Consider the following 115,343-nt stretch of genomic DNA (forward strand, 5'->3'; position numbering starts at 1 on the left):
GCAGTGCAAGGAGTAAGGAGCGCCGTTTGGCCGTGCCAAACAAGCGACGCACGACGCCGCAATGTGGGCGGAAAGGCACGTTCCCCTGTTTGGAAAAATTCATTCGCGGGGCTGGCCCCCAGAAGGGCCGATCGCCGCGTCATGCTCCTCGCGAATACGTCGAGTATTCGCTTCGTCGCAATCCTCGCGCTCGGCCCTTCTGGGGGCCAGCGCAAACCCGTTATTAGCGTGAACACGCCCTAATGAACGACACACCGCACGCAGACCTTGAAACGACCCCGGCGAACCCGCGCCGCCGCCAGTGGCTGCATGGCGCGGCCGCCGGACTGGCCGGGCTCGCGCTCGGCCCGCTCGCGGCCGTGCCCGCCCGCGCGGCCGCCGACAGCGGCACGCGGCTGCGCGTCGGCTTCCAGAAATACGGCAACTTCGTCGTGCTCAAGGCGCGCGGCACGCTCGAGAAGCGTCTCGAGAGCCAGGGCGTCACCGTGCAATGGCTCGAATTCCCGGCCGGCCCGCAACTGCTCGAAGGGCTGAACGCCGGCGCGATCGACGTCGGCACGGTCGGCGAAACCCCGCCGATCTTCGCGCAGGCCGGCGGCGTCGAGTTCGTCTACATCGGCAACGAGCCGCCCGCGCCGCAGGGCGAGGCGATCGTCGTGCTGCCCGATTCGCCGATCCGCACCGTCGCGCAACTGCGCGGCAAGAAGGTCGCGTTCAACAAGGGTTCGAACGTCCACTACCTGCTGGTGAAGGCGCTCGAACATGCGGGCCTCACCTATGCCGACATCCAGCCGATCTACCTGACGCCCGCCGACGCGCGCGCCGCGTTCGTGCAGCGCAGCGTCGATGCATGGGTGATCTGGGATCCGTACCTGGCCGCCGCCGAACGACAGCTCGGCGCGCGCGTGGTCGCGAACGGCGAAGGGCTCGTGCGCAACACGCAGTACTACCTCGCGGCGCGCAAGTACGCGGCCGCACACCCGCAGGTGCTGCGCGCGCTGCTCGACGAAGTCGACGCGGTCGATCGCTGGGCGCGCGATCACGTGCCGGAGGTCGCCGCGCAATTGTCGCCGCTCGTCGGCCTCGACGCGCCGACGCTCGAAGTCGCGCTCAAGCGTGCCGGCTACGGCGTGCAGCCGATCACCGACGCGACGGTCGCGTACCAGCAGAGCATTGCCGACGCGTTCAGTACGCTGAAGCTGATTCCGGGCAAGCTGTCGGTCGCCAGCGCGCGCTGACGCGTCACGACGCAGCCACTCCGCCGATGCGCCGCCATTCGTCGTAGTCGGTGACGAGGCCCGCATCGTCGATCCCGATATCGGCCGCATACGTACCGCTCTCGTAGCGGTACACGTACGGCGCCGTGCGCGTATAGCGCTGCTCGCCGCGCACGATGGCGAGATCCGGGAAACGCAGCCACGCGGTGCGAATCTCCGCCGACTCGCCGACGGCGAGCGCCAGCCGGCGAATCGGCAGCGTATTGGTCGACGGACTGAAGCCGAGATCGATATCGGTCGCGCCCGCGAGCGCCGGCGCAGCGATACCGTCGATCGTCCACTGCCCCGCGTCGCACGCGATGTCCCATTGCCGGGGCGGCGCGGTGCCGGTCCAATGCGTCACGCGCGCCGAGCGCGTGAGCCAGTCGGCGCCGCATGCGACCGCGTAGTCGATACGAAACGGCGTGCCGTCGATCGCGCCCGCCACCGCACCCGCCAGCGCGTTGCCCGTTGGCGACTCGTCGAGCCGGCACCATTCGGCCGCCTGCCACGTCTGCACGATCTGCCATGCGACGCAATGCGTCCGTCGCGCTTCGTTCCGTTGCGTCATGTCGCGTCTCCTGTCGGCCGTGTGAAAGCACGCCGATTTTCGCGCACGGCGCGGACGAACGCACGCGGCTTTGGCGGCACCGTAAGCGCACCGGCCGATAGTCAGTATCGGCCCGACGCACACCATCGCGTCGACGCCGCTTTGGTACCATCCGTCGATCGGTAAAAATCGAACCGGAAGACATCGGAAAACACGAGGCGCGACTTCATGGATCTGTTGGCGACGATGCGCATCTACGTGAGAGTCGTGGAGCGCGGCACGATGTCCGGCGCGGCGCGGGATCTCGACATGGGCCAACCGGCCGTCAGCGAACGCATCGAGAAACTCGAAAAGCATCTCGGCACGCGGCTGCTGATGCGCAGTGCGCGCACGCTCGCGTGCACGGAAGAAGGCCGCCTCTTCTACGAACGCAGCAAGGCGCTGCTCGAAGCGGCCGAACTGGCCGTGGCGTCGGTGTCGAAGACGGACAACGCGCTCGACGGCACGATCCGGCTCGCGGCGCCGCAGTGTTTCGGCGAGGTCGTGCTGCCGGCCGTGCTGATGCAGATCCGCACCGCGTATCCGAAGCTGCACATCGACCTGGTGCTGAACGACGAGATCGTCGATCCCGTCACCGAGGGGGTCGACATTTCGATCCGGGCCGGCCAGCTCCGCGACGGCGGCTTCGTCGCCTACGCGCTCGGCGCGGTCGGCCGCGTGCTCGTCGCCGCGCCGTCGTATCTCGAGCGGCACGGCCCGCTCGACACGAAGGACGATCTCGCGAACCATCCGTTCATCCGGGTGAAAGGCGTGTTCGCGAACGAGCAGGTGCCGCTGCGGCGCGACGGCGGTGCCGTCGAATACGCGCGCATCCGCACGGTCATGACCGCGAGCCACTGGCGCCCGATGTTCGACACGATCGCGGCGGGCGGCGGTATCGGCGTGGTCCAGCACCCGGCTTGCGCCGACGCGCTCGCGCGCGGCCGGCTCGTTCGCCTGCTGCCGCACTACGACGTGCCCGACTTCGCGCTCAATGTGCTAGTGCACGCGCAGCGGCCGCTGCCGCCGCGCGTGCGGGCCGTCGTCGATCTGTTGAAACGCACCCTGCCGCCGCTGCTGACGACGCCCGACCGCTAGGGCTTCACGCCTGCAGCGACTTCCCCGGCTCCTTCACGTGCGCGTCGACTTCCATCTGGTAGAAGCGCGCGCTGACGAAGCCGAACAGCGTCCAGCCGAGGAACACGCACAGGCCGCCGAGCATCAGCGCCTGCTCGCCCGAACTGTAGAGCGCGTAGAAGCTGTACGCGGTTGCGACCATCGCGACCGCGTTCGTCACCAGCGCCTTGCCCGGCGGCACCTTCGCAACCTTCTGGATCGTGATCAGCGCGGCCATCGACATCACGTAGGGCACGAGGTTCGTGACGACCGCGAGATCGACGATCTTCTGGAACTGGCTGCTCAGCTCCGGGCTGATCGTCATCAGCGCCAGCGCGACCTGCGCGACCAGCAGGATCACCATGCCGACGATCGGCGTGCCCGTGCGCGTCGCGCGGGCGAACACCGGCAGGAAATAGCCGACGTCCGCCGAGCTCTTGAACACCTGCGCGACCGTGAACTGCCAGCCGAGCAGCGAGCCGATGCACGCGATCACCATCAGCGCGGTGACGATCGTGCCGACGGTCGGCGTGAACATCGTCGCGAACGCGAGGCCGAACGGCGCGTTCGACGCCGCGAGGATCGCGTTGGGCACGATCCCGGCGATCACGTTGGTCGACACGATATAGAAGATCGCCGACGCGATCGTGCCGCCGAGCACGGCGATCGGCACGTTGCGCTCCGGATTCTCGACGGCGTCCGCGTTCGCGCACGCCGATTCGAGCCCGAGGAACGCCCACAGCGTCACCGCGATCGAGCCGCCGACGGCCGGCCCGAACGGCAGGTTGTGCGGATTCCACGCGGCGCCCCAGGTCGCGCCGCTGAACCAGAACCAGCCGATCAGCGATACGACGACGACCGGAATGATCACGCCCCACACCGTCACCGCGCCGATCCGGCCGGTGATGCGCGAGCCGCCGAAGTTCGCGACCGTCGTCAGCACGAGCAGGAAGATCGTCCACAGGCCCGTCTGCAGCGGCGACAGCGTCGCGTCGAACAGCACGGTGCCGTAGCCGACCGCCGTGACGCCGATCGCGACGTTGGCGATCACGAGCGACAGCCCGTACGTGTAGTTCGCCATGTAGTTGCCGGCCTTGCCGAACGCGTATTCCGCGTAGCCGCCCATCCCGCCCGGCTTGCGGCTCAGCATCCCGCAGCGCGCGAACGCGTAGGCCAGCGCGAGCGAGCCGCCGGCCGTGACGATCCACGACAGCAGCGAGATCGTGCCGACCTGCGCGAGCTTCGCCGGCAGCAGGATGATGCCGGAGCCCATCATGTTGACCGCGGTGAGGATGGTGAGCTGCCAGACGTTCATCCGGCTCTTCGGCGCGGCCGCCGGGGCCGCGTCGGCCAGGTGCGCTGCGTTGTCCATGGTGTTCGATCCTTCGATGTGAGGCCGCCGCGCGGCCGGTCGCCCGTTCGCCCGGTCAGGCTTCGGGGCTTCGGGGCTTCAGGCCGTCAGGCAGTACACGCGATACGTGCCGTCCTCGACTTCCACGCCGTGCGTGTCGTGCGCGAAGCCCGGAAAACGCCGGTCGTATGCTTCGAGCGCCTTCAGGTAGCCGAGCACCGGGCCGCCGGCCGGCCCCGCGTTCTCGCCCGGCATCAACAGCGGAATGCCCGGCGGATACGGCACGACGCCGGTCGCCACCGTGCGCCCGGCCAGTTCGTCGAGCGTGACCTGCTCGACGCGGCCCTGCACGAGATGCTCGTACGCGCGCACCGGGCTCATCTCCGGCTTCGGCAGGATCGAGAACGCCTCCGACATCAGGCGCGTCGTGCCGAGCTGCTCCATCGCCGCGAACATCGTGTCGGCCAGATCCTTCAGCCCCATGCCCGCATAGCGCGCACCATGCTCCTGAGCGAGCGACGGAATCGCCATGTCGAGGGGCAGGTTCGCGTCGTAGTCGCGCTTGAAATCGCACAGCGCGCTGACGAGCGAGCCCCACTTGCCCTTCGTGATGCCGATCGAGAACAGGAACAGGATCGTGAAATCGGTCGTCTTCTCGACGACGATCCCGCGCGCATCGAGATACGCGGTGACGACGCTCGCCGGGATGCCGACCGGCATCAGGCCGCCGGCCGGCGCCACGCCCGGCGTGACGATCGACACCTTGATCGGGTCGAGCATGCAGTAGCCGTCCTCGATATTGCCGAAGCCGTGCCATTGCGCGCCGGGGCGCAGCACCCAGCACGCCGGGTCGGTCGCGAGCAGCTCGGGCGGCGCTTCGTGGAACGGCAGCGTGCGGCCCGTGCGCGCCTCGAGCACGGTGTCGGGCTGCCAGCATTCGAAGAACCAGTCGCCCTTCGCGCCGAATTCGCCGTTCATCCGCGCGATCATCTGCCGGAACGCGACGGCCTCCTCGATCGATTCGCGCGTCAGCGCGGCGCCGCCGGGGCCGTCCATCATCGCGGCCGCGACGTCGTTCGACGCGATGATCGCGTAGTTCGGCGACGTCGATGCATGCATCATGAACGTTTCGTTGAACTGACCATGCGGAATCGGGCTGCGGCCGTCGCGCACGTGGATGTACGACGCCTGCGACAACGCGGTCAGCAGCTTGTGCGTCGACTGCGTCGCGAATACCGTCGGCCGGTCCTTGTGGTGGTCGCGCGGGTCGCCGTGCATCGCATGGCGGTCGCGGTAGATCGGATTGAAACGCGCGTAGCCGTACCACGCTTCGTCGAAGTGCAGCCGGTCGACGCTCGCGCCGAGCAGTTCCTCGACGCGCGTCACGTTGTAGCAGAGGCCGTCGTACGTCGAGTTCGTCACGATCGCATGCTTCGGCTGGCGGTCGGCGAGCCCCGCCGCGAGCGGGTTCGACGCGATCGCCTCGCGGACGGCCGCTTGCGTGAGGCGCTCCGATGCGATCGGCCCGATGATCCCGTAGCGGTTGCGCGTCGGCACGAGGTAGGTCGGAATCGCGCCCGACATCGTCATCGCATGCTCGGCCGACTTGTGGCAGTTGCGGTCGCACAGCGCGATCTGGTCGCGGCTCACGCTCGCCATCAGGATGATGCGGTTCGACGTCGACGAGCCGTTCGTCACGTGATACGTGCGATGCGCGCCGAACACGCGCGCCGCATAGCGTTCGCTTTCGCCGATCGGGCCCGAGTGATCGAGCAGCGAACCGAGTTCGCCCACCGAGATCGACAGGTCCGAGCGGAACAGCGATTCGCCGAAGTATTCGAAGAACGCGCGGCCGACCGGCGATTTCAGGAAGCCGGTGCCGCCCGTGTGGCCCGGCGTATGCCACGAGTATTCGTAGACGCGCGAGAACTTCGCGAGCGCGCCGAACATCGGCGGCAGCACGGTCGAGCGATAGCGTTCGATCGCCGCGTGGATGCGCCCGCCGATGAAGTCGGCCGTATCCTCGAGCAGCCACACGAAATCGTCGACCTTGCCCATCACCGCGGCCGGCACCGTCGACGCGACGCTGCGGTCGGCCAGCAGGAAGATCGGCACGTTGGCATTGCGATGCCGGATCGCATCGACCACGGCCTCGGGCGGCCCGGGGCCGTCCACGCCGAGATCCCAGTCGAGCAGCACGCACTGGATCGACGGATCGGAGCGGATCAGCACGATGGCATCGTCGGCGGACGTCGCCGTCAACACGTCGATACCGCGTTGCGCGAGCTCCGCGCTCAGCGTGCGCACCGCACGCCCGGTTGCCGTTTCCTGCGCGATCTCGTCGTCGACGAGTAACGCACGCATGCCGAGACGACGCATGCCGCCAGTGGAAGTGTTCACGTTGTTGCCCTCGCTGTTGCGTTGCTTCGATTGGTATCGTTCGTCTCACGAGCACGCGGACGGCAGGTCACGGGCAGCGGCATGAGACGCTCGCCATTCCGGCTTGATTCGCCATCCAGTTCGGAGCCGACTATGCCATGAACGCCTTACGATGAAAAGCCAACGGTTCGGCGAAATCATCGGCGCCTTTCCAATCGGATTTCATCATTGGATCATTTTTATATGCGCCGCAGCACGCCAATTCCCGATCAATTGATCAGGCTCAGCCGTCAATGACATTGACGACTCCGGTCGATTGAATTCACGTGCCTTTGTTGTTACGATCGGCGGCGCCGGACACTGTCCGATCACGGCTGTGCCGCGCTGCTCAATGCTTCTCGGTGCAGTCCGCATTCGGCGTTCGGCGTTCGCGGGAATGTTTCAATCGGCTGCAGCGCGTGTCGTATCGACATCACGCACCAGCGCGAATGCGGCACCCGTTTCAGGTCATTTACCGGAGAGTTCGCGTGAGCCTGTTGAAAATCGCAGTCGAGCCGGCGCTGATCGGCGCCTTTCTCACCACGCACGAACAGGTCGACGTATTCCAGACCGATTTCACGAACATCGCGGCCATCGTCGTCGGCATCGAGGCCGCGGAAAAGGTGCTGAAAACCGTCGAGCGAACCGGTTTCGCGATTCCGTTCTTCGTCGCGGTCGAGCCCGATCAGGAAGTGCCGCCGTCGGTCCTGCCGAGCGCGAGCGGCGTGATCCCGCTCCGGCACGGCGGCCGCCACTACCACGGCCGGCAGATTTCCGCCGCCGCCGACCTCTACAGCGAGAACCTGCTGCCGCCGTTCTTCAAGGTCATGCGCGACTACGTGCAGCGCGGCTACGTCGAATTCGACTGCCCGGGCCATCAGGGCGGCCAGTTCTTCTCGAACCATCCGCTCGGCCGGATGTTCTTCGATTTCTTCGGCGAGACGCTGTTTCGCTCGGATCTCTGCAACGCGGACGTCCGGCTCGGCGATCTGCTGATTCACGAAGGGCCCGCGCTGGAAGCCCAGCGCAATGCCGCGCGCATCTACAACGCGGATAAAACTTATTTTGTGCTGAACGGCACGTCGACGTCGAACAAGGTCGTCACGAGCGCGCTGCTCGCGCCCGGCGATCTCGTGCTGTTCGACCGCAACAACCACAAGTCGGTGCACCTCGGCGCGCTCGTCCTGTCCGGCGCGCGGCCGGTCTACCTCGAGACCGCGCGCAACGCGTGGGGCCTCATCGGCGGCGTCGACAGCGCGGCGCTCGGCGAAGCGCGCATTCGCGACGCGATCCGCGACGTCGCGCCCGAGCGCGCCGACCTGCCGCGCCCGTTCCGGCTCGCGGTGATCCAGCTCGGCACCTACGACGGCACGATCTACAACGCGCGCGAAATCGTCGACCGGATCGGGCATCTGTGCGACTACATCCTGTTCGATTCGGCGTGGGTCGGCTACGAGCAGTTCATTCCGATGATGCAGGACTGCTCGCCGCTGATGCTGACGCTCGGGCCCGACGATCCCGGCATCTTCGTCACGCAGTCGGTGCACAAGCAGCAGGCCGGCTTCTCGCAGACGTCGCAGATCCACAAGAAGGACAGCCACATCGAAGGGCAGAAGCGCTTCTGCGATCACCGGCGCTTCAACAACGCGTACATGATCCACGCGTCGACGAGCCCGTTCTACCCGATGTTCGCGGCGCTCGACGTCAACGCGCAGATGCATGCGGGCCCGGCCGGCAGGCGCCTGTGGCGCGACTGCGTCGCACACGGCGTCGATGCGCGCAAGCTGCTGCTGAAAACCTGCCGCCAGATTCGCCCGTTCGTTCCGCAGCAGATCGACGGCCGCCCGTGGGCCGACTACCCGACCGAGCAGATCGTCGACGACCTGCGCTTCTTCCGCTTCCATCCGGCCGACAGGTGGCACGGCTTCGAAGGCTATGCGGACGACCAGTATTTCGTCGATCCGTGCAAGCTGCTGCTGACGACGCCCGGCATCGATCGCGACACGCACGAATACGCGCCGTTCGGCGCGCCGGCGCCGATCCTCGCGCGCTACCTGCGCGAGCACGGCGTCGTGCCCGAGAAAGCCGACTTGTATACGATCCTGTTCCTGCTCACGCCGTCGGAGAGTGCCGGCAAGCTGCAGCATCTGGTCGCGCACCTCGCGCAGTTCGAGCGCCATCTCGACCAGGACACGCCGCTGCGCGAAGCGATTCCGTCGCTGTGCGAAGCGTATCCGGAGCTGTACGGCACGATGCGCCTGCGGCAGCTGTGCCAGCGCATGCACGATTTCTACCGCAGCCACGACATGAAGCATCTGCAGAAACAGATGTTCCGGCGCGCGCAGTTCCCGAAGCAGGCGATGCTGCCGCAGGCCGCGAATACCGAGCTGATCCGCAACAACGTCGAACTCGTCACGCTCGAGCGCATCGAAGGCCGGATCGCGACCGAAGGCGCGCTGCCCTATCCGCCCGGCATCTTCTGCGTGGTGCCCGGCGAAGCGTGGGGCGGCCCGGCGCTCGACTACTTCCGTGCGCTCGAAGCCGGGATCAATGCGTTGCCGGGCTTCGAGCCGGAAATCCAGGGCGTGTACCTGCAGACGAAGCCGGACGGCACGAAGCAGGCGTCGGCGTACGTGGTCGCGGCCGGCGCCGACGCGTCGCGGGCCTGATCGCGATCGGTGCGCGACTCGCACGGCGCTTGCGCGCCACGTGTATCATCGCCGCCATCATGCCCATCCGACCGCTTCGTCCGCTCCTGATCGCCCCGGCGCTCGCCGTCTCCATCGCCGCGCATGCGCAGCAGGTCGGCGTGGTCGCCGACGGCGTCTACTACACGCCGAATACGCATCTCGCGGCAGGCACATCGCTGCAAGTGCTGCCCGACGACGACAAGGGCGTCGCGCGCTGCTGCGCGACGGTCACCGGCCGCGCCGGCAAGCCCGGCAACCAGATTCTCGACAGCCTGCACGACGACCGCACGATCGCCGCGTACGCGCTGTCGCTGCCGAAGTCGGTGCCGGCGGACACGCGCGGCTTCGGCGTCGTCGGCGCCGCGCATTTCGTGCGCCAGGGCGCACACCCGGAAGCCGTGCTCGACGGTGGCTTGCAACTCGCGTTCTCGACCTGCACGTCGGTCGAAAGCACGCATTACCTCGGGCGCAAGGTCGGCGCCAACACGTTGCTCGTGCACCTGTATCAGTACTTCGACGGCGAATTCGAGCCGACCTGCAAGGATCGCGACCTGAAATAACGGAACCCGGCCGGCGGGCGGCATCGCGCCCGCCGCGTCACCACGCGTGCCGGTAGATCGCCAGCGCGTCGGCCTCGGTCACCTCGCGCGGATTGTTCACGAGCAGACGCGTCTGCAACATCGCGTCCGACGCCATCCTCGGCAAGTCGTCCTCGCCGATACCGACGTCGCGCAGCGTGCGCGGAATGCCCGTCGCGACGATCAGCCGGTCGATCTCGGCGATCAGCGCATGCGTTTTCGCTTCGTCGCTGCCCGTGGCCGAAGGCGCGACGATGGCCGCCAGTTCCGCGTAAAGCGGCGCGGCCGCCGGCGCATTGAAGCGCAGCACGTGCGGCAGCACCAACGCATTCGACAACCCGTGCGGCACGTGGAAGATCCCGCCGACCGGATAAGCCAGCGCGTGCACGGCCGCGACCGGCGCATTCGCGAACGCCTGCCCCGCGAACATCGCGCCGACCAGCATCGCTTCGCGCGCGTGCCGGTTCTGCCCGTCGTCGCATGCGGCCAGCAGGTTGCGCGACAGCAGCGTCAGCGCGTGCGTCGCCAGCATGTCGGATACCGGATTCTTCAGCCGCGCGGAAGTGTACGCCTCGATCGCATGCACCATCGCGTCGATGCCGGTGGCGGCCGTCGCCGCGCGCGGCAGGCCGAGCGTGAGTTCCGCGTCGAGGATCGCGACGTCCGCGAACAGGTGCGGCGACACGACGCCCATCTTGCGCGCCTCCCCGACCGTGACGATCGACACGGCCGTGACCTCGGAGCCGGTGCCGGCCGTGGTCGGCATCTGCACGAGCGGCAGCCTCGCGCTCGCGACCTTGTCGACGCCGTACATGTCGGCCAGCGCCTGCTGCCCCGGCGCGAGCACCGCGATCAGCTTCGCGACGTCCATCGACGAGCCGCCGCCCAGGCCGAGCACGATCTCGGCATCGGCCGCGACGGCTCGCGCGGTTGCTTCGAGCACCACGTGCTCGGGCGGATCGGCGATCACGTCGTCGATCACGGCGACCTGCCAGCCGTGCGCGGCGAGGCTCTCCAGCGCGGGCGCGAGCACGCCGCTGCGGTGCAGGAACGCATCGGTGACGACGCACAGGCGTGCGAGCGCCGGAAAGCGTTCGCGCAACAGCGCGCCGAGCCGGCGCGCGGCGCCGAATTCGACGATCTGCGTCGGAACGGTGCGGAATTGAAACGGGTTCATTGGGCGCCTCCCGGGGGCGTCGCCGTGCCGGTGTCCGGCTGCACCATGTAGCGGATCACGTCGCGACGCTCGAGCAACGGCATGATCGCGCCGACACCGATCCGCTGGAAATGCGGCGTTTCCCGATGCACGTCGAGGCCGTCGGCCTCGCTGTAACGCTCGAGGATCACGATGTGGTCGGGGTTCTCCGGGGACCGGAAGTACGCGTAGTCGAGGTTTTTCGGCTCGGTGCGCGTGGCCGGCGCGAGTTCGGCCAGCAGCTCGACCACGCGGTCGCCGTTGCCGGGTTTCGCGAAGAAATGCGCGATGACCTGCAGATAGGGTTCGTTCATGCTGCGCTCCATGTTGGACACAAGCCCGTCGCGACGGGAGCGCCCCCCATCCGCCACGAACCGGATGAATTCAAACGCGATGAGGCGGCACCGTATCGCTGACGCGTCGTCGCATTGTATTGAATCGGCACGGCCTGCGCTGTGCCGCGACCGGGCCGCCAACGGCAGGCCGAATCGCGCCGCACGTTCACGGCGAGCCGGAACCTGGCCGGCCGCCGCGCGCTTGCGCCACCGCCCCGGCTACCACGGCACCGTCCGCCCCAGATAGTCGAGATACTCGAGCCCGGGCCGCGCCCGCTTCGCCAGCAGCACGTCGACGAGGCTCGGCACGCTTTCGTCGATGGTCAGGCGTGCGTCGGGGCCGCCGAGTTCGGTGCGGACCCAGCCGGGCGCCATCAGCGCCAGCGCGCGGCGCGTATCGGCCTGACGCGCCGCGAAGCTGCGCATGAACTGGTTCAGCGCGGCCTTGCTGCCGCGATACACCTCGCGCATCCCGCTGACGTTGTTCGCGACGCTGCCCTGCCCCGACGACATCGCGCCGATCAGCCCGTCGTCGGTCACGAGATCCTGCAGCGTCTCGATCGCGCGCATCGGCGCCAGCGCATTCGTGATCATCACGCGCACGAATTCGTCGGTCGTCACTTCGCCGATCGTTTCGTTCGGATCGTTGGTCGTGCCCGCATTCACGAACAGCATGTCGAAGCGCCGGCCGGACAGGCGCTCGCGTAGCGCGGCCAGTTGCGCGGGCTCGCAGATGTCGAGCGTGCCGATCTCGAGCCGGCCGTCGAACCGGTCGGCCAGGTCGTGCAGCTTGGTGCGCCCCGATCCTTCGCGCACGGTGCCCGTCACGTTCCAGCCCTTGTTCAGGAATGCTTCCGCCATCGCCAGCCCGAGGCCGCGCGACGCCGCGACGAGGAGGATCTCGGAGGTATTTCGTCGATTCGATTCAGTCGATTGCATGATTTTTCGCCTTTGCCGTGTTTCGTCATGCGCCCACTATAGGCGCGCACCACACCAGGCGCCAGACGCACCGGATGCAACCCATCATTGCATCGAACGCCATGTCAAACCTCCCAGTGGCGTATCCTGTCCGCATGGAAGACATCGACCTGAACCTCGTCACCGCGCTCGACGTGCTGCTGTCGGAGAGCAGCGTGACCGGCGCCGCACGCCGGCTGGGCCTGAGCACGTCCGCGATGAGCCGCACGCTCACGCGGCTGCGCCTCGCCACCGGCGATCAATTGCTCGTGCGCGCCGGGCGCAAGCTCGTGCCGACGCCTCATGCCGCCGCGCTGCGCGACCGTGTCCATGCGGTCGCGCGCGACGCGCGCGCCGTGCTCCGGCCGGCGACGGCCGACGTCGATCTTGCAACGCTCACGGCTACGTTCACCGTTCGCGCGGCCGCATCGTTCATGGAAATGCTGGCCGGCCCGGTCGTCGCCGCACTGGCCGACGTCGCACCGCACGTACGGATCCGCTTCGTCCCGAAGCTCGACCGCGATCCGCAGGCGCTGCGCGACGGCACCGTCGACCTCGAGATCGGCAAGCGCGGCGACGACGCGCCCGAGCTGCATACGCGCATGCTCTTTCACGACTGGCACGTCGCGGTGGCGCGCGCCGGGCATCCGCTGTTCGCGTCGGCCCGGATCACGGCCGCGCGCTATGCCGCCTGCCGCCACGTGATGGCAGCCCAGCTCGGCGATTTCGGCGGGCCGGCCGACGACTCGACCGGCCATGACGGCCCGGACCCTGCGGTGCACGTCGTCGTGCCGGGCTACCCCGACGCGATGCGTGTCGCGGCCAGCACCGACCTGGTCGCGCTGGTGCCGCGCTCGAGCCTCGGCAACGCGTGCTCGCCCGGGCTCATCGAAGCGCTCGGGCTGCGCAGCTTCGAGGTCCCGGTCCGCCTGCCGGCGATCCTCGTGTCGGCGCTGTGGCATCCGCGCATGCACGGCGACCCCGTCCATCGCCGTCTGCGCGACACGGTCATCGCCGTGTGCCAGCGCGCGTATCCGGATTCCCGTCCGCCACGCACGACGGCGCGCGGCAAGGGAGCCCGCGCGGCCGGCTGACGTCGGTTTGCGCGCGTGCTTGCCGGCCAGCCGCGCGGCCGGCAACGCACCGCCGGCGCCCCACTACCGCGGCCCGGCCGGGCGGCGCCGCCAGCCCCTTCGGCTAAAATGCCGCACTTTCCACCTCGCCCGCCCGCTCGCCATGCAACCCGCCTCCTCCGCCCCATCCGCCTCCCACGGCGCCGACGCCGCAGACGCGGCCCGCGACCTCGTCTACGGCCCGAACGACCGGCCGGCGCCGATGGTCGCGTTCGTCGCCGCGCTGCAGCACCTGCTGGCGATCATCGTGCCGATCGTCACGCCCGGCCTGCTGATCTGCCAGGCGCTCGGCGTGTCCAGCCGCGATACGACCCTGATCGTGTCGATGTCGCTGGTGATTTCCGGCATCGCGACCTTCGTCCAGTGCAAGCGCTTCGGCCCGCTCGGCGCCGGCCTGCTGATCGTCCAGGGCACCAGCTTCAACTTCGTCGGCCCGCTGATCGCCGGCGGCAGCCTGATGGTCAAGCAGGGCACGCCGGTCGAGACCGTGATGGCCGCGATCTTCGGCGTCGTGATCGCCGGGTCGTTCATCGAGATGGGCGTATCGCGCATCCTGCCGTTCGTGAAGCGCCTGATCACGCCGCTCGTCACCGGCATCGTCGTGCTGCTGATCGGCCTCACGCTGATCAAGGTCGGCCTGATCAGCATGGGCGGCGGCTACGGCGCGATGGCCAAGGGCACCTTTGCGAGCGCCGAGAACCTGACGCTGTCGGGCCTCGTGCTCGGCACGATCATCCTGCTGAACCGCGTGCCGGTCGTCTGGGTGCGCAGCACCGCGCTCGTCATCGCGCTCGCGATCGGCTACCTCGCGGCCGCGTTCCTCGGCCGCCTCGATTTCACCGGCATGCACCAGGCCGCGCTGTTCCAGGTGCCGACGCCGCTGCATTTCGGCATCGGCTTCTCGTGGGCGCTGTTCGTGCCGATGCTGATCATCTACCTCGTCACGTCGCTCGAAGCGATCGGCGACGTGACGGCCACCAGCAAGATCTCGAACGAGCCGGTCGAAGGGCCGGTGTGGATGCAGCGGATCAAGGGCGGCGTGCTCGTGAACGGCGCGAACTCGCTGCTGGCCGGCGTGTTCAACACGTTCCCGAGCTCGGTATTCGCGCAGAACAACGGCGTGATCCAGATCACCGGCGTCGCGAGCCGCCACGTCGGCATCTGGATCGCGGGCATGCTGGTGGTGCTCGGCCTGTTTCCGGTCGTCGCCGGCGTGCTGCAGGCCGTGCCCGAGCCCGTGCTCGGCGGTGCGGCGATGGTGATGTTCGGTGCCGTGGCCGCGTCGGGCATCAACATCCTCGCGGGCGTGCACCTCGATCGTCGCGCGCTGCTGATCATCGCGGTGTCGCTCGCGCTCGGCCTCGGCGTGTCGCAGGTGCCGGACATCCTGAACAGCCTGCCGCATGCGCTGAAGAACGTGCTGGAATCGGGCGTGGCGACGGGCGGCATCTGCGCGCTCGTGATGAACTGGTTCCTGCCGGAAAGGAAGTAAGGCCTTCACGCCACGCCGGATCGGCATCGATCGGTGAAACCGCGCCATTTCCGGAGCGTCCGGGGGGCGCGGTTTTTCTTTCGGTAAGCGAATCGTTCCCACGCTGATTCAGGCCGGTATGCGATGCGCGGACGCGCCGCGATCGAGCCGGCATCGACGATGTTCCCGGGACGGAACGGTCCGCGAGCGGGACAACGGCGCGGGATTCGACACCGGCTCGCGCGTGTCCACCACGCTCAACTCATCCGGGCCGCCCGTTCGGTCAAACCGATGAGCCAACGCAGGCCGCTGTCTCCGTGATGCGCGGTCTTCCACAACGCGCTGACCTGATGCATCGGCGTATCGAACGGCAACGGACTGATGCGCAAACCCAGGCTGCGGCTCCAGATACGGGCGATGTAGTCCGGCACCGTTACCAGCACCGGGTTGTCGCGTGCGATGAAAGGCTGGGTGGCAAAGTGCGGATTGGAAAATATCACGCGCCGTTGCTTGCCCATCGCCTCCAGCCGTTCGTCGATGAATCCACGCAGCTCTCCCTTGAACGACGTGAGCGCATGCGGATACGCGAGGAACTCGCGCAAGCTCAATGCTTCGCCGCGTGGCCGGATCAACTTCGGGTTGTAGAGGCAGACAAAACGCCAGTCGAGCAGCGCACGCTGCTCCTGCCATTGCGCGCATTCGTTGAACACGCCCAATGCAATCTCGATCTCGTTGCGCTCGAACATGCTGGAAACCCGGTGGCAATCCGTATCCAGCGAGACGAGCTTCACGCCCGGCGCCTCGGCGGCAAGCATGTTCAGCAGGGCCGGAAACAGCGTGACCGCGATCGCTTCCGACACACCTATCCGGAACGTGCGGCTCGCGTTCCGCGCATCGAACGGCTCACCAGCCCGCATGCTCTCGTGAAGCCCGATCAGCAGCGCATCGATCTGCCGCGAAAGCTCCAGCGCGCGGTGGGTGGGCTCCATTCCCGAACGACCGCGCACGAACAACTCGTCGCCAAACGCCGCGCGAAGCCGCTTCAGTGCGCCGCTCACCGCGGGCTGGCCGAGAAACAGCCGTTGCGCCGCGCGCGTGACATGGCGCTCCTGCATGAGCGCATGGAAGACGAGCAGCAGATTCAGGTCGAAGCGACGCAGATCATTTTCGATGATGGATGGCATCACACTAAACGATTGGAGTGATAGTCACCCTAGCATGCATGCTATCCCCGATCGCTGCAACCGCCGCAGCGCGAACATCGGAGGCGTGCAATGGACAATGAGTTCGGCAAGGTCGTGGTATTGGGAGGGTCATCCGGCATAGGCCTGGCTGCCGTCCGGCGCCTGGCCGCCGCCGGCCACGAAGTGATCGCCACGGGACGTGACGCGGACAAGCTCGAGGCCGTGCGCGCGTCGACTGAAGGGTTGCTGCGCGTCGACGCATTCGATGGCGCGCAGCGCGAGCAGTTGGACCGCTTCTTCGCGAGCGTCGGAATCATCGACCATCTGGTGATCGCATTGAGCGGCGGCGACGGAGCCGGCCCGTTCAAGGACCTCGATCTGGCGTCGCTGAGGCGCGGCTTCGAAGCAAAATTCTGGCCCCACGTTCAGGCCGCGCAGGCTGTGCTGCCGGTACTACGGACCGGCGGCAGCATCACGTTCGTGACCGCGATTTCCGCACGTATCGCCAACCCGGGCACCAGCGGCCTCGCCGCGATCAATGCCGCGATCGAAGCGATGGTGCCGGTGCTGGCGCGCGAACTGGCGCCCACGCGGGTCAACGCAGTGTCCCCCGGTGTCGTGAAGACGCCGTGGTGGAACAGCGTGCCCGACGAGGCCCGGCAGGCATTCTTCGAACGGCATGCAAGCGAATTGCCGGTCGGACGCGTCGGTCAGCCGGACGATGTCGCGCACGCTATCGCCTTCCTGATCGGAAACGGCTACACGACGGGTAGCGTGATCGAATGCGACGGCGGCCTGCACCTCGTCTGACGATCCGCGGCGCGACCGCCGTTCTGGCGATGCCGCGGCCGGCCCGACCGTGCCAAATTTCACGAAAAGGGAAAAAACAGCGATGCCCACGCAACTGTTCATCAACCTGCCGGTACAGGACCTGCCGAAGGCGACTGAGTTCTATACGGCCCTCGGTGCCCGCATGAATCCGCAATTCAGCGACGAAACGAGTTCGTGCATGGTATTGACCGACACACTCTTCGTGATGCTGATGACCCCCGAAAAATGGGCGCATTTCACGAAAAAGCCCATTGCCGACTCCCGACGCGAAAGCGAGGTCATGCTCGCGCTGAACGTGGAAGATCGCGACACCGTGGACAAGATGACCGATACCGCCGGTACGCACGGCGGACAGGCGGACGTCAATGCGCGCCAGGATCTCGGCTTCTTGTACGGCCGCAGCTTCGAGGATCCGGACGGCCACATCTGGGAAGTGATCTACGTGGACATGTCCCGGATGCCCGGCCAATGAAACCACGCAACTGCACGCACCGGGATCGCGCCTTTCCCGGTGCGCGGAGCGACACGAGGGGCCGCTTCGGCGGCTGGCTGGCCGCCCGGCCATGGCCGCCTGCCGGCCGGCGGCCCGCGGTCGCGCCGTCGCGGCTGTCGTTTCGAACCGGCGCGACGCCGCGCCCGGCGTCGGCTTGGCCGAATGCGCGACGCTGGTTAGAATCACGGCATGCCCCAAGCACCAGCGCCCAACCAGCCCTCCGAAGCGAGCGCCGTCCCTGTCAAGGAACGCGCGACCGTCGTCTGCTACCGCGGCGAGCAAGTCCTGCTCGTCGCACGGGCATCGTCGCGCTGGGCGCTACCCGGCGGCACGATCAAGCGCGGCGAGACGCCGCTCGAAGCCGCGCATCGCGAGTTGCGCGAAGAAACCGGCATCACCGGCCAGCCTCTCGTGTACTCGATGCAGTTCACCGGGCTCGCGAAGATCCACCACGTGTTCTTCGCGGAAGTGGGCCCGGACCACACGCCGCAACCGAACAACGAGATCGAGAAATGCAAGTGGTTTCCGATCGACGGCGTCGATGCGCTGCGCGCGAGCATCCCGACGAAACGCATCGTCGAACTCGTCTACAACCACGAAATCCGCAACGCGTAGCGCGTCGACGGCGAGCGCATGCCGAGCCGTCGGCCGGCTCGCGTCGAATGTCGTGGGGCCGCGCGGGAACGCTCAGTGCGCGCGCTTTCTTCGCAGTTCGTGCGTGGAATAGACGACGAGGAAGATGCCCAGCATCGCCACGCCGGACGCCATGAAGTCGTTCGCGCTTCCCGAGCTGTGCAAGGACTTCGGGAAGATGCCGAGGCTCAATCCTGCCACCGCGAGAAGCAATCCTGCGGCCACGCCCCAAATGGGTCCGGCGGTCTTTTCAATTGTATTTTTCATGCAGCACCCGTCTACAGTCATGACCTGATCGGTACCGGCAAAACGCGCCGCATCTACCTTCAGTCTTGCCACTATAGCCGGGAAAAAATTCACTGCGTTTCAGTGCTTTTACCGATCAAGTTTTCCGCGCCCTCGCTCGCACGATATCGCGGCGTGATTGACTCGCGGCTTCGCCCTCCGGTTCCCGTCACGCCCAGACCGGCTGCGGTATCGCCGCGGCATACGCGTACCGCGGCAATTCGACGGGCCGAGACGTTTCCTACCCCGTTTCCGACATTTCCGTGCGAAGCGGCGCGCCACCCATCACCACAATATCGATATGCGCACGGCCGCCGGCATTCGAGCATCCGTATCCGCCGCCATCTCGCAGTTTCGCGGTTTTGCAGATCACCCGGCCGGCCGCCTCGGAACGACGGCACGGCGGTTCCGGCTCGCGCTTGCCATAGTGGGCCCCTCCCGCAATTCCTTCCTGGCGATGTCTGCGGCGCGGGCTTTGGCGGACCGCCCCTCCCTTCAGAATGGAGACCGACATGCATCGTGTAGCGTTGATTGACGACCACCCCGCGATAATCCTGGCACTGACGAGCATTCTGGAGCGCGATCCGCTCCTGAAGGTGGTCGGGACCGCGCAGGACGGTACCGCCGGCCTCGCGCTCTACCGCGATCTCAAACCCGACCTGCTTGTCATCGATCTTCACCTGCCCGGACTGGACGGGATCGATCTGATCCAGCGCATACGCGCTGTCGACACCGCCGTGAAAATACTCGTGATTTCGTCGTTTCCTGCCGAGCAATACGCGGCACGATGCCGCGTCGTGGGAGCGAACGGTTACGTGAGCAAGTGCCTCGGCGCGTCGCACATCCTGAGCGGGGTCAAGGCGGCCATGGCCGGCTTCAATTGCTTTCCCGTCGAAATGACGTCCGACAACCCTGACGACGTTCAGATTGCGCGCCTGAGCAGGCGTGAACAGTCCGTGTTGCGCTATCTCGCACAAGGACGCACCAACAAGGAAATCGGCGAGACGCTCTCGCTCAGCAACAAGACGATCAGCACGCACAAGGCCAACATCCTGACCAAACTCGGCTTGACGAACATCATCGACCTGGCCGCGTTCGCAAAGGCACATCATCTCCTCTGATCGCGACCGCGCCTCGCACCCGGCGCCCCGCGCCCGCGTGCCGCGCTTCGCCCCGCTCGCGACCGGCCGGAGCCCGTGCCGCACATGCGCCACGGACCCGGCCGGCCCACCGCGGCGCCGTCGGTCGATACGCGATCCGCTCAGCACTTGGCCGGCGACGACTGCCGCTGCGCGTGCGCATGAAACCTCGGCGGCGTCGCATGGCCGCCGTGCTCGTCGAGGAACCGGCATGCATCGACGATGTCCCGGCCGAGCAACTGCACCGCGTTGCGATTGATGTGCGGCCGCACGACGATGCGCAGGCTCGTCACGGCTTCCGCATCGGCCGGCATCGAATAGGCGGACAGCACCCAGCCTTTCTCCCGCACTTTCGCGGACACGTCGAATTCGTTGAATTTCGTGATCCTCGCGTCGAGCGTCACCGCCACGACGGGAATGCGCTGCGTTTCATTCATGACCGTGAAATACCCGCTGTCGACGAGCATCCCGCGCAGGGCGATCGCGTTGTCGAGCGTATGCCGCAGGATTCTTCTGTAGCCGTCGAAACCGAGGCGCAGAAACTGGTAGTACTGCACGGCGATCGGTGCGCCGTTGCGGCTGAAATTCAGGGTCGCCGTCGGCATCTCGCCGCCCAGATAGTTGACATAGAACACGAGTTCCTCGTTGAACACCCGTCGCTCGCGGAATACAAGCCAGCCGAGCCCCGGCGGCGTGAGCCCGTACTTGTGTCCGGACGCATTGATCGATTGCACCCGCGGCAAACGGAAATCCCATGCATAGTCCGGATACAGGAACGGATTCACGAACCCGCCCGATGCCCCGTCGATATGCAGCGGAATCGAAATGCCGGTTCGCTGTTCATATCCGTCGAGCCATGCGTGGATCTCCTGGATATCGTCGTCCTCGCCGGTAAACGTCTGACCCGCGATCGCGACGACCGCGATCGTGTTCTCGTCGACATACTTGTCGAGCTGATCCGCGGTCAACCGATAGTTGCCCGGCCGGAGCGGCACGACGCGCGGCTCGACGTCGAAATAGCGGAAGAACTTCTTCCAGACGATCTGGACGTTGCCGCCCGTCACGAGGTTCGGCCGATTGGCGTCCTTGCCTTCCTTCTCGCGCTTGCAGCGCCAGTTCCACTTGTGAGCGAGACCCGCGAGCATGCATGCTTCCGACGAGCCGATGGTCGCCGCGCCGTAGGGCTCGACGCCCTTCGGCCCGTTCCAGAGCCGGTGCAGCCACTTCACCATGCGCGTTTCCATCTCGAAGAGCTGCGGATACATGTCGTGGTCGACATGATTCTTGAACATGTTGCGCCTGGCCACGTCGACGGCCTCCGGTTCCGCGAAGGTCGTCACGAAGGACGACATGTTCAGCATCGGATTGGCATCGGTCCACTCGTCGCTGATCACGAGCGCGGCCGCAGCACGTGCGGACATGCCGCGCTCGGGAAAGCAGTCGTCGCGAATCTCCGCGTTGAACTCGTCGTAGGGCGTCATGTTGTCGTTCCGGTCATTCATTCTCTACTCCTGTCTTCCGAGAAAATACGGGGTGGCGTGCCGTATGTCGACGACGGCAGCCGCGCCGCCCGGCATTCGACGGGCCGGCGCACTTACCGGCCCTCGTGATACGGCGCCGCACCCCGGCCGCAGGCCGCATTCGCCTGGATTCGAATTCGCTCATCCTTTTCATTTCCCTGTGATTTTGGATTGCAAAATAAATTGGCTTCACGAAACGAGCATGATCACGGCGATCCCCCAGAAGGTCAGCAACGTATTGCCGACCGCGTAGGTCACCGTGTATCCGAGCGCCGGCACCTGGCTCCTGGCCGCATCGCAGATCATGCCAAGCGCGGCGGTCGTGGTCCTCGCACCGGCGCAGACACCGAGCAGGATCGCGGGATGAAAGCGAAACACGTATTTGGCGATCAACATGCCGACAAGCAGCGGAACCGCGGTCGAGAATATCCCCCACAGGAACAGGCTGATGCCGAGTTGCTCCAGTCCTGCGACGAAACCGGGCCCTGCCGTGATGCCGACAACCGCGATGAAGACGTTCAGGCCGACCGAATTCATGAACCATACCGTCGGCTCGGGAATGCGCCCGAAAGTCGGGTGGATCGCGCGCAGCCAGCCGAACGCGATGCCGGCAATCAGCACACCGCCCGCTGTCGACAGCGTGATCGGCACCGCACCGACCTCGATCACGATTGCCCCGATCAGCGCACCGACCGTCATCGCGAAGCCCGCGAATGCGATATCCGCCCGCGTGGTCGCGCGATCCGGCACGCCGAGCGCATTCGCCGCCGCAGCAGTGTCCTGCGTGCGTCCGACGATCGTGATCGTGTCGCCGCGATGCAACTTCGTACGCGGGAGCACCGGGATCTGCGTTTCCGCCGGGCCGCGCTTGATGCGCCGCAGATACACGCCGCGCGCCGCCGGCAGCTTCGCGAGCTCGGCAAGCGTCTTGCCGTCAGCCTGCTTGCTGGTTACGTAGACGTCGACGCCTTCCACCGGAACCGACAGCAGATCGGGATCGTCGACCTCCTGCCCGCGAAGCCCAAGGACGTTCACGAGCTGTTTGCGGCGGCCGGCGATCGCGACCACGTCGTTCGCCTGCATCACGAAATCCAGCGTCGCATCATGGATTGCATCGCCGCGCCGGATGCGTTCGACGAACAGACGTGTCGATTCGATCTGCATGCCCTCCACCTGCCCCACACGCATGCCGACCATCCGGCCGTTGACCGGAATTCGATACGCGCGCAATTCATATTCGTGCCAGGCCGTTCCGTCTCGAGCTGCCTCCGTCATGCCGCCGCAGCTCGCCTCATACTCCTTGCACGCGTTGATCAGATCGATACCCAGCAGTCTGGGCCCGAGCACGGCAAGGATCAGCGCGGAGCCGGCCGTGCCGAAGACATAGGTCACCGCATAGGCCGTCGGCATGGCGTCAAGCAGCGGGCGGGTCTGCTCGGTGGGCAGGCCCAGCTTGGCAATCGCGTCGGTCGCGAGGCCCATCGACGCCGAGATCGTCTGCGAACCGGCGTAGAGTCCGGCGGCCGAACCGGGATCGAAGCCGGCGATGCGCGCCGCGATGACCGGTGCGGCCAGGCACAGCGCACACTGCACGGCGGCAAAGACGGCTTGTGGCAAGCCATCCCTGGCGATGCCCCGAACGAATTGCGGACCGACTCCATAACCGACCGCGAACAGGAACATCAGGAAAAAAACCGATTTGACGTCGGCTGAAATCGTAATGCCGGCTTGTCCGATCGCGACCGCCGCGAGCAGCGTTGCCGTCACCGTTCCGAGACTGAATCCCTTGTAGCGCTTTTCGCCGATCCAATACCCGATGCCGAGCGAGAGGAACAGCGCGATCTCCGGGTATTGTCGCAGTGTGGCCAGCAGCCAGGACATGCGCGCTCCTTGATTTCAAGTGTCTGGAATGCCGTCATGGCATACGGCTCGAACGATCCATCTATTCGAACTACAAATCGATCGAATCAACCTCGAGACGTTGAAATATCGTCGCATCTGCCCGGTTCATTGCGGTCAGGAAATTTCCCGGAATCGATCCGGACTTTCCGAATCGGCGAGTCGGCGCGGCGTGCAGCTTCCCGCCAAAATTCAACAAAAACTGCGCTTACCGACCCGCCTGCGTTCGGGACGCCCCCGCCAACCGGTACGAGTACGTCACCCGTGCAGCCTCGCCCGGTGCGATAGCGGGCGGATCGACAGGTAGCGCGGAGGCAGGCGTTCGCGGCGCGCTGGTCGGCGCCGTGCGGGCCTTGCCGGGCAAGAAGCGTCGACGCAGTTGGCGGCGCTGGCCGTGCAGGCGCGAAAAACGGGCGATGGTCCCCGCTTGACGCAGCCGCGGGCGGCTATCCGCGCCCGATCGCGGGCGCGGCGAGCAGCGCCTGAGCGGTGCGCGTCGCCATCGGGTCATCGGATTTGTACGCCGCCGCGTAGGCATAGGTACGCCACGATGCATCGCCGAGCGCGTAAAGACAGACAGCCGCGAGCGCCATGCCGCGCGACGACAGCGCGCCATCGCGCTCCACCCTGCGCAATTCGCTCAGCGCCTCGCCCCACGCGCGTGCCCGCACATGCCACCAGGCCAGCACCTCGCGCATTTCGCCGTTCCCGGGACGCAGCACCGCCATCGCATCGAGCAGGTCCTGAACGTCCGAAAACGTATCCAGCGCCGCACCGGCCCACAGCACGTCCATCATCCCCGTAACGATCGCGTTGTCGCTCAACGTCTCGATCATGCTCTTCTCCCGGCTTTTTCCGTCAATCGCCATCGTCGAACGCATACTTGCGCCCGCTCGCGCATTCAGCGCGTTTCACTTACCGCCCGCGAGCGCCCTCGCCTCGGCCGCGATGCCCACGAGCGACAGCTGATCGCGTACCTGATCGATGAAAATCGCCGCCATCAGGGCGAGCATCAGAATCGTGAGCGCGCCTTTCACGGGCTGCGCCAGCGACGGCAGATCGAGCTTTTGCGACACCTTCCCGGTAAAGCCGAAGCCGATATCGATCAGCAGCAGCATCAGCATCATCGGCGTGGCCAGCTTCGCCACCGTTTCCATCAGCGAGTCGGTCTTCAGCAGCACGAACGATTCGAGTACCGATCCCCCGGCCGGCATGAGGTTCGCCAGCGGCCACCAGGTATACGATTCGTAGATCGCGCCGAGCAGGAACGTCATGCCGCCCAGACACCAGAACGCCGCGATCGCGAACTGGCTCAGGAGCGTGGAAGTCAGCGACGTCTGCTGCCCCTGGCTCGGGTTCTGCATCTGCAGTTGATTGAAACCGGTCAGATCGTCGACGTACGTGCCGACGCTCTCGGCGGCCCAGAACACCGTCGACGCCGCGAAGCCAAGGCCGACGCCGATCAGCGCCTCCTTCAACCCGATGCCCACGAGCATCGTCGCATCCCCCTGCTCGAGCAGGCCGCGTTGCCCGTAGGCGATGAAGCTGCCCCACAGCAGCGCCAGCGCGGTGCGCACGCGGCCTTGCACGACGTTGTCGGACGTCGGCGGAAAAATCATCATCAGGACCATCAATCGTTCGCTGCAAAGGCCCAGCACGATCAGAAACCTGACCAGTTGATGGCTCGATTCGATCGATGCGAAGGTAATCTCGCTCATTTCAGTCGCCTGTCGTTCAATGGATGCGCGGCTTGCGGGCGTGCTCGCCGGCTCAAAACGCCGGGCTGGGCCGGCGGCTCTCCGATGTTTCCTCGTCCTGCGCGTCCTCGATCGCGAGCTCGATCGCCTTGACGAGCGTGTCGCGCCGCTTCTCGTAGATGTCGATGCGGGCACGGTTGCGCAGGATCTCCGTGCGCAGCGCACCGATCTGTGCCTCCTTCGCCGCCAGCGCCTGCCCGGCCTGCGCCGCCCGGGCCTCGAGCATCGCGTGCTGCTCGGCCGCGTGCGAGCGGAATTCGCGCAGCTTCAGATACGCGTCCGCCCGGAAGGAAACGCTGCCCAGCATCGCGTCGATCTTGCCGTCGTGCGCGGCGAGCCCGGCCGCATGCGCGCGCACCGCCGCGCGGCTTTCCTCCAGGGCGTCCATGAGCGCCTGCAGCTCGCCGCGCAAAGCGCCGAGCGCCGCATTGAGCTTGCGATCGAGCTGGCGGCGGCGCGAGAGCACGCGCTCGAACGCGGCAACGCGGCGGTCTTTCATCGCTTGCCTCCGGCATCAGGACTGCACGATCTCGCCGAGGGCCGCGAGCGTGTCGTTCGGGTCGACGAGCAGATCGGTCGGTTGGCCGAGGAAAGCCCGAATCGCGTCGATCTTCGCGATGGCTTCGTCGGCAAGCGCATCGGTGCCGCTCTGATACTCGCCCACCTGCAGCAGCAATTCGACCTCCTTGTGCTTGGCCATCAACCGCCGCACGTGTCCCGCCGCCGCCACGTGCTCGCGCGGCACCACCTGCGTCATCACGCGCGAAAGACTGCCGAGCACGTCGATCGCCGGATAGCGGTTCTGTGCCGCAATCTCGCGCGAAAGAATCATGTGGCCGTCGAGAATGCCCCGTACTTCCTCGGCGATCGGGTCGCCGCCCGATTCGTCCTCGGCCAGCACGGTATAAAGGGCGGTGATCGAGCCGTGCTCCGAGCGGCCCGCGCGCTCCAGCAGCCGCGGCAGCTCCGCGAAGATCGACGGAGGAAAGCCGCGCCGCGTCGGCGGCTCGCCCATCGCCAGGCCGATTTCGCGCTGTGCGCGCGCAAAGCGCGTCAGCGAATCCATCATCAGCAGCACACGCATGCCGCGGTCGCGGAAGTATTCGGCCACCGCCGTTGCCGCATAAGCGGCCTTCGCGCGCTCGATCGACGAGCGGTCCGACGTCGCGCAGACGACGACCGAGCGGGCCATTCCCTCGGGCCCGAGAATGTGCTCGCAGAATTCGCGCACTTCGCGGCCGCGCTCCCCGATCAACGCGATCACGTTGACGTCGCAGCGGGCCCCGCGCGCGAACATGCCCATCAACGTACTCTTGCCGACGCCCGCCGGCGCGAAGATGCCCATGCGCTGGCCCTCGGCCAGCGTCATCATGCCGTCGACGACGCGCACGCCCGTCGGCATCGGGGTATCGACGACGGGCCGCGACATCGGATCGGGCGGATCGGCGATGACGGGCTGCCACTCGTCGCATTCGAGCGGCCCCTTGCCGTCGATCGGCTCGCCCAGGCTGTCGATCACGCGGCCGAGCAGGCGGGGGCCGATGCGCAGCGAAAGCGGACGCCGGAGTCCCACCACGCGTGTCGCCCGCGACACGCTGCCGAGCCGGCCGAACGGCGAGAGCAGCGCGACGTCGCGCGAGAAGCCGACCACCTCGGCACGCTGCAGCAACGCGCCTTCGGGCGAGCGCAGCTCGCATAGCTCGCCGAGCGTCGCATCGAGCCCCGATACGCGTACGAGCGTGCCGATCACTTCCTGGACCTTGCCGCATGCGGCGGGTTGTGGGCGGGCGCGCAGTTCGCGCTCCATCGCATCCATCAGCGCCGAGAAGCCGCGTACCTCCCGTAGCTGCGCGATGGGCACCCCGCTCGCTTCGTCGGTTTCGAAACCGTCCGCGCTGTCGATCATGGCGCTCCTTTCCTTGTCATGTCTTATTCCCCGTGCCGCGCGAAGGCGGGTTCAGATGGACATCGCGTCGGCGTCGGCATACGCGGCATCGGTCCAACCCTCGTCGCGCAGGTCGCCCGCCGTTTGCACGGCCGCGGCCTCGTCTTGCCAACCTTCTTCGTCGCCGATGTTGCCGATGTCGCTGATGTCGCCGTCGCCACCGTCGTCCGCGCGCGCATCCGGGTCCGCCAGGCCCTCGCCGGCTCCGACGGCGTACTCGCCGATCGGCCCCTCGTCGTTGCCCGCGAAACCGGTCTGCGCGTCGACGGCTCGTGCGTCATCCCCGGGCCGCGCATCCGGCGCGTCGCGCGATGGGCCCTCCGTCACGCTTCGCACCGCGCGCGCCAGGGAATCGCGCATCGCCGCCAAGTGCAACGACAAGCTCGCGTCGATCGCGCCCAGGTCGGTTTCGGCGACGCATGCGCCGGGCGCAAGCGTCGCGTCGGCCGCCACGCACAGCCGCACGGAACGCCCGGCCTCGCGCCACGCCGCGGCCGCTTCGTCGAAGGCCGCGCTCGCCGCGGCCAGATCCGACGGATGAACACGCAGATGAACGGGGCTGCCGTCGGCGACGATCCGCTCGACCGTCGCGGCCGCGCGGGCGAAAAGCGCTTCGGGCTCCACTGACGCGACGATCTGCTCGACCGCCAGCGTCACCAGCCCGGCCAGCCGGTCATGCTGCCCGGGCGCGAGCCGGCAGGCTTCGGCATGCGCGGCCGCCGCGCGTTCGTGCCAATCGGTCAGCCCCCGCTGCAAACCGTCGTCGTAGCCCCGCTCGGCCGCTTGCGCGAACTCGCGCATGGCGCGCTCGACGAGCTCGTCCGCGCGGGTGCGGGCTTCGTCGAGCAGCATGCGGGCCTGGGCGCGCGCCGCGTCCAGCGCCTCGTCGCATTGCCGGCGCATCTCGGCGTACGCCGCATCGATCTCGACGATCGCCGCGACGCGTTCATGACGCAGGACGTCGCCTTCGACGCCCACCCCGAGGTCCGTGCCTTCGGCCTGCGGATTGCGTAACCAGATCACCATGACCCCTCCGGAAACAAGTCGGGCAGTTGCGAGACGATCGAAAGGCTCGGGCTCGAGCCTTCCGGAGACGGTAGCGACGGCGGCAACGAAGGGAACGGCAACGGCCCCCCGTCGTCGCGCGCCGGCATGGCCAACCGCATGATCGCGAGCGGGCCGCCCGGCGCCCATCGGCGGTCGCGCGCGAACAGCCGAAAGCCGAGCCACGCGAGGTCATCGCCATCGGCGGCGTCGAGCGGCACTTGCATGACCGCTGCCGCGTGGTGCGCGCGCGCGGCGAGCGAGACCGCATCGCCGGCAAGCTCGCGCCCGCGCGCGAAGAGCAGATTGACGCCGCGCGCCCCGATCCAGCCCGTCAACTTCTCGCGACGCGGCCGGTCGATCCACGCGCGCAACGGCTCCGCCTGCTCCACGAGCGCGCGCAAGCGAAATACGGTCAGACAATCGTGCGCCGGCAGCAACGCAAGCGCCGTTTCCGGCGCGTTGAACGCGGCAAGCGGCGGCACCGGCATGCCCCATTCGTCGAGCAGCGCATCGGCAAGCGCCTCGGCCTGCGCGGGGCTGCATGCGCCGATTCGGTCCGCACCGGGCACGCGTGCAAGCCACGCCGGATGCATCCAGTCGAACAGCGTCCGCCGGCGCCGATGGTAGGCGGCCAGTCTCGCCGCCACGGCCGCCGGCGTCTCGCCGTGCGGGGCGGCAACGCTGTCGGCAGCTGCATCGTATGCATCGGCTGCGTCGTATGCGCTCATCATGGGCTCACCCATGCTTGCCATGCCGGCCACGCGATCGTTCGGATCGACGGTCATGCCGGCGCTTTCGCTGCACGCCCCGCCCGGCGCGCGAGCAGCCCCGCAAGTCCGCCGCCGCCCTTGAGCAGGTTGCCGCGCAACAGCGCGAAGCCGCCGGCGATCGTCAACAGCAGCAAGCCGAGCGCGCCGCCCGCATAGACGACCCAGCCGTCCTGGCGGTGCGGGTGGGCGGGCGGATCGAGCGCATCGGCCGGCACGCTGGTCACGCTGACCTGATCGTAGGTCAGCCCCTCTATGCTGTGCACGACCAGGTTCTTGATCGCCGGCGTCATCCGCTCGAGATTCGCGTCGGGCCGGTACTTGATGAAAACCGATGCGGACGACGGCTTGACCGACTGTGCGAGCGGGTCGTTGTTCGGCAGCACGATCTGCACGCGCGCCACGACCACGCCGTCGATCTTCGACAACGTGTCGTCGAGTTCCTGCGACAAACCGTAAATGAAGCGCACGCGCTCCTCGGTCGGCGTGGAAACGAGCCCGTCCTTCTTGAACAGCGAGCCGAGGTCGTCGAATTTCTTGCGCGGCAGGCCGCGTGCGCGCAGCACTTCCACCGCATGCACGATCTGCTTTTCGTCAACGCTGACCGACCAGGTCTTGCCGCCATCGGGCGTGCTCTTTTGCGCGTCGACGCCGGACATCAGCAGCGCGGCCGCCATTTCGTTGCAGTCGCTTTCGGTCAATTGCCCGTAGAGTTCCTGCTTGCAGGCCGCAAGCGACAGCACGAGCGCCGCCACCGCGACGAGCCGCCATGCGGAGTGCAGCCTCGAAGGCATGAGGTTCGGTTTCATCAGTTGCTCCGAGAAGCCCTGTCCTTCAGGACGGGGAGTCAAGTTATTGGTTCTTCATGAGCGTCTGCACGGCGTCCTTCGACGACTGCACGGTCGCCATCTTCACCTGCAGATCGGCGTTCAGGCTGGCGATCTCGAGCTGGATGGTCATGTCGGCGGCGGCAAGGCGCTCCATCGACAGCGCGCTCATATGCTGAGTCATATAGAGCACGTCGTTCGGCACTTGCCGGTAATAGTCCGCCTGCTCCTCGACTGCTTTCGTCACGAGGTCCGCGCGCTCGGTCGGGTGGACGGCTGCCGCATGCTGGGGCGCCGAAGCCATCATCGCCTGGAATTTGTCGACGAGCGGCTGCGATATCGCGTCCGCATTCGGCGCCGCGGGCGTCGTGCCGGTGACGCGGGCCAGTTCGTACTGGAGTTGCGATGCAGTCGTGATGCTCATTTCGTTTCTCCTGGTAGGGGCAACAGGTTCAGACGCGCATGTACTGCATCGTCAGCAGCATGTCGCTGGATGAGGACGACGGCGTCGCGACCGCTTCGCCGTCTTCGGCGTGCGCTCCGTTTTCGAACGCGAGCGCGGAATCCGGCGCAACGAAGCGGCCCGTGCGCTTCGCGGTCGCGACCGCCTGCTTCAGCTCCTCGCTCGCAAGCAGAACCTTCGCGAGCCGTTCAACCTCTTCGTTCCCGCCCTCCTCCAGCAGGTGCCGGGCCTCCTCCTGCCAGCCGAACTCCTGGCGGGCCTTCAGGCACTGCAGCAACATTCCCTTGCTGGCCGGCAGGCAGACCGAGCGCTCGACCAGATTGCGAAAGAGCCGTTCGGCGTCGCTCCATTCCTCGCGCACCATATGCAGCCAGCCGTCGAAAAACGCGAATTCGGCGGAATCCGGGCGCAGCAGATGCAGCACGTCGACGAGGTGCTCGAGATCGTCGATGTCGACTTGCGCCGGCGTGCCTGCGCGGGCCAATGCCACCCTGACCAGGTCGACGATCGCGCCGACGACTCCCGATGGGCACTGCGGCCGATCCTTCAGAACGTCCATCCTTTCCCCCAACGAAATCAGATTCGATCCGATGGGCCGCACCCGATGAGGCGTGGCCTTCCGTTGACGCTAAGTTACGCAACACGATCGGCGCGCCACGTGCCGCGCACGAAGTCGCACAACGAATTGCGAAGCGCCGCGTGCGACGGGCGGCGGTCCGTGCCGCTTTCGCGGACGTCTTCGCGCGTGCCCGCCGCCGCGCGGGTCGCCTTGCTCGCGTGGCCTGCGCCCGGGCGACGCGCCGTCGCGCCGCCTCGCTTCGCAGCCCCTGCCCTTGCTTCGCATCGCCGTCGCGCCGGATAGCGCGGCGCCGCTAACGTTGCATCGGGGCGCCCCATCCCGGGTGCGCGCCTGCGACAAGCGAAGGACAGCGGTCATGAGCGACGAGAAAACCGAAGAGCCCACAGACAAGAAGCTGGACAAAGTCCGCGAGGAAGGCCAGGTCGCGAAGAGTTCCGACCTGGTCGAAGTCGCGTCGCTCGGCTCGATCGTGCTCGTGCTGACGGCGGGCCAGCACTATCTGGCCGATACGCTGCGCGCGATCGTCAAGGAGGCGGTCGATTTCACCCACGGCGAGCGCGAGTTGCAGGACCTCTGGACCATCCTCGTTCATATCGGCCTGCAGACGCTCGGCCTGCTGTGCGGGATCGCGGCCGTTGCGCTCGTCGCCGCCATCATCGCGCTCGCCCCCCAGACGGGACTCAAGATTTCGCTGAAAGCCGTCATGCCGAAGCTTGCGTCGGTCAGCCCCGGGTCCGGCTTTCAGCGCATCTTTTCGATGAACTCGGCGATCGACCTCGCGAAGATGGTCGGCAAGGCCGCGATTCTCGTCGCCGTCATGTGGCAGACGATCAAAAGCGCGATGCCCGTGGTGGCGAGCGCGCTCGATCAGTCGCTACCGCAGTTGATCGGCGTGCTGTGGTCCGTGCTCATGCATGTGGTCGTGGTCGCGCTCGGCGTGTTCGTCGTCATCGGCGCGTTCGACTACAAGCTGCAGAAGTGGCTCTTCATCCGCAAGAACCGGATGTCGAAAGACGAGGTGAAGCGCGAGCACAAGGAGAGCGAAGGCAACCCCGAACTCAAGGGCGAGCGCAAGCGCATGGCCAGGGAGATATCGCAGGAAGGTCCGAAAGGCGGCGTCGCGCGCGCGAACGTCGTCGTGGTCAACCCGGTTCACTACGCGGTCGCGCTGCGCTACGACCCGGCGGAGTTTCCGCTGCCCGTCGTCCTCGCCAAGGGCCTCGACGAGCAAGCGCTGCGGCTGCGCCAGCAGGCGATGCACGCGCGCGTGCCCATCGTCGCGAACCCGCCCGTCGCGCGCATGCTGCACAAGGTGCCGCTCAATCAGCCGATTCCCGAGGAACTGTTCGAAGTCGTCGCCGCGATTCTTCGCTGGGTGGACGGCCTCGCGCCTCAAACCGCCACCACGGAGTAGTGGACATGTTCAAGACCATGAAACTGCCCGGCATCGGCGAGGCCGGCATCGCCGTCCTGCTGATCGCGATCGTCTCGCTGATGATCCTGCCGCTGCCCCCCGCCATCATCGACGGGCTGCTCGCGATCAACATCATGATCAGCATCACGCTGCTCATGGTGACGATGTACGTGGGCCATATCGCCACGCTGTCGGCGTTCCCGTCCGTGCTGCTCTTCACGACGCTGTTCCGGCTCTCGCTGAATATCGCGTCGACGAAGTCGATCCTGCTGCACGCCGATGCCGGCGAAATCATCGAAAGCTTCGGCCAGCTCGTCGTGGGCGGCAATCTCGTCGTCGGCCTCGTCGTGTTCGTCATCATCTCCGTCGTGCAGTTCATCGTGATCGCCAAGGGCTCGGAGCGCGTCGCCGAAGTGGGGGCCCGCTTCACGCTCGATGCGCTGCCCGGCAAACAGATGAGCATCGACGCCGACCTGCGCGCGAACATCCTGACGCCGGACGAAGCCCGCAGGAAACGCGCGAGGCTTGCCATCGAAAGCCAATTGCATGGCGGCATGGACGGCGCGATGAAATTCGTGAAAGGCGATGCGATCGCCGGCCTCATGATCACGATGATCAACATCGTCGCGGGCATCGCCGTGGGCGTCGCCTATCACGGCATGTCGGCCGGCGACGCGGCCAACCGCTTCTCGGTCCTCTCGATCGGCGACGCCATGGTCTCGCAGATTCCGTCGCTGCTGATCTCGGTGGCCGCGGGCGTCATGATCACGCGCGTGGACGAAGGCGGCGACCATGGAACTTCCTCCCTCGGCGAAGACATCAGGCGCCAGTTCACGAGCAGCTCGCGCGCGCTGTACTTCGCCGCGCTGCTGCTGCTCGGCTTCGCCGCCGTGCCCGGTTTTCCGGCGGCGCTCTTCGCGCTGCTCGCCGGGCTGCTCGGCTTCGTCGGCTACCGTCTGCAGAAGAAGCAGGATGGTCCGGCCAAAGGCGCCGGCAAGCCCGTAGGCGCACTGCAGCGCGCCGGCGCCAAGGGCGACGCGCCGTCGATCCTGCCACGCCCGCCGCAGTTCACCTGCCCGCTCGGCGTGCGCCTCGCCGCCGACGTCAGCGCGCGTCTCGCGGCCGATGCGCTCGACCGCGCGTTCGACGCCCAGCGCCACGCGCTGCAATCGGGAGTCGGCCTGCCGTTCCCCGGCATCATGATGTGGACCGACGGCACGCTGCCCGAAGACAGTTACGAAGTGCTCATCTTCGACGTGCCGCAAGGGCGCACCACGCTCGCCGAAACGCGCGCGGTACACGCGGCGGCCGACGGCGGCGCCGCGGACGCGCCTGCCGCCGCGGCGCCCCCGGAAGCATTGATTGCACGCCACACGATCGACCTGCTGCGGCGCAATGCTCATCTCTTTCTCGGCATCCAGGAAGCACAGTGGATGCTCGACCAGCTCAACGAGGACTACCCGGGCCTCGTCGCGGAAGTACAAAAGGCGCTGCCGCTGCAGAAGATGGCGGACGTGCTGCGCCGGCTGCTGGAGGAAGACGTGCCCGTGCGCAATATCCGCAGCATCACCGAAAGCCTGATCGTCTGGGGACCGAAGGAGAAGGACATGCTGATGTTGACGGAATACATCCGCATGGAGCTCGGCCGGCTCATCGCCTATCGCGCGACGGGTGGCGTGCGGGATTTGCCCGTCGTACTCGTCGACATTCAGGTCGAGCAGCACATCCGGCAGTCGATCAAACAGACGCCCACGGGCAACTTCCTCGCGCTGCCGCCCGACGAAATCGCCCAGCTCGTCGGCAAGATCGCCGACATCGTCGGCGATACGCCGCGGCAGCCGCTGGCGCTCGTCGCGTCGATGGACATCCGGCGCTACATCAAGCGGATGATCGAGGCGCGGCTGCCGTGGCTGCCCGTGTATTCGTACCAGGAGCTCGGCGCGCATGTCGATCTCCAGCCCGTCGGCCGCCTGGCGATGTGATCGAGCGAGCCGCGCCATGCACACCTGCCCCCCTCATCGCGCCCGCGTCATCGCAGCGCCGGCCGCGCACACCGACCCCGCACCCGAGATGCCGGCCGCGCAGTTGAGCCGCCAGGCCGCGCTTTTTCAGCGCCTGCGCGAAGGCGCGCGCGCCGGCGCATCGGAAACGCCCGGCGACGAGCCGCCATGCGCCGCACCGGCCGAGCCTCCGTTCGGCGAGCAAGCCGAACCGCTCTACCCGGTCCCCGGGTTCGCCGCGGACGACCATCGCGACGATGCCGGCAGCGGCGAGCGCGACGACGACGCACAGGCTGGCTCCGGCGACGAACGCGATGACGCTGCCGGGCACGCTCGATCGGCAGCGCCGGTGCCGGTGCCGGCTCCGGTGCCTGCGACGATTCATCCGCCCATGCATTCGACGATGCACCTGCCGGTGCAGTCGGCCATGCATGCGCCCATGCATGTACCGGGATATTCGACGATGCCCACGCCGACGCCGATGCCGGTGCACGGCGCGGCGTCACTTTCACCGCAGAGGCCGCCCAACGCCCGGCCATCGACGGCTGCGCCGGCCACGCCGCGCGTTCAAGCCACGCGCGAGCCGCAGCGCTCCGAAGCAGCCGGCCCGCACGCCGTGGTCGCCGTGCGGGCACCGGCGCGCACGGGCCAGGACATGAACCGGTTCGTCGATTCGATCGTCGCCGAAGTGTCGGACTTCTGCGCCAATCCGATCGTGTTCGCAAGCGGCGACTGGCAGATCACGATTCCCATCGATCCGGCGCTGCTGCCAGGCTGCACGTTGAACCTCGCGCTTTCGCATTTCCAATTGACGCTTCGCTTCGACACCACGGACGCACGCTCGCGCGAACTAATCTCACAGCATGCGGCGACGTTGCGCACCAGCCTCGAGGCAGTGATGCAAAGCCGCTTCGACGGCGCGCGCAGCGTCGAGATCATCGTCACGTAAAACGAATATGGACACCACACGAACGCTACTGACAGACCACGTTGCGGCGGCCGCGCAAGCGCCGGCGGTGGCCGTCTTGCTCGATCCCGCGCGGCTGCCCGCGCTTGCGGCCGCCACCGCGCGCCAGCATCGGCTCGCCGTCGACGAGCGCCTGAGCGCACTGCTCGCTCACGCGCTCGGCGTCTCGGCCTTCAGCGTCGGTACGCACGATTTCGTGGAGCCGGAGCGCGCCGCCGTCGTGCGCTTGCGCTGGGGCATGGAGACGGCCGCGGTGCGCATCGACGTCGGACAGCACACGGGGCTCGCGAGCATCGTCGCGTCGGACGAGCCCGTCAACGCGCGCTTGCGCCATGCCGTGTGCGCGATCCTGCTCGATCCGCTGCGGCGCGCGCTGCAAACGCTCGGCTTCGACGGCGTGGAAGTCGTCTCGCTCGAACCTGCCGCGCGTCAGCCGTTGAGCGCGCCTTGCTGCGCGCTCTCGCTGCGCGTGGGCGATACCCGCTTCGATGCGGTTGTCGAGCACGTCGACAGCGGCTGGCTCGACGCGCTCGAAACGCTCGTGGCCCGGCAATGCACGCCGTTCGCCACCCACGTCAGCGAGATCGCCGTACCGGGCCGGCTGCAGATCGGCGAGAAAACGATGAACGTGACGACGCTCGATTCGCTGCGCGCGGGCGACGTCGTCTTGCGTGCCGTACCCGAAGCCACCCGCGCGCTCTTCGCGAGCGAGCGCTCGTCCGCCCCGATGCACGTCGTCTGGGGCCGCTACGGGACGCGGCAACTGCGCGCCGTGGCAGACGTCACCCACCATCTGATGACCTTGAACGAGGACCCCACCATGAGCCATGAGACGCAGTTCAACGCGCCGCTTACCGATTCGATCGACACGCCCGTCGAAATCAGCCAGCTGGACCTGCCGCTGAAGCTCGAGATCGACACGGTTTCGATGCCGGTCGCCCAGCTCTCGGCGCTGCGCGCGGGCTACGTGCTCGAGCTTCCGACCGCGCTGCCCGATGCGCGCGTGCGGCTCGTCACCTACGGGCAGACGATCGGCTTCGGCGAACTCGTGAGCGTCGGCGATCATCTCGGCGTGCGTCTCGTTCAGCTGTCGCGCGGCCATGGTTCAGTTTAGCGATCTCACCGGGCTGCTGATCACCGTCGTCGCGATCAGCCTGATCCCGTTCGTCGCGATGGTCGCGACCTCGTACGCGAAGATCGTGGTCGTGCTCGGGCTGTTGCGCAACGCGCTCGGCGTGCAGCAAGTACCGCCGAACATGGTGCTCAACGGCATCGCGGTCCTCGTCTCCGCTTACGTGATGGCGCCGATCGGCATGCAGGCCATGCAAACCATGCAGACGATGCACCGCACCCCCGGCAGCGACACGTCGCTCGTCGTGCTCGATGCCTTCGATGCGGCAAAGGAGCCGTTTCGCGCCTTTCTGAAGAAGCACGCGCACGAGCGCGAAAAGCGGTTCTTCGTGCGCTCGGCAACCGTGGTCTGGCCGAAGGACATGGCGGCGAAGATCCGCGAGGACGACCTCATCGTCCTCGCCCCGGCCTTCACGCTGACCGAGATGGCCGACGCCTTCAAGATCGGCTTTCTGTTGTACATCGCGTTCATCGTCGTCGATCTCGTCATCGCCAACGTGCTGATGGCGATGGGCCTGAACCAGGTCCAGCCGACGAACGTCGCGATTCCGTTCAAGCTGCTCTTGTTCGTCGTCATGAGCGGCTGGTCCACATTGATTCACGGTCTTGTCATGACCTATCGCTGAGGCGCGCACCATGGAAACCGATACGCTCGTTCGCATCACTTCGCAGGGCCTGCTGCTCTGCCTGTCCGTCTCGATGCCGGTGGTGGTGGTCGCCGCGCTCTCCGGCCTCGCGATTTCGTTCGTGCAGGCCATCACGTCGATGCAGGACCAAAGCATCTCGTACGCGGTGAAGCTGGTGGCCGTCGTGGCCACCGTGCTGATGATCGGCGCCTGGGGCGCCGCCGCGATCCTGCGCTTCGCCAATCAGATCGTCACGCTCGCGGTGCCGTCGTGAATTCGCCGATCCGCAACAACCACGGCCGCCACGCCGCCGATCTCGCGCAGCAGGCGCAGGCCGGCACCGAGCACACGGGGCAGATGACCCAGGCGCGCGGCTTCACGGGCGTGAAGGTGCAGCACACGAAGATGCAGCGCGCGCGCCTGCAGCACAACAAGATGCTCGCCGCCGCTTTCTACCGCGGCAAGCGTTTTGCCGAAGGCATGCACAAGCCGCCGCCCCCTTCCGCGCAAAAGCTGATGCGCCAGCTCGGCCAACGGCCGCGGCCAGGGGGCTCGGCGAAGGCGCAGGGCAAAGAGGCATCGGCTCACGAACGGCCGGACGACCCGCACGCGCTCGAGCCCAGGCACGAGCACGAACACCCGCACGAGCGCGAACGCAAGCACGAGCAGGGGCAGCAGCAAAAGCGCGAGCGCGATCAGCAACACGGCGAGGGGCAACAGCATCGCAACGGCCATGGGCACGATCGCGGCTCGAATCAACAGGGCGAAGAACAGGGGCAGCCGCAGCAGCGTTCGCCGCGCGACGGACAGCCTCGGCGCGACGGCCGTCAGTCCGGCGAAGGCCGCGACACACCGCGCAAGTTCGCGATCGGCAAGGCGGGCCGGGCCAAGGCCGCCGCGCGCAGCCAGCCGCTCGCGGCGACGATGCAACTGCTCGCGACGCAAAAGCTCGGTGCACCGGACTTGCCGGCCGAACTCGCGGCGGCCTGCGCGAAGGAGGTGCTGCGGCTTGCCGCGCAGGTCGAACTGGGGCCCTTGCTGGCGGTGCCGATGCTGCTCGCCATGCGCTCGCCGATGGCGCTCCGGCGCAATGCTGCCCGGCTTCACGCGCACCGCCATGCGGCGCTGATGCAAAGCGCCGCGACCCCGGGCAAGGCCGCCGCAGTGGCCGGGCTGCTCGGCGTATCGCTCGACAACACGCTCGCGCGCCAGCGCGCGGGCATCGAATACTCGTACGACGATCAATCGATCGCGGCAGTGAAGCAATGCATTCTCGACACGCAAGCCGCGCTGCCGGCCGGCAAGGCGCCAGCCGGTGCCGCCGTCACGGGCGGCGCGACGGGCGGCGCGATCGGCGGTCAAACCGGCGCCGCGCGGCAAGGGGCGGCCAAGGCAACGGCCGGCGCTTCGGATAAGACGTTCGAAGTTCGCATGGCGCCGGCCGCGCCAACGGCAAAACCCTAAACTGATTTTGACGGTCAAGGCCCGGCGGCCCGATGCGCGAAGCAGCGACACGCCGGAGCGGCGACCCGCAAGAGCAACCGCATGACCCACGTCGGATACACGGATACCACGATCATGAAAGCGCTTCGAGTACTGACCGGCACCCACGCCGGAGCCCAGGTCCGGCTCACGAGCGGCACCTACCGGATCGGCGCCGCCGAGCACGCGGATGTCTGCATCAGCGACTGGACGGTCGAGGACATCGAGCTTTGCGTGGGCGAGGACGGTGTGGCGCGGATCCGCTCGGCGAACGGCGACGAGGTGCTCGTGGCGGACTTCGTGGCCGTGCCGTTCGGCGATGTCGTGTTTTGCGTGGGCCCCGATGGCGAAGCCTGGCCGCGCGATCTCGATTTGCTGGCGGGCCTCTGGAAGACAGCCGAGCCGCCTGCCGACACCGCGACGGCGGCTGACGCGGATAGCGGCGCGCCGGATCGGGACCCGGCCCATGCGGACGAACCCGGCGCCGGCCGTGCGCCGACCGCGTCGCCCCAGGTGCGCTGGCGCACGGCCGTGCTGGCGCTCGCCTGCACCGCTGCGATCGGCGGCATCGCCGTGGCCGGCGTGATGTTCGCGGGCACGCAGTCGAGCGAAGCGGCGAGCGTGAGGTTCGACGCCGACGCGATCGCACGGCAGTTGCAGGAGGCCCTGCACCGCGAAGGCCTCGGCGATCTGCAGGCAATGGCACGCAAGGACAGTGTGGCGGTGCGCGGCATCGTGACGAGCAGCGACGAAAGCGCGAAGGCGCAGCGGATCATGGACAGTCTCGCGCGCGGCAAGGTGCGGCGCGAATACGACGTCGCGCAGCAAGATGTGGACAACATCCAGCAATCGCTCGCCGGCACGGGCGCGGCAGTGAGTTACCAAGGCCACGGCATCTTCCGCGTGAGCGGCAACGTGCAGTCGATGACGACCTTCCGCACGCTGATAGCAGGTATCAGGGCCGACCTCGGCGACAACGTCAAGCGCGTCGACGTCGACGTCAAGGAGGCACAGGCGCTCACGCCCGATGTCGAGTACACGTCGGTGATCGCTACGGGCGGGCTGCGCTACATCGAGACGCCCGACGGCACGAAGCATCTGTTCGCGAGCAGCAGGGACGAAGCAAACAATTGACCTCGACCACCAAAGGAACCGACATGTACGACGCATTGCTTCCCATCGCGCAGGATCTGAACGCGCTCGATGCCACGCTCTCGGCGCCCGACGGCGCGCAGCGGGTCGCGCGCATCGCGGCGGCCTTCGACGAAACCGCGCGCCGGATCAGTACGGCCACGCAGTCCGCGGCCGACGAGCACGAGCGGCTCGATCTGCAAAAGCTCTATCGCGGGATGATCGCGGCGCGCCGCATCGTGCTCACGCTGCAGGAGCGCCACAGCGCCCGTGGCGCGGCGCTTTGACGGCATCCGCGGCGATACGGAAGAAGGTTGGACAGTTTGCAGTTGCAGCATCCGGCTGCGCGTCAGCCGGTCCGGACCGGCGGCCACCACGGCCAACGGCCTTTTACCGAAGCATCAGGCGTCAGCCAACAGCAGTGCTTTTTTCATCACTTTCTTGATAAGGGGAATACATCATGTCTTCATCGATCGGAAGCTCGGGCGTCTCGCAAGCCGGTTCGCAAAACGCCGACATGGTCGGCCAGATGCAGGCCATGGCCAACCAGAACAACGCCATGACGATGGCCGCCATGCAGATCAACATGCAGCAGCAGGAAACGTCGGCGCTCGCTTCCGTCGGCAACAACGGCGCGAAGAACATCGCCGACGCCGCGAAGGGCCAGTAAGCCACTCGCGTTGCCGCGGTCCGTTCGCGCGAGGGGCACGAAGGCGGAAAGCCCGGCTTTCCGGCTACGTGCCCCCGCTTTTTTGCCAGCGGGCCGCCCTATTTTCGCCGGAGATTGCCGCCCATGAGCAGGGAACGTTTCGTCGAGTTGATTCACGAGGTTTGCGCGGTGGTCGGGCTGCCCGACGCCGAGTATGTCGTCGAGACGCAAACGCTCGAGATCGAAGGGTTCGACGTCCATCTCGACCACCACGAGGCCGACCCCGATTCGGTCTATGTCAGCTTCCATTACGGCGCCGTCACGCCCGGCCGGTCGCTCGTCGTTTTCCGGCTCATGCTCGAGGCCAACCTGCTCGTCTACGCGCAGGACCAGGCGCAACTGTGCCTCGAATCCGATACGGGCAACGTCGTGCTGCTCGTCCATCTGCCGATGGGCCCGACGATCACCGGCGATTATCTCGCCGATCTCTTCTCGCACTACGCCGAACACGGCCGCTACTGGCAAAACAACATCCTCGAATCGCCCGACGAAATGTTCGAGGGCATTGCGTCGGGCAATTTCATGTGGCTGCGGGCGTAGGCGCACCGCAGGCAAGGGGCGCATCCGCGGGCATCGACGCCTGGCCGGCCATCGCAACCGTTCGTACACGGCACGTCGCTTCACGCTCACGCCATCGCGGGCGCTCGCCCGCTCGGCGCTATGCCGCCACGCGCGGTATCAGCAAGACGAAGCGGCGACGCGTGCCGCCCTCTCCCGCACTGCCGGAACCGGTATCGTCCGCGCGACGCTCGACATCGCCCCTGTGCCGGGCCGGCCCCTCGATGACGAGGCACTCGCCCGGCGCCAGGCTTTCGTCGACGGCCCGATAGCGGCGCGCATCGCGGCGACGCCCCAGTTCCACGCGCAAGCCGATACGCGGCATCGACGCGGCGCCTTCGACCGTCGGTGCAATCGAGAGCCAGAGATCGCGGGCGCCGTCATCGGGCAGGTCATCCTCATCGCGGCGTGCGAGACGTGCCTCGTGGCGGTCGATGACGGCCGGCGAGCGGTCGTGCGTGAGCGCCGTTTGCGACACCTCGATTTCGGCGCGGCCGCTGCTGGCCAATGCCTTGAGCTGCGCGAGCAGCGCGCGGCCGCCGTCGGGCGCGATACCTGCATCGCGGTGCGCGCGCGCGTCCGCCGTCGCCTGCTCCGCGCCTGCCCCGTCGGCCATGGCCGGCGGCAGCGCGGGCCGCAACGCGTCGAGCGCGTCGCCATCGACATCCACCACCCACGTCTGGACCGATACGAGCTGCGCACGCACGTCCAGGCTGGCGACGAGCGCGCCGTCGGCGTCGATACGCTCGGCCCGATCGCGTATCAGGATGGAATTCGTCGTCGCATCCGCTTCGATCGCCGGCAACGCCGCATCGAACTCGACGATCCGCGGTGCATCGGCAATGGCGGTCCCGTTCGCCACGGCCGGGCGCTCGAAACGGCGCCGCAAGAGCGTGGCCACACCGGGCACGACGAGCGTGCGGCCATCGACCACGCGCGTTTCGTCGGCGGCATTCGCGGCACTCAGGCGAAACACCCGCACGGACAGACGCACGCGCTCCCGCGCGTCGCGCTCGAAGCGCTCGGCCGCGACACGAATACGCTCCACGTAGGTCGCCGGCCCGCGCACGTTCACCGTTTGCGCGGCGGCATCCACCGCCAACGGGAAGTGCGTATCGGCAAGACCTGCCTGCTCGAGCGACGCACGCAGCGCATTCGCCAAAAGGAAGTGAGGCCGGATGGCGACATGCGCCTGCTCGTTCGCGGGCGACACATGCAGGACCGCACCGTCGTAGTACCAGACGAATCCGTACGAACGGCTCATGACGTCGAGAAAGCGCTGCGGCGGCATCGCGAAACGGCCGCTCACGACGCCCTCCACTTGACCGTCGATGCGCAGCGCAACGTGCTGCCCGGCCGCGAAGGCATTCAGCACCTCCGCGAGGCCCGCGCCGTTCGTCACGTAGACGAAGCGGGCGCCGGGGCCGCCGGCCCACGCGATGCTCGCCGCCTGCGCATGCAGGGTGGCCGCGCAGACGAAGGCAGCGACGGCGCTACGCGCGAGCGCTCGCATCCGTGCCGCGCTCATGCGGCGCCTTCCGGCGACGCACCGGCGCCTGACGCATCGGCGCCCGACTGATCCGTATCCGGCTTGAGGGTCAGGCGGTAACCCGTCGCATAGACCGATTGCACGGTCCAGCCGACGCCGGCCGCCTTCAGGCTCGCACGCAGGCGGCTCACGTACATGTCGACGGAGCGGCTTTGCACGGCCGCATCCCAGCCCCAGACCACGCTCATCAGGTCCTGCCTCAGCACGACGGCGCCCGTGTGCCGGGCGAGATGCCAGAGAATGTCGAACTCCTTGGTGCCGAGCTTGTGCGCCACGCCCGCCACCACGAGCGAGCGCGCCTGCTGATCGAGCGCGCATTCGCCGTCGACGAACATCTTGCGGCCCTGCACGTTCATCGGCGCGAAGCGCCGCAGCAGCGCGCGCATGCGCGCGAGCAGCACCTGCCGGTCGTAGGGCTTCACGAGATAGTCGTCGGCGCCCGCATCGAGTATGCGCACGATGTCGGACTCCGCCGAGTGCACGGTCTGAAAAATCACGGGCATGATCGATTGCGAGCGGCTGCGGATCTTCTGCAGCAGCTTGTCGCCGGAAACGCCCGGCAGATCCCAGTCGAGAATCGCGAGATCGGCCCACTGCTCCGACAGAAATTGCTGCGCGTCGAGCCCGCTGTGAAAAGCGTCGATGTGGTAGCCCTCGCTCTTGAGCCAGGAATGAATGAGCGCGTGGTGCGCGACGTCGTCCTCGACGAACAGAATGCGTACGGGTTTGCCTGCAAGCGATTTCATCAGAATTTGCTCCGAGAAACCCCGCCATTTCCCCCGAGGGGACTTCCTTCGGGGCGGATGGTGAGAAGGAAAGGCGTGCTGTTGACAGGCAGCTTCTTCCACGAGTTAGGATCACCGGCATGATCCTTGTCTACCGCTACCGCGTGAAGTCGCTCAACGGGCTGCTCAACAAGCAGAGCCGCGCGGTGAACTACGTCTGGAACTTCTGCAACGACACGCAGAAGCACGCGCTCAAGTGGAGCAAGAAGTGGCCAACGGGTTTCGATCTGAACGTGCTGACGACGGGGAGCAGCAAGGAACTCGACATCCACTCCGGCACGGTCAACGCGACGTGCGAGCAATACGCGAAATCGCGCAGTCAGCACCGACGCCCCTACCTGCGCTATCGCGGCAGGAAATCGCTGGGCTGAGTGCCGCTGAAGGGCCGTGACCTGAAGCGTGAGGGTGACGCGTTCCGTTTCGCCGGCAATACTTTCCGTGTGTTCAATAGCCGACCGCTTCCCGAAGGCAAGATCAAGGACGGAACCAACTTTGCGCAGGATGCGCGTGGTAACTGGTTTCTGAACATCGCGATCGAGATGCCCGATGTGCAGGCCCGCCCGGTCCGTTCCGGCGTGGGCATCGATCTCGGCCTGAAAGACTTCGCCACACTTTCGACCGGCGAGAAGCTGCCCAATGACCCGTTCGGTCGACGCGCGGCGGAAAAGCTGGCGAAAGCGCAGCGGGCGCGAAAGCACAAGCGGCATATCGCGAAGCTGCACGCCAAGGTCGCGAATGCCCGCGCCGACTTCCAGCACAAGCTCGCGCTCGATCTGGTGCGGCGTTTCGATTACATCGCGGTTGGCAACGTGTCGGCCGCAAAACTCGCCAGAACCAGGATGGCGAAGAGCGTCTACGACGCATCCTGGTCGTCCTTCCGAAACAAGCTCCGCTACAAAGCGATCGCGCACGGGGCCACGTTCGAGGAAGTCGACGAAAGCGGTTCGACCCAGTCCTGTTCGTCGTGCGGGTCGAAAGACAGCACGACGCGGCCGAAAGGTATCGCGGGACTGAGAATAAGAGAGTGGGCCTGCAGTGACTGTGGTGCCGAGCATGATCGAGATACCAACGCTGCGTTGAACATTCTCCGATGCGGACGTGCATCGCCAGGTGTGGGAATCCGCCGCCTTCAGGCGGCGGAGGACGTCAAGTGAAGCCTTGGTTCTGACGGCCGCGCGGGAGCCGGCGCCCACTCCGCGCAACGCGTGTCAAACGAATACGGGCCGCGCGCTGGCGCCTCACTCGCCGCGCGCCGCGCGCAACGCGCGGTCGGCATCGACGAGCGACGTCGCGTGCGGCTTCGCGGCGACGGGATTCAGGCACGGCAGACGCAGCACGAACACGGTACCGCCTTGTCCGTTGAGCTCGGCGTAAAGCGCGCCGCCGTGCATGCCGACGATCTGCACGGCGAGCTTGAGCCCGAGACCGAAGCCCGTTGCCGTCCGCTTGCCGAGCTTCTCGAAGTCGGTCAGCCGATCTCCCGCGACGAGACCCGGCAGCCCGCCCGCGCGATCGTCGACGACCACCTCGGCGAAACCGTCCGCCTGCCGGATCGACACCGTCACCGCCTCGCCGCGCGGCGACGCGCGAACGGCATTGTCGATGACGTTCTGGACCGCGCGCGCCACGAAGTTGCGCATGCCGCTCACCCAGAGCGGCGCGCTGTCGGGCAGCCACAAGTGTAGCGCGACGCCGCAATAGACGGCGGTGACCTCCAGCTGCGAGATGATCTGGCGCAGCGTCGCGCGCAGATCGAACCGTTTGAAGTCGCGCGCCTGCAAATGCTCGGTTACCGACGAGAAGATGAACTGCTCGCCGAGCGAGAGCACGTACTGCGCGAGCGCGGTGATCTGCTGCATGCCGCCGCAACGCTCGAACGCGTCGGGGTCGCTCGCATCGAGCTGCGTGAGCGCGCTGATCGAATTGAGCGGCGAGCGCAGATCGTGCAGCAAAAAGCGCAGCGACATCGCTCGCTCGTCGAGCGAGCGAGCGAACGGCGTCACGTCCGTCACGGCGATGACGGATTCGCCCGCCCCCGCACCGGCGCACGCACCGGCGGGGCCCGCCTGAATCCAGAAGGTCGAATCGTCCACGCGTACCTCGCGGCCCGCTTCGAGATCGCGCAACCGCGGCACATCCGTCATCTCGAAGCGCTCGCTCAGCGCCACGCTGAAATCGACGCCCGCGGGCAGCGTCATCGCCAGCATCTCGAGCGCGCGCGCGTTCGCGTGGACGACCGCGCCCGCGCGATCGAGCACGATCACCCCGCACGGCAGCCCGCGCAGCGTGCCGCGCAGGCGGCGCGCGTCGTCGTCGGACAGGCGGCGATCGGCGGCGCCCTCGCCGCATGCGTCGGCGGGCAAGCCCGATTGGGCGGCCCGCGGCTCGGACTGCTTCCCGGGCTGCACGTCGGGCAGCGAATGCGGCTGGGTACGGGATTCGTTCACATGGCCTCCTGCATTCCCCGGGGCGGGCGGTTGCGGTGCATCACGGCGAGATGACGCGCGGCGACAGCAGGAAGAGCCGCTCCATGTGGCTCTTCTGGCGGTTGTCGGTCCTGAAGAGCGCGCCGATCAACGGAATCTTCGAGAGCCCGGGCACCCCGGTCACGCCCATCGTCGCGCTGTCCGCGCGATAGCCGGCGATGAGCAGCGCCTGCCCCTCCTCGATGAACGCCTGCGTGTTGATCGTGCTGTTCTGGATCACCGGCAGGTTGCTGACCGTCTGATCGGTGAGCTGGCCGTCCTGAATCGCCACGTCGAGCTTGATGCGCGTGCGCCCGTCCTCCTCCACGACCATCGGCAGCACACGCAGCGAGATGCCGGTCGACACGCTGTAGAGATCGCCCGACGTGTATCCCGACACCGGCACGAAAAACTGCGTCTGGTTGTCCATCACGGCCTCGATGTTGTTGAGCGTGACGACCTTCGGGCTTGCGTCGATCTTGGCGGCCTTCGTCTGCTGCAGTGCCGAGATGCGCGCCATCAGATAGCGGCCGGCGTCGCCGAGCACGGCGGCCACCGATGCGCCCACGGGCGTCGCCGCCGCGAGCATGTTGCCCGCCAGCGCCGTCTGGCCGAAGTTCTGGGAGAGCGTGCCGTTGTAGGTGCTCTGTGCGAGCGTGCCGGTACCGGTCTGCACGTCGACGTGGCTGTTGTGCGCGGTCCAGTCGACGCCAAGCTGATGCAGCGCGTCGTCGTCGATCTCGATGATGTGCGCCTCGATCTCGATCAGTTGCGGTTTGACGTCGAGGCGATCGATCAGTTTGCCGTACTGATCCATCCGGTCGGCCGTATCGCGAATCACGACGGAGTTCGTGCGCTGGTCCGCGACGATGACGGGCAGTTGATCGTCGCTCGCCGGCGCCGTGCTCGTGTTCTGCGGCGGCGGCGGCTCGCCCACCGCCGCCGCCACGGCCGGCGACGGCTGCCCGGTGAGCCCGGCGAACATGCCCTTGCCGGCCGCGCCCGACGGCACCGGCGGCGGTACGTACGGGCCGTTGTACGCATTGCCGTTCACGTCGTTGATCGGCGTGGTGCGCTTCACGCCGCTCGCCGCGCGGCCGCCCTCGCCGCGTTTGTCGGCGGCCTTGGCCGCGCCCGGGTGGTAGATGCCGTTGAGCACGGCCACCACGCCCTGCAGCGTGACCTGCTGGCCGTCGATGGGCACCGTGCGGTCGTGCGCCCACGCGTGATAGAGCGGAAAGACGCGTACCTGCGTGCCGCTTCGATGCGCCGCGTTGTTGTCGAGCCGCGAGGCCACGTTCGTCACCATCTGCACGTAGCGAGGCGGCCCGCTCACGAGCGCCGTGCCCTGCGCGCTGTCGTAGACGATCGGAAAGCGCTCGTCGGCGATGCGCAGACGGTCGAGCGCATCGCGCAGCGCGCCCGTATCGGCCGAATCGAGCTTCACGAGCGTGCTCTGCAGTTCGGCGGCCGTCGTGATGTCGAGCACTTCGCCGTCGTAGTACCACACGAAGCCGAACGACGCCGCGAGCGTATCGAGAAAACGCCGCGGCGGCAGATGGAACTTGCCGCTCACGGTGCCGCTCACGTCGGCGGCGATGCGCGTGGGGACGCCCTGACTCGCGCCGAAGTCGCGCAGCACGTCCTTGATGTCCTTGCCCTGCGCTTCGTAGTCGACGCTCGACGACTTCCAGCGCACGGCCGCCGCCTCGGCGACGGGGGCGGTCGCCCCGAATGCGAGCGCGGCGGCGAGGGCCACGGTGCCCAGTCGGCGAGCCCAGTTCATGACGCGCCGCCCGCGATGAAGCGTACGCACCGCCACGCGGTGCTTCTCCGACACATCGACAAAGTTTTCATGTAAGTTCCGACTATCTTTCATAGGAAGGGCATTGACGATGAACGCTCCGAGTCACGAACGTCGCGACCTGACGCGCGAGATTCTCGAATTGATCGACCTGCGGCAGACTTTCACCGACATCCATATCGAGCAGGACCGGCCGATCATGATCAAGGCGCCGCGCGGGTGGCTCGCCGTCGGCGAGGAGCCCGTGCTCCACGACGAAATGCTGCCCACGCTGGCGTCGATCGAACCGGACTGGGAGGCGCAGCTTCAGCACGGCGCGATCGATCGCCCGTTCGTGCTCACGCGCTGCCGCCTTCGCTGCAACATCTACCGCACCAATGGCGGCCGCAAGCTCGTCATCTCGATCCGGCGCCTGCCGCTGCAGCCGCTCGCGCTCGACAAGCTCGGCCTGCCCGCCTACGTGCGCTCGATGATCGACAGCGCCAAGGGGCTGATCCTCGTGACGGGCCCGACCGGCTCGGGAAAGACGACGACGATCGCGTCGCTGCTCGAGCACATCAACCGCACGCGCAACAGCCACATCGTCACGATCGAGGAGCCGATCGAATACGAACTCGAGGGCCGCACGTCGATCGTCTCGCAGCGGCAAGTGCCGACCGACACGCCGAGCTTCTCGGCCGGCCTGCGCGAGGCGCTGCGGCAGAAACCCGACGTCATCATGGTCGGCGAGGTGCGCGACCCCGAGACCGCGGAGACGGCGCTGCAGGCCGGCGAATCGGGCCACCTCGTGCTCGCGACGATGCACACGGGCAGCGCGATCGGCACGCTCACGCGGCTGCTGTCGTTCTTTCCGGCCGAGCAGCGCGAGCGCTATGCGGCCGCGCTCGCGAACTGCCTCATCGGCGTGATCTGCCAATGCCTCGTGCCGACCGAGGATGGCGAGAACTTCGTGCTCGCGAGCGAACTGCTCTTCAACAACAATCAGCAGATCAGCGGCCTGCTGACCGATCCGGGCAAGCTGCCGTACCTTGCCGAGTTCATGAAGCGCAAGGAAGACAACATGTCGCGCATGCTCAACGATCACCTCTTCAGCCTCGTATCGAAGCAGCAATGCCTGCCGCGCGACGTGCTGCGCGCGACCTACAACCGGCTCGAGCTGCACGAAATGCTGCAGACGCTCGCGCCGCACTGAGCCCGCGCGAAGGCGGCGCCGGCGCGATGGCGCCGCTTTCGCCGGTCGCGCCGTGCGTGGCCGTGCTGCGAAGGTGTGCGGTATGGATAGGCTCACGGTCGGGCGCTCAGTAGTAGGAGTTGATCGTCCAGCCCGCCGCGACGGGCGTGTTCCAGACCGTCTGGCCGGACTCCCCGCAAAAGCTGCTGATCCACGGCGTCGTGATACCGGCGTACGTCGCCCAGTTCGTCGTCACGACGATCGTGTAGGTGCCGGGCGTGCCCGCCTGGGACAGCGCGTTGTTGATCCCGCCCGAATCGTCCTGAAGCGTCGGCGTCTGGCTCTCCGTATGTCCGAGGTTGTGGTTGCCGCCGTCGGTGATGTCGATGCTCTGCGAGAGCTGCCCCCGGTTGCCGGTGGGGCCGTTGCACATGCCGTCGTTCAGGTGCGCCCAGGTGGACGCGACGATGATCCCCGGCTTGGTGAGGTTGACGGTCGTCCTGAACGTATACGAGTACGTACCGTTGCTGCCGTTGTACGAATAGGCGCCCGACTGGAAGTTCGTCGCCGGCTGGCCCGTGCAGGCCGAGTAATCGCCCGCGCCGTTCGGGTTGGCCATCACGAGCTGACAGCCCGTGAGCGACGACGCCGGCTCGATTTCGCTTTGCGTTTGCCACCTGCCGCCGCGGCACGACAGCACGCGTCCGTTCGCATCGGTGGAGACGAGCGTCGTGCTCGCCGACGCGGGGGCGATGGCCGAATTCTGCGGCGCGGGCGGGCATGGGTCGCCGACGGTGTGCGCGTTGCCGAGCGCGAGATTGCCCGCTTCGTCCACCGCCAGCGCCTGCCATGTGGCGCCGTGGTACGCATAGGCCCGATTCGTCGCGGTGGTGAGCCGCACGTCGCCCTGATGCGCGGCAACGCCCGCGAGCGCCGCTTCGTCGGCCACCGGTTCGCGCCAGTGATAGGCCGCCTGCGGCACCCAGAGGTTCTGCGTGCCGTCGCAATTCAGGACGTTGCCCGACGCGTCGGCCGCGATGGCGCCGGGCTGCGTGCAGGCGGCATAGTCGATCTGCCGCGCGAGCACGATCGGCACTTGCATCGTGTTCGCCTGCGGATTGCCCGGCACGGCCACGCGGTACAGATAGTCGACGTTCTGCGCCTGCGTGCCGTCGTAGAAAATGAGGCTCGCGAGATGGCCCGTGCCTGTTTTTTTGTTGGTGCAGGATGTATTCGCCGGGTTCGGCGTATCGATTTTCCAGGTGCCGAAGGCGCCGGTGGCCGCGCCGTTCGCATTGTTCGTCGCCTGGATCGAACCGCCGCCCGGGCCGGCGTTCGCCGCGATGTAGCCGAGTTCGGGATCGGGAATGGTCCGGCCGCCCTCCGTGACGAGCAGCGCCTGCAACGCCACCGGGTTGGCGCCGCCCGGCGCCGCGTAGACGAGCAGGCACGGCGCCTGACCATAGGGGTTCGTGCCGCCCAACGCATTCGGAAGGTAGGTCGACAGCTGATACGTCGAGCCGGTCATTTTCGCGATCACCGGCGAGGTGGTCGTGGCCTGGGCCGCGAGCGCCGTGTAGTTTTGCCGAATGAGCCGCGTGGCGGCCGCCGTCAGCTGCGATTGATAAAGCGCGGCCTGCTGCGCGCGCGTATCGTCGAGCGACGAGTTCGTGAGCGTGACGAGGCCCGCCATCATCAATGCGGCGAGCGCAAGCACGGCCAGCATCTCCACCATCGTGAAGCCGGACATGCGGCGAGCCGGCCGCGCGCGGGGGCCGCGGCGCCGCATGCCGGTGCGGGCAAGGGTGCGGGTGCGGGTGCGCTCAGTCATACGCTTGCGCCATCCATACCGGCATGCCGTTCGGGATCGCGTTCGCCAGTGCGGCCGGCAGCGGCACCGCCGGGTTGCCCGGAGACACGAGGTTGGCGCCGAGCGCCACGCCGGCCAGCGCCGAGCCCTGCGCAATCTGCTCGATACCGTCGACCGCGGCCGCGGCCGACGCGGATGCCGCATAGACCACGACCAGGCTGCCCGCATAGCCGGCATTGGGTTGGACGTAGTTCCGCCACATCGGATCGGGAACGGTCGCCCCGAGGGAGGGCGCGAGGCTGGCCGCCGGCACGCTGCCGGCGAACGACGGGTTGGCGCGCGCGAACGCCACCACGGCCTGCCGGTAGGCGCTCATGTTCGCCGCGAGCGCCATCGCCGACGGCGCGAGCGGTGCCGGCGCCGCCTCGGCGCCGAGCAGCGCGTAGGCACCGGTCAGCATCGCGAAGGCGGCGACGATCCAGATCAGGAACATGGCGGGCGGCTCGTGGCGTCAATCGGGGCGAAGGCCGGTACTCGGGCCGCGATCAGGCGGAGGTCCAGATAATGTCCTTCGCACCGCCGGTACACGCCGCCTGAGCGGCGGCAGGCGTTACCGGCACAGTTTGCGTCGCACCGCCGATAGACACGGCCGTCCACGTTCCGCCAGCCGATGCCGCGTTGATGCAGACGTCCGTCGGCACGGAAGCGAATTCGATCGTGAAGGTGCCGCTGCCCGTGCCCGTCACGGTTACCGCGCCACCCCACGCATCGGTAACGGTATTTGCCGCTGTGTCGATGACGAGCGTCGTCGGGATGATGCCGGCGGCAATGGCGACGGTCGTCGTCAGCCCGTTGTAGCCGTTGGTCTGCCCCATATACAGCTTCTTGACGCCGGTCTGGATGGCCGTCACCTGCTCGGCGGTCTGATTCGACGAAGCACTGCCGAATGCGCCGCGCAGCAGCGCAATGGCGCCGATGACGACGATCGCGGCGATCCCGAGATAGGCGATTGCTTCGAGCAGCGTGGCGCCACGCTGCATGCGCCGCGACCCGCGGCTGCCCACCCGGGCGCGAATCGATGCGACGGTCTTGACATTCATGTTGCTCTCCTTGGTTTCCTCAATCGGCACTGAAGAAAGACGTGCCTCTCCTTTCGACACCCGTTCGTTCGCACTGCGCCTACACGTCATTACACGGCACGCTCAATGCAGACTCCGGGCCAAAGCCGCAATTTCCTGCTGAATTCCGAAGAAGCCGCTGATCAGCCACGACAGCACGAGCGCGAGCACGACGATCGCCGCGCCGTTGACCACGCGCATCTGCGCCTCGATCGTCTCCACGCCGTCGGTCATCCATTCGTTGGCGATCGCGTGCAGCGCCTCGGCGAAGCCCTTGTATTCGGCATACACGCACAGATCGTCGACGATCTCCTCCGAAGGAAACCGGTAGCCGGCGTTCTTCATCGCCTCGCCGACGTTGAGCCCCGATTTCACGCCGAAGAGCATGTCGTCGATTCGCCGCCTGAGCCACGGCTTCGCATCGGTGGCGAGCCGCGCGAGCGAGCGTTCGACCGTGAAGCCCGCCGCCTGCAGCGACGAAAACGCGACGAGAAAACCGCAGCCCGTGATGAGCCGATAGATCGAGTAAGGCGGGTAGCGGTCGAGCCAGACCCGCACGTTGCCGGACCAGCGCGGCATCGAGTAAAAGAGCGCCGCGACGAGGATCGCGAGCACCACGAGGCAGTAGATCATGCCGCCCTGCACGAACCGGGACAGCTCGTAGAGCGACTTCGCCACGCCGTGCCAGTGCTCCGGGTTCACGATCGACGCGAAGCGCGGAATCACGAGCTGGCCGAAGAGGTACACGTACCCGATCGTCATCGCCACGATCACGCACGGGTAGGTCAACCCGCCGACGATGGCCGTGCGGATCCGGCGGCTGTACTGCACGACGTTGCACACGTTCAGCAGCGCGGCCTCCAGGCGCCCCGACTGCTCGCCGGCCATGACGATCATCTGTTCGGTATGCGGCACCCACCACGCCATTGCCTCGGCCAGCATGCCGCCGTTTTGCACGACGCTGCGCCAGTCCGCGAGCGTCAATGCCAGCGGCTCGTTCGGCTTGCGGCCCTCGTGCGACGCACGCAACTCGAGTTCCTCGAGAATCTTGAGCAACGGCAAACCGTTCGCGAGCATTTTCGCGATCTTGCGATAGAGCCGCAGGCGCGCCTGCGTCGTGAGCTGCAGGCGCGCCCAGCGCCGGTTGAGCTCAAGTGCCATAGCCGCTCCCGAGCGGCTGCGGCCGCCCCCCGCTGCCCGGCATGAACGGGCCGACCACGCGCTCCGCCATGCGCGGATCGACGAGGCCCGCCGCCACTTTTTCGAGCGCGTGCTGCGCGACCGTCTGCCCCGCGAGCTCGCCGAGCCAGTACGCGTGCGCATCGGGCTTGCGCCCGGCGCGCAGCAATTCGCAAAACGTCGCGTCGGTGCGCACGACCTCGGCCACCACGGTCCGGCCGACCGTGCCGTTCTTGCAATGCGCGCAACCGGGCCCGGCCACGCGCACCGCGTCGAACCGCGCGCCGACGGCCCGCTTCACGCGCGCGACGAGCCCCATGTCGAGCTGCGCCATCGACTCGGCCAGCGGGCGCGAGCAGTGCGGACACAGCAGCTTGACGAGCCGCTGGCTGATGAGCCCCGTGACGAGCGATTCGTCCGTCACCATCGCGATCGGCAAGCCGAGATCGACGAGACGGTCCACGATCGCGAGCGCGCCGTTCGCGTGCACCGTCGTCCAGACCTGATGGCCCGTCATCGCGGCGCGCAACGCGCTTTGCGCCGATGCGCGGTCGCGCACCTCGCCGATCATGATCGTATCGGGATCGAGCCGCATCGCATTCGCGATCGCGGCGGCGAACGCGAGCGAGCGCGCCTCTTCCGTCGGCGCGTTGACGACGGGCGTCTGCACCGCGCCCTCGATCGGGTACTCCACCGGATCTTCCACGGTGATGACGTGGATCGAGCCGGCCATCTCGCGCAGTTGCTTCGTCAGCACGCGCTGCAACGTCGTGGATTTGCCCGAGCCGGTCGGGCCGCTGATGATGTTCATGCCGTGCGGCTGCTGCGCGAGCAGCTCGAACGCGTTCGCCTGCGCCACCGTGAAGCCGAGCTCGGTCAGGGCCGTCGCCTCGCCTGCATCGTTGTAGAGCAGCCGCAGCACCATGACACTGCCGACGCTCGTGGGCGCCGTCGCGATCCGCACGCCGAAAAGCCGGTCCGGCAGCTTGTCCCGATCGCCGATGGCCGCGTCCTGGCGCTCGTTCGGCTTGTAGGTGTTGTCCGATACGCTCGACATCGCCGCATAAAGCGTGGCGAGCAGCCGCTCGCCGTACTCGCGCGTCTGCTCCGACATGCGCACGAGTTCGTTGTGGATGCGAAACAGAATCTCCGTGCTGAAGCGGTTCACACGGATATGGATATCCGACGCACGCGCATCGCACGCCCGCGCGATCAGGTTCTTCGCGACGACCTGCATCTGCGTGTGATCGATGCGCTCGGCGCTGCCGTCGCGGCGCGGGCCCTGATAGCTGCGCCTGATCGCATCGAGCGCCACGAGCCGCGTCGTATAGCGGCAATTGAGCCGTTCGAGCCTCGCGCAGTACGACAGCACGAACGGATTCATTTCGTGCCCTTCGGCCACGAGCAGCGTGCCGTCGTCGAGCAGGCAGAGAAACTTGCGCTCCTCGTCGCTCGCGGCGAACTCGCCGCTGTCGGAAAGCGGGCGCGCCACGGCGGCGAGCGGCAGCGCCTGCCCCGGCGGCTGGCTTTGCGACGCCGTTTGCGCGGGCTGCACCGAAGCGGCGGCGGCAGCGGCCACGGCGCTCAGCACCGGCTCGCGCGCCCGCGCAACGGGCGCGAGCGCCGGCGCGGCCGGGGCCGCGGGCTGAACGTGCGTCACGGACGGATCGGTTTCGATCGGCTTCACGGCGCGCGAGAGAATCAGCGGCGTCACGCTTTTGGGCGTCTTGCCCGGCGGTGTCGGAGACGAACTCATCGCGTCACCTCGCAGACATCGGCAAAGCAGGCAGCGTCGGCACCGGCGGCACGCCGGGCGAGCCTGTCGACGCTACGCTGCGCGCGGGCTGCTGCCGCGCGCTCGCGGAGACGGTCAGCGTCGTGCGCCGTCCGTCTTGCGATGCGAGGACGATCGCACCCGGGCGAACGGCCGCCACGCGCATGCCGTTGGGCAGCGTATCGCCGGGCCCGACGTCGAACTCCGCGCCGTCGCTCGTCGCCACCGTTGCGCCGAGCCTCTTGCCGAGCCCTTGTGTCGCCACGAGCGACACGTCCGAATACGACGAGACGGTACTGCCCATCCGATGCAGCGCTTCTTGCCGCTCCGCCACCTGCGCCTGCGCGTCGAGCTTTTTCAGCTGGGCCTTGAGGATCATCGTTTCCTCTTGTAGCCGCATCAGTTCGTTGGCTGCCTGCACGGCGGCCGGCGTCGGAACGACGTTCATGCGCGGCGCCGCTTCAGCGGGCGCGGCGGCCGTGGCAGTTGCGGCGCCGGCCTCGCCGAACGCGGCCAACGGCCACGCCCCGCAGCAGGCGAGCACCAGTACGGTCAATGCAGCGTCATTTCTCATAGAGCACTCCGTCGAGCGTCCACTGCCCGGATTTGTATGAAAGCGTCTCGACGCGCACACCCGGCTCGTCGAGATACCTGATGAGGCTGTCGGGCCGCACGTCGTCCAGTTGCGCCGACATGCGCCAGGTCTGCCAGCGCGGCGCCGGGGGCGGCTCGCCGCCCGGGTGCAGGCGGTCCAGCGTTTGCGAAGCGAGGCTGCGCTGCGGCGCGCTTGCCGGCTGCAGCGTGAACGTCAGGCCGATGCCCAGCAACTGGAAGGCGGAAAGCATGCGCAAGCGCACGCCGCGCACGCCCTCGAGCACTTCGTCTCCCCCCACGGGCAATGCCAGCGGCTCCACGTAGCTCGCATGCTCGCCGTTGCCGTCGATCGTCGCGCGCGGCTCCGCCGCCATCAACATCGCCACGTTCGATCCACCCCGCGACCAGCTGTAGCTGACGTTCGACGCGCGGCAAACGTAGTCGTCGAGTTCCCAGCCGCCCGGCGCGAGGTGCGTGAAGTGATCGAGGCACGCGCGAACGAACGCATCGGGCCGTGGCTCGCTGGCCCACGGGTGCGGCGCTTCGGGCGGTGCCGCGGGCTTGGGCGGATGCAGCGCGAGCTCCGCGCGCATCCGCTCGAACGCCTGCTGCCGCTCGAGTTCCATGCGGTGGCGCCGGTACGCGACGATGCCGGCCGCCACCGCGGCTGCCACCACGATCGCAGCGGCGGCGATCAGCACCTCGCGCCGCGGTGCGCGCCGCGAGACACGCGACAGATTGAGCCAGCGCGGCAAATGCGGCTTGCCGCCCCGCCGCGGGATCATGTCCTCGATGCGCCGCGCGTAGAAGTTGTGGAACCCCTGCACTTCCAGCTGCGGATCGCCGATGACGACGTTCCAGCCACCGAGGCTGTAATCGCCGTGCAGCCGCTCGAACACTTCCTCGCTGGAACCGATCCAGTCGCCGTTCGGCAAAAACGCGCCGTCGCGCACGGCGAAGTAGGCCCAGCGCCCGTCGGGCAGATGAAACGCGCCGAGCCAGTTGGGCGCCGGCTGCTGGCGTCCGTCGTAGAACGCGCCTTCGGCCGCGATCGTCTTCGACACGAGCGCGCCGAGCGACGGCAAGCCCAGTTGCGCGCCCTCGCGCGTGCTCGCGAAACCCGCGCCCGCGAACGTGCGGTCGATACGCAGCACCATCGCATCGAAATTCAGGCGCGCGGCGAGTTCCACGGCCTCCGCGCGCAGCGCGTGCCGGCGCGAGAGCGATTGCCAGAAAAGGCCGCATATGAAACGCTGGCGGCCGATCTGGATGACTTGCGTCGCCATGACGGTTCCTGTGCCCGAGCGCGCGTCAAGCGCCGTTGATCGCGATCGGCGACAGCAGGATGACGATCACCTCGCGCGTGCCGGACGCGTTGAATCCGCCCATCGCGTAGTTCGACGGATGGCCGACGCCTTGCCGGTTATCCAGATCGGTGATGCCCTCGTAGCCGCTGATGACGAGCGTCTGCCCCGACTTCACCGCGATGCGCTGCAGGAAGTTGCGCGTATCGACGGTCGGCAGCTGGATCTGCTGGTTCGCCGGGCCGAACGGCGCAAGGTTCACGAGCGACGAAATGTTGCTGTAGAACTGCATCATGATCGTGCCGTCGTCGAGGATGTGCGGCAGCACCGTGAGGTTGAAGCCGGTCGTGATCGTGCCCGGCGTGAGCGACGTCTGGCTGCCGACGTTGACGGTGTTGGTCGTCGAGATCTGCGCGAGATAGCCTTGCTGCTCGGCCACCTGCACCGGAACGGGCTGATCGTTGAGCGTCGTGATCGACGCCGAGGTCTTGCGGTGCACCGTCCCCTGGGTCGAAAGCGCATCGATGATGGCCGTCGTGCTCGAGGCGCGGCTCGACGGTGTGATCACCGTGGCCGAGAGCTCGCTCGGGTTCTGGATCATGCTCGTGAACGCGGTGGTGATACCGAACTGCGTGCCGAGCGCCTGATAGACCGCGTGCCAGTTGATGCCGTAGCTGTCCTGCGCGGAAAGCGTGACCGAGAGCACCGTCACGTTGACGAGCACCTGCCGCGCGAGCACGCGGTTTTGCTGCTCCATGAACTCGCCCACGCGCTCGAGCACATCGGGCGTATCGGTGACCGAGATCGAGCCCGTGGCGGGCGAGGTGATGACCGAGCCTACCGGAGAGAGCATCGCCTTGATCGCCGTCTGCAAGCCGTTGTACACCGAAAGCTGCGCGTTCATCGTGATATTCGCGGTGTTGTCCGACGACACGGAGGGCGAACCGGACGTCCCGCCACCGCCTCCGCCTCCGCCGCCGATGCCCGCGCCGCCGGCGCCCGATCCGCCCGCCCCCGCGCTGTTGCTCGACGCGCCGCCGCTGTTGCTCGCCCCGCTCACGACGTTCGTATCCAGCTTCGAGTCGCCCGGAATGGCGACGACCTGATAGACGCGCGTGGCCGTGTAGAAGAAGACGATCGCGCCGTCCTCGTACTTCCAGTAGACGCCGAAGCGAGCCGATGCCGTGTCGAGCAGCCCGCGCAGCGTGCCGCCGGAATACGCGATGCGCACGGGCGAGGATACGCTCGGCACGCGCGCGACCACCGTCGCGGCGCTCGTGCTCGGTGCAGGCCCCTGCAGCAGGCCGGGGGGCAGCGGCGGCACGCCGGGATAGGCGCCGGCGCCACCCGTATCGACCGCGGTCTGCGTCGCGCGCGCGGCCGCTTCGCTCGTGCCCGGCGCAACCTTGGCCGGCAGGTGCGCGAGGCGCGACATGCGATCGGCGAACATGCGCAGCGAATCGACCGTGCCGTCGAAGCTCGCCGGCTCGTCGAAGAGCTTCGGCAGCGTCGATTTCGTCGCGAGCTTGATCGTCTTGCCCGAAAGCCAGAGTTCGTCCTTGACGATGACGTCGTCACTGCCCGGCACCGCGCGGTTGTCGCCGTTCGAGAGCTTGCCGAGCAATTGCCCCGCACGCGCGGTATCGGCCTGCGAGCTGCGCTCGATCTTGTCCAGGAGACCGGTGCACCCCGCGAGCAGCGACAGGCTTGCGGCAAGGATGACGAAAGGACGACGGAGGACGCTCATCAACTTGCTCCTTTGGGAACGACGCGCATGACGCGGTTGCGCTGGTACAAGACCACCTGGATCGGCACCTGCGAGCCGGCGAGCGCATTGGTCACCTGACGCAGCGCTTCGGCGAGCGTGCCGTGTATCGTGGCCGTCGCGTCGACCTGAAAATCGGTCGGCACGTCCCAAATGAATTGCCAGCCGGCTTCGCTCGCCCAGCGCGCGAGCGCGTTGCGCACGGAGCCGTCCGACAGGCGCATCTGCCACTCCGTGCGCTCGGGCGGCGCCGCGGGTGCGAACGCCGGCGTGGCGGTGGGCGCCGACGACGGCGCCGGCGAGCCCGGGCCGGACGCCCATTGCGTAGCGGCGAGCAGCGGGGGCTCAATGGCGTCACGCTTTGCCGGCGTGGGTACCTGCGCTCGCGGCGGTGCTGAAACACGTGCCGGTGCCGATGCCGGCATGGCCGGCCCGGCTGCCGGTGCGGGCGACATCACCAGAGCGGGTGCGGGTGCGGGTGCGGGTGCGGGTGCGGGTGCGGGTGCGGGTGCGGGTGCGGGTGCGGGTGCGGGTGCGGGTGCCGGTGCCGGTGCCGGTGCGGGTGCCGGCACGAGCGGGACCGCCAATGCTGCCGCGTGTGTGCGAGCCGATACCGGTGTTGCGGGCATCGACGTCGAAACGCGCGCCTGCGCCACGGTCTGCGCCTGTCCAATGGCAGGCCCCGCCGCGGGAGCCATCGCCGCCGCGCCCGTGGGCAAGGTGGAAGACGCATTCGTGGCGGCACCGTTCATGCGCGACGCCGCGCCGGCCGCCGCCGGGAAAGGCTGCGGCGCGTCAACGTTTGCGCGCCGCGCGTGCGCAGTCACCGAGAGCAAGCGCATATCCGTATCGATGCGCGCCTGCAGCGCGGGATCGACCGACAGCACCTCGCCGAGCGCGTGCACGACCGACGAGCCGGCGCGCCAGCTCACGGGCGCGTCGGCCCATGCGCCCGCGTTCGGCACATTGATGCTGTAACTCGTCGGCATGATCTGCTCGAGCGCGCGCAGCAACGGAACGTCATGGCCGCCCGTGCGCACGACGCCGCCCAGGCGCTGCCCGCCGTCGACGATGACTTGCTGATCGGAAGCGTGCGCGACCGTGCAGGCGAACCAGACGCCGCCCAGCAGCGCCCGAATTGCCGGCGGCATCGCCGCTATCCAGACATTCGCCCTCGCCCGGCTCCACCGCTTGTCGCTCACGCACCTCGGATGCGCCGGAAGCTCTATTTTTTTTGTTGCCACGTTCTTTTCAATCTGCTTGAACCATGCCAATAGCCGCCCTAAAAGCAGTACCGAAAGGCGTCAGGAATTCGAAAGAAATTGTGTAAGAAAACAGTAACGACGCGTAAGGATATCACTACAGATCAATGGGTGTTTACGGCAAAGCACACCGCGCCTTTAAGTAAAAAAATACTCTCGGAAAATCGTTCTTTCTCGGCCGGCATGGATGATACAGGCACTGGCGCGAACGCGTCGTCCTCGCGGCACAATCCCCGCCCAGCAAGGCGCTGCGGCCGCTTCCACGTATTTTTTGGACGTTTTGACGCGAATCACGGAATGGCCGCCCGTGGAAATATGCCAGATACAATGATGTGCTATGGCGCCGTTCGCGGGCGAGTCGCCAATTGGGTGCCGTGCGCGAGGTATCCGGAATTCCGCGTGTGACGCGGATTGAGATTCAAACTCCAATGTTTAATCGTTCTGGATAAACAAGCGCGAACCGATTCATGGCGCGCTTCCAATCGTGCCGGGAACCGGTTCACCTGGTCAGGACGTTGCGCAGCGCCATCCAGATCCGTTCGAGCGCTGCCTCATCCGCCGGGAAGCGGTCTCGACCGTCGTTTCCGGGAAGCCCTTCAGGCCGTCGACCACCGCGATCAGGATGTCCTGCACGCCGCGCAGTTTCACGTCGTCGACCGCGCGCAGCCAGAACGCGCGCCTTCGGTCTGCCGGATCCATAGACCGAACACGTCCCGCGTGCCATCGCCGTGCACCGCGCCAGCTACCGCACCGCGGCAACAAACGTAACAAATCACCAAACAATCGCGACGCAGGCCTGCCGCTCGTGCGTGAAAGTCCGCCGCGGCGCCGCCCTCTCCGGCCACCGCCGATGCCGAACCGAAGGTAACAAACCATCACAAACACGCGCTTAAATCGGCCCGCGATGAAAACATGCGCTCACGGCTTCACGAATCGTTTCACGCCGCTTAACGCATCGCTCATCGAGTCAGGAGCACGACATGTTCTCAACGATCTACTTCGCCGCCGCCTCGGCCCTCGCTTTCGACGACACCCCTGCGGACGTCGCCTCGAAAATGCTCCAGGGCCAGTTTCTCGACGCTGTCCGCCACGCCGCACGCCATGCCGATACCGACACGGCGCAAGCCCAGCCCGGCTACGCACAGCTGCAAGTCTGCGCCGACCTCGAGCTGATGCTCGGCCGCCATGAAGAAGCGGAGGAAACGTATCGCCGCGCGCAAAAAGCCATTCGCGCGCATCGCGACGATCTGCGTATCGCGTCGTGCCGCAATACCGGCTGGCAAGCGTTGTTCCGCAACCAGTTCAACGTCGCGCTCAGTTGCTTCAAGCGCGTCGGCGAGGAAAAGGCGGCCACGCCACGCCAACGTCTCGACAGCCTCGTCGGTGCGACACTCGTTTCGTTTCATCTGGGCTTGATCCAGGCGGCGTGCCATCGCCTCGGCGAACTGGCCGCGCTGGCGGCAACGCATGACGATCGCCGCTGGCGCTACCTCGTGGAGTCGCTGCGGCGGGACCTCTTCGCGCAGCACGAACTGCACGGCGCCGAGCGACTCGCCGACCACATCTACTGGCGCTCGGCCATCGCGGAGTTCGAGCCGGGCGAGGCGCCGGTACCCGGCACGCAGCCCGCCGGGACCGTGCTGCCGCTGTTGGCCGAACGACTCTCGCACCTGAACCGGCTCGTGTCGCTGGCCGACGGCCGCACGAGCGCGGGCGAAACGCTCAAGCAATACGTGAGCTGGAGCCGCCAGGCCGGCCTCAACGATTATCACCGCAGCCTGTGCCTCGAAATCACGCTGGCCGCGATCGCCGGCCACGCGACGCCGTTGGCCGAAGCGATGCTCGATGCGTCCGGCGCGGCGAATTCGCAAGGCAGCCAGCATGCGCGCTGGTACCTCGACTACCTCTACTGCCGCGCGAAGATCATGCAGCAGCAGATGCGCACGCAGGAATTCGCGCAGTTCTACGGCCGCTACGCGCTCGCCTCGATTCAGCACGTGCGCGCGGACAGCATGTCGATGCCCGCCGCGGCCGATCACATGCAGGCATCGCGCGCGGCGCAGCGCTCCGACGACGTGAGCGCCCGCCTGCCGGCGAAATACCGCCGCGCCTATCGCTACCTGATGGACAACCTCGACCAAAAGGACCTTTCGGTGCGCGAAGTGGCGTCGCATGTGGGCGTGACGGAGCGCGCGATGCAGGCCGCGTTCAAGAACCACCTCGGGCTGTCGCCGAGCGAGCTGATCCGGCGCCAGCGGATGGAGCGCATTCGCGACGATCTGCTCGACGACGGCGCACCGGCCACGCGCGTGCTCGACGTCGCGAACAAGTGGGGCGTGCGCCATCGTTCGACGCTGGTCAACGGCTACCGGCGCGTGTTCCAGGAAGCGCCCTCGGAGACGATGGGCCGCTGAGGGCAGCGGTGTGCGACGCCAAAGCGCCTGCACTCCCGATCGGTAACACGGCCGGCCCGCGGCTTTTTTCCGCCAACGCCGTCCGACGAAACGCACACGCGTGGGTCGGACGGCGTTTTCATTCGCACGTCGGTGCGAAGCGATTCCCGCACCGCTGCTCTTACCGGATACCGGATGATCCATGATGCGACTATTCATACCCAGGCCGGCGCTCGTGCTGGCGCTTGCCGTTCTGTCCGCGCGGCCCGCCGAAGTGCACGCGCAGACCCTCGACTGCTTTGCGGCGGCCGCGGCCTATCAACATGTGAGCCCCGTCGTGCTGCGCGCGATCGCGTGGCAGGAATCGCATGGCAACGCGAACGCGCGCCATCGCAACCGGAACGGTTCGACCGATTACGGCATGATGCAGATCAACTCGATTCACCTTCCGCTGCTGTCGCGCTACGGCGTCTCGGCGGACGACCTCATGAACCCCTGCTCGAGCGTCTACGTGGCTGCGTGGCACCTGCACAAGATGATGGTCAAGTACGGGAACACCTGGGCGGCGATCGGTGCGTACCATTCGGAGACACCTGCCGAGCGCGATCGCTACGCGCGTTCGGTGGAACGCATCGTCGAGCGCATGAAGCTGGCGGATGACGGGCAGTAGGATGAGCAGGAGCAGCCGGGAGACCCGGCTGCCCGCGAACGTCATCAACAGGGAAAGCGACGTTGCATGAGGAAGTCGTCCCGTATGGCGAGCGCCAAGGCAAGCGCGAAGCGCGGGGACGAAGCAGGAACGAGGCAGGCAGGACGCGTGGACGAACCGCGTCGTTCGCGAGCCGCGCGCGACAACGCCGCGGCCCGCCGTCGCCGTTACTGCCCCTTCGCGGCGTTCGAAATGTTGCTGGCGCCCTTGTTACCCACCGACGCCAGCGCCGATGTGAGCTCCTGCGACTGCTGGTTGACAGCGGCCGCCAACGTGTTCGCGTTGTTGAGCCGCGTCATCTCGCTTTGCTGCTTCATGAAGTCGTTTTGCATCGCCGCCATTTGCGTCACGGGGTCCCCTGCGCCGAGGGCCGATGGACGCACCATGTCACCCGCCGCATGCATTGCGGTGGACGCGACGCCGGGCGGCAGAAAGTGACTTCCGGCATGAAGCGCCGAACTCAGAAACTGTGCACCGACGTTCCCCGCGCGCCCCGGCAGGCTGGCGAAGTTGCGGGGCGGCGGAGGCGGAGGTGGCGGCGCGCCGTCGGCCCCCTTGAAGCTGGACAGCCCGTCCAGTTGGCCTTTGCTGCGCGCGGGCGATTGCTTTTGCGCGCCGTCGGCCGCACCGTTCTTCGTCCCTTCCTCGAACTTCGCGACAGTGGACTGGACGATCCCCGGCCGAATTCCTAAGTTGTTCATGGCGAACTCCTTGAGTGACATGACGATTTCCGTCGCCAGCAACATCGCTCGATGTCGGTGCGGCACGGTCCCCGCATCCCACTCACGCGGAGCGATATCGAGGAATGCAAGCACAAGCTTATGCGCCACGGCATTGCGCAACGCTAGCGACGCGACGCGGCGAGCGAAATTGCGAAGCGCGCATGCGGCAAGTGCGATGAAGTGCGCAAATGGATCCGCGGTCGTCGCACCGGCGCCGGCATCGACGTGCGTGTTTTTGCACGCCACTTCGGAATCGGCAGGCTGCCACCGTCATGTCGTTTTACCTTTCCAACACGAGAACCCACGTTCGCAAAGCGCGAAGACGGAATCGACGGGCGAACGCACGTCGACCGCCTGGACGCGATGAGGCAGCGCGCAAGTCCATCGAGGCCTTTGTCGCGAGGCGACGTCGAACGATCGAAATCAACCGAAAGGAAACGTCATGACGATCAGCAACAGCACGCAAGTACGGTCATCATCGCTCGACCTCCCGCGCAACGACACGCAGCCCGCGCCTGCCCCGCGCCAACGAAGCGCATCGATGACCGGCCCGCGCCCCTCCGGCGGCGCATTGCTCGGCGCGCTGAGCAATGCGCCGGCCTTTCCGGCGCACACCGGCACCGATGCACCGGCGCCGGCGGGCCCGCTTTCGACGACATCGCAACCGGCCGGGACGGCGCAGCCCCCTTCGCCGGCGCTACCGGCACCGTTGCCGGTCAGGCGCAACTCGCTGCCTCCGCGCGCGTCATCGTCGTCAGGCGCCGCGATCGGTCGCGAAGGTGGCGGCTCACGGTCGCTGCCCGGTTCGGGCAAGCTGAGCGCTCAACGTGCAGCCCTGGGAGACGAGACGGTGCCGGTGCTCGACTTGTCGGGGGGCGGGCAGTCGAGCGAAGAATTGCCCGTACACGACGAACCGCAGCCACACACGCCTGCATCGGAGCACGACAGTGCGGCGCCCGTTCAACATCAGGAGCTGGTGGAAACGAAAGCTGCCGGCAAGCAACCGGCCACGTCGCGTTCGGGCAGCCCGCTGCCGCACGAGAAGGACGCCACGGGGCTGACAGCCGCGACGACGAGCGAGGCCGAATCGAAACCCGCGACGTCCCGTTCGGCCAGCCCGGTGCCGCTCCCGAAAGAGCCGCCCGCGCTCGTGGACGAGGCAAGGACGAGCGCTGCCGGCAAAATGCCCGAGACGTCCCGCTCGAGCAGCCCACTGCCGCTCGACAAGGGGGCGAACCCGGCGTTGCTCCACCGCGCCGCATCGAACGCTTCCTCATCCGCTCCGTCCAGCCCCGTCTTCGATCAACATAAACCCGAGGGACACGACACGACGCCCCGAAGCCCGCTCTCCCCGAATCCGGCCAGCTTCGCGGCGCCTCACCGCGTCGCGCACGACATCGACATTCAGGATGCCGAAATCCGGCCCGAAGCGACCGTTCCGAGCTCGTCGTCCCGGATAGCACTGGAAACCCGCACGCTGGCCGCCGGGACATCGGTGGCCGAGGATATCTCGGCGGTCGCGGAACCCGAAGACACCCGTCCGGCATCGGCCGCCGCGATCAGCGACCACCTGTCGGCCGCGCTGTCCCGGCCGGGACAAATCCGGTCGTTCATCTCGAACGTCGGCGACATGCTGACTCGGAACCCCTACGGCGCCGCGCAACCGCTCAAAGGGTGGACGGCCAACCTCGTCAACGCGTTCAGTCATGAATTCGTCGCAACCGGCGGCGCCACGCTGTTCCGGGAGTTGTGCTCGATGGCGACCGAAGCCGTCCTCGACAAGACCGGCGCCGGGCCCGAAACACGCGGCGTCATCACGGCCTCGCTGTTCACGGCGGCGGCGATGGGCAACCTGGTCGCGATGTTGCACAAGTATCACACCGGCGCCGCGGACACGAAAACCTACGCGGGCCACGGTGCGCAGCTCATCGCGCTGATCACGACGGTGGGCCTCGCCGCCCATGCCGGCAAGAACGACGAGGGCAACGGGCATCTTGGGCAGCTCGCCGGCATGCTGCCTAGCGCGATCAAATCGTACGCATACCTGGCGCGCGACGTGATCAACGTGTTCCGCCCGCTCGAAGGCAATCACGACGCCGGCTACGAGCACCCCGTCAGAGGTCAGGCGCTCAACGGCGTTCCGTATTTCGGAAACCAGCTCGCCGTGAACACCGCGCAGGCCAGCTCGCAATGGTCGGCCACGTCCTACGTCGACAGCCTCATTCACCACACGAAGACCAACGCAGCGATCAAAGGCCTGTTCGGCTATTCGGCAGCGAATGCCGCCGGCGAGGGGCTGGATGCGATCGGGGGACGCGTGGCCTCGGAAATCTCGACGCACGGCTTCACGGGCAAGGCGCTCGATGAACTGAAGTCGCTGCGCCTGAGCTGGGGCAAGATCGACACCTCCGAAACCAGCACGGCCAGGCAGCTCGGGGACAAGGCGGCCGGCGCGGGAATCGCGCGTCTCAGCCTGTTCCTCTCCCTTTATGCGGCCACCGCCGTGGTCAATCACGCCGTGGGGGGGAGAAGCGATTGGTCCGCCGGCGATAAGAACTTCACGGAGAACGCGCTGGGTGCACTGCTCATCATCGCGGGATGCCTGCCGTTTGCCGCGAGCACGTCGAGCCCGTCGAACCGGTCGAACGAGCGGCGAACGGTCGACGCCGACAACGCGATGGAACTCGGCGTGATGCATCGCACGACCGCCTGAACACACGGGCCGCGCCGAGCTAGCGAAACGACGAAGGTTCGTGCAGGTGGCCGCATCGGTGGCGCGGCGGCTCGCCTGCCGCAAGCCGCTTGCATCGGCATCGCGGCCGCCGCCCGGTTCGGCGGTTCGGCAATCCGGCGACGGCTTCGCATCCGTCAACGCGCTGTAAGCGCCGGGCAATAAATTAGGTTTCGCAGGCGGCCGCTATCGGCCCTCCATCGGCAGCTGATGAATAACGTCATTCTCACGCGGAGAAAATCATGTCTACCACGGCAGTGCAAGGCTATAACGCCGGTTATCTGAACGGCATCGACGATGTCGGCGGCAGCGGCGGCACGAACGAATCGCAGCTCGCACAACTGCTCGAGTTGCTCATCGAAGAAATCAAGCAGATTCTCGATCCCTCCAGCCAGAATTCAGGCGATGCGGGTGGTGTGGGCGGCGTCGGCGGCGGTACGCCTTCGTACTCCGCGCCGCCCGCCTATGCCGGCGGTGGCGGCGCCGCACCCGCTGGCGTGAGCGGCGGCGGTGGCGGCCAGGGCGGTGGCGGCGCGGCGCCGGGAATAGGCGGCGGTGGAAGCGGTGGCGGCGGCCACGGCGGCGGCAACACGCTACCCACTGTATCGGGCGGCGACGCCGCGCACGCCATCGCACAGGACCTCAAATCGCGCTACGGCCTGACCGACGCGCAGGTCGCCGGCGTGCTCGGCAACCTGCAGCAGGAAAGCGGGCTGAAAGGCAACGTCAATCAAGGCGGAGCGACAGGCGCGCCCTCCGGCAACTTCGCGGACGACAACGCCAACGGTTGGGGTCTTGCGCAATGGGGCGGCACGCGCAAACAAGGCGAAATCAACTATGCGAAGGAGCACGGACTCGACCCGGGCAGCCTCGAAGCCAACATCGGCTTCATGAATCAGGAACTCGACACGACGTACAGCAAGACGATCACGGACATCAAGCAGACGACGACGGCGGACCAAGCGGCACTGGTCTGGGACAAGGACTACGAACAGGCGACCGATCCGCAAATGGAAAACCGCAACAAGTACGCCGAGCAATTCCTCGCGCAAGGTCTGTGAACGCGAACGCGTCCGCCCCCCGGGGCGTTTGAAGCGCGCACGATCCCGCCCGATGTCCGGGCGGGCTTTTTTTGCCCGGCATTTCCCGCCGCGCGACAACGCCGCTCATCGGCAATACATGGACGACACGGATTCGAGGGAAACGACGCGATGGGATTCGCCGAGCGGGGCCGAAGGCCCCGGCAGCGGCCATCAGTCTCTTTCGAGCAGGCGCCGCATGGCAAGGCGCACGTAGGGATCGCTACTGTCCTCGTGCGCCGTCGCATAGCCATGCCACGACGGATCATCGAGGACTTTCAGACAGATTGCCTTCAGTTCGGGCGCGCGATCGTCGGGCAATCCGTTCACGATCTGCCACGCTTCGTGCGGACGCCCGCGCACCAACGCGATCGTCACGGCGAACACGTGCACCTCGCGCGTTTCGGGGTAGACATCGTGCATGCGCGCCAGCAGCGCCTCGGCCTCGTCCAGCTCGTTGGCCTCGATATGCTCGATGATCGCCTGCGCGATGGCCGGCGCATCGGCCGGCAGTTCGGTAAGAAGCTCCATCATGCTCGTCACCGTCCGTGCATCAGGCTGCGCCCGTGCCTGAGGTCAGCGTTCGCACCGCCTCCTTGCCGCCCGCCAACGCGAGCGCGGTAGCGGCGCCCTCCGGCGTCAGGTTTTCCGCGAGCGCCGTGCCGCCCTCGAGCGCCTCGAGCCCGCCCTTCGCAATGGCCCCCGCCCCCGCAAGGGCTTCCTTCGGGTTGCCGCTCAGCAGCCCCTTGCCGAACGTCGCCGCGCCGTGCAGCGCGTTGCCGACACCATTGAGGACACCCCCGGCAGCCTTGGTGACATCCCCGACTACGCTCTTCACAATATTGCCGATGAAGCTCATTCGTTTTCTCCTTGATCGTGAACGAAACGCGCGTTCGATGAAACGCGCGACACCGAACCGCGTGAAGGCGGCCCTCGTTCCAATCTAATGAATGCGGATGCGAAAGCGTTCGCGCGCGCGAAGCCGCACCGCGAAAACCGAATGAGCGACACCCGCGAGCCGGCTCGGCGGCATGCCGCCGCGAACCCGCTTCGCCAATCCGGACGATGCTTCGCGCGGTTCACGGGAGTGTCATGACCGGCCCGCACAGTCCAGTCCATCTTGTCTCCTGGTCGAGAACATCATGGCGCCCCCACCCAAGCTCGAGTTCCGGTCGCATGCGATCGAATCCGCCGCCCTCACCCGCACGCCGAGCGACCCCGGCCCCTCCACGGGAGCGAAACCCGCGCTGGCGCCGACCCGGCGCGCAAGTGCCGGCGCGCTCATGGACGAACTCGGCAGCCTCGGCAAGCGCCCGTGCGCGGAAGGCCCGCCCGCTGCTCCCCGGCCCGCGGCGGCTATCGCGGCGCAGAAGCCCGGGGTGGACGACATCGGCGCATTCGTGCCGGGTGCCGGCGGCAAGGGCCGGCGCTTCGCCGATTTCGCGCACGCGATGGGCGTCAACCGCAAAGGCATGACGTTGACGGCCTTCGCCGCCAAGCGGCCCGCGAAAGACGGCCTGAACGGCGCATCGACGGCCGCGCACGGACAGTTCGGCTACGACGCGGCGCCCGCCACCGACCTCGTGAACGCGCTGGCCTCGGGCTCGAACGCCGCCGCCGCGCATTCGATTCATAGCCGTTACGAAAACAAGGTCAAGGCGATGCTCGCCGCCGACGTCGAACGCTTCGAGCACCCCGAAAAATGCCCGCCGGGCGCGCCGATCCCCAACCAGGTCGACAACCTGCTGCTGACGAAAAACAGCAACGGAGAATGGCAATACGACAAAGGCAAGCTCTCGCGCATTGCGCGAGACGACGCGCATCCGCTCATGCAGCATGCCCGCGACGTATTGACCGCCATGAGCATCGCGGAGAACAAGGGCAAACAACGTAACGGCGCGCTCTACCAGTCGGTCACGTCCGCCATCGGCCTGACGGCAAGCGGGCTGCTCATAGGCGGCTCGCACGGCGCGCTGGCGCCGCTCGCGGCATCCGGGCACCTGACCAACGCGGTCAAGGAAGCGCTCGATTTGAAGAAGCCGTTTGTCGAAGGACGGCAAAACCTGCGCAATGCGAAGGCCGCCACGATTCAACGCTACGTCGACACGGTATTGGCCCCGCACGACTACACGGGCCAGACGCGGGACGAGCGCCTGCGCGCGGCGCTGCAAACGAGCCGTGCGAAGATCGACGATCTGCGCGCGATGGAGGCGCGGCCGGAGGACGAAGGCTTGCCTGCGGACTTGCGCAGCCCGCAGGCGCAGGCGGGTATCTATGCGTCGCTCTACGACGATGCACGCCGCTATGCCAACGGCACGACGTCGTTCGGCAAGCGCTTGATCTCGGGCATGCACGCCGAAGACAAGGCGAAGGTACACAAGGATGCCGAGCGCGACATCGTGGTCAAGCACATTCTGTCGATGGTCACCCAGAGCATCGGGCGCCTCGATCCAGCCTCGCTTGCGGCGCTCGCGGGTGCCGACATGGCAGTCGATGCATCAGGCTCGCAACGCGCCAGGCAAGCGCTCGCGATCGTGGTCAACCATCCGCGCGCGAGCCGCAATCGGGATCTGATCGCCGCGCACACGCTACTGACGGACAGCGGCATTCCGAAGGGCGAAGCGGCGCTGCTGCTTTCGCAGCTTGCCCGCGCGCGGCGCGAAAAACCGCAAGAAGCGCCGGCGCCGCGCGATGCATCGGCTTCCAGCCGGAGCGCCGCCCCGCTGACCGAAAGCGAGCGGCTCAAACAGATCGCCAACATCATCGGGCAGCCCGGCCTCACGGCAACCGCCGCCAAGACGGCGGAGGACGCCATCAAGAAAAACCTCGGGCTGAGGTCTTGACGCGCGGCGCGGCGTCAGGCGCAATAGCGACGCCGTCGCCGCGGCACGCAGTCGGCGATTGATTTGCCGGTTCGCGGCACTCGACGAAACTTCGGAATGCGCGGGCTGTCCTCCACCGTGCGCGCTTACCGTGAAGCGGGGTGGCCGTCATCGCCGTCCATGCCGCCATGACCTTCACTGCGAAAGGGAGAACCGATCATGCGATTCGCGTTCGCCGGCTTCGATCGCTGGCGCGTCGTCTTCGACGCGTTCGTGGCCGCCGGCTGGGAGCCCGTGGCGCTCTACTCGATTCCGGTCGACAACCGGCTCGACTTCAATAGCGAGCTCGTCGAGCGCGCGGACAAGCTGCGCATTCCGGTGCAACTGTCACGCATCGACGAAGACGATCTGCGCTGGCTCGCCGAACGGCATTGCGAGGCGCTGATCGTGGCCGGCTACAACTGGAAGATTCCGGCGTGGCAACCCTATCTGCGCCATGCGGCGAACTTTCATCCGTCACCGCTGCCCGACGGGCGCGGCCCGTACCCGGCCATGCGCGCCATCCTCGAGGGGCGGCGCGAGTGGGGCATCAGTTGCCATCGAATCGATGCCGATTTCGATACCGGGGACATCATCGATTCCGAATGCTTTCCGCTCGATGCCGACGAATGGCACGAGACGCTGCAACTGAAGCTGCTGATGGCCGCCCGTCGGCTGGCCACGCGCGTGGCCAGCGACTTCGATCGGCTCTGGAACGAACGGCGTCCGCAAGGCGCGGGCAGCTACTGGCCGCGCGTTGCCGATGCCGAGCGCACGATCGATTTCGCGCGGCCCGTGGCCGAGGTGATGCGCGTCGTGCGGGCCTGCGGGAACGTCGAATCGATCGCGCCGCTCTTCGGCACGACCGTCCACGTGCGGCGCGCCACCGCGTGGCAGGAAGCACACACGTACGAGCCCGGGCAGATCGTGCATCAGTACCGGCGCTGGGTCGTGGTCGCCGCGCAGGACGGCTTCGTCGCGTTGCTCGAATGGAGCCCGCTGAACGCGTCCCTTCGTCAGCAGATGGGGGGCTGAATCCGGACATCGGTTGAGCCGGTAAACAACGAAGCGGCCGCGCTGCGGTGTTTCGCAGCGCGGCCGCCGATTGTCGTCGATTGTCGCTTCCTGCAGCCCCCGATCGGTGGCCGCTCGGGTCGCCGATCGGGATGATCGCCGGAACGGCCGGCGACGTTACTTCGTGCTGACGCCGGCGATCGTACCCGTGTGAATGCCGGTGATGTTCTCGAAGGCGACCGCGGCGCGCGTCTTGCCCGGCGTCAGCACGTTCGCGCCGCCCAGCGCATCCGACAGCGCCTTGCTCGCGTCGTGGCTGATCTTGCCGCCGCCATGCGCGTTCGCCGTCTGCTGCAGTTGCGCGCCGATCGCCGCCGCATCCGACTGGCTCAGCTTGCCCGACTTCACCGCGTTGGCGAGCGTCTTCGCCGCGGCATTGCCGTCGCCGTGCGACAACGCGCTTTCCATGGCCTGGAAGTCGGCGCCATCCTGCGCGTTGAAGTTGGCCAGCGCCTTGCCTTCATCGGCCATCTGCAGCGGCTTGCCGTCCTTCAAGAGGTCGCCCGTACCGGGCGTGAAGCCTGCCGTCGCGCCCGTTGTCGGCAAGCCACCCGTCGTCGGCAGCGTATTGGTGTTCGCCGGAAAACCGCCCGTGCCGGGCAAGCCGCCGGTCGTCCCCGGCTGCGCCGCCGCGCCGCCCGCGCCACCCGTTGCGTTGCCCGCCGCGCCGAGTCCGCCTTGAGCAGCCCATTGGAAATTGCCGACCGCGGACTTGCCGTCGGTGCCCGCCACGTCGTGCGTGTCGATCTGCTGGTAGGCACTCGGGTTCGCGAGCATGGTCTGCGCCGCTTGCTGCACCGTGGGCGGCGTGCCGCCGTCGGCGTTCGTCGCGAGTTTGTACATCGTGTTCGGGTCCGACGCGTTGATGCCATGCTGCCCCATGTACGAGGCCAGCACGCCCGCCGCGTTTTGCACCGTCATCCCCCCGGTGCCGCCCGGCATGGCGCCTGCGCCCCCCATGCCGCCGGGCGCCGCTCCCACACCACCGGGCGTTGCCCCCATACCGCCGGGCATTGCGCCCGCGCCGCCACCGGGCATGCCGCCGGCGCCGCCCGCACCGCCCGGCATGCCGCCGGCCTGCCCGTTCTGCCCGCTCTGCATCTGCTTGAGCAACTGGCTGATGAGGCCGATGAGATCCTTGAGCACGTCCTGCGTCGAGCCCGTCGAGGCACCGTTGGTCAGCCGTTGCAGGTAGCTCGCCGGATCGGTGGGGTAGGTGGTCATATTCGGAACGTTCAGATTCATGATGTTTTCTTCCTGTCGGGTAAGTGTTTGCGTGACCGTGGGTACTACGAAGCAAAGTCAGTCTAGGTTGCTGTCGCTGCTACAAGCGCACCGATGCGAAGGCTGCAATCGAAATGCGAATCGCCCGGCGCGCGGAAAACGTGAAAACGGATGCTCATGCGCGGACCCACGTCATCGACGCGGAGAATCCGCCGTTGTCGGCCGGCACGCCGTGCGTGCTCGCCGGTGCGTCGGTGAACGCAGGCGCTTGAACGCCGACGTCGAGCTTGGCGGCACGCTCGAGCAGACGCGCGCCGATTTTCGCGCCCTCGATGCTTTCGCGCTGGTCGGCCGCGCTGAGCGCATAGCTGTGCCACAGCGGGTCTTCGAGGCCGAACAGACACACCGCCATCAGTGCGGTATGAAGCCCCGAGCGCTTCGCTTCGGTGTCGTCGTCTTCGAGCACGCGGCGCGCGTCGCCCCATGCCTGGCGCCGGACGTAGCGCCACGCGGCGACCGTCCCCGCCCCGGGCCACCTGGGCCAAAGCACGCGGATCGCTTCGAGGAGATCCTCGAAGTCGGCTTCGTCGTCGAGCTGCGAAGCCGTCCACAGCACCTTGGTTAGGCCGCCGGCAATCTCGTCCCTGCATCCTGTGTAAGTCACGATGTCCTCGTCTGCTGGAGTGCTGCAATCAAAAAGCGCACGGCGGCGCCGCGCACAGCCGTGCCGCGCTTGCTGCCGGCTCGTGCGGTGGACGTCCCCTGGCGGTTAGTCTCTTGTATCGGGTCGGCTTTCGCCGACGCGATGCGAACGGAACGATCGGGATGCGAAGCGAGCACGGAGAAGAAAACCGACCGGGGCGATGGGATCGATCGGTGCGATAGGCCGGATCGTTCGCCGTGTATCGAAACGCGGAGGATTTGCTCGATGCTCGGCGTCGAAGAAGGCCCGCCATCGGTCGATACGCCCCGGCCATCGGCCAGGCTGTGCCCGTCGAATCGCCACCGGCGACCGATGCAGCGTCCGCAGGCAGTCGGCTCCTGAAATGGAGCGATCACCACGGACAGGAGGCGCAGTCCACGATGTCAGGATGAGCAAGTGCAGAACGCTCGCAGCCCGCCGGGGCCGTTGCTTCAGTTCACGGATGAACGCTGGCGGTTCTTCCCAAGGAAGCGCTGGATGATTGCTTGACGTGCGAACGCTGCTTCGAGCGTGGCAACACAAGCTGTAGATGATCGACGTACCGCGCCGGATTCGCGCCGGCGCGATGACCCAAGACCATTTCGGCGTCGAGTATTGCGTTGATACGGCCGCGTACGCGACGGGCGGTTTCTGGCTTCTTCGTCCATATCGCTTGGAGCCGCAGAAGCCGCCGGAATGCGCGCAAAGCCATGACTGGCGGAAGGCAGCCAGAGTCGAACTGACCCGGGAGTGTCTGACACCCCCAACTGGATTTGAAGTCCAGCCGTACCACCGGATACGAATGCCTTCCGTGGGAAAAAGAAACCGAAGAACGACGAGCGCCTACGCCTGAATACCCACCCAACCGCTATCAGGCCGCAGGTAGTGAAGATCGCGGTGGAAGCGAGTATACCCAACCCGATCGAAGAACTCGAGAATCTGGATCGCGCGCTTGCGACCGAGCCCCGTCGCATCGCGGAACGTCGCCGCATCGAGCCCGCCGCCGCGCGACGGCGCGAGATGCGCGACCAGTTCCGCCAGTTCGCGCGCGACGTCGGCATGATAGAACAGGTCGCGCACGACCTGCTGCACGTCGCCGCGGCGTGCGAGCTTGCGCAACAGCGCGCGCACCGCGTCCTCGGCCGCGCCCGTGTCGCGCGCCAGGTCGCGCACCCACGGCGGATCGAAGCGCCCCGCGTGAATCAGCGGCAGCAGTTGCCGCGCCAGCGCTTCCTCGCGCGGCTCGAGGCTCACCGAATGCGACGGCAGATGCAGCCACGGCCCGCTGCGCACGACTTCGCCGCCGGACACCAGCGCGTCGACGAGCGCGCGCCACAGCGCATCGCCAGCGAGCGGCGCGGCCATCCGCCGCAGGCGCGCGGCGTCGAGCCCCTGCTCGTCGGGCATGCGCTCGTGGTACGCACGCAGCGTCTCGACCGCCCGCGTCTGCAACGCACGCCAGTGCGCATGCGAAATCACCGCGCCTTCGTTCGACGCGGCATCGCGTTGCCCGATCGCCAGCGCATCGCCGGGCAACGCCAGCACATTCGGCGCGAACCCCGTCAGATGCGTGAGCGTCGCGCGCGCGATGCCGAGCGGCGCCTGCGCGAGCAGCGCATCGACGCGCCCCTCGTCGAGCCACGCCGCGAGCGCATCGAGCCACGCGCGACGCGCAGGCGTGCGGCGCTTGCGGGCCGGCCCGAACGGATCGAGCACCCGGCCGCCGCCGACGGTGCGCGTCGCCTGCGGATTGCGGACGATGAAGCGGTCGCCCGGCAGCGCGAACACCGGCTCATCGAACACCAGTTGCACGCGCATCCGCTGGCCGGCCGCGAGCGTGTCGCCGTCGAGCAGCGCGACGTGGGCCACACGATGCAGCGTGCCGAGATGCACATGCAGCGGCGCCCAGTGGGTCAGCGTCAGCCCGGCGTCCGCGAGCAGCGTCAGCTCGACGTCCAGGCGCGGCGACGTCGCGACGAGCCGCGCGTCGGCGACGGTGTCGCCACGCTCGACGTCGGCCTTGTCGACGCCGGCCAGGTTCAGCGCGCAACGCTCGCCCGCCCGACCGGCCTCGACCGGCCGGTTCTGCGCATGGATGCTGCGCACGCGGGCCGCGCCGCCCGTGCGCACGATCGCGAGCGTGTCGCCCGTCGCGACGCGGCCCGCGAACGCGGTACCCGTCACGACGGTGCCCTGCCCGGCAAGCGTAAACACGCGATCGACCGCGAGCCGGAACAGCCCGTCGTCGCGACGCGCGCGCCACGCGATCGCCGCGTCGGCGAGGTGCTGCTTCAACGCGGCGACGCCCGGATCGTCGGCCACGGTCGCACGCGTTTCGAAGATCGGCGCGCCGGCCAATGTCGAGTCGTGCAGCCACGCGGCGATCTCGTCGCGCACCTCGGCGACGCGCGCGGCATCGACGCGATCGCATTTCGTCAGCGCGACGGCGCCATGCGTGACGGCGAGCAGTTGCAGGATCGCGAGATGCTCGCGCGTCTGCGGCATCACGCCGTCGTCGGCGGCAATCACGAGCAGCGCGAAGTCGATCCCGCACGCGCCGGCCGCCATCGTATGAATCAGTTTCTCGTGGCCCGGCACGTCGATCAGGCCAAGCACGTCGCCGTTGTCGAGCGGCGTATACGCGTAGCCGAGTTCGATCGAAATGCCGCGCGCCTTCTCTTCCTTCAGGCGATCGGTATCGACGCCCGTCAGCGCACGCACGAGCGTGGTCTTGCCGTGGTCGATGTGCCCCGCGGTCCCGACGATCATGCGGCGGGCCCCGCGAGCGGCGCGCATTGCGCGACGAACGCCGCTTCGTCGGCCGCTTCGAGGCAGCGCAGGTCGAGCCGCAGCGCATTGTCGGCGATGCGGCCGATCACCGGGCGCGGCCATTCGCGCAGCCGCTTCTCGAGCTGCGCGAGCGCGCGGCCGCTGCGCTTGCCGTCCGCCGAGCGCACCACGAGCCCGGCGCTCGGCAACTGGTCGACCGGCAGCGCGCCGCTGCCGATCTGGCTGAACATCGGCTCGACGGTCACGTCGAAACCGCTGCCGAACGCAGCCTGCAACGCGGGGCGCACGCGTTCGGCAGCGTCGGCGATCTCGCGCTGCGGGCGCGTCAGCAGGCGCAGCGTCGTGAGCCGGTCGCGCAGGAATTCGGGCGACTGATACAGACGCAGCACCGGTTCGAGCGCCGCGAGCGTCAGCTTGCCGACGCGCAGCGCACGCTTGAGCGGATGCTTCTTGATCTTCGCGATGAGCGCGCGATCGCCGACGATCAGGCCGGCCTGCGGGCCGCCGAGCAGCTTGTCGCCGCTGAACGTGACAACGTTTGCGCCGGCGGCGACGGTTTCCTGCACGGTCGTCTCGTGCGGCAGGCCCCATTGCGACAGGTCGGCCAGCGTGCCGCTGCCGAGATCGACGGCGACCGGCACGCCGTGCTCGCGCGCGAGCGGCGCGAGTTCGGCGAGCGTCGCCTCCTTCGTGAAGCCGCTGATCGCGTAGTTGCTGCAGTGCACCTTCATCAACAGCGCCGTGCGCGGGCCGATCGCGTCCGCGTAGTCGCGCAGATGCGTGCGATTGGTCGTGCCGACTTCGCGCAGCTTCGCACCGGCGCGGCTCATGATGTCGGGAATGCGGAATGCCCCGCCGATCTCGACCAGCTCGCCGCGCGACACGACGACTTCCCGCTTCGTCGCGAGCGCCGACAGCGTCAGCAGCACGGCCGCCGCGTTGTTGTTGACGACGGTCGCGGCTTCCGCGCCCGTCAGTTCGCACAGCAGAGCGTCGATGAGGTCGTCGCGATCGCCGCGGCGGCCGGTGGCGAGATCGAATTCGAGGTTGACGGGCCGCGTGAGCACGTCGACCACCGCGCGCACCGCGTCGTCGGGCAGCAGCGCGCGCCCGAGGTTCGTGTGCAGCACGGTGCCTGTCAGATTGAACACGGTCCGCACCGCGCCCGCGCTCTGCGCGGCCAGCGTATGCGCGACGGCAGCGGCGATGCGCGGCTCGTCGAGCGGCTCGGCCGCGGCGGGGTCGTGCTGCGCGGCCGTGCGCCAGCGTGCCAGTTCGGCCCGCACGGCATTCAGCACGCGCGTGCGGCCATAGTCGGCGACGAGCGGCTGCAGCGGCGCCGACGACAGCACGCGCTCGACCGACGGCACACGCGCCAGCACGGCATTCAATTCATTCACACCCGGTTCGGTCACGTCGTTATCGCTCCAGTCTCATGCTTCGCAGTCGGCCGGGCCGACGCTCGCGCACCGCCCCGGCCCGTGCCTTCAGTCCGCTTCCCGCGACACGTCCGGCCACAGCAGCGGGTTCGGCGAACTGCGCTGGTAGCCGGCCTCGTTCATCAGCAGGTCGAGCGTGAGGCTCGCGAGATCGTCCGCCAGCGGCTCGAACTCGTAGTCCTTCTCCTGATAGCCGATCTTGCGATAGGTCTTGCATTCGTCGCACGATTCGGCCTTGACGGCTTCGCTGCCGCCTTCGATCCCGTGATACGCGATGCCCTTCGTCGAATCGCAGTGCGAGCACTTGGTGCGCACCATGTGCCACTCGGTCGTGCACAGCCCGCACTGCAGGAAACGGTAGCCCTGATACTGGCCGCCGACCCGCACGACGCTCGCAACCGGATGCGTGCCGCACACCGGGCACAGCCCCGGCTGGTCGAGATACGGAACGTCGGTCGGCGTCACGCGGCTCGCGAGGTCCGTCCACACGACCTGCAGCGCGGCCATCAGGAACGGCGCGGTGGCCGGATCGACTTCGGCGAAGCGCAGCGCGAGGATCGCGTCGGCCTGCGCGTCGAGCTCGGCGGGCGCCATCAGCCGCAGCCGGTCGAGCAGCTTCGCCAACTGCGGATTGACGAGCCCGGCGCTTTCGACGCGGTCGAGCAGTTCATACAGCACGGCGCGCCAGCGCGAATCGCGCTCGCCGTGGAGCGCCGGCACGAGCGGCATCGAATGTTCCTGCGCGCGTGCGATCGCTTCCTTCGACGGCAGCGGCAGCTCCAGCGTCTGCAGCGTCGCGTGCTGCGCATCGGCGACGGTGGCCATCAGCCGCAGGTAGCCGCTGATCGGGTTCAGGTCGGCAAGCTTGCGCAGCCGCGCGGCGCGCGCCGCGAACGCGGTCGCGCGCTCCGGCAGACGAAAGCGCGGAATGGCCGAATGATCGAGTGCCGAGATCTCGGTCGGCTCCAGAATGCGTTGTGTCACGAAAATATCTTCCAAGGGGGCTGTTTGCGCATGGAACGCGCATGCGTTGCCACGAGAAGGGCCGCTCGCGAGGCGCGCGACGCAGCGAATACTGGCGTATTCGCAAGGAGCGCAACGTGGCGAGCGGCCCTTCTCGTGGCAACCCGTGTCTAATTATCCATTTTAGGGGAATGCCCGAAATCGCCCACAGGGCGGCGTCGCTCGTCACTTGTTTGGCTCGGCCAAACGGCGCTCCTCGCTCCTTGCCCTGCGAGCGATTTCGGGCATTCGCATGCGCGTTCCATGCGCAAACAGCCCCCAAACTAAGCGCCGACGAATCGGCGCTCTCAGGCGATTCCGACGGTTGGCGGAACAGCACGCCGCAATCGGCGTACCGCCCCGCTCCGCTGCGTTACTTCACGCTTTCACGGAACCACTTCGGGTGATGCTTGCGGGCCCAGCCCAGCGTGACGGTGCCGCGCACCATCGCGCCGATCGAACCCTTCACCCACAACGCCGCGTAAATGTGCACGATGATGCTCGCGATCAGCACGAAGGCCGCCACGGCATGCACGACAGCGGCCGCGCGGATCACCCCGATCGGGAAGTAGAACGAGAAGTAGCGCCGCCAGATCACGATGCCCGACAGCAGGAGCAGCAGCAGGCAGGCCACCAGCGTGAAGAATAGCAGCTTCTGTCCGGCGTTATAGCGCCCGACCGGCGGCAGCTTGTCTTCCTGGTTGGTCAGCACGTCGCCGATCTGCCTGAGCCACTGCCGGTCGTCCGCGTCGAGCGCATTGTGGTGCCAGAAGCGCACCACGAGAATCGCGAACGACACGAACATCACGAGGCCGACGAACGGATGCAGGATCCGCGTCCACTGGCCGCCGCCGAACAGCGCGGTCAGCCAGAACATCGACGGATGGAACAGCGCGAGCCCGGACAACGCGAGCAGCACGAACGTGATCGCGGTGATCCAGTGGTTCGTGCGCTCGTTCGGCGTGTAGCGGACGATCAGGTTGGGGTCGTCGTGGTTCATTTCGCGTCCTCCTTGATGCGTCGCGCTTCGTCGCGGGCCGCGGCTTCCTCGTCGTCGGTGACCTCGTTCGGACCGACCCGCGTGTAGTGGAAGAACCCAGCCAGCGCGGTCAGCGCGAGGCCGGCGACCGCCAGCGGTTTCGCGATGCCCTTCCACAGCTTCACCATCGGGCTGATCGACGGGTTGTCGGGCAGCCCGTGATACAGCGACGGTTTGTCGGCGTGGTGCAGCACGTACATCACGTGCGTGCCGCCCACGCCTTGCGGGTCGTACAGCCCCGCATGCTCGAAGCCGCGCTCCTTCAGGTCCTCGATCCGCTCGGCCGCGTGCTGCTTCATGTCCTCCTTGGTGCCGAACACGATCGCGCCCGTCGGGCAGGTCTTCACGCAGGCCGGTTCCTGGCCGACCGCGACGCGGTCGGAACAGAGCGTGCACTTGTATGCGCGATGGTCCTTCTTCGAGATCCGCGGCACGTTGAACGGGCAACCGGTCACGCAGTAGCCGCAACCGATGCAGTTCTCCTCGTGGAAATCGACGATCCCGTTGTTGTACTGCACGATCGCGCCCGGCGACGGACACGCCTTCAGGCAGCCCGGATCCTCGCAGTGCATGCAGCCGTCCTTGCGGATCAGCCACTCGAGGTCGCCCGCCGGGTTCTCGTATTCGGAGAACCGCATGACCGTCCACGAATGCTCGGTCAGGTCGGCCGGGTTGTCGTACACGCCGACGTTGGTGCCGACCTCGTCGCGCAGGTCGTTCCACTCCATGCATGCCGTCTGGCATGCCTTGCAGCCGATGCACTTCGATACGTCGATCAGCTTCGCGACGCTCCCGGTCACCGGTTCGCGCACCGTGGGCGGTGGCGTCGTGGTGGCCGAGACCCGCTTGATATCCAGCGATTGCAATGCCATCTCTTTCCCCTTACGCCTTTTCGACCTTCACCAGGAACGACTTGAATTCCGGTGTATAGGAGTTGCCGTCGCCCACGGACGGAGTCAGGGTATTGGCGAGATAGCCGGGCTTCGTCAGGCCCTTGAAGCCCCAGTGCAACGGGACGCCGACCGTCTGGACCTTCTTGCCGTCGACCGTCAGCGGCTTGATCCGCTTCGTGACGAGGGCGACCGCGATGATGTAGCCGCGCTTGGACGACACCTTCACGCGCTCGCCATGCGCGACGCCGACTTCCTTCGCGAGGTCTTCGCCAATCTCGACGAATTGCTCGGGCTGGATGATCGAGTTCAGCCGCGCATGCTTGGTCCAGTAGTGGAAATGCTCGGTCAGCCGGTACGTGGTCGCCACGTGCGGGAAGTCCGCCGCCTTGCCGAACGACGCACGATCGTCCGGGAACACGCGGGCGGCCGGGTTGTTCAGCGCCAGCGGGTTGTTCGGGTGCAGCGGGTTCGCCGCGAGCGGCGTCTCGAACGGCTCGTAGTGCTCGGGGAACGGACCTTCGTTCATCCCCGCGCGGGCGAAGAAGCGCGCGACGCCTTCCGGGTTCATGATGAACGGCGCCATCCCGTTTTCGGGCGGTTCGTCGGCCTTGAAGTCCGGCACGTCGGCGCCCTTCCACGCGCTGCCGTTCCAGCCGATCAGCTTGCGGGTCGGGTCGAACGGCTTGCCGGCGACGTCGCACGACGCGCGGTTGTACAGGATCCGCCGGTTCGCGGGCCATGCCCACGCCCAGTTCAGCGTCTGGCCGATGCCGGTCGGGTCCGAGTTGTCGCGCCGCCCCATCTGGTTGCCGGCCTGCGTCCACGCGCCGCAGAAGATCCAGCAGCCGCTCGCGGTCGTGCCGTCGTCCTTCAGTTGCGCGAACGCGGCGAGCTGCTCGCCCTTCTTCACGAGCGTCTTCGCCGGGTCCTTCGGATCGGGCAGATCGGCGAGCGCCTTCCCGTTGAACTCCATCGCCAGTTCTTCGGGCGTCGGGCTTTCCGGGTTCGCGTACGGCCAGGTCAGGTTCACGATCGGGTCCGGATACTTGCCGCCGTCCTTCTGGTACAGCTTGCGCATGCGCAGGAACAGCCCCGACATGATCTCGAGGTCGCTCCTCGCTTCGCCCGGCGGCTCCGCGCCCTTCCAGTGCCACTGCAGCACGCGGCTCGAACTGACGAGCGAGCCGTTTTCCTCCGCGAAGCAGGTGGTCGGCAGGCGGAACACCTCGGTCTGGATCTTCGACGCATCGACGTCGTTGTAGTCGCCGTGATGCTTCCAGAACTCGGACGTCTCGGTCGCGAGCGGATCCATGATCACGAGCCACTTCAGCTTCGCGAGGCCCGCCGCCGTCTTCACCTTCGACGGCGCCGCCGCGAGCGGATTGAAGCCCTGGCAGATGTAGCCGTTCATCTTGCCGGCATTCATCAGCTCGATCGCCTGCAGCAGGTCGTACTGCTTGTCCAGCTTCGGCAGGTAGTCGTACGCCCAGTTGTTCTCGGCGGTGGCCGCATCGCCCCACCACGACTTCATGAAGCTGACGTGGAATGCCTTGTAGTTCTTCCAGTAGCTGAGCTGGTTCGGCCGCAGCGGTTCCTGCACGCGCTTCTTGATGTACGCGTCGAAGTCCTGCTCGGCCTGCATCGGCAGCGTCATGTAGCCCGGCAGCAGGTTCGACATCAGCCCGAGGTCGGTCAGCCCCTGGATGTTCGAGTGACCGCGCAGCGCGTTCATCCCGCCGCCGGCGATGCCGATGTTGCCGAGCAGCAGCTGCACCATCGCGCCGGTGCGGATGATCTGCGCGCCGATCGAGTGGTGCGTCCAGCCGAGCGCGTACAGCACCGTGCCGGCGCGGCCGGGAACGGCCGTGGTCGCGAGCATCTCGCACACCTTCAGGAATTTGTCCTTCGGCGTGCCGCAGACCTGCTGGACCCTCTCCGCCGTATAGCGCGCGTAGTGCTGCTTCAGCAGGTTGTAGACGCAGCGCGGATGCTGCAGCGTCGGGTCGACCTTGACGAAACCGTCGTCGCCGCGCTCGTAGTCCCAGCTCGATTTGTCCGGGTACGCGTGCTTCTCGGCGTCGTAGCCGGAATAGATGCCGTCGTTGAACGCGAAATCCTCGCGCACGATGAACGAGAAGTCCGTGTAGTTCTTCACGTACTCATGCTGGATCTTGTCGTTCGTCAGCAGATAGTTGATGACGCCGCCCAGGAAGACGATGTCGGTGCCGGTGCGGATAGGCGCGTAGTAATCGGCCACCGAGGCCGTACGCGTGAAGCGCGGGTCGACGACGATCAGCCGCGCCTTGCGGTGCGCCTTCGCCTCCGTTACCCACTTGAAACCGCACGGATGGGCCTCGGCTGCATTGCCGCCCATCACGAGAATCACGTCCGCGTTCTTGATGTCGACCCAATGGTTCGTCATCGCTCCACGGCCAAACGTCGGGGCAAGACCTGCCACCGTCGGGCCATGTCAGACACGCGCCTGATTGTCGAATGCGAGCATCCCGAGACTGCGGATGGTCTTGTGCGTCAGGTAGCCGACCTCGTTGCTGCCCGCCGAAGCCGCCAGCATGCCCGTCGTGAGCCAGCGGTTGACCTTCGCGCCGTCTTCGGCCGTCTCGACGAAGTTCGCGTCGCGGTCGGCCTTCATCAGCTTCGCGATGCGGTCGAGCGCGTCGTTCCACGAGATGGGTTCCCACTTGTCCGAGCCGGGCGCACGATACTCGGGGTGCGTCAGGCGGTTCGGGCTGTGGATGAAGTCGATCAGGCTCGCGCCCTTCGGGCACAGCGTGCCGCGATTGACCGGGTGGTCGGGATCGCCTTCGATATGGATGATGCTCGGCTGCGCGTTTTTCGCGCCGTCTCCGAGGCTGTACATCAGGATGCCGCAACCTACTGAACAGTAAGGACAGGTGTTGCGCGTTTCGACGGTGCGCGCCAGTTTGTACTGTCGGACTTCGGCCAGCGCTTCGGACGGAGAAAAGCCCATCAGGGCAAGACTCGATCCGGCAAGCGACGTGGCGGTCACCTTCAGGAACTGGCGCCGGGACATTTGTAGCATGGCGGTCTCGGCGTTATTGTGGGGTGGGGTACGACTGAAAGGAATTATAGACAGTTCAGGCAACTCTGATCGAATCCTCGGATCAATACCGATTTGTCCGACCAACCTGCGACCAACCCGCGATGATCCGCGTTCCGCGCGCAACCGAACCGTCATGAAACGACAGATCACTTCCGAAGCCACCCGTCTCGCCCAGCAGCAGGCCAACTGGGCCCTCACCGCGTTCAAGCGCTTTTCGTCCGACCGCTGCTCCGCGATGGCCGCGGGCATCGCGTTTTTCTCCGCGTTCTCGCTCGCGCCGACCCTCGTGATGGTGATCGCGGTGGCCGGCTGGTTCTACGGCGACGACGCCGCGCGCGGCCAGGTGTTCGAACAGGCGCACCAGTTGATCGGGGACGACGCGGCGGCCAGCATCCAGACGATCGTGCAGAACGCGCACCGCGCGGGCCAACGCGGCGGCCTCGCTACGCTGATCTCGTTCGCCGCGCTCGCGATCGGCGCGTCGGCCACGTTCGCGTCGCTCAGCGCCGCGCTCAGCGTGATCTGGCCGGCCACCGAAAGCCGCTGGTCGAGCATGCTCGGCCTCGTGCGCGTGCGGCTGATTTCGTTCGGGCTCGTGCTGGGCGTGGCATTCCTGCTGATCGTGTCGCTCGTGCTCGACACCGCGATCACCTTCGTCGGCACCTGGCTGCTCGGCGATTCGCCGTACGTGGTCGTCACGAACCTGATCCAGTTCTTCGTCGGCATCGCGGTGCTCGCGGCCGCGTTCGCGTCGCTGATGAAATTCCTGCCCGATGCGCGCGTCGCGTGGCGCGACGCCGCGATCGGCGGCATCGTGTCCGCGATCCTGTTCTCCGGCGGCAAGAAGCTGTTCGCGCTGTATCTCGCGCATGCGGGCACCGCGAGTGCGTTCGGCGCGGCCGGATCGTTCGCGGTCCTGCTGATGTGGCTGTACTTCTCCGCGATCGTGCTGCTGCTCGGCGCGGAATTCGCGGCGGCCCGCGGCGACGCGCATCGGCCGGCCGAGCATCCGGCGCCGGCCGCGTCCGCTCAGGCAGTTCAACCCGGTCACGCCGACGATCGCCCGCGCGACGACTGATTCACCCGCCCTCTGCAAGCGGCCGCGCATCGGTCTCGCGCGGGCCCGGCACACGCCTCTCCCCTTTGCAACCCCGTCGTCCCGCCGCGCATGCGCGCGGCGTCGACGCATGCGTGGCACGCCGACATGCATCCGGCTGCAACTGCAAACGTTTGCACACCCTCGTTTCGTTACTGCAACGGGCTAAAACAAGGGATCTGCGGCCATCAGCATCAACTATTGAAACAATCGCGGCGCAGCAATTGTCAACTGTTTCATAAACAGGAACAGTTGCTGATGTGCTTGATCTATATGGACTTTTTGGCGCTGTTACCTTTTCGAGACACTTTATTTTTTGAGCTTTCTTGCGTGTATGGCACTGAGCTATTCTCCAATCCGCAACAAATAACGATGAATCACTTGCGTGGAGAAACTCAACGATGAAGAAACTTGCTCTCTCGACCCTCTCGCTCGCCCTGCTGGGCGCCGCTGGTGCTGCTCAGGCTCAGTCGAGCGTGACGCTGTACGGCGTGATCGACACGTCGATCACCTATGTTCACGGTAACGACGGTCAAGGTAACAATTCGTGGTCGATGGGTAGCGGCAACCTGCAAGGCGCCCGCTTCGGCCTGAAGGGTTCGGAAGACCTCGGCGGCGGCCTGAAGGCGATCTTCCAGTTGGAAAACGGCTTCAACTCGGCAACGGGTGCACTGGGCCAAGGCCAGCGCATGTTCGGCCGCCAGGCTTTCGTCGGCCTGCAAAGCGACCAGTACGGTACGCTGACGCTGGGTCGCCAGTACGACCCGCTCGTCGACCTGGTTCAGGCAGTCACGGCTGACAACTACTTCGGCAGCGTGTTCGCCACGCCGGGCGACGTCGACAACAACGACAACAGCCTGCGCGTCAGCAACGCGATCAAGTACACGTCGCCGGTCTGGGCTGGCTTGCAAGTCGAAGCGATGTACGCACTCGGCGGCGTCGCCGGCGCAACCGGCAAGGGTCAGACGTGGGCAGCAGCCGCAGCCTACAACAACGGCCCGGTCGGCCTGGCTGCAGGTTACTTCCACGCGAACAACTCGGCTCCCCTGAGCGCCGCTGGCGTGCGCACCGGCTGGGCCGGCACGTCGGACGCGATCTTCGACGGTTCGGGTAGCTTCATCAACAACGCCTACTCGTCGGCATCGTCGATCGGTATCGCGCAAGTCGCTGGCCAGTATGCATTCGGCCCGGTGACGGTCGGTGCCGGCTACAGCAACGCGCAATACAAGGCTGATGCGAACTCGGGCTTCGGCACGAACCAGAAGTACAACACGGGCCGCGCATTCGTCACGTACCAGGCATCGGCACCGCTGCTGCTCGGCCTCGGCTACATCTACACGAAGGGTAGTGGCCAGACCGACGCCAAGTACCATCAGGTTTCGCTCGGCGCGGACTACTCGCTGTCGAAGCGCACCGACGTGTACCTGGTTGGCGCATACCAGCACGCAAGCGGCCACAACGCCGACGGCACCGATGCGCAAGCGTCGATCGGCTCGTACGGCATCGCTGGCAAGAGCTCGCAGGAAATCGTCGCACTCGGCCTGCGTCACAAGTTCTAAAAACGAAGTATCCGGCGTGCATGGCGTCTCCGACGCCTTGCCGCCGACCTGGAAAGCCAGCCCCGGTTTCGGCCGCGGCTGGCTTTTTTTCGTCCATCTCCGGCAGGCGGAGCCGACATCGCCCGCAGGGCCGCCTCGCCCCGAGCCGGGACCCGACACAGGTCGGCGCGCCGGCAACGGCGCCTGGCGGCTGCAATGCACCCGCAACCCCGTTTCCGATGGCCGGAGAGGTCGCCGTTTCTCCGTTGAGCGCCTATCATCCGCACAGCCGGCGCCGCCCGGGTTAACCGACGCAGGATTTGTTTGCGCCGCGTGTCGATTTCGGCGGGCGTCGTCCGTCGTATCGATGGCGGCATACGGTTGCCCCGCACCCATGCAGACAGGAGACTCGTCATGACGATTCAGAAGATCACGCCTTTCCTCTGGTATTCGACGGAAGCCGAAGAAGCCGCGGCCTTCTATGCCGGCATCTTTCCGGATTCGCGCATCGTGCGCGTCACGGCCGTGCCCGGCACCGACGGCACGCGGATGGTCGAATTCGAGCTGTTCGGGCAGCCATTCTTTGCGATGAGCCACCCGCGCACGGAGGCGTTCAACCACGCAATCTCGCTGCTCGTCAGTTGCGCGGACCAGGCGGAACTCGACCGCTACTGGAGCGCCCTGCTCGACAACGGCGGCACGGCCGACGGCTGCGGCTGGCTGAGGGATCGCTACGGCGTGTCATGGCAGATCGTTCCGGAAGCGCTCATCCCGATGATGGCCGACCGCGACACGGTCAAGGCGGGCCGCGTGGCCGCCGCGATGATGCAGATGACGAAGTTCGACGACGCCGCGCTGAAGGCCGCCTTTGCGGGCACCGCGGGCTGACGACAGGCGGCCGGCTGCGGATGCGCGATGCCACGCCGGATCGCCGTCTGCACGCACCCGGCTCGACGGGTCGCGCATGCACCCGGCTCGAACGGGTTCGCTATCCGTGGCAGGCGGGCCGTAAGCCGTTGACGTGCTTCGTTGGTGGCCGCTGCTACGCCGACAGCATCGACTCGATCCTGCGCTGCGCGTAGCCGACGAATTCGGCCAGCGGCTCGCCCGACAGAATCGCCGCGCCCGCCTCGCCATCGACATAGGCAGCACGCGCAGCCGCAGCAACGGGCCGGTGCGCGTCCGGCAAACGCGCCAGCACCCACGTCGCGGCGACGTCCTTCGGTGCGATCCCGCCGGTCGCGGCGCTGTACCAGATGCGCGCGAGCGCGAGCACGATGTTGCACTCGTCGCCACGCCAGTCCGGTTCGGCCTTCCACTGCGCAACGGTCGCGAGCAGCGCGGCGACGAAGTCGCGCACCGGCACCGGCTCGAACAATACGTTCGCGGGCGACCCGACCAGCGCGACACTGTGCTGTCGCGCCTTCGTCAACAGGATGGCCAGATCATGATCGATCAGCGGCGGCTCGACGATGCCGGCTTCCAGATCGCCGCGCAGCCACTCGCCGAACTGCAACTCGCGTCGCGCGGGATGACGCCACGGCACCACGTCGCCGTGCGCGATGACGGTGACCTCCAGCGCACGCATGCCGCTGCTGCAACCCGGCGGCGCAGACACGCCGAGCAGGTCCGACATCAGCGCGCGCCGCAGCGCTTCGTCCGGGCGTACCGCTACCGTCACCAGCAAATCGATGTCGCTGCGCGGTTTAAGGCCGCCGTCGAGCGCCGATCCGAACAGGTGGATCGCGTGCAGAGTCGCGCCGAGATGCCGTTCGATCGCGACGCGTGCGGCGACGAGCTGTGCGGTGATCTCATGCGGAATGAAGTCGGTCACGACGGCAAACCTGACGACGCGCGCTCAATGGAACGCGAAGAAACGACACGCGGGCAGCGCCACTGCGAGCGTCGACTTCCCCGATCGCGATTCGCCGACGATGCCGAGCGTTTCGCCCTCCCGCAGCGACACCGACACGCGTCGCGCGAACGAAGCTCGCCGCTCGGCGATGGGGATGCAGATGCGCGACATACGATCCGCCGCGCGTCATGTGCCGGGCAACCGGTGATCGCCATGCCGCCTGTTCGCCGCCGCGCGCGTTGCGCGGCCCAATAAAAATCCCCGCACGCTTTCGCGTACGGGGATCTCGGGACATCGCAACGGCTGCCGACATGCATTCGGCAGTCGTTGCGCGGCATTACGCTGCCGCGTCCTTCAGCTTCTTCAGCGCACGTGCCTTCACGCGCACGCTGGCCGGCTTCGCCGGGAACCAACGCTCTTCGCCCGTGAACGGATCCTTGCCGAAGCGCTTCTTCTTCGCCGGCACGACTTGTGCCGTGATCTTCAGCAGGCCCGGCAGCGTGAACTCGCCCGCGCCCTTCTTGTGAACCGAGCCCAGCACGACGTTCTCGAGTGCGACGAGCACTGCCTTGACCGCCTTCACTTCGACAGCTGCGCGCTCAGCGATGTGCGTTGCGAGCGATGCCTTCGTGAACTTGTCCTTCAGCGGCGTCGGAGCAGCCGGTGCTGCCTTTGCGACAGCCTTCTTGGCCACTACTTTCTTCGCGGGCGCAGCCTTTTTGGCAGCCACTTTCTTGGTGGCCGGTGCGGCAGCCTTCTTGGCCACCTTTTTTGCGGAAGTCGCCATGTTTCTCCTACCAGGTGTGGTCGTTGGATACACGAAGCGTGCAACGCGCGCGCTTCAACGCCGGATTCTACAAGCGCCTTGACGCTTCGTGCAGTACTTTTATGCGTTTTCGCGGGGTTTCCCGCAGGTTTTGTTGCGCGCGACCGACTTCATCGACGCCCGAGCGTGAAAAAACACCTTCACGTATGGGCCCGAACGCGAATTACGTTCGATATTTGCGCACCTATACTGGGCGTGCTCAATGCCCGGATGCCTCCATGCGCGAAGTCAGATACGTCAAAGGACTCGACGGCCTGCGAGCCCTCGCCGTCATCCTCGTTTTCCTGTCCCACAAGGGCCATGTCCTTGCCGTCGACGTCGGCAAGCTTGGCGTGTGGACGTTTTTCCTCATCAGCGGATTCCTGATCGTCGGCGAGCTGCATCGCAACCGCCAGGCGGTCGAGCGCAGCGCCATGACGCGTCGCCACGCGCTCGCGCTGTTCCTCGCGAAGCGCGCGCTGCGGATCTTCCCCGTCTACTACCTGCTGCTCGCCGCGCTCGCGATCGCGCACGCGCTGTTCTACCAGCGCGGCGTCAACCTCGGGCTCGCATGGCACGCGGTGTTCCTGTCGAATTACTGGATCGGCGTCGTCAAGGACGGCTGGCCGGGCTCCACGTCGCACTTCTGGAGCCTCGCCGTTGAACAGCAGTTCTATCTGATCGCCCCGCTCGCGCTGCTCGCGGTGCCCGCCGCGCGACACGTCGCGCTCGGCATCGCGGCCGTCGCGCTGTGCGCGCTCGCGCATCTCGCGCTCTACCTGTCCGACGCGTCGCCGGTGCTGATCTACGCGTTTTCCCCGTGGAATTTCGCGTTGATCGCGCTCGGCGGCGTCGGCGCGATGGCGCTCGCCGATCGCGGCGCGGCCGCCGCGCGCCGCGTGCCGCCCGGCTGGCTCGGCGCGGCCGGCGTCGTCTTCTTCCTCGTGCTGCCCGCCTGCACGGCATTGCCCGATGCGGTCGCGGGGCTCGCGGATCTCGGCCTGTCGGTGTCGCTCGGCGCGCTGATGCTGTGGATCGTCAGCGCGCCCGAGCATCCCGTCGTCGCGCTGCTCGACTGGGCGCCGCTCGCGTATCTCGGCACGATCAGCTACGGCTTCTACCTGTTCCACAACCTGATTCCGGCGCGCTTCGGCGCGCTGCCCGCGTCGTTCGCGCACGTGCCGATGCCGGAAATCGTCCGCGACGCGCTGCCGGAAATGCTGCAATTCGCGCTCGCCGTGCTGCTTGCGCACCTGTCCTGGCGTTATCTCGAAAAACGGCTGCTCGACTTCAAGAAGCCGATCGCCGCGATGCTGGCCCGACACTTCGCCGCGCAACCGAGCACGTCGCCGCGCTGAGCGGTGGGCGGCGGCAACGGATCGGAATGCGTCGATACCGGTGACGCCCGGCGGCCGGCGGCCAGCTGCTTGACAGCCGATGCCGCGTCATCGCGCGACACCCCAGCGCGCGTCGTGCAACCCGCGCAACCCATCCACCGATCCGGTCACGCGACGAATGCGTCGGCACCGGTTTCACGCGCGACGTCCCATCTCATCGGCCTACTCCTCGCGTCGCGGGCCACCAACCTCCGCCCGTCCGAGGTGCGGCATCCAGACGTCACGCACCACGCTCGTGCGCCCGCCAAAAACAAAAAAGCCCCGGCGCGCGAGCGGCCGGGGCCAACGGAACAACCACCACCTGAAACGACGGAGCGCGCGGCCGCTTAAGCGACGGCAGCCAGCGCGGGCAAGCAGGTACGCAGGTACGCCTCGAATTCGCGACTCACTTCCGGATGCTGGAGCGCGAGCTCGACAGTGGCCTTCAGATAACCGATCTTGCTGCCGCAGTCGAAACGCGTGCCGTAGTAGCGATACGCGAGCACCTGTTCGTTCGCGAGCAGCGACTGGACGGCGTCGGTGAGCTGCAGTTCGCCGCCCGCACCCGGCTTGAGCTTGCGCAGATGATCGAAGATCGTCGGCATGAACACGTAGCGGCCGACCACGCCGAGGTTCGACGGCGCATCCTCGGGCGCCGGCTTCTCGATGATGCCCGACAGCTTGATGATGTCCTCTTCCCACTCCCGGCCTTCGACGACGCCATACGAGCGACTGTCTTCGCGCGGGATCGTCTCCACGCCGATCACCGAGCTGTGATAGTGGTCGAACACGTCGACGAGCTGCTTGAGCACCGGCTGTTCGCCGTGCAGCAGGTCGTCGGCGAGGATCACCGCGAACGGCTCGCCGTGCACGAGCTTCTCCGCGCACAGCACCGCATGGCCGAGGCCGAGCGCTTCCGGCTGGCGCACGTAGAAGCAGTTGACGTGGCTCGGCTTGATGCCGCGCACGAGCTCGAGCAGCTTTTCCTTGCCGCGCGCCTCGAGCTCGGCCTCGATCTCGTACGACTTGTCGAAATGATCCTCGATCGCGCGCTTGCTGCGCCCGGTGACGAAGATCATCTCGGTGATACCGGCGTTGATCGCTTCCTCGACCGCGTACTGGATCAGCGGCTTGTCGACGACGGGCAACATTTCCTTCGGGCTCGCCTTCGTTGCCGGGAGGAACCGCGTGCCGAGACCGGCAACGGGAAACACGGCCCTGGTGACTTTCAACATGTTCGCATCCTGATAGCGTTGACTGCGCCGCGTCGACCTGCGACCCGGCGCGATTGTGTTCCGAACGGCATATCGAGAATCGACGGTACTGCCAATTCCGCTCCGCTCATTTTCGATATGAACTGATTGCCCGATTATTCCGGAAAAAATATAATCGCTTCAACCCGGTCGATATTGCCGAACCGATTGCCGGAGCAGAAACAAATTACCGATTTTCCGGATACAAATTCTTACGATTCGAATTCCTCGATATAGGGCACGCCGCCCCGCTCGAGGCCCGGGCGGATCGGTTCGTTCTTCAGCGCCTCGCGGTACGCCGACAGCACGGCCATGACCAGCAGTACTGCAGCGCTCGCGATCCAATGCATGTCCATCTTGCCGCTCCTTGCATCAATCAACTGGAGCTTCAAACTATCAGAAAAAAATCGGCAAATAATTCGTGCCCGTCGCGGAACCGCTTTCAGGCAGCGATAAACCCATGATGCGGAATACCGATATTTCCGGACGAGATTTTTTTATTCATTGACCGAATTCTTGCGCATTACGATTGGATGAACTTCCCGTCCATCCGTCGCAAGGAATCGAATCGCATGCAAGCTTTCAGCGGATCGTCTCTGGCCGCGCCGCCCGTCGCCGACCACAAGGAACACGTGATCGACGCGATGCGCGGCTTCGCGGCGCTGCTCGTCGCCTATTTCCACTGCCGCCAGGTCGTCTGGGTCGGCATGCAGAGCTTCCATCAGGCTTACGGTCATGCACTCAGCCCGGGCGCGATCGCCGGCTACCTGACCTTCCCGTTCGCGTGGGGCTCGGCCGGCGTCCCGATCTTCTTCGTGATCAGCGGCTACTGCATCCACCGCAACGCGGCGCTCAAGCTCGCGGCCAATCCCGCGTACCGGCTCGACGCGCCGAACTTCTGGGTGCGCCGCTTCGCGCGCATCTACCCGGTGCTGCTCGCCGCGCTGCTGTTCACGCTCGCGCTCGATGCGGTCAGTCTGCAGATCGAGCCCGTCAGCCACAAGATCCGCGACGTCGGCCTCGTCGCGTTCCTCGTGAACCTGTTCTCGCTGCAGGGCGTCGCCGGCTACACGTACGGGTCGAACGGCGCGCTGTGGACGCTGTCGCTCGAAGTGCAGTTCTACGCGATCTACCCGCTGCTGTTCGCGCTGCGCCGGCGCATCGGCATGCCGGCCGTCGTCGCCGCGGTGGCGCTCGTCAACGTCGCGTCGGCGTGGCTGCTCGAACGGCACGACCTGCAGTTCTTCACGTCGTACTGGCTGTCCTGGACGATCGGCGCATGGATCGCCGACGTGCGCGCGCAGCAGTCGCGCGGCACGGCCGTCGTGCCGTCGCGCGCGTGGTACGTCGCGGCCGCCGTGCTGCTGGCCGCCGGCTGCGGCGCATTCCATTTCGGCCAGTACGGCGCGTTCCAGCTGTGGTCGGCCGGCTTCGCATGCTTCCTGTACCGCGCGCTCGCCCGGCCGCCGCGCACGACGCCGCCGCTGCGCGTGCTGAGCTGGTTCGGCGACTTCAGCTACTCGCTGTACCTGATCCACCTGCCGCTGTTCGTCTGCCTCGGCTCGGTGCTGTTCCACTCCGAATTGCAGCTGTCGATCTGGCCGTCGTTCGCGTTCATGGCCGTCGCGATTCCGGTCGCGTACCTGTTCTACCGGATGTTCGAACGCCCGGCGATGACGTGGTCGGCCAGTTTCAAGCCGACCCGCACCGCCCGCGTCGTCGCGTCGACGCCCGAACAGGCCGCCTGACGCGAGCCGGCCGGCTCGATCGGCCGTCCGGTCCGGAGCCCTCGCGCGGCGTGTCGCTGCGCGAGGGCTTTTTCATGGCCGGCACGCGGTTGCAGGCCGGGTCGACAAGGAATGAGTGGTCTGCCGCCCTTCGACCGCGCTACGGCCCCCGCGGGCCCCTTGTGCGCGGTTGCCGAAGCACGAGCGCGACGGTGTCGACTGCTCGCTTCACGTTCCCGACGGCCCAATCCTGTTCCAGACGACGCTCGGCTACGCTCGCGCCCGACTCGGACCCGGGGCGCAAACCAGCTCACCCGTCACAGCCACACGCCCCGCCCGCTGAAAAACGAAGCCCCCGCACAGCGCAACGCCGCATGGGGGCCCGTTTTCCGCCATTTTCCGCCCTTTCCTGCCGGCTCGCGCCGGCTGCTACTTCTTCGCGCTCGCCGCCTTCGCAGCCTTCACCGTATCCGCGAGGATCTTCTCGACCCGCTCCACGTAGGTTTCGGTCCCGAACCGGCGCACCGCGGTCGCCCGCCCGCTCGCGACGAGCCGCTCGCGCAGCGCGCGGTCGCGCTTGAGCGCCGCCAGCGCATCGGCCAGCGCGGCCGCGTTGCCCGGCTCGCAGAGCAGCCCGTTGTCGCCGTCCTCGATGATCTCGACGACGCCGCCCGCGCGCGCCGCGACGACCGGCCGGCGCGCGAGCATCCCCTCGACGATCACGCGCCCGAACGGCTCCGGCGTGATCGACGTGTGCGCGACGACGTCGACCGCCGTCATGCACGCAGCCACGTCGCGCTGGAACCCGAGGAAATGCACGCGCTCGTCCATCGCATGCTGCGCGACGTATTCGTGCAGTTGCGCCGCATAGTCGTCCTCGCCGAACAGCGGCGCGCCGACCAGCACGACGTGCATGTCCGGATGCCGCGCGGCGGCCTCCAGCAGCACGTGCTGCCCCTTCCAGCGCGCGAGACGGCTGAACGAGCCGACCAGCCACGCGTCGGCGGGCAACCCGAGGCGCGCGCGCAGCGCGGCCTGGCTCACGCCTTCCAGCGCGTCGAACGGTTCGGCCGAAATCCCGTTGAACACGACGTCGACGTGCTGCGGCGTGAAGCCGGTCAGCGCGCGGAACGCCTGCGCGGATGCGTCGGAGTTCGCGATCACGCGCGTGATGCCGAACCGCGCGCAGTACTTGATCGCCTGCAACTGCTTGCCGCCGAAATGGTCGGTGCTGACGATGTCGCGCAAATGCCAGACCACCGGCTTGCGCGCGAGCCGCCCGGCGAGCGCGGCGACCACCATCGCGCGCTGCGTGTTCGCGTAGATCACCTCGGCGCGGCGCGCGCGGCGGGCGACGTCGCGCACCAGCCGCACGAGCTGCTTCACCGCGCCGAACGACACGCCGCCCTGCTTGCGCACGCCCGCGAGCGCGCCCTGCTCGACCACGTCGACGCGCGCGCCGATCTCGTCGAGCGCCGCGCGGAACGGGCCGTCGTCGAACAGCAGCACGTCGGCGTTCGCGCGCATGTGCTTCATGATCTCGAGCAGCGACAGCTCGGCGCCGCCGAGCACGCCGCTCTGGTCGAGCACGAGCGTCGCCGGGCCGCGGGCGACCGGCAGCGGGGCCGCCGTGCCGCGCTGCGCGGTCGAGCCGGGCAGCGCTTGCTCCACGTAGTCGAGGAAGCGCCGCCGGAACGTGTCGGCGGAAAACCGCTCCGCGTTCGCGCGGCACGCGTCAGGCGTGAAGCGCTGCGGCGCGCGCTCGAAATCGTCGACGGCCGCGACGATCGCGTGCGGCGTCTGTTCATCGAAGAAAAGGCCGGTCGGGTTCAGGTTCGACTGCGGGTCGAGCACGGTCTCGAGCGCGCCGCCCTTGCCGTACGCGATGACCGGCGTGCCGCACGCCTGCGCCTCGACGACCGAGATCCCGAAATCCTCCTCGGCCGCGAACACGAACGCCTTCGCGCGCCGCATCCGGTCGTGCAGCACCGCGAACGGCTGATAGCCCATGATCTCGACGTTTGGGCCCGCCTTCGCGCGAATCTTCTGCATCTCGGGGCCGTCGCCGATCACGACGAGCTTGCGCTCGGGCGTCTTCGAGAAGGCTTCGACGATCAGGTCGATCTTCTTGTACGGCACCATCCGCGACGCGGTCAGGTAGAAATCCTCCTTCACCGCGTTCAGCGAGAACGCGTCGACGTCGACCGGCGGAAAGATCACCGCCGCGTCGCGGTGGTAGACCTTCTTGATGCGCCGCGCGATGAACGCGGAGTTCGCGACGAAGCCGTCCACCGCGTTCGCGGTGCGCGTATCCCAGTTGCGGATGTAATGGAGAATCATCCGCGCGAGCAGCGATTTCGGCCCGTGCGTGAGGTTCGACTGTTCCAGATACTGGTGCTGCAGGTCCCACGCATAGCGGATCGGCGAATGCACGTAGCTGATGTGCACCTGGTCCGGCCCGGTCAGCACGCCCTTCGCGACCGCGTGGCTGCTCGAGATCACGAGGTCGTACTCGGACACGTCGAGCTGTTCGATCGCGAGCGGCATCAGCGGCAGGTAGCTGCGGTACTTGGTGCGGGCGAACGGCAGCTTCTGGATGAACGACGTCGTCACCGGCTTGCCGCGCACGAACGCGCGATCGTCGAGGAAATCGACGAGGCTGAACAGGTCCGCGTCGGGAAAGCACGCGACGATCTGTTCGAGCACGCGCTCGGCGCCCGCATAGGTGACGAGCCAGTCGTGGACGATCGCCACGCGCAGCGCACGCGACGGCTGCCGCGCGCCGGCCCGTTCGGCCGGGTGCGGCGCGGCGGCGTCGCCGGCATGGACCACGGCGGCATCGGCCGTGGCGAGATTCAGGACGGCGTGTTCCGCCAGATCGCGATTCATGCAGTTCTCCTCGCATTGAGACGGACAAACAGGTCGCGCACGAGTGCACGCAGCCCCGGCGTCATCGTGAGCGACCACGCGACGTTCAGCACCAGCACGACCGCGCACATGCCGATCGACTGGACCAGCCCCGGCCATGCCTGCGCGAGAAACAGGCTCGCCAGCAGGAACGCGAGGTGCGCGAGCATGTCGAGCACGATCGCGCGCATCCGGATCGCCGACAGGTACAACAGCACGCCGTAGTCGACGAGCGCGCGCGCCGCGACGACCACCGCCGCGCCGATCAGCCCGAAGTGATGAATGCCGAACCACAGGCCGCCGACGAAGAACGGCATCTCGACGAGCCCGGCGAATGCCGCGCGGGCCGGATTGACCTGCGACTGGATCAGGATGCGCGTGACGCTCGCCTGGCCGACGAGCCACACGCTGATCACCAGCACGCGGCCGACCGGCGCCGAATGCGCGGCGAGATCGGCGCCGACCCACAGCGTGAGGAACGGCGCGAGCGCGAAGATCGCGACGATGCCGACCGGCGTGAACACGCCGTTCAGGAATTCGAGCGACTGGCGCGCGAGCGTATCCGCATGATCGCGGCCGACCGCCGACAGGCGCGGGAACAGCGTGCGCACCAGCGCGTTCGGCAGCATGTTCAGCCGCGTGACGAGGTTCTGCGGCACCGTGTAGTAGGTGACGAACTTCGCGCCCATGCCGGCGCCGAGCATCACTCGGTCGAGCGTGTCGGCGATCATGCTCGTCGTGCTCGCGATCAGCATCCAGCCGCCGAAGTTGAACAGCCCCTTCGCGGTGCCCCACTGCGGCGGATCGATGCGGCGAATCCCGAGCACCTTGATGCTGGCCTGACCGAGCATCACCGCCGCGATCAGCCGCGCGACGACCGCCGCGGCGAGCACCGTCTGCAGGTTCGGCGCGATCCACCACGCGGCGCCGAGCGGCAGCAACTGGAACAGGAACGTGCCGATCGTCTGGTTCGTGTTGAACACGCCGAATCGTTCGGCGCCGTTGATCGCGCCGGCGAACACCCACGACACGTTCGCGAGCGGAATCGCGAGCGCGAGCCACGGCAGCGCCAGATACACCTCGTGCTGCATCGCGGCCGACACCTTCGTGAAATACGCGGTGTAGACGAACGCGCCGAAATAGATCAGCAGGCCGCCGACGATACCGGTGCCGAGATTCAGCCAGAACGCGCTCCAGAACACGCGCGCGCTTTCGTCGGCGTTGCCGCTCGCGAGCGCCTTCGAGATGTGGTTCTGCGCGGCCATGCTCATCCCGAGATCGAGGATCCCGAAATAGCCGATCAGCGTCCACACGAGGCTGACGACGCCGTAGCGTTCGACGCCGAGCGCGTGGATGTACGCGGGCACCGTCACCAGCGACACGAAGGTCGGCAGGATCAGCCCGATGAAGTTGATCGAAACGTTCTTGAGTATGCCTTTGTCCATGCTTTAGCCCAGGGGCCCGTTACGGTTTCCAGCGGTACATGAGCACCTTGCCGCGCGCGTCTTCCTCGACGAACACCAGGTACTCGCCGTTCTCGCGCCGGAACGCGCTGATGCCGAACGGCACGTCGACCCAGCCCGACGCCTTGCCGACCTCGGCGCCCGGGCTCATCACGCCGACTTCCTTGCCGGTTTCCTTGTCGTACACGTGGATCTTGCCGACCGGCTCCACGGTGAAGAGGTAGCGGCCCTCGACCGTGATCCCGATCAGGTCGAGGATCGGCTTCGCGTCGAGCTGCCACGGCAGCGCGACCTGATAGCGCACCACCGGCGAGCCGCTCGACCATTTGTCGAAACGCACCAGCACGCGGCCGACTTCCTTGTTGATGCCGGGCTGCGGCGGCGCGTCGGCCGTGTAGCCCGTCACGTACAGCGTGTCCGTCTGCGGTTCGTAGATCGCGCGGCGCAGCTGCGTGAACGGCTGCGGCATCGGGTAGGTCGCGACCTTGTCGTACGAATAGATCGGGTTGCCGGCCTTGTCGACGCCGCCATAGCCGAAGCGATGAATCCCTCGCACGTCGCTCGTGCGCCAGATGTCGCCCTTCGTGTCGACCCACCAGCCCCAGCCGCCCGCCTTTGCCTTGCCCGTCGTGTTGATCTCGGACTCGTCGGCATCGATCCGGCCGTTGCCGTTCGCGTCGCGCCATAGCCAGTCGCCGCCCGGCGGCTTGTTCGGCACCTTGTCGACCGGCCGCGCGCGCCCCGCGATCAGGCCCGACGGAATCGCGACCTCGCCGTCGCGCTTCGCGTCGAAGCGGTAGATCTTCAGGTGATCGGCGTACATGTCGGTCAGGTACAGGAACGTGCGGCCGTCGACGCGCCGCGCGATCGGCATGCCCGGATACTGGTCGGTGTGGAACACCGGGTCGTCCGGATACTTGAAGCGGTTCGACAAGAAGCCGACGTATTTCCAGTCCTGGCCCGGCGGCTTCGACAGGTCGAGCTCGAAGCGCTTGTTGCCCGTGTACACGCTGTTCGGCCGCGCGGGGTCCAGCCACGCGCCGTCGACGAACAGCAGCCCCTGCACCTGCCAGCGCAGCTTGCCGTCCGGCGTGTAGCTTTCCAGCACCGCGCCGAGCCCCGCGCCGATCGTGTCGTGGCGCGGCCCGATCCCGTTCATCGACACATAGATGTTGCCCGCGCGGTCGACGCCGACGCCCGTCAGCCCGTTGAAGCGCTGCGGCCCGGGCCGGCCCGGCACCGGGCCCGCGAAGATGCCGCCGCGCTCGCCGAGCGTGCCCGACGGCGCATAGCCCTTGCCGCCTTTCGAGAAGATCAGGATCTGCTGGCGCGGCCCGTTGTCCGCGACGAGCACGCGCCCTTTCGCGTCGACCGCCACGTCCACCGCGTCGGTGCCTTCCGGCAGCGCCGGCGCGTCGTCGAGCTTGCGGCCGTCGGCCCGCACGTGCACGAGATGCGCGGGGCCGCCGAGCGTATCGGTCAGCAGCCACAGCGTGCCGTCGCCCGCCAACGCGATGCGGCCCGGCTCGTGCGCGCTCCACGTGCCCTTCTGCTGCATCGTTTCCGCGTCGTAGACATCCACCACGTCGCGCGACGGATTGGTCGCGAACAGCGTCTTGTCGTCAGCCGCGAGGCCGCCCACTTCCGCCTTCGCCTCACCGACTTCCGAGCGCGCGGGCGCCGACACCTCGTTCATCATCATGAAGCTCGCGGCCATCCGCGCGCGGCCGGTATCGGCGCGCCCGCCCGGCGCGACCTGCGGCGCCGCGCGAAACGGCGCGGGCTGCTTCATGTCGCCGATCGTGCGCCGCGAGATGCCGAACCATTGCTTGCCCTTGTCCGGCCAGATGCCGGGCGACTGCAGATGGCCGCGCTCGTTGCCGACGCCGATCGCGACATACGCGTACTTGCTGTTCACCGCGATCGCGCTGCCGCCGAGGTTGCCCCAGCCGTGCGTGCCGCCCGCGAAGCCGAGCATCTTCCCGTCCTGGTAGACGCTCGCCTCGGCGCCGCTCTCGTCCCACGGCGCATTCGTATACACCTTGCCCTCCGGCGTCACCGCGATCGCGCGAATATCGATCTGCGTCCACGTGCCGTCGCCATAGCCGAACGTGTTGCCGATCCACGACGTCGTCGCGGGCAACACCGTTTCGGCCGGCACGGCGCTCGTCAGCAGTGCCGCGCATACCGTCATGCCAACCAGAATCAGACGTCGCAATGCGCTTCTCCAGACTCGATGCAACAGCGACCGGCGCCGCCTCGGATCGCCCGCGGCGGCGCGCTGTCGCTAAATGGGTTTCAAACGTCGCGATGCAGGTTACAAGCAAAAATAATCACAAGAAATTTGGAAATATTTGAGGATGTTTCTGCCTGAAATATCGAACCGGAACAGCGAGTAAATGACCGCGGAAAACGGCAATAACGACCGCTCTTTCCGCGTCACCACGTAGAAAATTCCGCTCCGCGCCGCCCGGCGCGCCCGTCCGCGAGCCAACCTTTCATCGCGCGATCGTAATAATCGGCATTGGCCTGGTTGTCGTCAGATAAATGGCGCGCGTTTTTTTACCGATTTCTTTTCCCTAGAATCGATTGCGATTCCATATTCCATTTAAAGGCATGCAATACGTACACGCATCGGATGCGGGTCGTGAAGGAGCCGCGCGATGACGGCCTTGTCACGCCCCGCCGACCTCGCCCCGCCGCAACACGGCCGCATCGTGCAGCTCGACGGGCTGCGCGCGATCGCGGTGGGCGCCGTCTTCCTGCAACACGCGCTGAAGGCGCCGCTGTGGATGGGCGTCGACCTGTTCTTCGTGCTGAGCGGCCTGCTGATCACCGGCATCCTGCTCGATCGCAAGGCGCGCGGGCAGTCGTACTTCAGCCACTTCTACGCGCGCCGCGTACGCCGCATCCTGCCGCCGTACGTGCTGCTGCTGGTGGTGTCGACGCTGCTGTTCGGTGCGAGCTGGCTGCCGCACTGGCCGTGGTTCGCGTTCTTCTCGACCAATATCGGGCTGTCGCTCGGCAGCATCGGCCATGACAGCCTGAACGTGCTGTGGTCGCTCGCGGTCGAGGAGCAGTTCTACATCTTCTGGCCGTTCGTCGTGCTGTGGTGCTCGGAGCGCGCGCTGCTGTGGGTCGCCGCCGCGCTGATCGTCGCGGCGCCGGTCCTGCGCGCGATCGCGACGCCGTGGTTCGATTCGTTCTGGCCGATCTACTACCTGACGCCGTTCCGGATGGACCTGCTCGCGGCAGGCGCGTTGCTCGCGATCGTGCTGCGCCGCGACCGGCGCGCGCTGGAGCCGTTCTATCCGCTCGCGATCGTCGGCGCGCTCGTGTCGCTCGCGATCCTCGGCTGGCTGCACCTGTCGTTCCCGCGCTTTCGCGCCGCGAACACGCCGCTGTCGAACGCGGCGCTCTACAGCATCTCGCTGCTGCTGTGCACGTCGATCGTCGTGATCGCACTGCGCGGCCGCGGCCTCGTGCAGCGCGTGCTGACGAACCCGATGCTCGTCTACGTCGGCACCGTCAGCTACACCGTCTACCTGATCCACCTGAGCGTGCTGTACGCGCTGTGGCCGCTGCACCTGAATCGCTTCGTCACGGCCGCGCTCGCGCTGGCGATCACGCTCGCGTACGCGACCCTGAGCTGGTACGGCTTCGAACGGCGCCTGACGCGCGGGCCTGCGCGCCGCGCGGTGCCGGCCGCCGCCGGCACGACCGCCTGACTTTCATCATCCATTGCTTCTACCAGGACAACGCCATGAGCCAAACGCGTAAAAAGGCCATCATCACCGGGATTTCGGGGCAAGACGGTGCGTACCTGACCAAACTGCTGCTCGACAAGGGCTACGAGGTCACCGGCACCTACCGCCGCACCAGCTCGGTGAATTTCTGGCGCATCGCCGAGCTGGGTGTCGACACGCACCCGAACCTGACGCTCGTCGAACACGATCTGACCGACGCGGGCTCCAGCCTGCGCCTGCTCGAACGCACGCAGCCGGACGAGCTGTACAACCTGGCCGCGCAAAGCTTCGTCGGCGTGTCGTTCGACCAGCCGGCGACGACCGCCGAAGTGACCGGCATCGGCCCGCTGAACCTGCTCGAGGCGATTCGCGTCGTGAGCCCGAAGACGCGCTTCTACCAGGCGTCGACGTCCGAGATGTTCGGCAAGGTGCAGGCGATCCCGCAAACGGAAACCACCGCGTTCTATCCGCGCAGCCCGTACGGCGTCGCGAAGCTGTACGCGCACTGGATGACCGTGAACTACCGCGAATCGTATGGCCTGTTCGGCAGCAGCGGCATCCTGTTCAACCACGAATCGCCGCTGCGCGGCCGCGAATTCGTCACGCGCAAGATCACCGACACGATCGCGAAGATCAAGCTGGGCAAGGCGACCAAGCTCGAGCTCGGCAATCTCGACGCGAAGCGCGACTGGGGCTTCGCGCTCGAATACGTCGAAGGCATGTGGCGGATGCTGCAGGCCGACGAACCCGACACCTACGTGCTGGCGACCAACCGCACCGAAACCGTGCGCGACTTCGTGCGGATGGCGTTCGTGGCGGCCGGCTACCAGCTCGAATGGACCGGCAAGGGCGAGCAGGAACGCGGCCTCGACGCATCGACCGGCAACGTGCTCGTCGAAGTGAACCCGAAGTTCTACCGCCCTGCCGAAGTCGACCTGCTGATCGGCTGCGCGGACAAGGCGAAAAGCAAATTGGGCTGGGCGCCCAAGACGACGCTCGAACAACTATGTCAGATGATGGTCGAAGCGGATTTGACGCGGAACCAACACCATGACACGTTCTGAAACCGGGCGTCCGTCGCGCCGTGCGTTCGTCACGGGCCTGACGGGCTTCACCGGTCGCTACATGGCCGAACGCCTGCAGGCGGCCGGCTATGACGTCTGGGGCACGGTCGCGCCCGGTACGCCGCGCCCGGCCGATCCGGCGTTCGCACAGTGCACGCTGCTGCCCGTCGACCTGCTCGACGCGGATGCGATGCGCGCGGCCGCGGCCGACGCACGACCCGACGCGGTCGTGCATCTCGCCGCGCGTGCCCATGTCGCCGACGACGAGCCGTCGCCGACCTACGCGGTCAACATCGTCGGCACGCGCAACCTGCTGGCGGCGCTCGCCGGCCTCGACCGCCGTCCGTCGGCCGTGCTGCTGGCCAGCAGCGCGAACATCTACGGCAACTCGACGCCCGGCGTGCTCGACGAAACCGTCGCGCCTGCCCCGGCGAACGACTACGCGGTCAGCAAGCTCGCGATGGAATATGCGGCGAAGCTCTGGGCCGACCGGCTGCCGATCGTGATCGCGCGGCCGTTCAACTACACGGGTGTCGGCCAGAGCGATGCGTATCTGCTGCCGAAGCTCGTCGCGCACTATGCGAGCAACGCGCTGCGGATCTCGCTCGGCAACCTCGACGTGAGCCGCGATTTCTCCGACGTGCGCGACGTGACGGCCGCCTATCTGAAGCTGGTCGAAGCCGCGCCGGCCGGCGAGACGTTCAACGTGTGCTCGGAACGCGCGTATTCGCTGAAGGAAGTGCTGGCGATGCTGTCGCGGATCGCCGGCTACGTGATCGACGTGACGATCGATCCGCGCTTCGTGCGGCACAACGAAGTGAAGAGCCTGAGCGGGTCGCGCGACAGGCTGCGGCGCGCGGTGGGCGAATTGCCGGTCACGCCGCTCGACGAAACGCTGCGCTGGATGGTGGACGCGATGCGTGCCGCACCGTCCGCGCACGCCGCCGGCTGAACGGCGGCACGACACGCGCGCGACGGCATGCGCCGCAACGACAACGGGCCGCTCTCTCGAGCGGCCCGTTTCATTGATGCCGAGCACAAACGGGCTGTATCGCTCAGCCTCAGCCGTCGAGGCCGCGCGCCAGATCGTTGCGAACGTCGCCCGCATGCTCGAGGCCGACCGCCAGGCGGATCAGCCCTTCGGTGATCCCCGCTGCCGCACGCGCTTCCGGCGTGATGCGGCCGTGCGTCGTGGTGGCCGGATGCGTGATCGTCGTGCGCGTGTCGCCGAGGTTGCCGGTGATCGACACCAGCTTCGTGCCGTCGATCACGCGCCATGCGTTCGCGCGCTGCTGCTCGGGCGTGTCGCCCTTCAGTTCGAACGACACGATCGCGCCGCCCGCCTTCTGCTGACGCTTCGCGAGCTCATGCTGCGGATGCGATTCGAGGCCCGGATAGAACACGCGCGCGACCGCCGGATGCGAATCGAGCCAGCGCGCGATCTCCAGCGCGTTCGCCGATTGCTTCTCGACGCGCAGCGACAGCGTCTCCATCCCTTTCAGCAGCACCCACGCGTTGAACGCCGACAGCGTCGGGCCCGCGCTGCGCACGAACGGGAACACCTTGCCCATGATGAATTCCTTCGAGCCGACCAGCGCGCCGCCAAGCACGCGGCCTTGCCCGTCGAGGAATTTCGTCGCCGAGTGCATCACGACGTCCGCGCCGAGCTTCAGCGGCTGCTGCAGCACCGGGCTGCAGAAACAGTTGTCGACGACGAACAGCGCGTTCGCGGTCTTCGCGATCTTGCCGATCGCCTCGATGTCCGCGAGTTCGGTCAGCGGGTTCGACGGCGTCTCGAGAAAGAACATCTTCGTTTCCGGCCGCACGGCTTCCTGCCATGCGTTCAGGTCGGTCGGGTCGACGAAGGTCGTCGTGATCCCGAACTTGCTGAAGATCTGCGAGAACATCCCGAGCGTCGAGCCGAACAGGCTGCGCGAGCTGACGAGATGGTCGCCCGCCTGCAGCGCGGACATCACGACCGACATGATCGCGGCCATGCCCGACGCCGTCGCGATACATGCCTCGCCGCCCTCGAGCGCCGCGAGACGCTCCTGGAACATGGTGACGGTCGGGTTCGTGAAGCGCGAATAGGTGAAATAGTCTTCCGAATTCGCGAAGCGCTCGGCCGCGTCGGCCGCGCTGGAGAAGCAGAAGCTCGACGTGAGGAACAGCGCTTCCGAATGCTCGTTGAAGTCGCTGCGCAGCGTGCCCGCGCGCACCGCAAGCGTGTCGAAGTTGAGGGAGTCGTCCATGTTCCGTTTTCCGTATTCGATGGCCGCGCCGACGGTCGTGCACGAGGCGCGGACCCGGTCAAAGCCGAGGCCAAAAACAAAAAGCCCGCTATGCGTCGGCATCAGCGGGCTTCGGTGCGGTACGACAGCGATCGACTCGGGCCGGCTGCCGCCGGCCTTCGCTTTAGCTGTTTTGGGAAGTTGCCCCGCGTCCGCAAGCTGATATCAAATCGACGCAAGGCCACATCCTATCACGCCTCGACAAAAGCGTGCGCCGGCGTTACTCGACCGACAGTTGCAGGTTCATCTGCGAACGCTCGGTGTCGCCGGCCGTATCGCGATCGGCCTGCGACGCCGGCGTGAGGCGCGCGCGCTCGATCGCATCGAGGTACTCGGGCGTCACGGCGCCGGTGATGTAGTTGCCGTCGAAGCACGACGCCTCGAAGTTCTCGAGCTTCGGGTTGATGTCGCGCACCGCGCGGCGCAGATCGTCGACGTCCTGATAGATCAAATGGTCGGCGCCGATGATCTTCGCGACTTCCTCGTCGGTGCGGCCGTGCGCGACGAGCTCGCCGCGCGTCGGCATGTCGATGCCGTACACGTTCGGGAACTTCACGGGCGGCGCCGCCGACGCGAAGATCACCGACTTCGCGCCCGCATCGCGCGCCATCTGCACGATTTCGTGCGAGGTCGTGCCGCGCACGATCGAATCGTCGACGATCAGCACGTGCTTGTCCTTGAACTCGATGCTCATCGCGTTGAGCTTCTGGCGCACCGACTTCTTGCGCACGGCCTGCCCCGGCATGATGAAGGTGCGGCCGACGTAGCGGTTCTTGAAGAAGCCCTCGCGATATTCGACGCCGAGCTTCGCGGCGACCTGCATCGCCGCCGGGCGCGACGAATCGGGAATCGGCATCACGACGTCGATCGGCACGTTCGGCAGTTCGCGCTTGATCTTCTCGGCGAGATAGTCGCCCATGCGCAGGCGCACGTTGTAGACCGGCACGCCGTCGAGGCACGAATCCGGACGGGCCAGATACACGTATTCGAACATGCACGGATTCAGCGTCGGGTTCTCCGCGCACTGCTGGCTGTGGAAGTTGCCGGCCTTGTCGATGAAGACCGCTTCGCCCGGCTCCAGGTCACGCACGAATTCGAAACCGATGCCTTCGACCGCTACCGACTCCGACGCGACCATCCATTCGGTGCCGTGTTCGGTTTCGAGCTTGCCGATGCACAGCGGCCGGATGCCGAACGGGTCGCGGAACGCGAGCAGGCCGTAGCCGGCGATCAGCGACACGATCGCGTACGAACCCTCGAGGCGGCGATGCACGCCCGAGACCGCCTTGAACACCGACGCCGGATCGAGCTCGAGGCCCGTGGTCGACAGTTGCAGCTCGTGCGCGAACACGTTGAGGAGCACTTCGCTGTCGGAATTGGTGTTGATGTGCCGGCGGTCGATCCGGAACATCTCGTCCTTCAGTTGCATCCAGTTCGTCAGGTTGCCGTTGTGCGCGAGGATGATCCCGAACGGCGCGTTCACGTAGAACGGCTGCGCCTCGGCCTCGCTCGATGCCGAGCCGGCCGTCGGATAGCGCACCTGGCCGATGCCGTAGGTGCCGGGCAGGCTGCGCATGTTGCGCGTGCGGAACACGTCGCGCACCATGCCGTTCGCCTTGTACATGTGGAAATTGCTGCCGTCCGCCGTCGCGATGCCCGCCGCGTCCTGACCGCGATGCTGCAGCAGCAGCAGGCTGTCATAGATCAGCTGATTGACCGGGGATTGGGAGATAACACCTACGATGCCGCACATGGCATGTCCTTCAAGATGACAAAATCGGTTCCGTCCTGCCCGGCCGCGTCGTCACACGCGTACGTACTGGGCCATGCCGTCGGGCAGGAGCTGCTTCAGCTCGTGCACGCCCTGTTCGGCAAAAGGACGCAAGAGCGCATTGCGCCAGAAATCCTGTTTGGGCAGTTCGGTCAGCCCGGCCGCCGCGACCAGCAGCACCACCAGCACACAGCCGCGGACGAGCCCGAACATCATGCCCAGCGAGCGGTCGACGCCGCCCAGGCCACTCGCCTGCGCGATCCGCGACAGCAGCGCGTTCGCCACGCCGGCGACCAGCACGACGCCGATCACGAGCAACGCGAAGGCGATCACCCACTGCGTCAGCGCGCCGCCCGGCCAGTTCGCCGGAATGTATGGCACGACCAGCCCGACGTAGCGGCCCGCGATCACGATCGCCGCGATCCAGCCGATCAGCCCGAAAATCTCGGACACGAAGCCGCGCCACGCACCGCGCAGCGCCGACAACACGATCACCGCCAATACAGCGTAGTCGAAAGCCGTCAGCATCGTGGCCTTACTGCGTCAGACCGGCTTCGCGCACCTTCGCGATCGCGGCGGAGGCCGCCGCGCGATCCGCGAACGGGCCGGCACGCAACAGTGTAGCCGTGCTGCCGTCTGCCTGCTTGCGATGCTCGACATATGCGGGCACGCCCGCCGATTTCAACTTGGTCGCCCACGAACGGGCCGTCGCGTCGTCCTTGAACGACCCGAGCTGCACGGCGAAGCGCGCACCGGCCGGCGACGCCGGCGACGATGCGTCGCCGCTGTCCGGGCTGGCGGCGCCGTCATTCGCAACGGTTGCGGGCGCAGGCTTCGGCGCGGCCGGCTTCGGCGCGGGCGCAGCAGCCGGCTTCGGCGCGGGCTTCGGCGGCGTCACGCTCGCGGTGGCGGTCGGTTCGGGTTTCGCGACCGGCTTGGCCGCATCCTTCGGCGCGGGCGCCGGTACGGTCGCAACGGCCGTGTCGGAGGCCGGCGGTTCGTCGTGCGCGACGCCTGCCTGCACGTCGGACACGTCGTCGTCGCGCGGCACGACTGCCTGGTGCGCGGGCCGGTTCGGGATGTCGATCGCGATGTCGTCGGTCACCGGCTTCGGGTGCGAATCGAGCACCATCGGCAGCACGATCACCGCAGCCACGACGAGCGCGATCGCGCCGACGAGACGCCGGCGCGCGCGTTGCTTTTCTGGAAGGGTCGGATCAAGGAGCAGTGCATCCGAGTCCGGACGCTCGGTGCGGCGCGAGCGTCGCTCGACGCGTTCAGTGCGCTCCGTGCGCACGTTCCGGGAGGCCCCGGTGCGACCGCCGCGCCGCGGGGGCGCGTCGTCGTCTTTCTTGCCGAACGAGAAAATTCCCATGAATGGCTGAGTCCGAAACTGCCCGTCAGTCAGTGTTGCTGCGATTTACGGTAGGCCAGCACGCCGGCAACCGTATGGAAACTGCCGAAAACCACGATTCTATCATTCTCGGATGCTCTTTTTAGTGCATCGCGAAACGCTTCCGCGGGCGACGCATAGCGCGTCACGCTCGAATCGGGCCCCTCCTCCACGCCAGCCTTGCGCAGCGCTGCTTCGAGTTGCTCCGCGGAAGCCGCGCGCGGCAGCGGCAGGTCGGTCACGCACCAGTGGTCGATCTCGCCCTTCAGGTGCCGCAGCACGCCGTCGATGTCCTTGTCGTGCATCGCGCCGAACACCGCGTACGTGTACGGGAAGAAGCCCATGTTGCCGAGGTTCTGCTCGAGCACGGCCGCCGCATGCGGGTTGTGCGCGACGTCGAGCACGATCGCCGGCTTGCCGGGCAGCACCTGGAAGCGCCCCGGCAGCTCGACGTTCGCGAGCCCGAGCCGGATGTCCTGCGCGGACACCGGCAGCACCGGGCGCAGCGCCTCGAGCGCCGCGAGCGCGGCCGACGCATTGATCAGCTGATTCGCGCCGCGCAGCGCCGGATACGCGAGCGCCGGATAGCGCTTGTCGCGGCCGAGGTAGCTCCATTGCTGGCGCTCGGCGCCTGCCTGCGCCTCGTAGCGGAAATCGCGGCCGACGAGCCACAGATCGGCGCCGATCGCTTCGGCGTGATCGATCAGCGTCTGCGGCGCGGCCGGATCGCCGCAGATCGCCGGCTTGCCCGCGCGGAAGATCCCGGCCTTCTCGAACGCGATCTTCTCGCGCGTGTCGCCGAGGTATTCGGTGTGGTCGATGTCGATGCTCGTGACGATCGCGCAATCGGTATCGATGATGTTCACCGCGTCGAGCCGGCCGCCGAGGCCGACTTCGAGGATCACCGCGTCGAGCCCGCGCGACGCGAACAGATGCAGGATCGCGAGCGTCGTGAATTCGAAATACGTGAGCGAGATCGGCTCGGCCAGCGACGTGCGCGCGGCTTCGACGGCCTCGAAGTGCGGCAGCAGTTCGTCGTCGGTCACGTTCTGCCCGTTCACGCGCGCGCGCTCGTTGAATTCGAGCAGGTGCGGCGACGTGTGGCAGCCGACCTTGTAGCCCGCGCGCACGAGAATCGTCTCGAGGAACGTGCAGGTCGAGCCCTTGCCGTTCGTGCCACCGACGGTGATCACCGGGCACGCGAATTCGAGCTGCAGCGCCGCCTTGACCTGCCCGATACGGGTCAGGCCCATGTCGATGCCGACCGGGTGCGCGCGTTCGAGATGCGAAAGCCACGCGTCGAGAGTGGGAAAAGTGCTCATCGGATCAAATCTGGATCGGTACCGCCACTACGCCAAAAAACGAAGCGCGCCGCCTGACGCTGAGGCCAGGCGACGCGCAGAGTTCACCACGTTGCGCCGGTCAGGCCAGCGCGTCGGCCGGCTGTCGCTGCAGCAGCGCGAGCAACTGCGCGATCTCGTCGCGCATCTTGCGACGGTCGACGATCATGTCGATCGCGCCCGTCTTCAGCAGGAATTCGGCACGCTGGAAGCCTTCCGGCAGCTTCTCGCGGACCGTCTGCTCGATCACGCGCGGGCCGGCGAAGCCGATCAGCGCCTTCGGCTCGGCGATCACGACGTCGCCGAGGAACGCGAAGCTCGCCGACACGCCACCCATCGTCGGGTCGGTCAGCACCGAGATGAACGGCAGCTTCGCTTCGGCCAGCTTGGTCAGCATCGCGGTGGTCTTGGCCATCTGCATCAGCGACAGCAGGCTTTCCTGCATCCGTGCGCCGCCCGACGCCGTGAAGCAGATGAACGGCACGTGCTGCTCCAGCGCGTTCTGCGCGCCGCGCGCGAAGCGCTCGCCGACGACCGAACCCATCGAGCCGCCCATGAACGAGAACTCGAAGCACGCCGCGACGACGGGCAGCGTGTGGATCGCGCCGCCCATCACGACCATCGCGTCGGTTTCGCCGGTTTCGTCCATTGCTTCCTTCAGACGATCGGGGTACTTGCGGCTGTCCTTGAACTTCAGCGAGTCGACCGGCACGATTTCCTGGCCGATTTCATAGCGGCCTTCCGGATCGAGCAGCCCGTCGAGGCGCTCGCGCGCGCCGATGCGCATGTGGTGATCGCACTTCGGGCACACGTGCAGGTTCGCGTCCACGTCGTTGCGATAGAGAACGGCCTCGCAGGACGGGCACTTGACCCACAGGCCTTCCGGAATGCCCTTGCGGCTTTTCGGGTCGGTCTGCTTGATCTTCGGCGGCAACAGTTTGTCGAGCCAGCTCATCGTATGGTTTCCTGTTCCGTGGCGGGGCGGGCCGACCGGCCCGTTCCCGCTTCCTGTGTTGTGTTTATCGCGCCGTGTTGCCGGCGCCGTCCAGCGCGGCGCGCAACTCGGCGATGAACGACTTCAGCGCGGCGGCGGCACCTTCCGGCGCGGCGCTCTCGAGCAGCTGCACGAGGCGGCTGCCGATCACGACGGCGTCCGACACTTCGGCCACCGCGCGCGCCGTTTCGGCGTCGCGGATACCGAAGCCGACGCCCACCGGAACCGGCACGCGCGACTTGATGGCCGGGATTTTACCCGCAATGCTCGAAACATCCAGATTTCCGGCGCCGGTCACGCCCTTCAGCGACACGTAATACACGTAGCCGCTCGCGATCTTGCCGACGTCGGCGATGCGTTCATCGGTCGACGTGGGCGCGAGCAGGAAGATCGGATCGATCTGCGCGGCCCGCATTTTTTCCGCGAATACGCCCGCCTCTTCCGGCGGATAGTCGACCACCAGCACGCCGTCGACGCCGGCCGCGTGCGCTTCGGCCGCGAACGCGTCGACGCCCATCCGTTCGATCGGGTTCGCATAGCCCATCAGCACGACGGGGGTTTTGGCGTCGGTTTCGCGGAAACGCTTCACGTCGGCGAGCACGCTCTTCAACGTGACGCCGCGCGCGAGCGCGCGTTCCGACGAGCGCTGGATCACGGGGCCGTCGGCCATCGGGTCCGAGAACGGCACGCCGAGCTCGATCACGTCCGCGCCGCCTGCGGCGAGCGCATGCATGAATTCGACGGTTTTCGCGGGATCGGGGTCGCCGGCCGTGATGAACGGGATCAGGCCCTTACGGCCTTGTTCGGCGAGCGCGGCGAAGGTCTGCTGAATACGATTCATGGCAATTTTTCCTATGTCGATCCGGAGTTAGCGCTTTAGCGCTTACTCCGGTCCCATGCAAAGCAGCAATCGGCGATGCGGCGGCGCGATTCACGCGCACGCCGGCGCGGCGAGCGCGCTCACGCGCTCGTGCGCGATCGCACAATAGCTTTCGTTGATCTCGTAGCCGACGAAGTCGCGCCCCTGCCGTGCGCAGGCCACCGCGGTCGTGCCGCTCCCCATGAACGGATCGAGCACGCGGCCGCCCGGCGGGCAGCTCGCGAGCACCATCCGTTCGATGATTTCCAGCGGCTTCTGGGTCGGATGATCGACGCGCTCCGCGTGCTGCCGATGCAGGCGCGAGACCGACCAGACGTCCTTCGGGTTGTAGCCCATCTCCAGCCACTTGCTGCCTTCGAACAGCTTGCGCGAGCGGGCCTTCTTCGTATCGGCGTCGTACGGGATGCGGACCGGATCGAGATCGAAGTAATACGCTTTGGAAACCGCGAAAAAGCCGATGTTGTCGTGCACCGACGTGAAACGGCGCGTCGTGCCGCCCATGCTCGGCACGCGCCGGTCCCAGATGATCTCGTTGACCATCGTGAGCTGCGTCTTCAGGAAACTGAAGATTTCCGGCGCGTACTGCCATGTGCAGAAGATATACATCGACCCGCTCGGCTTCAGCTTCGGAATCGCGAGCTCGAGCCACGCGCGCGTCCACGCGAGGAAATCGTCGCCCGAACGCTTGTCCGAATCGTTGCCGTAGTCCTTGCCGAGCCCGTACGGCGGATCGGCGACGATCAGGTCGATCGACGCATCCGGCAAGTGCGCGGCGTGGGTCAGGAAATCGCGGTTGTGCAGCTCGATACCGGACGGCAGCGCGCGCGGCACGGCAGCGGCGGGCTGAACCGCCTCCGCCTCGCTCGCGGCACCGCCGCCCGGCTCTTCGATCAGGTCACGCATCGGTCGGGGTCAGAGCTCGATGCCCGATCGCTCGGCGACCGTGTGCATGTCCTTGTCGCCGCGCCCCGACAGGTTGACGAGCAGGAGCTTGTCCTTCGGCAACGTCGGCGCGAGCTTCACGCCATACGCGATCGCGTGGCTCGACTCGAGCGCGGGGATGATCCCCTCGATCCGGCAGCAGTCGTGGAACGCCTTCAACGCTTCCGCGTCGGTGATCGGCACGTACTGCGCGCGGCCGCTGTCCTTCAGCCATGCGTGCTCGGGGCCGACGCCCGGATAGTCGAGGCCCGCCGACACCGAATGCGTCTCGATGATCTGGCCGTTGTCGTCCTGCAGCAGGTACGTGCGGTTGCCGTGCAGCACGCCCGGGCTGCCGGCGATCAGCGAGGCCGCGTGATGGCCCGTGTCGAGGCCGTCGCCGGCCGCTTCGACGCCGATCAGCTGCACCGATTCGTCGTCGATGTACGGATAGAAGATGCCCATCGCGTTCGACCCGCCGCCGACGCACGCGATCACCGCGTCCGGCTGCCGGCCGGCGAGCTCGGGCATCTGCACCTTGCATTCGTCGCCGATCACGCGCTGGAAGTCGCGCACCATCATCGGGTACGGGTGCGGGCCCGCGACCGTGCCGATGATGTAGAACGTGCTTTCGATGTTCGTGACCCAGTCGCGCATCGCCTCGTTCAGCGCGTCCTTCAGCGTGCGCGAACCCGATTCGACCGGCACGACCGTCGCGCCGAGCAGCTTCATCCGGTAGACGTTCGCGGCCTGCCGGCGCACGTCCTCCGAGCCCATGTAGACGACGCACTCCATCCCGAAGCGCGCGCAGATCGTCGCGGTCGCGACGCCGTGCTGGCCGGCGCCCGTTTCCGCGATCACGCGCTTCTTGCCCATGCGCTTCGCGAGCAGCGCCTGGCCGATCACGTTGTTGATCTTGTGCGCGCCCGTGTGGTTCAAGTCTTCGCGCTTCAGGTAGATCTGCGCGCCGCCGAGCATCTCGCTCCAGCGCTGCGCGTGATAGATCGGCGACGGGCGGCCGACGAAGTACTTCAGCTCGCGCTCGAATTCGGCGACGAAGTCGGGATCGTTCTGGAACTTTTCATACGCCGCGCGCAGTTCGTCCAGCGCGTGAATCAGCGTCTCGGCGACGAACACGCCGCCATACGGGCCGAAGTGGCCGCGATCATCAGGAAGGTTGTACATGGTGTCTCTCTCGATCGGTCGGTGCGCCCGCTTTTGGGGCCGCACCGGCTTGCATCACCCGGCGTCCGCCTCGCGCACCGCGCGTACGAACGCCGCCATCCGGGCGTGATCCTTCACGCCCTTCGCGCCCTCCACTTCGATGCCACTCGAGACATCGACAGCAAACGGACGCAACTGGCGGATCGCATCACCGACGTTTTGCGCGTTCAAGCCACCACTCAAAACGGCCCGACGCGCGAGCTCTGCGGGAATAAGAGACCAATCGAAGACCTTGCCGCTACCGCCGTAATCCGGCACCAAAGTGTCGAACAGGAGGCCGCGCGCTTTCGAATAATGAAGAGCCGATTCTACCAAATCGGCACGCTGCGTCGAGGGGCCGACGCGCACCGCGCGCAACCACGGCAGGCGGGCCGCGCGGCCGAGCGCATCGCACTGCTGCGGCGTCTCGTCGCCGTGGAGCTGCAGCATCGTGAGCGGCACGTCGCGCACGACGGCTTCGATCTCGGCTTCGGTCGCATTCACGAACAGCCCGACCACCGACACGAACGGCGGCGCGAGGCTCGCCAGCTCGGCCGCCTGCGCGATCGTCACCGCGCGCGGGCTCTTCGGGTAGAACACGAGGCCGATCGCATCGGCACCGAGCGCCGCCGCGTGCAGCACGTCCTCGGGGCGCGACAGCCCGCACAGCTTGATGCGCGTGCGCGGCGGCTGGCCGGCCGCGGCGGAAGTCGAAGAAGACACGGCGTGCTCCGTCATGTTTGTGGGTCCAGATCGGCCCAGACGCTGCTCCACGGCACGCTGCCGAGCTGCGCGGGCGGGACGGCGAATTCCGCCGGGTAGCCGACGTGGGCGAGATACAGCCCGTCGGCCATGAACGTCGGGGCCGCGAGGTTGCGGTCCCGGCCGGCCAGCACGTCGGCGAGCCAGTCGGCCGGATAGCGGCCGCGCCCGACCGCGACGAGGCAGCCCATCAGGTTGCGCACCATGTGATGCAGGAACGCGTTCGCGCGGAAGCGGAAATGGATGAAATGCCCCTCGCGCCGCACGTCGATCTGATACAGGTGTTTGACCGGCGTCTTCGACTGGCATTCCGACGACCGGAACGACGAAAAATCGTGCTCGCCGATCAGGTGCGCGGCGGCGGCGCGCATCGCGTCGTCGTCGAGCGGCGTGTGGATCCAGCCCGCGCGCCCGGTCAGCATCGGCGAACGCACCGGGTGCACGTACAGCGCGTAGTAGTAGGTGCGCTCGAACGCCGAGAAGCGCGCATGGAACGTATCCGGCATCGGCTTCGCCCACTGCACCGACACGGTCGGCGGCAGGAACGCGTTGGTGCCGCGCACCCACGAAAACACCTCGCGATCGAGGTCCGTGTCGAAATGCACGACCTGCCCGAGCCCGTGCACGCCGGTATCGGTCCGCCCGGCCACCGTCGTGTGCAGCGGCACCCGCGCGAACTCGGCCAGCGCATGTTCGAGCCGGTCCTGCACGGTCTTGCCGTGCGGCTGCGCCTGCCAGCCGCAGAACGCCGCGCCGTCGTACTGGATGCCCAGCGCGATCCGCATCACGCCTCGTCCGCCAGTTTCGCGAGCAGCGCGCGGGCATCGTCGCGCGTCGCGGCGTCGTTCGCGTCGACCACTTCCTGCAGCAGCGTCCGCGCGCCGGACAGGTCGCCCAGTTCGACGTATTCGGCCGCGAGGTCGAGCTTGTTGCGGGCGATGCGCGCAAGCTCGTCCGCGGTAAGCGCAGGCAGCGCGGCGCCCGGCGTGGACGGCAGGTCGAGATCGAAGTCGAGCTTCAGCGCGCCGAACTGCGCACCGCCGAGCGGCGGCAACGACGACGGCGTAGCTGGGCTGCCCGCCTGGCCGGCAGACGTCACCGCGTCCGGATCCCAGTCGAACTCGTCTTCCTGGTCGGCCGGATGTTCCGGTGTCGTTTCAGCCGAACCCATCGGCGGGTGCTGCGCGGCTTGACCGTTAGTTGCAATTTTATCGGCGTCGGGCTGCGGTGCCTGCGCGGGCGGTTCCCCCGTCGTCGACGGCTCCTCCGCCGTCCGCGGCGGCAACGGCATGTCGAGACTGTTGAGCGCGCTGATCGCGTTCTGCATCAGTGTCGCGTGCTGGGCTTCGGCGCTCGAAGGGGCGACGGATGCGGCGGACGGCTCGGCCAGCTTGGTCGACTCGGCCGGCTTGTCGGCGGCAGTGGCTTCTTCCACGGGTTCTGCGTCGTGCGGAGCCTCGGCCGAACCCGGAATCGCGTCGTTCGCCGGCGACACGGCAGCGTCAGCAGGCGGTAATTCCGGCGACTCGTCGTGCGGCGCCGTCACTACAAGCGCAGGCGATGTATCCGCCGCGGGCGGCTCGATCGTCTCCGCGGCGGCGGCAGTCGCCGCGGCGAGATTCATGTCGGACGCGGCATCGCGTGCGATCGGCATCTCGGGCGTGATCGGCAGTTCGCGTTCGACGGACGGCGCGGCTTCCGCCTCCGCAGCCGCGGCGCCACCTGCTGCGGCCGCGGTCGCAGCGGCACCCGCCTCGTCCGCGCGCCGACCCTTCCGGCGTTTGCGCCATGCGAAGCCGGCCGCGAGCACGATAACGGCAGCGCCAGCCGCCGCGGCCGGACGCCAGTCCATCTGCTCGGTACGACGTGCCGAGGTCGCGACGGGTGCGACCGGTTGCACGGAAGCCGATGCCGGTTGCGGCGCACTGGCTGCCACACCCGACGCGGCTTCGTCCGCCGTTGATGCAGCGGCCGATGCACCCGCGTCATTCGCAGCCGCACGCGGCGCGGCAGGCGCCGGAGCAGGCGCGACGCCGGTCGTCGTCGCCGGCTTGCCGATGCCGTGCTTCTGCAACTCCATCAGCACGCGGTTCTTCAACGCGAGCAATTGCTGCAGGCTCGACGGCCGCGGCTGCGACGCACCGACGGCGGGTGCCGCGCCGGCCGGCTCGCGCATGCCGG

The 115,343-nt window shown here is 67.1% G+C and carries 98 protein-coding genes, 1 tRNA gene and 3 pseudogenes (1 of these 102 running past the window's edge); 37 read left to right on the forward strand and 65 right to left on the reverse strand.

The window, feature by feature from the left end:
• Positions 1 to 242: 242 nt before the first annotated feature.
• On the forward strand, positions 243 to 1,238 hold the full coding sequence (locus tag J8I35_RS23400; RefSeq protein WP_209927133.1) for a sulfonate ABC transporter substrate-binding protein: 996 nt from the start codon (positions 243 to 245) through the stop codon (positions 1,236 to 1,238).
• Positions 1,239 to 1,242: 4 nt separating this feature from the next.
• On the opposite strand, the gene J8I35_RS23405 is transcribed toward J8I35_RS23400, so the two are convergent.
• Entirely contained in the window at positions 1,243 to 1,827 is a 585-nt protein-coding gene (locus J8I35_RS23405; protein ID WP_124554062.1) for a putative glycolipid-binding domain-containing protein, read from the reverse strand.
• A gap of 207 nt (positions 1,828 to 2,034) precedes the next feature.
• Between J8I35_RS23405 and J8I35_RS23410 the strand changes: the two genes are divergently transcribed.
• On the forward strand, positions 2,035 to 2,943 hold the full coding sequence (locus J8I35_RS23410; RefSeq protein ID WP_209927140.1) for a LysR family transcriptional regulator: 909 nt from the start codon (positions 2,035 to 2,037) through the stop codon (positions 2,941 to 2,943).
• A gap of 4 nt (positions 2,944 to 2,947) precedes the next feature.
• Here J8I35_RS23410 and potE read toward each other — a convergent pair whose 3' ends face one another.
• Together potE and J8I35_RS23420 are read right to left on the reverse strand one after the other, a co-directional pair.
• A complete protein-coding gene (potE, locus tag J8I35_RS23415) occupies positions 2,948 to 4,333 on the reverse strand; it encodes a putrescine-ornithine antiporter (RefSeq protein WP_209927148.1) in 1,386 nt (461 codons plus the stop codon).
• Between the two features lie 78 nt (positions 4,334 to 4,411).
• A complete protein-coding gene (locus J8I35_RS23420; protein ID WP_209927322.1) occupies positions 4,412 to 6,676 on the reverse strand; it encodes an Orn/Lys/Arg decarboxylase N-terminal domain-containing protein in 2,265 nt (754 codons plus the stop codon).
• Positions 6,677 to 7,218: 542 nt separating this feature from the next.
• Here J8I35_RS23420 and J8I35_RS23425 point away from each other — a divergent pair.
• Together J8I35_RS23425 and J8I35_RS23430 are read left to right on the forward strand one after the other, a co-directional pair.
• The gene (locus J8I35_RS23425; protein ID WP_209927154.1) at positions 7,219 to 9,399 is read left to right on the forward strand and encodes an ornithine decarboxylase; all 2,181 of its coding nucleotides are present in this window, start codon (positions 7,219 to 7,221) and stop codon (positions 9,397 to 9,399) included.
• A 59-nt stretch (positions 9,400 to 9,458) separates the two neighbouring features.
• Positions 9,459 to 9,980, forward strand: coding sequence for a hypothetical protein (locus tag J8I35_RS23430; RefSeq protein ID WP_209927160.1), 522 nt, complete (start codon positions 9,459 to 9,461; stop codon positions 9,978 to 9,980).
• A gap of 37 nt (positions 9,981 to 10,017) precedes the next feature.
• On the opposite strand, the gene J8I35_RS23435 is transcribed toward J8I35_RS23430, so the two are convergent.
• The 3 genes from J8I35_RS23435 to J8I35_RS23445 all read right to left on the reverse strand — a co-directional run bounded on the left by J8I35_RS23435 (position 10,018) and on the right by J8I35_RS23445 (position 12,467).
• The gene (locus J8I35_RS23435) at positions 10,018 to 11,175 is read right to left on the reverse strand and encodes an iron-containing alcohol dehydrogenase (protein WP_209927165.1); all 1,158 of its coding nucleotides are present in this window, start codon (positions 11,173 to 11,175) and stop codon (positions 10,018 to 10,020) included.
• A complete protein-coding gene (locus tag J8I35_RS23440) occupies positions 11,172 to 11,507 on the reverse strand; it encodes a putative quinol monooxygenase (RefSeq protein ID WP_089489735.1) in 336 nt (111 codons plus the stop codon). The genes J8I35_RS23435 and J8I35_RS23440 overlap by 4 nt, the downstream gene beginning before the upstream one ends.
• 240 nt (positions 11,508 to 11,747) lie before the next feature.
• Positions 11,748 to 12,467 (reverse strand): SDR family oxidoreductase, encoded by a 720-nt coding sequence (locus tag J8I35_RS23445; protein ID WP_209927171.1) that lies wholly within the window; start codon positions 12,465 to 12,467, stop codon positions 11,748 to 11,750.
• Between the two features lie 134 nt (positions 12,468 to 12,601).
• Between J8I35_RS23445 and J8I35_RS23450 the strand changes: the two genes are divergently transcribed.
• Both J8I35_RS23450 and J8I35_RS23455 read left to right on the forward strand, forming a co-directional pair.
• Positions 12,602 to 13,579: a LysR family transcriptional regulator gene (locus J8I35_RS23450; protein WP_209927324.1), complete on the forward strand. Its 978-nt coding sequence runs from the start codon at positions 12,602 to 12,604 to the stop codon at positions 13,577 to 13,579.
• A 142-nt stretch (positions 13,580 to 13,721) separates the two neighbouring features.
• Positions 13,722 to 15,110 (forward strand): nucleobase:cation symporter-2 family protein, encoded by a 1,389-nt coding sequence (locus J8I35_RS23455; RefSeq protein WP_209927177.1) that lies wholly within the window; start codon positions 13,722 to 13,724, stop codon positions 15,108 to 15,110.
• 236 nt (positions 15,111 to 15,346) lie between these two features.
• Here J8I35_RS23455 and J8I35_RS23460 read toward each other — a convergent pair whose 3' ends face one another.
• Positions 15,347 to 16,273 (reverse strand): LysR family transcriptional regulator, encoded by a 927-nt coding sequence (locus J8I35_RS23460; protein WP_209927183.1) that lies wholly within the window; start codon positions 16,271 to 16,273, stop codon positions 15,347 to 15,349.
• A 90-nt stretch (positions 16,274 to 16,363) separates the two neighbouring features.
• On the opposite strand from J8I35_RS23460, the gene J8I35_RS23465 reads away from it, so the two are divergent.
• The 3 genes from J8I35_RS23465 (at position 16,364) to J8I35_RS23475 (ending at position 18,212) form a co-directional block, all read left to right on the forward strand.
• Positions 16,364 to 17,083 carry an SDR family oxidoreductase gene (locus J8I35_RS23465; RefSeq protein ID WP_209927189.1) on the forward strand — a complete coding sequence of 240 codons (720 nt, stop codon included), beginning with the start codon at positions 16,364 to 16,366 and terminating at the stop codon, positions 17,081 to 17,083.
• 82 nt (positions 17,084 to 17,165) lie between these two features.
• Positions 17,166 to 17,576: a VOC family protein gene (locus J8I35_RS23470; RefSeq protein ID WP_209927193.1), complete on the forward strand. Its 411-nt coding sequence runs from the start codon at positions 17,166 to 17,168 to the stop codon at positions 17,574 to 17,576.
• Between the two features lie 210 nt (positions 17,577 to 17,786).
• Entirely contained in the window at positions 17,787 to 18,212 is a 426-nt protein-coding gene (locus J8I35_RS23475) for an NUDIX hydrolase (protein ID WP_209927197.1), read from the forward strand.
• 72 nt (positions 18,213 to 18,284) lie between these two features.
• On the opposite strand, the gene J8I35_RS23480 is transcribed toward J8I35_RS23475, so the two are convergent.
• Positions 18,285 to 18,497 carry a hypothetical protein gene (locus J8I35_RS23480; protein WP_209927326.1) on the reverse strand — a complete coding sequence of 71 codons (213 nt, stop codon included), beginning with the start codon at positions 18,495 to 18,497 and terminating at the stop codon, positions 18,285 to 18,287.
• Positions 18,498 to 19,027: 530 nt separating this feature from the next.
• Between J8I35_RS23480 and J8I35_RS23485 the strand changes: the two genes are divergently transcribed.
• Positions 19,028 to 19,636, forward strand: a complete 609-nt coding sequence (locus tag J8I35_RS23485) for a response regulator transcription factor (protein ID WP_209927199.1) — start codon at positions 19,028 to 19,030, stop codon at positions 19,634 to 19,636.
• 140 nt (positions 19,637 to 19,776) lie between these two features.
• Here the strand turns inward: J8I35_RS23485 and J8I35_RS23490 are convergent, their stop codons facing one another.
• The 11 genes from J8I35_RS23490 to J8I35_RS23540 form a co-directional block, all read right to left on the reverse strand.
• Positions 19,777 to 21,156, reverse strand: a complete 1,380-nt coding sequence (locus J8I35_RS23490) for a glutamate decarboxylase (protein ID WP_209927204.1) — start codon at positions 21,154 to 21,156, stop codon at positions 19,777 to 19,779.
• A gap of 207 nt (positions 21,157 to 21,363) precedes the next feature.
• Positions 21,364 to 23,055 carry an aspartate-alanine antiporter gene (gene aspT, locus J8I35_RS23495; RefSeq protein WP_209927209.1) on the reverse strand — a complete coding sequence of 564 codons (1,692 nt, stop codon included), beginning with the start codon at positions 23,053 to 23,055 and terminating at the stop codon, positions 21,364 to 21,366.
• 464 nt (positions 23,056 to 23,519) lie between these two features.
• Positions 23,520 to 23,909 carry an HrpB1 family type III secretion system apparatus protein gene (locus J8I35_RS23500; RefSeq protein WP_209927215.1) on the reverse strand — a complete coding sequence of 130 codons (390 nt, stop codon included), beginning with the start codon at positions 23,907 to 23,909 and terminating at the stop codon, positions 23,520 to 23,522.
• A gap of 75 nt (positions 23,910 to 23,984) precedes the next feature.
• Positions 23,985 to 24,791, reverse strand: coding sequence for a type III secretion system export apparatus subunit SctT (gene sctT, locus J8I35_RS23505; RefSeq protein WP_050011149.1), 807 nt, complete (start codon positions 24,789 to 24,791; stop codon positions 23,985 to 23,987).
• A 52-nt stretch (positions 24,792 to 24,843) separates the two neighbouring features.
• A complete protein-coding gene (locus tag J8I35_RS23510) occupies positions 24,844 to 25,329 on the reverse strand; it encodes a type III secretion system protein (protein ID WP_209927219.1) in 486 nt (161 codons plus the stop codon).
• A gap of 15 nt (positions 25,330 to 25,344) precedes the next feature.
• Complete coding sequence (sctN, locus tag J8I35_RS23515) at positions 25,345 to 26,736, reverse strand: type III secretion system ATPase SctN (RefSeq protein WP_209927221.1); 1,392 nt, start codon at positions 26,734 to 26,736, stop codon at positions 25,345 to 25,347.
• 51 nt (positions 26,737 to 26,787) lie between these two features.
• Positions 26,788 to 27,801, reverse strand: a complete 1,014-nt coding sequence (sctL, locus tag J8I35_RS23520; RefSeq protein ID WP_209927231.1) for a type III secretion system stator protein SctL — start codon at positions 27,799 to 27,801, stop codon at positions 26,788 to 26,790.
• Positions 27,795 to 28,607, reverse strand: coding sequence for a type III secretion protein HrpB4 (locus J8I35_RS23525; protein ID WP_245170387.1), 813 nt, complete (start codon positions 28,605 to 28,607; stop codon positions 27,795 to 27,797). Before J8I35_RS23525 ends, sctL begins: the two co-directional genes overlap by 7 nt.
• Positions 28,604 to 29,398 (reverse strand): type III secretion inner membrane ring lipoprotein SctJ, encoded by a 795-nt coding sequence (gene sctJ, locus J8I35_RS23530; RefSeq protein WP_050011152.1) that lies wholly within the window; start codon positions 29,396 to 29,398, stop codon positions 28,604 to 28,606. Before sctJ ends, J8I35_RS23525 begins: the two co-directional genes overlap by 4 nt.
• A gap of 43 nt (positions 29,399 to 29,441) precedes the next feature.
• The gene (locus tag J8I35_RS23535; protein WP_050011153.1) at positions 29,442 to 29,840 is read right to left on the reverse strand and encodes a serine kinase; all 399 of its coding nucleotides are present in this window, start codon (positions 29,838 to 29,840) and stop codon (positions 29,442 to 29,444) included.
• Between the two features lie 28 nt (positions 29,841 to 29,868).
• Positions 29,869 to 30,480 (reverse strand): HrpB1 family type III secretion system apparatus protein, encoded by a 612-nt coding sequence (locus J8I35_RS23540; RefSeq protein ID WP_260429635.1) that lies wholly within the window; start codon positions 30,478 to 30,480, stop codon positions 29,869 to 29,871.
• A gap of 334 nt (positions 30,481 to 30,814) precedes the next feature.
• Between J8I35_RS23540 and sctU the strand changes: the two genes are divergently transcribed.
• The 11 genes from sctU (at position 30,815) to J8I35_RS23595 (ending at position 40,459) form a co-directional block, all read left to right on the forward strand.
• Entirely contained in the window at positions 30,815 to 31,873 is a 1,059-nt protein-coding gene (gene sctU, locus J8I35_RS23545; RefSeq protein WP_050011155.1) for a type III secretion system export apparatus subunit SctU, read from the forward strand.
• 5 nt (positions 31,874 to 31,878) lie between these two features.
• Positions 31,879 to 33,855 (forward strand): FHIPEP family type III secretion protein, encoded by a 1,977-nt coding sequence (locus J8I35_RS23550; RefSeq protein WP_209927237.1) that lies wholly within the window; start codon positions 31,879 to 31,881, stop codon positions 33,853 to 33,855.
• Positions 33,818 to 34,822 carry a type III secretion system protein SctP gene (sctP, locus tag J8I35_RS23555; protein WP_245170388.1) on the forward strand — a complete coding sequence of 335 codons (1,005 nt, stop codon included), beginning with the start codon at positions 33,818 to 33,820 and terminating at the stop codon, positions 34,820 to 34,822. Before J8I35_RS23550 ends, sctP begins: the two co-directional genes overlap by 38 nt.
• 7 nt (positions 34,823 to 34,829) lie before the next feature.
• On the forward strand, positions 34,830 to 35,954 hold the full coding sequence (sctQ, locus tag J8I35_RS23560) for a type III secretion system cytoplasmic ring protein SctQ (protein WP_209927246.1): 1,125 nt from the start codon (positions 34,830 to 34,832) through the stop codon (positions 35,952 to 35,954).
• A complete protein-coding gene (gene sctR, locus J8I35_RS23565; RefSeq protein ID WP_006750699.1) occupies positions 35,941 to 36,597 on the forward strand; it encodes a type III secretion system export apparatus subunit SctR in 657 nt (218 codons plus the stop codon). Before sctQ ends, sctR begins: the two co-directional genes overlap by 14 nt.
• 10 nt (positions 36,598 to 36,607) lie before the next feature.
• Positions 36,608 to 36,871, forward strand: coding sequence for a type III secretion system export apparatus subunit SctS (gene sctS / locus J8I35_RS23570; RefSeq protein ID WP_050011159.1), 264 nt, complete (start codon positions 36,608 to 36,610; stop codon positions 36,869 to 36,871).
• Positions 36,868 to 38,061 (forward strand): helicase, encoded by a 1,194-nt coding sequence (locus tag J8I35_RS23575; protein ID WP_209927249.1) that lies wholly within the window; start codon positions 36,868 to 36,870, stop codon positions 38,059 to 38,061. Before sctS ends, J8I35_RS23575 begins: the two co-directional genes overlap by 4 nt.
• A 114-nt stretch (positions 38,062 to 38,175) precedes the next feature.
• Positions 38,176 to 39,213: an HrpD5 family protein gene (gene hrpD5 / locus J8I35_RS23580; protein WP_209927251.1), complete on the forward strand. Its 1,038-nt coding sequence runs from the start codon at positions 38,176 to 38,178 to the stop codon at positions 39,211 to 39,213.
• A gap of 23 nt (positions 39,214 to 39,236) precedes the next feature.
• Complete coding sequence (locus J8I35_RS23585; RefSeq protein ID WP_209927253.1) at positions 39,237 to 39,497, forward strand: type III secretion system protein; 261 nt, start codon at positions 39,237 to 39,239, stop codon at positions 39,495 to 39,497.
• A gap of 173 nt (positions 39,498 to 39,670) precedes the next feature.
• Positions 39,671 to 39,880 (forward strand): hypothetical protein, encoded by a 210-nt coding sequence (locus tag J8I35_RS23590; RefSeq protein ID WP_006765597.1) that lies wholly within the window; start codon positions 39,671 to 39,673, stop codon positions 39,878 to 39,880.
• 123 nt (positions 39,881 to 40,003) lie between these two features.
• Positions 40,004 to 40,459 (forward strand): molecular chaperone Tir, encoded by a 456-nt coding sequence (locus J8I35_RS23595; protein WP_209927255.1) that lies wholly within the window; start codon positions 40,004 to 40,006, stop codon positions 40,457 to 40,459.
• Between the two features lie 118 nt (positions 40,460 to 40,577).
• Here J8I35_RS23595 and J8I35_RS23600 read toward each other — a convergent pair whose 3' ends face one another.
• Both J8I35_RS23600 and J8I35_RS23605 read right to left on the reverse strand, forming a co-directional pair.
• Positions 40,578 to 41,879 (reverse strand): type II/III secretion system family protein, encoded by a 1,302-nt coding sequence (locus J8I35_RS23600; protein ID WP_348522279.1) that lies wholly within the window; start codon positions 41,877 to 41,879, stop codon positions 40,578 to 40,580.
• 122 nt (positions 41,880 to 42,001) lie between these two features.
• On the reverse strand, positions 42,002 to 42,772 hold the full coding sequence (locus J8I35_RS23605) for a response regulator transcription factor (protein WP_175753326.1): 771 nt from the start codon (positions 42,770 to 42,772) through the stop codon (positions 42,002 to 42,004).
• A 119-nt stretch (positions 42,773 to 42,891) separates the two neighbouring features.
• Here J8I35_RS23605 and J8I35_RS23610 point away from each other — a divergent pair.
• A pseudogene (locus J8I35_RS23610) lies at positions 42,892 to 43,965 on the forward strand (transposase).
• An 84-nt stretch (positions 43,966 to 44,049) separates the two neighbouring features.
• On the opposite strand, the gene J8I35_RS23615 reads toward J8I35_RS23610, so the two are convergent.
• Together J8I35_RS23615 and sctC are read right to left on the reverse strand one after the other, a co-directional pair.
• Positions 44,050 to 45,258: a PAS domain-containing sensor histidine kinase gene (locus tag J8I35_RS23615; protein ID WP_080334123.1), complete on the reverse strand. Its 1,209-nt coding sequence runs from the start codon at positions 45,256 to 45,258 to the stop codon at positions 44,050 to 44,052.
• 40 nt (positions 45,259 to 45,298) lie between these two features.
• Entirely contained in the window at positions 45,299 to 47,062 is a 1,764-nt protein-coding gene (sctC, locus tag J8I35_RS23620; RefSeq protein ID WP_124554039.1) for a type III secretion system outer membrane ring subunit SctC, read from the reverse strand.
• 109 nt (positions 47,063 to 47,171) lie between these two features.
• Here sctC and J8I35_RS23625 point away from each other — a divergent pair, with 109 nt between their 5' ends.
• Positions 47,172 to 48,272, forward strand: coding sequence for an ATPase, T2SS/T4P/T4SS family (locus J8I35_RS23625; RefSeq protein ID WP_027782676.1), 1,101 nt, complete (start codon positions 47,172 to 47,174; stop codon positions 48,270 to 48,272).
• Between the two features lie 106 nt (positions 48,273 to 48,378).
• Here J8I35_RS23625 and pilV read toward each other — a convergent pair whose 3' ends face one another.
• The 10 genes and pseudogenes from pilV to J8I35_RS23675 form a co-directional block, all read right to left on the reverse strand.
• Entirely contained in the window at positions 48,379 to 50,082 is a 1,704-nt protein-coding gene (gene pilV, locus J8I35_RS23630; RefSeq protein ID WP_209927262.1) for a shufflon system plasmid conjugative transfer pilus tip adhesin PilV, read from the reverse strand.
• A complete protein-coding gene (pilM, locus tag J8I35_RS23635; protein WP_050011165.1) occupies positions 50,075 to 50,554 on the reverse strand; it encodes a type IV pilus biogenesis protein PilM in 480 nt (159 codons plus the stop codon). The genes pilV and pilM overlap by 8 nt, the downstream gene beginning before the upstream one ends.
• Positions 50,555 to 50,606: 52 nt before the next feature.
• Complete coding sequence (locus J8I35_RS23640) at positions 50,607 to 51,161, reverse strand: type 4 pilus major pilin (RefSeq protein ID WP_209927264.1); 555 nt, start codon at positions 51,159 to 51,161, stop codon at positions 50,607 to 50,609.
• A 102-nt stretch (positions 51,162 to 51,263) separates the two neighbouring features.
• Entirely contained in the window at positions 51,264 to 52,340 is a 1,077-nt protein-coding gene (locus J8I35_RS23645) for a type II secretion system F family protein (protein WP_050011167.1), read from the reverse strand.
• Complete coding sequence (locus tag J8I35_RS23650; protein ID WP_209927266.1) at positions 52,330 to 54,114, reverse strand: ATPase, T2SS/T4P/T4SS family; 1,785 nt, start codon at positions 54,112 to 54,114, stop codon at positions 52,330 to 52,332. The genes J8I35_RS23645 and J8I35_RS23650 overlap by 11 nt, the downstream gene beginning before the upstream one ends.
• Positions 54,115 to 54,118: 4 nt before the next feature.
• Positions 54,119 to 54,688, reverse strand: coding sequence for a type IV pilus biogenesis protein PilP (gene pilP / locus J8I35_RS23655; RefSeq protein WP_245170390.1), 570 nt, complete (start codon positions 54,686 to 54,688; stop codon positions 54,119 to 54,121).
• A 7-nt stretch (positions 54,689 to 54,695) separates the two neighbouring features.
• Positions 54,696 to 56,012 carry a type 4b pilus protein PilO2 gene (gene pilO2, locus J8I35_RS23660; protein ID WP_050011170.1) on the reverse strand — a complete coding sequence of 439 codons (1,317 nt, stop codon included), beginning with the start codon at positions 56,010 to 56,012 and terminating at the stop codon, positions 54,696 to 54,698.
• A gap of 25 nt (positions 56,013 to 56,037) precedes the next feature.
• Positions 56,038 to 57,777, reverse strand: coding sequence for a PilN family type IVB pilus formation outer membrane protein (locus tag J8I35_RS23665; RefSeq protein ID WP_209927270.1), 1,740 nt, complete (start codon positions 57,775 to 57,777; stop codon positions 56,038 to 56,040).
• Entirely contained in the window at positions 57,777 to 59,069 is a 1,293-nt protein-coding gene (locus J8I35_RS23670; RefSeq protein ID WP_245170391.1) for a toxin co-regulated pilus biosynthesis Q family protein, read from the reverse strand. The genes J8I35_RS23665 and J8I35_RS23670 overlap by 1 nt, the downstream gene beginning before the upstream one ends.
• Positions 59,070 to 59,475: 406 nt before the next feature.
• Positions 59,476 to 59,803, reverse strand: a pseudogene (locus J8I35_RS23675) (transposase); the annotation flags it as partial.
• 234 nt (positions 59,804 to 60,037) lie between these two features.
• Between J8I35_RS23675 and J8I35_RS23680 the strand changes: the two are divergent.
• Both J8I35_RS23680 and J8I35_RS23685 read left to right on the forward strand, forming a co-directional pair.
• Positions 60,038 to 61,471 carry a helix-turn-helix transcriptional regulator gene (locus J8I35_RS23680; protein ID WP_209927272.1) on the forward strand — a complete coding sequence of 478 codons (1,434 nt, stop codon included), beginning with the start codon at positions 60,038 to 60,040 and terminating at the stop codon, positions 61,469 to 61,471.
• Between the two features lie 181 nt (positions 61,472 to 61,652).
• Positions 61,653 to 62,120 carry a lytic transglycosylase domain-containing protein gene (locus tag J8I35_RS23685; RefSeq protein WP_124630487.1) on the forward strand — a complete coding sequence of 156 codons (468 nt, stop codon included), beginning with the start codon at positions 61,653 to 61,655 and terminating at the stop codon, positions 62,118 to 62,120.
• A gap of 206 nt (positions 62,121 to 62,326) precedes the next feature.
• On the opposite strand, the gene J8I35_RS23690 is transcribed toward J8I35_RS23685, so the two are convergent.
• Positions 62,327 to 63,127 (reverse strand): hypothetical protein, encoded by an 801-nt coding sequence (locus J8I35_RS23690; protein ID WP_245170392.1) that lies wholly within the window; start codon positions 63,125 to 63,127, stop codon positions 62,327 to 62,329.
• 196 nt (positions 63,128 to 63,323) lie between these two features.
• Between J8I35_RS23690 and J8I35_RS23695 the strand changes: the two genes are divergently transcribed.
• Both J8I35_RS23695 and J8I35_RS23700 read left to right on the forward strand, forming a co-directional pair.
• Positions 63,324 to 65,594: a hypothetical protein gene (locus J8I35_RS23695; RefSeq protein ID WP_245170393.1), complete on the forward strand. Its 2,271-nt coding sequence runs from the start codon at positions 63,324 to 63,326 to the stop codon at positions 65,592 to 65,594.
• A gap of 260 nt (positions 65,595 to 65,854) precedes the next feature.
• The gene (locus J8I35_RS23700) at positions 65,855 to 66,673 is read left to right on the forward strand and encodes a phage tail tip lysozyme (RefSeq protein ID WP_209927273.1); all 819 of its coding nucleotides are present in this window, start codon (positions 65,855 to 65,857) and stop codon (positions 66,671 to 66,673) included.
• 192 nt (positions 66,674 to 66,865) lie between these two features.
• Here the strand turns inward: J8I35_RS23700 and J8I35_RS23705 are convergent, their stop codons facing one another.
• Positions 66,866 to 67,225 (reverse strand): HrpB1 family type III secretion system apparatus protein, encoded by a 360-nt coding sequence (locus J8I35_RS23705; protein WP_050011176.1) that lies wholly within the window; start codon positions 67,223 to 67,225, stop codon positions 66,866 to 66,868.
• Positions 67,226 to 67,244: 19 nt separating this feature from the next.
• Entirely contained in the window at positions 67,245 to 67,550 is a 306-nt protein-coding gene (locus J8I35_RS23710) for a hypothetical protein (protein WP_050011177.1), read from the reverse strand.
• Between the two features lie 283 nt (positions 67,551 to 67,833).
• On the opposite strand from J8I35_RS23710, the gene J8I35_RS23715 reads away from it, so the two are divergent.
• Both J8I35_RS23715 and J8I35_RS23720 read left to right on the forward strand, forming a co-directional pair.
• Positions 67,834 to 69,534 carry a hypothetical protein gene (locus J8I35_RS23715; RefSeq protein WP_209927275.1) on the forward strand — a complete coding sequence of 567 codons (1,701 nt, stop codon included), beginning with the start codon at positions 67,834 to 67,836 and terminating at the stop codon, positions 69,532 to 69,534.
• A 198-nt stretch (positions 69,535 to 69,732) separates the two neighbouring features.
• Positions 69,733 to 70,587 carry a formyltransferase family protein gene (locus tag J8I35_RS23720; RefSeq protein WP_209927277.1) on the forward strand — a complete coding sequence of 285 codons (855 nt, stop codon included), beginning with the start codon at positions 69,733 to 69,735 and terminating at the stop codon, positions 70,585 to 70,587.
• A 156-nt stretch (positions 70,588 to 70,743) separates the two neighbouring features.
• On the opposite strand, the gene J8I35_RS23725 is transcribed toward J8I35_RS23720, so the two are convergent.
• From J8I35_RS23725 to fdnG, 9 genes are all read right to left on the reverse strand, one after another.
• The gene (locus J8I35_RS23725) at positions 70,744 to 71,871 is read right to left on the reverse strand and encodes a hypothetical protein (RefSeq protein WP_050011180.1); all 1,128 of its coding nucleotides are present in this window, start codon (positions 71,869 to 71,871) and stop codon (positions 70,744 to 70,746) included.
• 154 nt (positions 71,872 to 72,025) lie between these two features.
• Positions 72,026 to 72,514 carry an HrpB1 family type III secretion system apparatus protein gene (locus J8I35_RS23730; protein WP_209927279.1) on the reverse strand — a complete coding sequence of 163 codons (489 nt, stop codon included), beginning with the start codon at positions 72,512 to 72,514 and terminating at the stop codon, positions 72,026 to 72,028.
• A 733-nt stretch (positions 72,515 to 73,247) separates the two neighbouring features.
• Positions 73,248 to 73,343 (reverse strand) — tRNA-Sec (locus J8I35_RS23735).
• A gap of 32 nt (positions 73,344 to 73,375) precedes the next feature.
• On the reverse strand, positions 73,376 to 75,301 hold the full coding sequence (gene selB / locus J8I35_RS23740) for a selenocysteine-specific translation elongation factor (protein ID WP_209927282.1): 1,926 nt from the start codon (positions 75,299 to 75,301) through the stop codon (positions 73,376 to 73,378).
• Positions 75,298 to 76,737: an L-seryl-tRNA(Sec) selenium transferase gene (gene selA, locus J8I35_RS23745; RefSeq protein WP_209927284.1), complete on the reverse strand. Its 1,440-nt coding sequence runs from the start codon at positions 76,735 to 76,737 to the stop codon at positions 75,298 to 75,300. The genes selB and selA overlap by 4 nt, the downstream gene beginning before the upstream one ends.
• A gap of 72 nt (positions 76,738 to 76,809) precedes the next feature.
• Positions 76,810 to 77,745, reverse strand: a complete 936-nt coding sequence (fdhE, locus tag J8I35_RS23750; RefSeq protein ID WP_176015415.1) for a formate dehydrogenase accessory protein FdhE — start codon at positions 77,743 to 77,745, stop codon at positions 76,810 to 76,812.
• A 391-nt stretch (positions 77,746 to 78,136) separates the two neighbouring features.
• A complete protein-coding gene (locus J8I35_RS23755; protein ID WP_089489179.1) occupies positions 78,137 to 78,763 on the reverse strand; it encodes a formate dehydrogenase subunit gamma in 627 nt (208 codons plus the stop codon).
• Positions 78,760 to 79,674: a formate dehydrogenase subunit beta gene (gene fdxH, locus J8I35_RS23760; RefSeq protein WP_059783956.1), complete on the reverse strand. Its 915-nt coding sequence runs from the start codon at positions 79,672 to 79,674 to the stop codon at positions 78,760 to 78,762. The genes J8I35_RS23755 and fdxH overlap by 4 nt, the downstream gene beginning before the upstream one ends.
• Before the next feature lie 10 nt (positions 79,675 to 79,684).
• Positions 79,685 to 82,756, reverse strand: coding sequence for a formate dehydrogenase-N subunit alpha (fdnG, locus tag J8I35_RS23765; protein WP_148093084.1), 3,072 nt, complete (start codon positions 82,754 to 82,756; stop codon positions 79,685 to 79,687).
• Between the two features lie 154 nt (positions 82,757 to 82,910).
• On the opposite strand from fdnG, the gene J8I35_RS23770 reads away from it, so the two are divergent.
• The 3 genes from J8I35_RS23770 to J8I35_RS23780 all read left to right on the forward strand — a co-directional run bounded on the left by J8I35_RS23770 (position 82,911) and on the right by J8I35_RS23780 (position 86,299).
• The gene (locus J8I35_RS23770) at positions 82,911 to 83,855 is read left to right on the forward strand and encodes a YihY/virulence factor BrkB family protein (protein ID WP_050011257.1); all 945 of its coding nucleotides are present in this window, start codon (positions 82,911 to 82,913) and stop codon (positions 83,853 to 83,855) included.
• Positions 83,856 to 84,274: 419 nt separating this feature from the next.
• Positions 84,275 to 85,432, forward strand: coding sequence for a porin (locus tag J8I35_RS23775; RefSeq protein ID WP_050011258.1), 1,158 nt, complete (start codon positions 84,275 to 84,277; stop codon positions 85,430 to 85,432).
• A gap of 393 nt (positions 85,433 to 85,825) precedes the next feature.
• A complete protein-coding gene (locus tag J8I35_RS23780) occupies positions 85,826 to 86,299 on the forward strand; it encodes a VOC family protein (protein WP_050011259.1) in 474 nt (157 codons plus the stop codon).
• Positions 86,300 to 86,453: 154 nt separating this feature from the next.
• Here J8I35_RS23780 and J8I35_RS23785 read toward each other — a convergent pair whose 3' ends face one another.
• The 3 genes and pseudogenes from J8I35_RS23785 to J8I35_RS23795 form a co-directional block, all read right to left on the reverse strand.
• Positions 86,454 to 87,245, reverse strand: coding sequence for an AadA family aminoglycoside 3''-O-nucleotidyltransferase (locus tag J8I35_RS23785; RefSeq protein ID WP_209927286.1), 792 nt, complete (start codon positions 87,243 to 87,245; stop codon positions 86,454 to 86,456).
• A gap of 54 nt (positions 87,246 to 87,299) precedes the next feature.
• Positions 87,300 to 87,383: pseudogene (locus J8I35_RS23790) on the reverse strand (ATP-binding cassette domain-containing protein); the annotation flags it as partial.
• Between the two features lie 220 nt (positions 87,384 to 87,603).
• Positions 87,604 to 88,053 (reverse strand): HU family DNA-binding protein, encoded by a 450-nt coding sequence (locus tag J8I35_RS23795; protein ID WP_011548077.1) that lies wholly within the window; start codon positions 88,051 to 88,053, stop codon positions 87,604 to 87,606.
• A 257-nt stretch (positions 88,054 to 88,310) separates the two neighbouring features.
• On the opposite strand from J8I35_RS23795, the gene J8I35_RS23800 reads away from it, so the two are divergent.
• On the forward strand, positions 88,311 to 89,429 hold the full coding sequence (locus tag J8I35_RS23800) for an acyltransferase (protein ID WP_209927288.1): 1,119 nt from the start codon (positions 88,311 to 88,313) through the stop codon (positions 89,427 to 89,429).
• 365 nt (positions 89,430 to 89,794) lie between these two features.
• Here the strand turns inward: J8I35_RS23800 and galU are convergent, their stop codons facing one another.
• Together galU and J8I35_RS23810 are read right to left on the reverse strand one after the other, a co-directional pair.
• Entirely contained in the window at positions 89,795 to 90,682 is an 888-nt protein-coding gene (galU, locus tag J8I35_RS23805) for a UTP--glucose-1-phosphate uridylyltransferase GalU (RefSeq protein ID WP_027782643.1), read from the reverse strand.
• A gap of 230 nt (positions 90,683 to 90,912) precedes the next feature.
• Positions 90,913 to 91,056, reverse strand: a complete 144-nt coding sequence (locus J8I35_RS23810) for a hypothetical protein (protein WP_006479318.1) — start codon at positions 91,054 to 91,056, stop codon at positions 90,913 to 90,915.
• A gap of 216 nt (positions 91,057 to 91,272) precedes the next feature.
• Here J8I35_RS23810 and J8I35_RS23815 point away from each other — a divergent pair, with 216 nt between their 5' ends.
• The gene (locus J8I35_RS23815; protein ID WP_124554022.1) at positions 91,273 to 92,448 is read left to right on the forward strand and encodes an acyltransferase; all 1,176 of its coding nucleotides are present in this window, start codon (positions 91,273 to 91,275) and stop codon (positions 92,446 to 92,448) included.
• 408 nt (positions 92,449 to 92,856) lie between these two features.
• Here the strand turns inward: J8I35_RS23815 and J8I35_RS23820 are convergent, their stop codons facing one another.
• From J8I35_RS23820 to J8I35_RS23830, 3 genes are read right to left on the reverse strand one after another with little or no spacing between them, the layout of a single operon-like run.
• Positions 92,857 to 95,316, reverse strand: a complete 2,460-nt coding sequence (locus tag J8I35_RS23820) for a glycosyltransferase family 4 protein (RefSeq protein ID WP_209927289.1) — start codon at positions 95,314 to 95,316, stop codon at positions 92,857 to 92,859.
• Positions 95,313 to 96,779 carry a flippase gene (locus tag J8I35_RS23825; protein ID WP_050011262.1) on the reverse strand — a complete coding sequence of 489 codons (1,467 nt, stop codon included), beginning with the start codon at positions 96,777 to 96,779 and terminating at the stop codon, positions 95,313 to 95,315. Before J8I35_RS23825 ends, J8I35_RS23820 begins: the two co-directional genes overlap by 4 nt.
• A gap of 19 nt (positions 96,780 to 96,798) precedes the next feature.
• Entirely contained in the window at positions 96,799 to 99,015 is a 2,217-nt protein-coding gene (locus tag J8I35_RS23830) for a hypothetical protein (protein WP_209927290.1), read from the reverse strand.
• Positions 99,016 to 99,460: 445 nt separating this feature from the next.
• Here J8I35_RS23830 and J8I35_RS23835 point away from each other — a divergent pair, with 445 nt between their 5' ends.
• From J8I35_RS23835 to J8I35_RS23845, 3 genes are read left to right on the forward strand one after another with little or no spacing between them, the layout of a single operon-like run.
• A complete protein-coding gene (locus J8I35_RS23835) occupies positions 99,461 to 100,525 on the forward strand; it encodes an acyltransferase (RefSeq protein ID WP_050011264.1) in 1,065 nt (354 codons plus the stop codon).
• A gap of 35 nt (positions 100,526 to 100,560) precedes the next feature.
• Complete coding sequence (gene gmd / locus J8I35_RS23840; protein WP_209927291.1) at positions 100,561 to 101,607, forward strand: GDP-mannose 4,6-dehydratase; 1,047 nt, start codon at positions 100,561 to 100,563, stop codon at positions 101,605 to 101,607.
• Positions 101,594 to 102,559 (forward strand): NAD-dependent epimerase/dehydratase family protein, encoded by a 966-nt coding sequence (locus tag J8I35_RS23845; protein ID WP_209927292.1) that lies wholly within the window; start codon positions 101,594 to 101,596, stop codon positions 102,557 to 102,559. Before gmd ends, J8I35_RS23845 begins: the two co-directional genes overlap by 14 nt.
• A 109-nt stretch (positions 102,560 to 102,668) precedes the next feature.
• Here J8I35_RS23845 and J8I35_RS23850 read toward each other — a convergent pair whose 3' ends face one another.
• From J8I35_RS23850 to J8I35_RS23905, 12 genes are all read right to left on the reverse strand, one after another.
• Positions 102,669 to 103,859: an O-succinylhomoserine sulfhydrylase gene (locus J8I35_RS23850; protein WP_209927293.1), complete on the reverse strand. Its 1,191-nt coding sequence runs from the start codon at positions 103,857 to 103,859 to the stop codon at positions 102,669 to 102,671.
• 259 nt (positions 103,860 to 104,118) lie between these two features.
• Positions 104,119 to 105,651 (reverse strand): amidophosphoribosyltransferase, encoded by a 1,533-nt coding sequence (purF, locus tag J8I35_RS23855; protein WP_050011268.1) that lies wholly within the window; start codon positions 105,649 to 105,651, stop codon positions 104,119 to 104,121.
• Between the two features lie 51 nt (positions 105,652 to 105,702).
• Complete coding sequence (locus J8I35_RS23860) at positions 105,703 to 106,197, reverse strand: CvpA family protein (RefSeq protein WP_027782633.1); 495 nt, start codon at positions 106,195 to 106,197, stop codon at positions 105,703 to 105,705.
• 7 nt (positions 106,198 to 106,204) lie between these two features.
• Positions 106,205 to 107,044, reverse strand: a complete 840-nt coding sequence (locus tag J8I35_RS23865) for an SPOR domain-containing protein (protein ID WP_209927295.1) — start codon at positions 107,042 to 107,044, stop codon at positions 106,205 to 106,207.
• A gap of 29 nt (positions 107,045 to 107,073) precedes the next feature.
• Positions 107,074 to 108,384, reverse strand: coding sequence for a bifunctional tetrahydrofolate synthase/dihydrofolate synthase (gene folC, locus J8I35_RS23870; RefSeq protein WP_209927296.1), 1,311 nt, complete (start codon positions 108,382 to 108,384; stop codon positions 107,074 to 107,076).
• Positions 108,385 to 108,484: 100 nt separating this feature from the next.
• Entirely contained in the window at positions 108,485 to 109,357 is an 873-nt protein-coding gene (gene accD / locus J8I35_RS23875) for an acetyl-CoA carboxylase, carboxyltransferase subunit beta (RefSeq protein WP_009691548.1), read from the reverse strand.
• 64 nt (positions 109,358 to 109,421) lie between these two features.
• On the reverse strand, positions 109,422 to 110,237 hold the full coding sequence (trpA, locus tag J8I35_RS23880) for a tryptophan synthase subunit alpha (protein ID WP_050011271.1): 816 nt from the start codon (positions 110,235 to 110,237) through the stop codon (positions 109,422 to 109,424).
• 90 nt (positions 110,238 to 110,327) lie between these two features.
• The gene (locus J8I35_RS23885; RefSeq protein WP_050011272.1) at positions 110,328 to 111,179 is read right to left on the reverse strand and encodes a site-specific DNA-methyltransferase; all 852 of its coding nucleotides are present in this window, start codon (positions 111,177 to 111,179) and stop codon (positions 110,328 to 110,330) included.
• 9 nt (positions 111,180 to 111,188) lie between these two features.
• Positions 111,189 to 112,382, reverse strand: coding sequence for a tryptophan synthase subunit beta (gene trpB / locus J8I35_RS23890; protein WP_050011273.1), 1,194 nt, complete (start codon positions 112,380 to 112,382; stop codon positions 111,189 to 111,191).
• 54 nt (positions 112,383 to 112,436) lie between these two features.
• Positions 112,437 to 113,138 (reverse strand): phosphoribosylanthranilate isomerase, encoded by a 702-nt coding sequence (locus J8I35_RS23895; protein ID WP_050011274.1) that lies wholly within the window; start codon positions 113,136 to 113,138, stop codon positions 112,437 to 112,439.
• The gene (gene truA / locus J8I35_RS23900; protein ID WP_209927298.1) at positions 113,135 to 113,947 is read right to left on the reverse strand and encodes a tRNA pseudouridine(38-40) synthase TruA; all 813 of its coding nucleotides are present in this window, start codon (positions 113,945 to 113,947) and stop codon (positions 113,135 to 113,137) included. The genes J8I35_RS23895 and truA overlap by 4 nt, the downstream gene beginning before the upstream one ends.
• A protein-coding gene (locus J8I35_RS23905; protein ID WP_209927303.1) for a FimV/HubP family polar landmark protein crosses the window boundary here: on the reverse strand, positions 113,947 to 115,343 show its 3' portion. It continues 754 nt past the right edge of the window; the window shows 1,397 of its 2,151 coding nt (coding positions 755-2,151); its start codon lies beyond the right edge, outside the window — the gene reads right to left on this strand; its stop codon occupies positions 113,947 to 113,949. Before J8I35_RS23905 ends, truA begins: the two co-directional genes overlap by 1 nt.

The sequence above is a fragment of the Burkholderia sp. CpTa8-5 genome, assembly GCF_017815045.1.
Classification (GTDB): domain Bacteria; phylum Pseudomonadota; class Gammaproteobacteria; order Burkholderiales; family Burkholderiaceae; genus Burkholderia; species Burkholderia sola.

Coding starts and splice junctions, on each gene's coding strand:
- aspT (WP_209927209.1), bottom strand. CDS start 23,055: ATGTCCTGGCTGCTGGCCACACTGCGACAATACCCGGAGATCGCGCTG.
- J8I35_RS23585 (WP_209927253.1), top strand. CDS start 39,237: ATGTACGACGCATTGCTTCCCATCGCGCAGGATCTGAACGCGCTCGAT.
- J8I35_RS23825 (WP_050011262.1), bottom strand. CDS start 96,779: ATGGACAAAGGCATACTCAAGAACGTTTCGATCAACTTCATCGGGCTG.
- J8I35_RS23400 (WP_209927133.1), top strand. CDS start 243: ATGAACGACACACCGCACGCAGACCTTGAAACGACCCCGGCGAACCCG.
- J8I35_RS23640 (WP_209927264.1), bottom strand. CDS start 51,161: ATGAATGTCAAGACCGTCGCATCGATTCGCGCCCGGGTGGGCAGCCGC.
- J8I35_RS23820 (WP_209927289.1), bottom strand. CDS start 95,316: ATGAATCGCGATCTGGCGGAACACGCCGTCCTGAATCTCGCCACGGCC.
- sctC (WP_124554039.1), bottom strand. CDS start 47,062: ATGAACTGGGCTCGCCGACTGGGCACCGTGGCCCTCGCCGCCGCGCTC.
- J8I35_RS23475 (WP_209927197.1), top strand. CDS start 17,787: ATGCCCCAAGCACCAGCGCCCAACCAGCCCTCCGAAGCGAGCGCCGTC.
- J8I35_RS23420 (WP_209927322.1), bottom strand. CDS start 6,676: ATGCGTGCGTTACTCGTCGACGACGAGATCGCGCAGGAAACGGCAACC.
- J8I35_RS23835 (WP_050011264.1), top strand. CDS start 99,461: ATGACGGCCTTGTCACGCCCCGCCGACCTCGCCCCGCCGCAACACGGC.
- potE (WP_209927148.1), bottom strand. CDS start 4,333: ATGGACAACGCAGCGCACCTGGCCGACGCGGCCCCGGCGGCCGCGCCG.
- sctJ (WP_050011152.1), bottom strand. CDS start 29,398: ATGAAACCGAACCTCATGCCTTCGAGGCTGCACTCCGCATGGCGGCTC.
- J8I35_RS23450 (WP_209927324.1), top strand. CDS start 12,602: ATGGAAGACATCGACCTGAACCTCGTCACCGCGCTCGACGTGCTGCTG.
- sctN (WP_209927221.1), bottom strand. CDS start 26,736: ATGATCGACAGCGCGGACGGTTTCGAAACCGACGAAGCGAGCGGGGTG.
- J8I35_RS23725 (WP_050011180.1), bottom strand. CDS start 71,871: ATGAATCTGAACGTTCCGAATATGACCACCTACCCCACCGATCCGGCG.
- J8I35_RS23685 (WP_124630487.1), top strand. CDS start 61,653: ATGATGCGACTATTCATACCCAGGCCGGCGCTCGTGCTGGCGCTTGCC.
- J8I35_RS23470 (WP_209927193.1), top strand. CDS start 17,166: ATGCCCACGCAACTGTTCATCAACCTGCCGGTACAGGACCTGCCGAAG.
- J8I35_RS23885 (WP_050011272.1), bottom strand. CDS start 111,179: ATGCGTGACCTGATCGAAGAGCCGGGCGGCGGTGCCGCGAGCGAGGCG.
- J8I35_RS23590 (WP_006765597.1), top strand. CDS start 39,671: ATGTCTTCATCGATCGGAAGCTCGGGCGTCTCGCAAGCCGGTTCGCAA.
- J8I35_RS23755 (WP_089489179.1), bottom strand. CDS start 78,763: ATGAACCACGACGACCCCAACCTGATCGTCCGCTACACGCCGAACGAG.
- J8I35_RS23700 (WP_209927273.1), top strand. CDS start 65,855: ATGTCTACCACGGCAGTGCAAGGCTATAACGCCGGTTATCTGAACGGC.
- J8I35_RS23605 (WP_175753326.1), bottom strand. CDS start 42,772: ATGAAATCGCTTGCAGGCAAACCCGTACGCATTCTGTTCGTCGAGGAC.
- sctU (WP_050011155.1), top strand. CDS start 30,815: ATGAGCGACGAGAAAACCGAAGAGCCCACAGACAAGAAGCTGGACAAA.
- accD (WP_009691548.1), bottom strand. CDS start 109,357: ATGAGCTGGCTCGACAAACTGTTGCCGCCGAAGATCAAGCAGACCGAC.
- J8I35_RS23720 (WP_209927277.1), top strand. CDS start 69,733: ATGCGATTCGCGTTCGCCGGCTTCGATCGCTGGCGCGTCGTCTTCGAC.
- J8I35_RS23435 (WP_209927165.1), bottom strand. CDS start 11,175: ATGAACCCGTTTCAATTCCGCACCGTTCCGACGCAGATCGTCGAATTC.
- J8I35_RS23535 (WP_050011153.1), bottom strand. CDS start 29,840: ATGAGCATCACGACTGCATCGCAACTCCAGTACGAACTGGCCCGCGTC.
- pilV (WP_209927262.1), bottom strand. CDS start 50,082: ATGACTGAGCGCACCCGCACCCGCACCCTTGCCCGCACCGGCATGCGG.
- selB (WP_209927282.1), bottom strand. CDS start 75,301: ATGATCGTCGGGACCGCGGGGCACATCGACCACGGCAAGACCACGCTC.
- J8I35_RS23715 (WP_209927275.1), top strand. CDS start 67,834: ATGGCGCCCCCACCCAAGCTCGAGTTCCGGTCGCATGCGATCGAATCC.
- J8I35_RS23550 (WP_209927237.1), top strand. CDS start 31,879: ATGTTCAAGACCATGAAACTGCCCGGCATCGGCGAGGCCGGCATCGCC.
- J8I35_RS23445 (WP_209927171.1), bottom strand. CDS start 12,467: ATGCAATCGACTGAATCGAATCGACGAAATACCTCCGAGATCCTCCTC.
- J8I35_RS23680 (WP_209927272.1), top strand. CDS start 60,038: ATGTTCTCAACGATCTACTTCGCCGCCGCCTCGGCCCTCGCTTTCGAC.
- sctT (WP_050011149.1), bottom strand. CDS start 24,791: ATGAGCGAGATTACCTTCGCATCGATCGAATCGAGCCATCAACTGGTC.
- J8I35_RS23775 (WP_050011258.1), top strand. CDS start 84,275: ATGAAGAAACTTGCTCTCTCGACCCTCTCGCTCGCCCTGCTGGGCGCC.
- sctS (WP_050011159.1), top strand. CDS start 36,608: ATGGAAACCGATACGCTCGTTCGCATCACTTCGCAGGGCCTGCTGCTC.
- J8I35_RS23810 (WP_006479318.1), bottom strand. CDS start 91,056: ATGGACATGCATTGGATCGCGAGCGCTGCAGTACTGCTGGTCATGGCC.
- J8I35_RS23865 (WP_209927295.1), bottom strand. CDS start 107,044: ATGGGAATTTTCTCGTTCGGCAAGAAAGACGACGACGCGCCCCCGCGG.
- J8I35_RS23860 (WP_027782633.1), bottom strand. CDS start 106,197: ATGCTGACGGCTTTCGACTACGCTGTATTGGCGGTGATCGTGTTGTCG.
- J8I35_RS23795 (WP_011548077.1), bottom strand. CDS start 88,053: ATGGCGACTTCCGCAAAAAAGGTGGCCAAGAAGGCTGCCGCACCGGCC.
- J8I35_RS23895 (WP_050011274.1), bottom strand. CDS start 113,138: ATGACGGAGCACGCCGTGTCTTCTTCGACTTCCGCCGCGGCCGGCCAG.
- J8I35_RS23430 (WP_209927160.1), top strand. CDS start 9,459: ATGCCCATCCGACCGCTTCGTCCGCTCCTGATCGCCCCGGCGCTCGCC.
- J8I35_RS23665 (WP_209927270.1), bottom strand. CDS start 57,777: ATGAGCGTCCTCCGTCGTCCTTTCGTCATCCTTGCCGCAAGCCTGTCG.
- J8I35_RS23695 (WP_245170393.1), top strand. CDS start 63,324: ATGACGATCAGCAACAGCACGCAAGTACGGTCATCATCGCTCGACCTC.
- trpA (WP_050011271.1), bottom strand. CDS start 110,237: ATGAATCGTATTCAGCAGACCTTCGCCGCGCTCGCCGAACAAGGCCGT.
- J8I35_RS23500 (WP_209927215.1), bottom strand. CDS start 23,909: ATGATCGAGACGTTGAGCGACAACGCGATCGTTACGGGGATGATGGAC.
- J8I35_RS23815 (WP_124554022.1), top strand. CDS start 91,273: ATGCAAGCTTTCAGCGGATCGTCTCTGGCCGCGCCGCCCGTCGCCGAC.
- folC (WP_209927296.1), bottom strand. CDS start 108,384: ATGAGCACTTTTCCCACTCTCGACGCGTGGCTTTCGCATCTCGAACGC.
- J8I35_RS23465 (WP_209927189.1), top strand. CDS start 16,364: ATGGACAATGAGTTCGGCAAGGTCGTGGTATTGGGAGGGTCATCCGGC.
- J8I35_RS23705 (WP_050011176.1), bottom strand. CDS start 67,225: ATGATGGAGCTTCTTACCGAACTGCCGGCCGATGCGCCGGCCATCGCG.
- J8I35_RS23405 (WP_124554062.1), bottom strand. CDS start 1,827: ATGACGCAACGGAACGAAGCGCGACGGACGCATTGCGTCGCATGGCAG.
- sctP (WP_245170388.1), top strand. CDS start 33,818: ATGTCGATCTCCAGCCCGTCGGCCGCCTGGCGATGTGATCGAGCGAGC.
- hrpD5 (WP_209927251.1), top strand. CDS start 38,176: ATGAAAGCGCTTCGAGTACTGACCGGCACCCACGCCGGAGCCCAGGTC.
- J8I35_RS23845 (WP_209927292.1), top strand. CDS start 101,594: ATGACACGTTCTGAAACCGGGCGTCCGTCGCGCCGTGCGTTCGTCACG.
- sctR (WP_006750699.1), top strand. CDS start 35,941: ATGGTTCAGTTTAGCGATCTCACCGGGCTGCTGATCACCGTCGTCGCG.
- J8I35_RS23645 (WP_050011167.1), bottom strand. CDS start 52,340: ATGGCACTTGAGCTCAACCGGCGCTGGGCGCGCCTGCAGCTCACGACG.
- J8I35_RS23525 (WP_245170387.1), bottom strand. CDS start 28,607: ATGACCGTCGATCCGAACGATCGCGTGGCCGGCATGGCAAGCATGGGT.
- truA (WP_209927298.1), bottom strand. CDS start 113,947: ATGCGGATCGCGCTGGGCATCCAGTACGACGGCGCGGCGTTCTGCGGC.
- J8I35_RS23485 (WP_209927199.1), top strand. CDS start 19,028: ATGCATCGTGTAGCGTTGATTGACGACCACCCCGCGATAATCCTGGCA.
- J8I35_RS23650 (WP_209927266.1), bottom strand. CDS start 54,114: ATGAGTTCGTCTCCGACACCGCCGGGCAAGACGCCCAAAAGCGTGACG.
- J8I35_RS23800 (WP_209927288.1), top strand. CDS start 88,311: ATGCGCGAAGTCAGATACGTCAAAGGACTCGACGGCCTGCGAGCCCTC.
- J8I35_RS23710 (WP_050011177.1), bottom strand. CDS start 67,550: ATGAGCTTCATCGGCAATATTGTGAAGAGCGTAGTCGGGGATGTCACC.
- sctQ (WP_209927246.1), top strand. CDS start 34,830: ATGGACACCACACGAACGCTACTGACAGACCACGTTGCGGCGGCCGCG.
- purF (WP_050011268.1), bottom strand. CDS start 105,651: ATGTGCGGCATCGTAGGTGTTATCTCCCAATCCCCGGTCAATCAGCTG.
- J8I35_RS23440 (WP_089489735.1), bottom strand. CDS start 11,507: ATGAACGAACCCTATCTGCAGGTCATCGCGCATTTCTTCGCGAAACCC.
- J8I35_RS23780 (WP_050011259.1), top strand. CDS start 85,826: ATGACGATTCAGAAGATCACGCCTTTCCTCTGGTATTCGACGGAAGCC.
- J8I35_RS23625 (WP_027782676.1), top strand. CDS start 47,172: ATGAACGCTCCGAGTCACGAACGTCGCGACCTGACGCGCGAGATTCTC.
- sctL (WP_209927231.1), bottom strand. CDS start 27,801: ATGGTGATCTGGTTACGCAATCCGCAGGCCGAAGGCACGGACCTCGGG.
- pilO2 (WP_050011170.1), bottom strand. CDS start 56,012: ATGGCGACGCAAGTCATCCAGATCGGCCGCCAGCGTTTCATATGCGGC.
- galU (WP_027782643.1), bottom strand. CDS start 90,682: ATGTTGAAAGTCACCAGGGCCGTGTTTCCCGTTGCCGGTCTCGGCACG.
- J8I35_RS23490 (WP_209927204.1), bottom strand. CDS start 21,156: ATGAATGACCGGAACGACAACATGACGCCCTACGACGAGTTCAACGCG.
- J8I35_RS23595 (WP_209927255.1), top strand. CDS start 40,004: ATGAGCAGGGAACGTTTCGTCGAGTTGATTCACGAGGTTTGCGCGGTG.
- J8I35_RS23460 (WP_209927183.1), bottom strand. CDS start 16,273: ATGCCATCCATCATCGAAAATGATCTGCGTCGCTTCGACCTGAATCTG.
- J8I35_RS23510 (WP_209927219.1), bottom strand. CDS start 25,329: ATGAAAGACCGCCGCGTTGCCGCGTTCGAGCGCGTGCTCTCGCGCCGC.
- J8I35_RS23455 (WP_209927177.1), top strand. CDS start 13,722: ATGCAACCCGCCTCCTCCGCCCCATCCGCCTCCCACGGCGCCGACGCC.
- pilM (WP_050011165.1), bottom strand. CDS start 50,554: ATGTTCCTGATCTGGATCGTCGCCGCCTTCGCGATGCTGACCGGTGCC.
- trpB (WP_050011273.1), bottom strand. CDS start 112,382: ATGTACAACCTTCCTGATGATCGCGGCCACTTCGGCCCGTATGGCGGC.
- J8I35_RS23410 (WP_209927140.1), top strand. CDS start 2,035: ATGGATCTGTTGGCGACGATGCGCATCTACGTGAGAGTCGTGGAGCGC.
- J8I35_RS23480 (WP_209927326.1), bottom strand. CDS start 18,497: ATGAAAAATACAATTGAAAAGACCGCCGGACCCATTTGGGGCGTGGCC.
- gmd (WP_209927291.1), top strand. CDS start 100,561: ATGAGCCAAACGCGTAAAAAGGCCATCATCACCGGGATTTCGGGGCAA.
- J8I35_RS23770 (WP_050011257.1), top strand. CDS start 82,911: ATGAAACGACAGATCACTTCCGAAGCCACCCGTCTCGCCCAGCAGCAG.
- J8I35_RS23850 (WP_209927293.1), bottom strand. CDS start 103,859: ATGGACGACTCCCTCAACTTCGACACGCTTGCGGTGCGCGCGGGCACG.
- fdxH (WP_059783956.1), bottom strand. CDS start 79,674: ATGGCATTGCAATCGCTGGATATCAAGCGGGTCTCGGCCACCACGACG.